The 115,343-nt window shown below is 38.9% G+C and carries 105 protein-coding genes and 6 tRNA genes (1 of these 111 only partly in view); 53 read left to right on the forward strand and 58 right to left on the reverse strand.

From position 1 onward, the window contains the following. Positions 1-374, reverse strand: the beginning of a protein-coding gene (locus OK025_RS11315) for a pseudouridine synthase (protein WP_317669540.1). Its footprint begins 1,234 nt before the window's first position; the window shows 374 of its 1,608 coding nt (coding positions 1-374); its start codon is at positions 372-374; the stop codon falls past the left edge of the window. Positions 375-616: 242 nt separating this feature from the next. Between OK025_RS11315 and OK025_RS11320 the strand changes: the two genes are divergently transcribed. Further along, positions 617-1,429 carry a lytic transglycosylase domain-containing protein gene (locus tag OK025_RS11320; protein ID WP_317669541.1) on the forward strand — a complete coding sequence of 271 codons (813 nt, stop codon included), beginning with the start codon at positions 617-619 and terminating at the stop codon, positions 1,427-1,429. Between the two features lie 110 nt (positions 1,430-1,539). On the opposite strand, the gene OK025_RS11325 is transcribed toward OK025_RS11320, so the two are convergent. Beyond that, positions 1,540-2,193, reverse strand: a complete 654-nt coding sequence (locus OK025_RS11325) for an outer membrane lipoprotein carrier protein LolA (protein ID WP_317669542.1) — start codon at positions 2,191-2,193, stop codon at positions 1,540-1,542. Between the two features lies 1 nt (position 2,194). After that, on the reverse strand, positions 2,195-4,930 hold the full coding sequence (locus OK025_RS11330; protein ID WP_317669543.1) for a DNA translocase FtsK: 2,736 nt from the start codon (positions 4,928-4,930) through the stop codon (positions 2,195-2,197). 276 nt (positions 4,931-5,206) lie between these two features. Between OK025_RS11330 and OK025_RS11335 the strand changes: the two genes are divergently transcribed. Then, complete coding sequence (locus OK025_RS11335) at positions 5,207-5,716, forward strand: GNAT family N-acetyltransferase (RefSeq protein ID WP_317669544.1); 510 nt, start codon at positions 5,207-5,209, stop codon at positions 5,714-5,716. Positions 5,717-5,871: 155 nt separating this feature from the next. Here OK025_RS11335 and tyrS read toward each other — a convergent pair whose 3' ends face one another. Further along, a complete protein-coding gene (tyrS, locus tag OK025_RS11340; RefSeq protein WP_201667217.1) occupies positions 5,872-7,155 on the reverse strand; it encodes a tyrosine--tRNA ligase in 1,284 nt (427 codons plus the stop codon). A gap of 103 nt (positions 7,156-7,258) precedes the next feature. Here tyrS and OK025_RS11345 point away from each other — a divergent pair, with 103 nt between their 5' ends. Further along, on the forward strand, positions 7,259-7,942 hold the full coding sequence (locus OK025_RS11345; RefSeq protein WP_317669545.1) for a hypothetical protein: 684 nt from the start codon (positions 7,259-7,261) through the stop codon (positions 7,940-7,942). An 81-nt stretch (positions 7,943-8,023) separates the two neighbouring features. Further along, positions 8,024-9,718 (forward strand): amino acid permease, encoded by a 1,695-nt coding sequence (locus OK025_RS11350; RefSeq protein ID WP_317669546.1) that lies wholly within the window; start codon positions 8,024-8,026, stop codon positions 9,716-9,718. An 88-nt stretch (positions 9,719-9,806) separates the two neighbouring features. Here the strand turns inward: OK025_RS11350 and rlmF are convergent, their stop codons facing one another. Both rlmF and OK025_RS11360 read right to left on the reverse strand, forming a co-directional pair. Continuing rightward, positions 9,807-10,718 carry a 23S rRNA (adenine(1618)-N(6))-methyltransferase RlmF gene (gene rlmF / locus OK025_RS11355; RefSeq protein ID WP_317669547.1) on the reverse strand — a complete coding sequence of 304 codons (912 nt, stop codon included), beginning with the start codon at positions 10,716-10,718 and terminating at the stop codon, positions 9,807-9,809. 77 nt (positions 10,719-10,795) lie between these two features. Next, complete coding sequence (locus tag OK025_RS11360; RefSeq protein ID WP_317669548.1) at positions 10,796-12,742, reverse strand: KUP/HAK/KT family potassium transporter; 1,947 nt, start codon at positions 12,740-12,742, stop codon at positions 10,796-10,798. Positions 12,743-13,001: 259 nt separating this feature from the next. Between OK025_RS11360 and OK025_RS11365 the strand changes: the two genes are divergently transcribed. Then, entirely contained in the window at positions 13,002-13,436 is a 435-nt protein-coding gene (locus tag OK025_RS11365) for a T9SS type A sorting domain-containing protein (RefSeq protein WP_317669549.1), read from the forward strand. Between the two features lie 99 nt (positions 13,437-13,535). Here OK025_RS11365 and ispG read toward each other — a convergent pair whose 3' ends face one another. Both ispG and OK025_RS11375 read right to left on the reverse strand, forming a co-directional pair. Beyond that, positions 13,536-15,545: a (E)-4-hydroxy-3-methylbut-2-enyl-diphosphate synthase gene (gene ispG, locus OK025_RS11370; protein ID WP_317669550.1), complete on the reverse strand. Its 2,010-nt coding sequence runs from the start codon at positions 15,543-15,545 to the stop codon at positions 13,536-13,538. Positions 15,546-15,590: 45 nt separating this feature from the next. Next, positions 15,591-16,538, reverse strand: coding sequence for a LiaI-LiaF-like domain-containing protein (locus OK025_RS11375; protein WP_317669551.1), 948 nt, complete (start codon positions 16,536-16,538; stop codon positions 15,591-15,593). Positions 16,539-16,784: 246 nt separating this feature from the next. Here OK025_RS11375 and OK025_RS11380 point away from each other — a divergent pair, with 246 nt between their 5' ends. From OK025_RS11380 to OK025_RS11390, 3 genes are all read left to right on the forward strand, one after another. Continuing rightward, on the forward strand, positions 16,785-17,519 hold the full coding sequence (locus OK025_RS11380; RefSeq protein ID WP_046671950.1) for an MlaE family ABC transporter permease: 735 nt from the start codon (positions 16,785-16,787) through the stop codon (positions 17,517-17,519). A gap of 9 nt (positions 17,520-17,528) precedes the next feature. Continuing rightward, positions 17,529-18,287, forward strand: coding sequence for an ABC transporter ATP-binding protein (locus OK025_RS11385; RefSeq protein ID WP_075994183.1), 759 nt, complete (start codon positions 17,529-17,531; stop codon positions 18,285-18,287). Positions 18,288-18,394: 107 nt separating this feature from the next. Beyond that, complete coding sequence (locus tag OK025_RS11390) at positions 18,395-19,300, forward strand: class I SAM-dependent methyltransferase (protein WP_317669552.1); 906 nt, start codon at positions 18,395-18,397, stop codon at positions 19,298-19,300. A gap of 80 nt (positions 19,301-19,380) precedes the next feature. On the opposite strand, the gene OK025_RS11395 is transcribed toward OK025_RS11390, so the two are convergent. From OK025_RS11395 to OK025_RS11405, 3 genes are all read right to left on the reverse strand, one after another. Continuing rightward, positions 19,381-21,159, reverse strand: a complete 1,779-nt coding sequence (locus OK025_RS11395) for a hypothetical protein (protein ID WP_317669553.1) — start codon at positions 21,157-21,159, stop codon at positions 19,381-19,383. Between the two features lie 83 nt (positions 21,160-21,242). Then, positions 21,243-22,085, reverse strand: a complete 843-nt coding sequence (gene purU / locus OK025_RS11400) for a formyltetrahydrofolate deformylase (protein ID WP_317669554.1) — start codon at positions 22,083-22,085, stop codon at positions 21,243-21,245. A 37-nt stretch (positions 22,086-22,122) separates the two neighbouring features. Further along, the gene (locus tag OK025_RS11405; protein WP_317669555.1) at positions 22,123-23,976 is read right to left on the reverse strand and encodes a DNA topoisomerase IV subunit B; all 1,854 of its coding nucleotides are present in this window, start codon (positions 23,974-23,976) and stop codon (positions 22,123-22,125) included. A 167-nt stretch (positions 23,977-24,143) separates the two neighbouring features. Here OK025_RS11405 and OK025_RS11410 point away from each other — a divergent pair, with 167 nt between their 5' ends. Continuing rightward, positions 24,144-25,298, forward strand: a complete 1,155-nt coding sequence (locus OK025_RS11410; RefSeq protein WP_317669556.1) for an SPFH domain-containing protein — start codon at positions 24,144-24,146, stop codon at positions 25,296-25,298. Positions 25,299-25,321: 23 nt separating this feature from the next. Further along, on the forward strand, positions 25,322-26,431 hold the full coding sequence (locus tag OK025_RS11415) for a zinc finger domain-containing protein (protein ID WP_075994177.1): 1,110 nt from the start codon (positions 25,322-25,324) through the stop codon (positions 26,429-26,431). A 72-nt stretch (positions 26,432-26,503) separates the two neighbouring features. On the opposite strand, the gene OK025_RS11420 is transcribed toward OK025_RS11415, so the two are convergent. The 4 genes from OK025_RS11420 to OK025_RS11435 all read right to left on the reverse strand — a co-directional run bounded on the left by OK025_RS11420 (position 26,504) and on the right by OK025_RS11435 (position 30,134). Then, entirely contained in the window at positions 26,504-27,499 is a 996-nt protein-coding gene (locus OK025_RS11420; RefSeq protein WP_286842889.1) for a hypothetical protein, read from the reverse strand. Between the two features lie 34 nt (positions 27,500-27,533). Next, positions 27,534-28,643, reverse strand: coding sequence for a hypothetical protein (locus OK025_RS11425; protein WP_088162938.1), 1,110 nt, complete (start codon positions 28,641-28,643; stop codon positions 27,534-27,536). 10 nt (positions 28,644-28,653) lie between these two features. Then, a complete protein-coding gene (locus OK025_RS11430) occupies positions 28,654-29,400 on the reverse strand; it encodes a hypothetical protein (protein ID WP_317669557.1) in 747 nt (248 codons plus the stop codon). Between the two features lie 236 nt (positions 29,401-29,636). Then, a complete protein-coding gene (locus OK025_RS11435; protein ID WP_046671961.1) occupies positions 29,637-30,134 on the reverse strand; it encodes a cupin domain-containing protein in 498 nt (165 codons plus the stop codon). A gap of 196 nt (positions 30,135-30,330) precedes the next feature. Here OK025_RS11435 and OK025_RS11440 point away from each other — a divergent pair, with 196 nt between their 5' ends. The 9 genes from OK025_RS11440 (at position 30,331) to atpG (ending at position 38,427) form a co-directional block, all read left to right on the forward strand. After that, positions 30,331-32,556, forward strand: coding sequence for a helix-turn-helix domain-containing protein (locus OK025_RS11440; protein ID WP_317669558.1), 2,226 nt, complete (start codon positions 30,331-30,333; stop codon positions 32,554-32,556). 49 nt (positions 32,557-32,605) lie between these two features. Then, positions 32,606-32,833 (forward strand): AtpZ/AtpI family protein, encoded by a 228-nt coding sequence (locus OK025_RS11445; RefSeq protein ID WP_286842900.1) that lies wholly within the window; start codon positions 32,606-32,608, stop codon positions 32,831-32,833. Further along, positions 32,826-33,224, forward strand: coding sequence for a hypothetical protein (locus OK025_RS11450; protein ID WP_286842902.1), 399 nt, complete (start codon positions 32,826-32,828; stop codon positions 33,222-33,224). The genes OK025_RS11445 and OK025_RS11450 overlap by 8 nt, the downstream gene beginning before the upstream one ends. A 94-nt stretch (positions 33,225-33,318) precedes the next feature. Then, entirely contained in the window at positions 33,319-34,407 is a 1,089-nt protein-coding gene (gene atpB / locus OK025_RS11455; protein WP_317669559.1) for a F0F1 ATP synthase subunit A, read from the forward strand. A gap of 35 nt (positions 34,408-34,442) precedes the next feature. Next, on the forward strand, positions 34,443-34,637 hold the full coding sequence (atpE, locus tag OK025_RS11460) for an ATP synthase F0 subunit C (protein WP_121127264.1): 195 nt from the start codon (positions 34,443-34,445) through the stop codon (positions 34,635-34,637). Between the two features lie 111 nt (positions 34,638-34,748). Beyond that, complete coding sequence (locus OK025_RS11465) at positions 34,749-35,249, forward strand: F0F1 ATP synthase subunit B (protein WP_286884231.1); 501 nt, start codon at positions 34,749-34,751, stop codon at positions 35,247-35,249. Between the two features lie 29 nt (positions 35,250-35,278). After that, positions 35,279-35,821 (forward strand): ATP synthase F1 subunit delta, encoded by a 543-nt coding sequence (gene atpH, locus OK025_RS11470; RefSeq protein ID WP_286842906.1) that lies wholly within the window; start codon positions 35,279-35,281, stop codon positions 35,819-35,821. Positions 35,822-35,875: 54 nt separating this feature from the next. After that, the gene (gene atpA, locus OK025_RS11475; RefSeq protein ID WP_075994168.1) at positions 35,876-37,450 is read left to right on the forward strand and encodes a F0F1 ATP synthase subunit alpha; all 1,575 of its coding nucleotides are present in this window, start codon (positions 35,876-35,878) and stop codon (positions 37,448-37,450) included. 77 nt (positions 37,451-37,527) lie between these two features. Then, on the forward strand, positions 37,528-38,427 hold the full coding sequence (gene atpG, locus OK025_RS11480) for an ATP synthase F1 subunit gamma (protein ID WP_120333225.1): 900 nt from the start codon (positions 37,528-37,530) through the stop codon (positions 38,425-38,427). Positions 38,428-38,500: 73 nt separating this feature from the next. Here atpG and OK025_RS11485 read toward each other — a convergent pair whose 3' ends face one another. Continuing rightward, positions 38,501-39,547 (reverse strand): beta-ketoacyl-ACP synthase III, encoded by a 1,047-nt coding sequence (locus tag OK025_RS11485; RefSeq protein WP_317669560.1) that lies wholly within the window; start codon positions 39,545-39,547, stop codon positions 38,501-38,503. A 78-nt stretch (positions 39,548-39,625) separates the two neighbouring features. Here OK025_RS11485 and OK025_RS11490 point away from each other — a divergent pair, with 78 nt between their 5' ends. The 3 genes from OK025_RS11490 (at position 39,626) to OK025_RS11500 (ending at position 43,325) form a co-directional block, all read left to right on the forward strand. Next, complete coding sequence (locus tag OK025_RS11490) at positions 39,626-39,907, forward strand: ATP-dependent Clp protease adaptor ClpS (RefSeq protein ID WP_046671971.1); 282 nt, start codon at positions 39,626-39,628, stop codon at positions 39,905-39,907. A gap of 99 nt (positions 39,908-40,006) precedes the next feature. Further along, a complete protein-coding gene (locus tag OK025_RS11495; protein ID WP_317669561.1) occupies positions 40,007-42,448 on the forward strand; it encodes a TonB-dependent receptor domain-containing protein in 2,442 nt (813 codons plus the stop codon). Positions 42,449-42,515: 67 nt separating this feature from the next. Next, positions 42,516-43,325, forward strand: coding sequence for a DUF1080 domain-containing protein (locus tag OK025_RS11500; protein ID WP_083663849.1), 810 nt, complete (start codon positions 42,516-42,518; stop codon positions 43,323-43,325). Between the two features lie 32 nt (positions 43,326-43,357). On the opposite strand, the gene OK025_RS11505 is transcribed toward OK025_RS11500, so the two are convergent. After that, positions 43,358-44,062 (reverse strand): YjjG family noncanonical pyrimidine nucleotidase, encoded by a 705-nt coding sequence (locus tag OK025_RS11505; RefSeq protein ID WP_317669562.1) that lies wholly within the window; start codon positions 44,060-44,062, stop codon positions 43,358-43,360. A gap of 211 nt (positions 44,063-44,273) precedes the next feature. Here OK025_RS11505 and OK025_RS11510 point away from each other — a divergent pair, with 211 nt between their 5' ends. The 6 genes from OK025_RS11510 to OK025_RS11535 all read left to right on the forward strand — a co-directional run bounded on the left by OK025_RS11510 (position 44,274) and on the right by OK025_RS11535 (position 49,095). Then, positions 44,274-45,149, forward strand: coding sequence for a HAMP domain-containing sensor histidine kinase (locus tag OK025_RS11510; RefSeq protein WP_317669563.1), 876 nt, complete (start codon positions 44,274-44,276; stop codon positions 45,147-45,149). Beyond that, positions 45,139-45,846, forward strand: coding sequence for a response regulator transcription factor (locus OK025_RS11515; RefSeq protein ID WP_070563139.1), 708 nt, complete (start codon positions 45,139-45,141; stop codon positions 45,844-45,846). The genes OK025_RS11510 and OK025_RS11515 overlap by 11 nt, the downstream gene beginning before the upstream one ends. A gap of 10 nt (positions 45,847-45,856) precedes the next feature. Next, positions 45,857-46,375: a hypothetical protein gene (locus OK025_RS11520; RefSeq protein ID WP_317669564.1), complete on the forward strand. Its 519-nt coding sequence runs from the start codon at positions 45,857-45,859 to the stop codon at positions 46,373-46,375. Next, positions 46,375-47,412, forward strand: coding sequence for a uroporphyrinogen decarboxylase (hemE, locus tag OK025_RS11525; RefSeq protein WP_317669565.1), 1,038 nt, complete (start codon positions 46,375-46,377; stop codon positions 47,410-47,412). The genes OK025_RS11520 and hemE overlap by 1 nt, the downstream gene beginning before the upstream one ends. Before the next feature lie 171 nt (positions 47,413-47,583). Further along, a complete protein-coding gene (locus tag OK025_RS11530; protein WP_075994977.1) occupies positions 47,584-48,123 on the forward strand; it encodes a CopD family protein in 540 nt (179 codons plus the stop codon). Between the two features lie 75 nt (positions 48,124-48,198). Continuing rightward, entirely contained in the window at positions 48,199-49,095 is an 897-nt protein-coding gene (locus tag OK025_RS11535) for a DUF4476 domain-containing protein (RefSeq protein ID WP_317669566.1), read from the forward strand. 22 nt (positions 49,096-49,117) lie between these two features. On the opposite strand, the gene OK025_RS11540 is transcribed toward OK025_RS11535, so the two are convergent. The 5 genes from OK025_RS11540 to OK025_RS11555 all read right to left on the reverse strand — a co-directional run bounded on the left by OK025_RS11540 (position 49,118) and on the right by OK025_RS11555 (position 54,423). Next, entirely contained in the window at positions 49,118-50,551 is a 1,434-nt protein-coding gene (locus tag OK025_RS11540) for an NAD-dependent succinate-semialdehyde dehydrogenase (RefSeq protein WP_317669567.1), read from the reverse strand. A gap of 77 nt (positions 50,552-50,628) precedes the next feature. Next, on the reverse strand, positions 50,629-51,024 hold the full coding sequence (locus OK025_RS26775) for a thiol-disulfide oxidoreductase DCC family protein (protein WP_411567695.1): 396 nt from the start codon (positions 51,022-51,024) through the stop codon (positions 50,629-50,631). 149 nt (positions 51,025-51,173) lie between these two features. Further along, complete coding sequence (locus OK025_RS11545; protein ID WP_317669568.1) at positions 51,174-52,388, reverse strand: bifunctional 3,4-dihydroxy-2-butanone-4-phosphate synthase/GTP cyclohydrolase II; 1,215 nt, start codon at positions 52,386-52,388, stop codon at positions 51,174-51,176. 71 nt (positions 52,389-52,459) lie between these two features. Then, a complete protein-coding gene (locus OK025_RS11550) occupies positions 52,460-53,944 on the reverse strand; it encodes an LptF/LptG family permease (protein WP_317669569.1) in 1,485 nt (494 codons plus the stop codon). A gap of 101 nt (positions 53,945-54,045) precedes the next feature. After that, entirely contained in the window at positions 54,046-54,423 is a 378-nt protein-coding gene (locus tag OK025_RS11555; RefSeq protein WP_046671984.1) for an START-like domain-containing protein, read from the reverse strand. 65 nt (positions 54,424-54,488) lie between these two features. Between OK025_RS11555 and OK025_RS11560 the strand changes: the two genes are divergently transcribed. The 3 genes from OK025_RS11560 (at position 54,489) to OK025_RS11570 (ending at position 56,980) form a co-directional block, all read left to right on the forward strand. Continuing rightward, a tRNA-Met gene (locus tag OK025_RS11560) sits at positions 54,489-54,562 on the forward strand. A 293-nt stretch (positions 54,563-54,855) separates the two neighbouring features. Then, positions 54,856-54,932, forward strand: a tRNA-Met gene (locus tag OK025_RS11565). Between the two features lie 131 nt (positions 54,933-55,063). Next, positions 55,064-56,980 carry a peptide-N-glycosidase F-related protein gene (locus OK025_RS11570; RefSeq protein WP_317669570.1) on the forward strand — a complete coding sequence of 639 codons (1,917 nt, stop codon included), beginning with the start codon at positions 55,064-55,066 and terminating at the stop codon, positions 56,978-56,980. A gap of 93 nt (positions 56,981-57,073) precedes the next feature. On the opposite strand, the gene OK025_RS11575 is transcribed toward OK025_RS11570, so the two are convergent. The 3 genes from OK025_RS11575 to OK025_RS11585 all read right to left on the reverse strand — a co-directional run bounded on the left by OK025_RS11575 (position 57,074) and on the right by OK025_RS11585 (position 60,072). Next, positions 57,074-58,753, reverse strand: coding sequence for a hypothetical protein (locus OK025_RS11575; RefSeq protein WP_317669571.1), 1,680 nt, complete (start codon positions 58,751-58,753; stop codon positions 57,074-57,076). Position 58,754: 1 nt separating this feature from the next. After that, on the reverse strand, positions 58,755-59,531 hold the full coding sequence (locus OK025_RS11580; RefSeq protein WP_317669572.1) for an ABC transporter ATP-binding protein: 777 nt from the start codon (positions 59,529-59,531) through the stop codon (positions 58,755-58,757). Positions 59,532-59,688: 157 nt separating this feature from the next. Next, the gene (locus tag OK025_RS11585; RefSeq protein ID WP_317669573.1) at positions 59,689-60,072 is read right to left on the reverse strand and encodes a hypothetical protein; all 384 of its coding nucleotides are present in this window, start codon (positions 60,070-60,072) and stop codon (positions 59,689-59,691) included. 196 nt (positions 60,073-60,268) lie between these two features. Here OK025_RS11585 and OK025_RS11590 point away from each other — a divergent pair, with 196 nt between their 5' ends. After that, positions 60,269-60,529 (forward strand): hypothetical protein, encoded by a 261-nt coding sequence (locus OK025_RS11590; RefSeq protein WP_201667237.1) that lies wholly within the window; start codon positions 60,269-60,271, stop codon positions 60,527-60,529. Here the strand turns inward: OK025_RS11590 and OK025_RS11595 are convergent. The 6 genes from OK025_RS11595 to rplM all read right to left on the reverse strand — a co-directional run bounded on the left by OK025_RS11595 (position 60,526) and on the right by rplM (position 65,228). Next, the gene (locus OK025_RS11595) at positions 60,526-61,347 is read right to left on the reverse strand and encodes an AraC family transcriptional regulator (protein WP_317669574.1); all 822 of its coding nucleotides are present in this window, start codon (positions 61,345-61,347) and stop codon (positions 60,526-60,528) included. The genes OK025_RS11590 and OK025_RS11595 overlap by 4 nt on opposite strands. A gap of 143 nt (positions 61,348-61,490) precedes the next feature. Then, positions 61,491-62,354 carry an SDR family oxidoreductase gene (locus OK025_RS11600; protein WP_317669771.1) on the reverse strand — a complete coding sequence of 288 codons (864 nt, stop codon included), beginning with the start codon at positions 62,352-62,354 and terminating at the stop codon, positions 61,491-61,493. A gap of 184 nt (positions 62,355-62,538) precedes the next feature. Beyond that, on the reverse strand, positions 62,539-63,375 hold the full coding sequence (gene tsf, locus OK025_RS11605; RefSeq protein ID WP_075994150.1) for a translation elongation factor Ts: 837 nt from the start codon (positions 63,373-63,375) through the stop codon (positions 62,539-62,541). A 195-nt stretch (positions 63,376-63,570) separates the two neighbouring features. Beyond that, positions 63,571-64,368 (reverse strand): 30S ribosomal protein S2, encoded by a 798-nt coding sequence (gene rpsB, locus OK025_RS11610; protein WP_075994149.1) that lies wholly within the window; start codon positions 64,366-64,368, stop codon positions 63,571-63,573. 18 nt (positions 64,369-64,386) lie between these two features. Then, entirely contained in the window at positions 64,387-64,773 is a 387-nt protein-coding gene (rpsI, locus tag OK025_RS11615) for a 30S ribosomal protein S9 (RefSeq protein ID WP_070563091.1), read from the reverse strand. Positions 64,774-64,784: 11 nt separating this feature from the next. After that, positions 64,785-65,228: a 50S ribosomal protein L13 gene (gene rplM, locus OK025_RS11620; RefSeq protein WP_046671993.1), complete on the reverse strand. Its 444-nt coding sequence runs from the start codon at positions 65,226-65,228 to the stop codon at positions 64,785-64,787. Between the two features lie 234 nt (positions 65,229-65,462). Between rplM and OK025_RS11625 the strand changes: the two genes are divergently transcribed. The 5 genes from OK025_RS11625 to OK025_RS11645 all read left to right on the forward strand — a co-directional run bounded on the left by OK025_RS11625 (position 65,463) and on the right by OK025_RS11645 (position 71,342). Next, positions 65,463-67,184 (forward strand): tetratricopeptide repeat protein, encoded by a 1,722-nt coding sequence (locus OK025_RS11625; protein ID WP_317669575.1) that lies wholly within the window; start codon positions 65,463-65,465, stop codon positions 67,182-67,184. After that, positions 67,174-67,977, forward strand: coding sequence for a DUF4292 domain-containing protein (locus OK025_RS11630; protein WP_317669576.1), 804 nt, complete (start codon positions 67,174-67,176; stop codon positions 67,975-67,977). The genes OK025_RS11625 and OK025_RS11630 overlap by 11 nt, the downstream gene beginning before the upstream one ends. Before the next feature lie 108 nt (positions 67,978-68,085). Further along, positions 68,086-69,399, forward strand: coding sequence for a murein hydrolase activator EnvC family protein (locus OK025_RS11635; RefSeq protein ID WP_317669577.1), 1,314 nt, complete (start codon positions 68,086-68,088; stop codon positions 69,397-69,399). 93 nt (positions 69,400-69,492) lie between these two features. Then, on the forward strand, positions 69,493-69,690 hold the full coding sequence (tatA, locus tag OK025_RS11640; RefSeq protein ID WP_317669578.1) for a twin-arginine translocase TatA/TatE family subunit: 198 nt from the start codon (positions 69,493-69,495) through the stop codon (positions 69,688-69,690). A 185-nt stretch (positions 69,691-69,875) separates the two neighbouring features. After that, positions 69,876-71,342 carry a LysM peptidoglycan-binding domain-containing protein gene (locus tag OK025_RS11645; protein WP_317669579.1) on the forward strand — a complete coding sequence of 489 codons (1,467 nt, stop codon included), beginning with the start codon at positions 69,876-69,878 and terminating at the stop codon, positions 71,340-71,342. A 9-nt stretch (positions 71,343-71,351) separates the two neighbouring features. Here the strand turns inward: OK025_RS11645 and OK025_RS11650 are convergent, their stop codons facing one another. Both OK025_RS11650 and OK025_RS11655 read right to left on the reverse strand, forming a co-directional pair. Then, complete coding sequence (locus OK025_RS11650; RefSeq protein WP_070563077.1) at positions 71,352-71,864, reverse strand: phosphoribosyltransferase family protein; 513 nt, start codon at positions 71,862-71,864, stop codon at positions 71,352-71,354. Between the two features lie 106 nt (positions 71,865-71,970). Beyond that, complete coding sequence (locus tag OK025_RS11655; RefSeq protein ID WP_317669580.1) at positions 71,971-72,552, reverse strand: C40 family peptidase; 582 nt, start codon at positions 72,550-72,552, stop codon at positions 71,971-71,973. A gap of 535 nt (positions 72,553-73,087) precedes the next feature. Here OK025_RS11655 and thrA point away from each other — a divergent pair. The 5 genes from thrA (at position 73,088) to OK025_RS11680 (ending at position 80,635) form a co-directional block, all read left to right on the forward strand. Then, entirely contained in the window at positions 73,088-75,535 is a 2,448-nt protein-coding gene (thrA, locus tag OK025_RS11660; RefSeq protein WP_317669581.1) for a bifunctional aspartate kinase/homoserine dehydrogenase I, read from the forward strand. An 87-nt stretch (positions 75,536-75,622) separates the two neighbouring features. Further along, entirely contained in the window at positions 75,623-76,561 is a 939-nt protein-coding gene (locus OK025_RS11665) for a homoserine kinase (protein ID WP_317669772.1), read from the forward strand. A 154-nt stretch (positions 76,562-76,715) separates the two neighbouring features. Next, on the forward strand, positions 76,716-78,023 hold the full coding sequence (thrC, locus tag OK025_RS11670; RefSeq protein ID WP_317669582.1) for a threonine synthase: 1,308 nt from the start codon (positions 76,716-76,718) through the stop codon (positions 78,021-78,023). A gap of 163 nt (positions 78,024-78,186) precedes the next feature. Further along, complete coding sequence (locus OK025_RS11675) at positions 78,187-79,374, forward strand: class I SAM-dependent rRNA methyltransferase (RefSeq protein WP_317669583.1); 1,188 nt, start codon at positions 78,187-78,189, stop codon at positions 79,372-79,374. A 64-nt stretch (positions 79,375-79,438) separates the two neighbouring features. Continuing rightward, a complete protein-coding gene (locus OK025_RS11680) occupies positions 79,439-80,635 on the forward strand; it encodes an MFS transporter (protein WP_317669584.1) in 1,197 nt (398 codons plus the stop codon). Positions 80,636-80,703: 68 nt separating this feature from the next. Here OK025_RS11680 and OK025_RS11685 read toward each other — a convergent pair whose 3' ends face one another. The 7 genes from OK025_RS11685 to OK025_RS11715 all read right to left on the reverse strand — a co-directional run bounded on the left by OK025_RS11685 (position 80,704) and on the right by OK025_RS11715 (position 86,528). After that, entirely contained in the window at positions 80,704-81,465 is a 762-nt protein-coding gene (locus tag OK025_RS11685; protein ID WP_317669585.1) for an SGNH/GDSL hydrolase family protein, read from the reverse strand. A 34-nt stretch (positions 81,466-81,499) separates the two neighbouring features. Beyond that, positions 81,500-82,687 carry an aspartate aminotransferase family protein gene (locus OK025_RS11690; protein WP_317669586.1) on the reverse strand — a complete coding sequence of 396 codons (1,188 nt, stop codon included), beginning with the start codon at positions 82,685-82,687 and terminating at the stop codon, positions 81,500-81,502. Between the two features lie 61 nt (positions 82,688-82,748). Further along, on the reverse strand, positions 82,749-83,168 hold the full coding sequence (locus tag OK025_RS11695; RefSeq protein WP_317669587.1) for a hypothetical protein: 420 nt from the start codon (positions 83,166-83,168) through the stop codon (positions 82,749-82,751). Then, positions 83,168-84,124: a hypothetical protein gene (locus OK025_RS11700; protein WP_317669588.1), complete on the reverse strand. Its 957-nt coding sequence runs from the start codon at positions 84,122-84,124 to the stop codon at positions 83,168-83,170. Before OK025_RS11700 ends, OK025_RS11695 begins: the two co-directional genes overlap by 1 nt. 33 nt (positions 84,125-84,157) lie before the next feature. Beyond that, complete coding sequence (locus OK025_RS11705) at positions 84,158-84,703, reverse strand: RNA polymerase sigma factor (protein ID WP_075994136.1); 546 nt, start codon at positions 84,701-84,703, stop codon at positions 84,158-84,160. Between the two features lie 21 nt (positions 84,704-84,724). After that, positions 84,725-85,678, reverse strand: coding sequence for a transketolase family protein (locus OK025_RS11710; RefSeq protein WP_317669589.1), 954 nt, complete (start codon positions 85,676-85,678; stop codon positions 84,725-84,727). Between the two features lies 1 nt (position 85,679). After that, positions 85,680-86,528, reverse strand: coding sequence for a transketolase (locus tag OK025_RS11715; protein ID WP_075994134.1), 849 nt, complete (start codon positions 86,526-86,528; stop codon positions 85,680-85,682). Positions 86,529-86,698: 170 nt separating this feature from the next. Here OK025_RS11715 and OK025_RS11720 point away from each other — a divergent pair, with 170 nt between their 5' ends. Then, positions 86,699-89,116, forward strand: coding sequence for a glycoside hydrolase family 3 N-terminal domain-containing protein (locus OK025_RS11720; RefSeq protein ID WP_317669590.1), 2,418 nt, complete (start codon positions 86,699-86,701; stop codon positions 89,114-89,116). Between the two features lie 126 nt (positions 89,117-89,242). Here the strand turns inward: OK025_RS11720 and OK025_RS11725 are convergent, their stop codons facing one another. From OK025_RS11725 to OK025_RS11740, 4 genes are all read right to left on the reverse strand, one after another. After that, the gene (locus OK025_RS11725; RefSeq protein WP_286770018.1) at positions 89,243-89,797 is read right to left on the reverse strand and encodes a NifU family protein; all 555 of its coding nucleotides are present in this window, start codon (positions 89,795-89,797) and stop codon (positions 89,243-89,245) included. A 72-nt stretch (positions 89,798-89,869) separates the two neighbouring features. Further along, on the reverse strand, positions 89,870-91,219 hold the full coding sequence (gene purB / locus OK025_RS11730) for an adenylosuccinate lyase (protein ID WP_088162908.1): 1,350 nt from the start codon (positions 91,217-91,219) through the stop codon (positions 89,870-89,872). Between the two features lie 126 nt (positions 91,220-91,345). After that, positions 91,346-91,570 carry a hypothetical protein gene (locus OK025_RS11735; protein ID WP_046671847.1) on the reverse strand — a complete coding sequence of 75 codons (225 nt, stop codon included), beginning with the start codon at positions 91,568-91,570 and terminating at the stop codon, positions 91,346-91,348. A 146-nt stretch (positions 91,571-91,716) separates the two neighbouring features. Continuing rightward, a complete protein-coding gene (locus OK025_RS11740; protein WP_046671848.1) occupies positions 91,717-91,941 on the reverse strand; it encodes a hypothetical protein in 225 nt (74 codons plus the stop codon). 327 nt (positions 91,942-92,268) lie between these two features. Here OK025_RS11740 and OK025_RS11745 point away from each other — a divergent pair, with 327 nt between their 5' ends. Next, positions 92,269-93,618, forward strand: coding sequence for an acyl-CoA dehydrogenase family protein (locus OK025_RS11745; RefSeq protein WP_317669591.1), 1,350 nt, complete (start codon positions 92,269-92,271; stop codon positions 93,616-93,618). A 116-nt stretch (positions 93,619-93,734) separates the two neighbouring features. Here the strand turns inward: OK025_RS11745 and OK025_RS11750 are convergent, their stop codons facing one another. The 5 genes from OK025_RS11750 to rplS all read right to left on the reverse strand — a co-directional run bounded on the left by OK025_RS11750 (position 93,735) and on the right by rplS (position 99,969). Beyond that, positions 93,735-94,520, reverse strand: coding sequence for an META domain-containing protein (locus OK025_RS11750; protein ID WP_317669592.1), 786 nt, complete (start codon positions 94,518-94,520; stop codon positions 93,735-93,737). A gap of 118 nt (positions 94,521-94,638) precedes the next feature. Continuing rightward, on the reverse strand, positions 94,639-96,465 hold the full coding sequence (yidC, locus tag OK025_RS11755) for a membrane protein insertase YidC (RefSeq protein WP_317669593.1): 1,827 nt from the start codon (positions 96,463-96,465) through the stop codon (positions 94,639-94,641). A 39-nt stretch (positions 96,466-96,504) separates the two neighbouring features. Next, positions 96,505-98,115 (reverse strand): CTP synthase, encoded by a 1,611-nt coding sequence (locus OK025_RS11760; RefSeq protein ID WP_317669594.1) that lies wholly within the window; start codon positions 98,113-98,115, stop codon positions 96,505-96,507. A 123-nt stretch (positions 98,116-98,238) separates the two neighbouring features. Further along, a complete protein-coding gene (locus OK025_RS11765) occupies positions 98,239-99,324 on the reverse strand; it encodes a carbohydrate-binding family 9-like protein (RefSeq protein ID WP_317669595.1) in 1,086 nt (361 codons plus the stop codon). Positions 99,325-99,621: 297 nt separating this feature from the next. After that, positions 99,622-99,969 carry a 50S ribosomal protein L19 gene (rplS, locus tag OK025_RS11770; protein WP_209581561.1) on the reverse strand — a complete coding sequence of 116 codons (348 nt, stop codon included), beginning with the start codon at positions 99,967-99,969 and terminating at the stop codon, positions 99,622-99,624. A gap of 342 nt (positions 99,970-100,311) precedes the next feature. On the opposite strand from rplS, the gene OK025_RS11775 reads away from it, so the two are divergent. After that, a tRNA-Pro gene (locus tag OK025_RS11775) sits at positions 100,312-100,385 on the forward strand. A gap of 45 nt (positions 100,386-100,430) precedes the next feature. On the opposite strand, the gene OK025_RS11780 is transcribed toward OK025_RS11775, so the two are convergent. Continuing rightward, positions 100,431-102,803, reverse strand: a complete 2,373-nt coding sequence (locus OK025_RS11780; protein ID WP_317669596.1) for an ABC transporter permease — start codon at positions 102,801-102,803, stop codon at positions 100,431-100,433. A gap of 436 nt (positions 102,804-103,239) precedes the next feature. Between OK025_RS11780 and OK025_RS11785 the strand changes: the two genes are divergently transcribed. The 3 genes from OK025_RS11785 (at position 103,240) to OK025_RS11795 (ending at position 105,161) form a co-directional block, all read left to right on the forward strand. After that, a tRNA-Pro gene (locus OK025_RS11785) sits at positions 103,240-103,313 on the forward strand. Positions 103,314-103,786: 473 nt separating this feature from the next. Continuing rightward, positions 103,787-103,860, forward strand: a tRNA-Pro gene (locus OK025_RS11790). 320 nt (positions 103,861-104,180) lie between these two features. Continuing rightward, on the forward strand, positions 104,181-105,161 hold the full coding sequence (locus tag OK025_RS11795; protein ID WP_313187608.1) for a DUF1080 domain-containing protein: 981 nt from the start codon (positions 104,181-104,183) through the stop codon (positions 105,159-105,161). 39 nt (positions 105,162-105,200) lie between these two features. Here OK025_RS11795 and OK025_RS11800 read toward each other — a convergent pair whose 3' ends face one another. Together OK025_RS11800 and OK025_RS11805 are read right to left on the reverse strand one after the other, a co-directional pair. Further along, positions 105,201-105,494 carry a Smr/MutS family protein gene (locus tag OK025_RS11800; RefSeq protein ID WP_145328342.1) on the reverse strand — a complete coding sequence of 98 codons (294 nt, stop codon included), beginning with the start codon at positions 105,492-105,494 and terminating at the stop codon, positions 105,201-105,203. A gap of 45 nt (positions 105,495-105,539) precedes the next feature. Further along, positions 105,540-105,959, reverse strand: a complete 420-nt coding sequence (locus tag OK025_RS11805) for a hypothetical protein (RefSeq protein ID WP_075994119.1) — start codon at positions 105,957-105,959, stop codon at positions 105,540-105,542. Between the two features lie 284 nt (positions 105,960-106,243). Here OK025_RS11805 and OK025_RS11810 point away from each other — a divergent pair, with 284 nt between their 5' ends. Together OK025_RS11810 and OK025_RS11815 are read left to right on the forward strand one after the other, a co-directional pair. Then, positions 106,244-107,227: a hypothetical protein gene (locus tag OK025_RS11810; RefSeq protein ID WP_317669597.1), complete on the forward strand. Its 984-nt coding sequence runs from the start codon at positions 106,244-106,246 to the stop codon at positions 107,225-107,227. Between the two features lie 158 nt (positions 107,228-107,385). Beyond that, entirely contained in the window at positions 107,386-108,132 is a 747-nt protein-coding gene (locus OK025_RS11815) for a copper homeostasis protein CutC (RefSeq protein WP_317669598.1), read from the forward strand. Positions 108,133-108,165: 33 nt separating this feature from the next. Here OK025_RS11815 and OK025_RS11820 read toward each other — a convergent pair whose 3' ends face one another. Continuing rightward, positions 108,166-108,345, reverse strand: coding sequence for a hypothetical protein (locus OK025_RS11820; RefSeq protein WP_046671880.1), 180 nt, complete (start codon positions 108,343-108,345; stop codon positions 108,166-108,168). A 33-nt stretch (positions 108,346-108,378) separates the two neighbouring features. After that, positions 108,379-108,449, reverse strand: a tRNA-Cys gene (locus OK025_RS11825). A 445-nt stretch (positions 108,450-108,894) separates the two neighbouring features. On the opposite strand from OK025_RS11825, the gene OK025_RS11830 reads away from it, so the two are divergent. The 3 genes from OK025_RS11830 to OK025_RS11840 all read left to right on the forward strand — a co-directional run bounded on the left by OK025_RS11830 (position 108,895) and on the right by OK025_RS11840 (position 111,714). Further along, a complete protein-coding gene (locus OK025_RS11830) occupies positions 108,895-109,512 on the forward strand; it encodes a porin family protein (protein ID WP_317669599.1) in 618 nt (205 codons plus the stop codon). Between the two features lie 116 nt (positions 109,513-109,628). Continuing rightward, positions 109,629-110,765: an AI-2E family transporter gene (locus OK025_RS11835; RefSeq protein WP_317669600.1), complete on the forward strand. Its 1,137-nt coding sequence runs from the start codon at positions 109,629-109,631 to the stop codon at positions 110,763-110,765. A gap of 334 nt (positions 110,766-111,099) precedes the next feature. Continuing rightward, positions 111,100-111,714: a porin family protein gene (locus OK025_RS11840; protein ID WP_317669601.1), complete on the forward strand. Its 615-nt coding sequence runs from the start codon at positions 111,100-111,102 to the stop codon at positions 111,712-111,714. Between the two features lie 69 nt (positions 111,715-111,783). Here the strand turns inward: OK025_RS11840 and rpsJ are convergent, their stop codons facing one another. The 4 genes from rpsJ to rpsL form a co-directional block, all read right to left on the reverse strand. Continuing rightward, positions 111,784-112,089 (reverse strand): 30S ribosomal protein S10, encoded by a 306-nt coding sequence (gene rpsJ / locus OK025_RS11845; protein WP_028070501.1) that lies wholly within the window; start codon positions 112,087-112,089, stop codon positions 111,784-111,786. 78 nt (positions 112,090-112,167) lie between these two features. Further along, a complete protein-coding gene (gene fusA, locus OK025_RS11850) occupies positions 112,168-114,291 on the reverse strand; it encodes an elongation factor G (protein WP_313418732.1) in 2,124 nt (707 codons plus the stop codon). Positions 114,292-114,425: 134 nt separating this feature from the next. Continuing rightward, entirely contained in the window at positions 114,426-114,893 is a 468-nt protein-coding gene (rpsG, locus tag OK025_RS11855; RefSeq protein ID WP_313418733.1) for a 30S ribosomal protein S7, read from the reverse strand. A gap of 19 nt (positions 114,894-114,912) precedes the next feature. Next, positions 114,913-115,326, reverse strand: a complete 414-nt coding sequence (rpsL, locus tag OK025_RS11860) for a 30S ribosomal protein S12 (protein ID WP_002993550.1) — start codon at positions 115,324-115,326, stop codon at positions 114,913-114,915. Positions 115,327-115,343 lie beyond the last annotated feature (17 nt).

A 115,343-nucleotide genomic window follows, 5' to 3' on the forward strand; every position in this document is an offset into this window, starting at 1 on the left:
TCTTTTTTGTCAAAAGAACGTTCTGATCTATCAAATTTATTGAAGGAATCTTTTTTGTCAAAAGATCTTGAAGAATCATTTTTATCAAAGGAGCGTCCTCCTCTACCAAAGGATTTTTCTGAATTATCTTTTGAACGGAAGGAATTGTTCTCTCCTCGGAAGGGAGGTTTGTCTGAGAATTTTTTAGATCCGAATGATCTGTTCTCACGATTATCATCTTTTCTGAAAGAACCTCTTTCAGATTGGTCATTCGACCCATATGATTTTTTTCCGAAACTATTGTTCTTATCGCCTCTAGATTTGAAGCTATCTGAGTTGCCTCGTGACTTTCTGGAGTTGTCATCACGACTGTTCCTTTTATTGCTGAATGGCATTGTGTTTTGCTAAAATGTGAACCACAAAGTTAGGTATAATTTTGGGTTTTGCGAAAAAATCCTTATCTTTTTGTCTTTTCTTGGATTTGCTGCGTTTTTACGCTAAAAAAGCCACTTTAAGTTGTCTGTAATGTAACTATTTGTTTTTTAAATAAATAGTGTTTACCTTTGTACCCTTGAATTTGAACCAAGCTATTTTTTGATCGATTGGAGTCGTGGATAGGATAGCATTAAGGGAGTGAATGATAAGAAAGAAAGTTTTATGTAGTAGTTTGATTTTGTTTGCTTTATTGCTGTCAAAATTATACTCAACCCCACACAACAACGCTTCAAACGGCGATAAGATCGTTGAACCGAAGCTCGTAGTAGTTCCCGCTCATCATGGGAACGAAGAAGAAAAAAAAGAAAAAAGCAATTCGTTTGAATCTTATATGAATTCATTGACATTTGCTGAAGATTCATTACCGATGGATCGTCCGCTTGTGGAAAGTAAATTGCGCAAATTTTTCAATCGATTCTCGTTTAAAAAAACAGGATCATACGATATGCACAAAAAGGCAGAGACCTATTTGCCTATGATCGCAAAGATCCTTAAATCACATGGTATTCCTGAAGATTTTAAGTACATTCCATTGGTGGAAAGCGGCCTTAGTAAAGCTGTTGTTTCATCTAAGGGTGCTGGTGGTTATTGGCAGTTTATGCCGGCAACAGCGCGATTGTATGGATTGAAAGTCAATGGTACAGTAGATGACCGGAAAGATCTTGTCAAATCTACACATGCTGCTGCCAGATACCTGAAATACCTGTATGCCCAATTTGGAAACTGGACCTTGGTAGCTGCAGCATATAATGTCGGTGATGGTAGTTTAAGAGGTTCTATAAGGAGACAAAAAAAGGACGACTATTTTGCATTGAAATTGAATAATGAAACGGGTTCGTATGTGTACAAACTTGTTTCTATGAAGGAAATTATCGAACATCCGCAAAAGCATGGTTATTCGCGTTATGCAAACAAAGAAAGCGAGACGTTGGATAAGGAACCTAATATGCTATAAAATTGCGTAAAGTACAATAACGATTAAAGTACCATAAAAAAGGCTTTCCAGTATTGGAAAGCCTTTTTTATGGTACTGCGTTTAATCCGAGTTATAGCGTCGATAGATTTTTATCTTAAGTCGACGATTTCAAAACCTTTGTAATCATTTTTGTTGAATGCGAATAGACTACCTGAAAATGCTTTATTTCCTTCCTGCGAAGTTAATGTATACGTATAGCGATTACCACTTTTATCAAAAACGGTCGTATCATAGATCAGGTTGCTTGCCTTATTGATACGCAGCTTTATCTTTGAATAGTTTTTTTTGCTATCGAGGGGACTTAATTCAACGACACTTAGCGTAAGTCCCTTTACCTTTTCAGTATTGTTCAAGGTATATTTAAAACCGCTGGTGTAGAAGCTGAATATGTTTGTTGGATTGATCTCGTTGGTCGAATTGCTTGCTTCTGAGATTTCAACTTCCTTTTCGGCTTTCATGATATTCCACTGTGTCTTGGAATCCGATATCAATACTTGATTTTTGGTATTGACCTGGTACTTGTTGTTACTCTTGTCCAGGTATATTGTTCCAGCGTCAGTATGTGAGCCGCCATTAGCTTGTTTAATAGCTAATGAGAAGTTGGCCTGTATTGTTTTGTATGCATTGTACTTTTGGCTTACTTTCGTCAGTAATGCTTTAGCAGCGGCATCATTTTGTGCATAACTGTTTTGGCTGTATGCAATAATTAGCAAACCTACCATAAACCACAATTGTTTTTTCATCTTAGTTGTCCTTTCTTAACGTCTCCAAAAATTGTTCTAATGAATACTCATCTGGATAAAGTACCTCGCGGGCCTTACTTCCTTCAAATGGACCTACAATTCCAGCAGCTTCCAATTGATCGATGATTCGTCCTGCTCTGTTATAACCCAATTTTAATTTACGTTGGATTAATGAAGTTGAGCCTTGCTGATGCATGACAATCAATCGGGCAGCTTCTTCGAACAACTGATCGCGGTCTTTGGGATCAAAATCCACACTACCAGAACCATCTCCGTTTTCGTCTACGTATTCCGGTAGCATAAATGCCGAAGGGTAGCCTCGTTGTGCACCGATGTAGTCGGAAATTTGTTCAACCTCTGGCGTATCAACAAAAGCACACTGAATACGTATCAAATCACTTCCAGTCGCTAGAAGCATGTCACCCCGACCGATCAACTGATCTGCACCGCCTGTATCTAGAATGGTCCGTGAATCGACTTTCGATAATACACGGAATGCAAGACGTGCAGGGAAGTTGGCCTTGATTGTACCGGTAATGATATTGACAGAAGGACGTTGGGTTGCAATAACCAGGTGAATCCCTACCGCACGGGCCAATTGTGCCAATCGTGCAATCGGTGTTTCGACCTCTTTTCCTGCTGTCATCATCAAGTCGGCAAACTCATCAACAATAAGAACGATATATGGTAAGAATCGATGACCCTCCTCAGGGTTTAATCTGCGATTGATAAATTTTGCATTATATTCCTTTAAATTCCGTACCTGTGCATTTTTTAACAAATCATAACGTTGATCCATCTCTATACACAGAGAATTTAAGGTGTTGATTACCTTCTTCGTATCGGTAATAATTGCATCTCCGTCGTCAGGTAATTTTGCGAGGAAGTGGCGCTCTACTTTTTTGAATAGTGAAAGTTCTACTTTCTTCGGGTCAACAAGGACAAATTTTAATTCGGCCGGATGCTTTTTATACAGTAAAGAGGTCAGAATGGCGTTGATACCTACTGATTTACCTTGTCCGGTCGCTCCCGCAACTAGAAGGTGAGGCATTTTAGCTAAATCGGCAATATAAACTTCATTGGAAATCGTTTTACCTAAAGCAATCGGGAGATCCATGTCTGTTTTCTGAAATTTCTCCGTAGCAAGTACCGATCGCATGGAAACCATTTCGGGATTGGAGTTTGGTACCTCAATACCGATTGTCCCCTTTCCGGGCATAGGTGCAATAATCCGTATACCCAATGCGGCAAGACTTAAAGCAATGTCATCTTCCAGGTTTTTGATTTTTGAAATCCTTACACCTGGTTTTGGTATAATTTCATACAAAGTTACCGTTGGACCTATAGTAGCTTTGATACTTTCTATTTCGATGCTGTAATTTCTCAGTGTATCAACAATCCTGTTTTTGTTCGCTTCGAGTTCCTGTTGATTGATGGTTATTTTACCTCCTCCATAGTCCTTCAATAAATCCAATGCTGGATGTTGATAACCGGAAAGATCCAATTTGGGGTCATACTGTCCGAATTGGGCCACAAGGTCACTGGCAGTGATCTCTTTTTCCTCTTTGATATCCTCTACCACCAAACCAGGTACTGCATCGGCTTCAATGGCAGCTTCTGGCTCTTGCTGAGGTTCTGCTTCAATTTTCGGTGCTTGATATTCCCGGACTAACGGTAATTCTTCCGCTTCCAATTCTTCATTCGGCTGATCAATGGTGAAACTGATTGAAGGTGTGTGCTCTGTTCGTTCCATAGGACTGTCGTCGAAGGAAAGCACCACCTTGTCTTTCGGATCAATCTGCACTTCAGGTATTGGGTGATGGGTAAAAGCAGGACGCTGAAGTTCTTCCTGCACATCTTTTTCACGAGCAGATTGAAATCGCTCATTGATTGATGTTGGGCGTTGAAAAGATTCCCGTACAGATTGGATGGAATCATCTTCAATATGAATTTTGTTTCTTAGATTTTGTGGGGCGTATTCATCCTCATCCTCATCGTCCATATCTTCGGAGAATGACTTGGATTTCCTGTTACTGAATAGGACAAATTTAAAATCGAGGTTGTAAAGTAAGATTAATGTCGTCAGATAGGCAAAAGCCAATATACAGCCAACGCCGACAATGCCAACTTGTGCTTCCAATAATTTATTGGTCCAAAAACCAAATTTCCCCTCGAGCATATGCGGTGTATCGGCCATAAATCCATGCAGGAAGCCTAATGTTACCGAGATAAAAACGATAGCGACAAAAGAATAGACCACCGTACGGTACAATGGAAGCAATGATTTCTTGAACAACAGGCGATATCCTAAAATGAATAATACCGGGATAAAGAGAAAAGATGCGACGCCAAACCATTCGTACATAAATTGGTTTGCAAGCAAAGCACCAAATTTCCCTAGTTTATTATCGACTACGGGTAAATCAACTGCTTCATCATGAATTTCTTCTGTAGATCTAAATAATGTTGACCATCCGCCATTGGTTTTTGCGATATAACTTTGATCGTCTTCCCAAGTAAATAGGTAGGATACGAAAGCGGTCGCAAATGCCAATGAAAGCAAGATCAATAAAATTCCTAATATCTTGACAGCCTTTTGCTGTGCATCAGAATAATCTCTTGGTACACTATTTTTTTGACTTTTTTCTTTTTTAAATGTTGTTGATTCCTTTTGAGGGGCACGTTTGCCGGAAACTGAATTCCCTGTCTGCCTAAATGTATTTCCTTTGTTTGACATTGAAAAGCTCACAATTATACTGCTTACAAACTTAGTTATTTTGATAGTATTTTAAAGATGCCGATAGCCTAATTATTTTAAGTTTGTCGTTTTTTATGCATGAATAAATTTAGATGTAGCTAAAAAGCTTGATAGTTATAATGACTAGCAAATACTATGCCCTGCAAATGGGTTTGACCAAAGAATGTGGATATCAATGCAGATTGCCACTGTTTTGCTGTATTCTTTGGAGTTGCTGTAAAATATGTAGTTTTACGAATAAAAATAACAGATAGGATGAACAAGTTTGAAATACGAAAAGCGACATTAGCTGATAAAGGACGGATTTGGGAAATTATACAACAAGCAATTTCTCTCAGGAAAGAACAAGGTAGCCGACAATGGCAAGATGGTTATCCGAATGAAGATGTGGTGCAGTCGGATATTGATAAGGGCTATGGGCATGTCGTTGAGGTGGAGGATAGGATTGTAGGTTATGTTGCTATTATTTTTGATGTCGAACCTGCTTATAATGATATTGACGGAAAATGGTTAAGTGATGGTCCTTATGTCGGTATACACCGATTGGCTTCGGCGCAGGATCCGCATATGAAAGGTGTGGGGACGGCTATTATGTCTGGGGTGGAGAAGATCGCGGTTCATCATGGGGTTTATAGTATTAAGGTGGATACTAATTTCGACAATGGAGGAATGTTGCATGTATTCGAAAAGCTGGGATATCAATATTGTGGGGAGGTACATTTTAGAGGAGCTGCACGTAAGGCATTTGAAAAACTATTAAAATAACCGGACCGATTTTTTCAGCGGAGGAGGAAGAGCTTTGGATTGTATAAAAAAGTCCCTTTTGAGTTGTTCAAAAGGGACTTTTTTATACTTATGGATTATTAAAATGGAATGCTGACGATTACTTATGGATTATTAAAGTAATACACTGCTGATTACTAATTTGCGATAATCAGGTAGTAATTCTTTTTACCGCGTTGGGCAACAATATACTTATTGTTTACAAGGTGATTTTCAGTAATAGATTCTTCTATATCAGTTGCTTTTTCTCTATTGATAGAAACTCCACCGCCCTGAAGCATTTTGCGAGCCTCACCTTTGGAAGGGAATACTTGTGTTTGAACAGCCAGTAAATCAAGAATATTGATGCCCGCTGCGAGATCCGCTTTAGCGATCTGAAACTGAGGAATGCCTTCAAATACCTCTAAAACAGCCTCGTGATCTAAGTTGTTCAAAAACTCTAAAGAACCATTACCAAAAAGAAATTCAGAAGTTTTGATCGCAGTTTCGTATGCTTCTTCGGAGTGGGTACGAATGGTGATATCTTTTGCCAGTGCTTTTTGAACTAGACGTAAATGTGGCGCTGCATCATGTTCTGCAATAATAGACGCTATTTCGTCCTGGGGTTTGAGAGTGAAAATTTTGATCCAGTTTTTAGCATCATCATCCGAGGTATTCAACCAAAATTGGTAATATTTATACGGCGAGGTTTTCTTTGGATCTAACCATACGGCACCAGATTCGGTTTTTCCAAATTTCTGACCATCGGCTTTTTTGATTAATTGCGTGGTGATTGCATAGGCAGTTCCCTGATCTTGGCGACGAATCATTTCACTTCCTGTTACAATGTTGCCCCATTGGTCGGACCCTCCCATTTGAACTTTACAGTTGTGGTGCTTCCAAAGGTAGTAGAAGTCATATCCTTGAATCAATTGATAGGTAAACTCTGTAAATGAAAGACCATTGTCACCTTCCAAACGTTTTTTTACAGAATCTTTTGCCATCATATAGTTAACGGTAATCATTTTACCGATATCACGGATAAAATCCAAAAATTTAAAATCTTTGAACCAGTCGTAATTATTAACCATTTGGGCGTCATTTTCACCTTCTCCAAATTCAAGAAATTTGCCTAACTGTTTTTTTAGACAAGCTACATTATGCTGTAGGGTAGCTTCGTCCAACAAGTTACGCTCTGCAGATTTGAAAGAAGGGTCTCCAATCATTCCTGTTGCCCCTCCAACTAGGGCAACTGGTTTGTGGCCCGCATTTTGGAAGTGGATCAACGTCATGATCTGCGTTAAGTGTCCTACGTGTAGAGAGTCGCCTGTGGGATCAAAGCCGATATAACCAGCGACTTTTTCTTTATTTAGTAAGTCTTCAGTGCCGGGCATAATATCTTGCAACATGCCTCTCCAACGTAATTCTTCTACAAAGCTCATTGTTAAATGGATTTAATTTTTTAATTTACAAGATGCAAAGATAGGAGATTAAGCGTATATTGAGCGAATAATTCCATATAAAAGCACACGCTAATAAGCTGGTATGAATTTTTTATCACATTTCTATTTTGAGCGGTTTGCGACCAACCCCGAGCGTATTGTGGGTGGACTGTTACCAGATCTGTTAAAAAATGCCGATAAATCTTTTATGCTAAAACCGCGGCAATATGAAGATGAGCTTTTGGACAATCCTCTACTCGAGCAGATGTATATCGGTTGGAACCGTCATATCGAGGTCGATCGCCTGTTTCACAATTCACCTTATTTTTTTCATCATACACATCAACTGAAACTAAAAATCCAGTCTAGTTTAGCGGGGCTGCCTATCCGGCCGTCCTTTATGGCTCATATCGCGTTGGAGCTATTGCTGGATCATATCCTAACACAAAATAAAGCGGTCTCCATCGATAAATTCTACGCCGCACTAATGCATGTCAATGAAGACGCTGTTCGGAAATTTTTGAAAATTAATCAACTGAATGATATTCCTAAGTTTGAAAAATTCTATCATCAGTTTATTGAGTGGAAGTATATTTATGACTATGCAGAGGTGGAAAAAATTGCAGGTGCACTTTTCAATATTTGTAAACGATTGTGGCAATTTGAAGTTTCAGTGGAGCAAAGACAGCTTCTGACGGAACAGCTGATTTCTTATTTACATACGCAGATGACCGATTATCAGGAAATTTACCAGTATATTCAATATGCGCTGATGGACTTTAATTAGTCCATCAGAAAAATACCAATAGTATAAGACCTTGAAAATATTTATTTTCGCATAATTTTAAGTATCAAAAACTAAATTTACATGTCACATAGACTTTTTCGGAAGAAAAGTGTTGATCAGATTCTGCATGACACCCAAAAAGAGGGGGGGACAGGCCTTGCAAAGGTATTGGGGGTAACAGATCTGGTTTCGTTGGGTATCGCCGCTATTGTAGGGGCCGGAATCTTTAGCACAATTGGATTGGCGAGTTATGAAGGTGGACCAGCAGTCTCACTTCTCTTCGTTTTTACGGCTTTTGCCTGTGTTTTTACAGCATTGGCCTATGCGCAATTTGCCAGTACTGTTCCTGTTTCGGGCTCGGCATACACGTATGCTTATGTGGCCTTTGGTGAATTGTTTGCATGGATCATAGGTTGGGCGTTGGTCTTAGAGTATGCTGTTTCCAATACGGTTATTGCCATTTCTTGGTCGCAGTATTTTGTTTCCATGCTGGAAGGCTTTGGTCTATATATACCAGCTTGGTTATCCATGGCACCGGGCTATGCTTATGACGCTGTAGACAAAATGAATCAACACGGCGCTGCTGCTCTGACCGCAATCGACCAGCATGGTCTGGATGCTTTTAATAGTGCGCCACGGATTGGCGGTGTCCCTATTATTTTTGATTTACCGGCAGGTGTTATCACGTTTTTGGTCACTTGGTTGGTTTACATCGGAATTAAGGAATCGCAGAAAGCCAGTATGGTGATGGTGATGATTAAGGTAGCAATCATCTTGGCTGTCATTTTTGGGGGTATATTTTTCATTAAACCTGAAAATTGGACCCCTTTTGCACCGAATGGCCTCAAAGGTGTACTGGGAAGTGTGGCCGCGGTTTTCTTTGCCTTTATCGGATTCGATTCAATCTCCACAACTGCTGAAGAGTGTAAAAACCCACAGCGCGATCTGCCTAAGGCAATGATCTATTGTCTATTGATTTGTACTGTATTATATGTTGCCATTACCCTGGTCTTGACGGGGATGGTTAACTATACCGAATTAAATGTGAAGGATCCACTTGCTTTCGTGTTTAAATATGTCGGCTTTGACCATATGGCCGGAATTATATCGGTGACCTCTGTGATTGCCATTACCAGTGCCTTGCTGGTGTATCAATTGGCTCAACCAAGAATTTGGATGACTATGAGTCGGGACGGTTTGTTGTGGAAGAAATTCGCGACGATCCACCCAAAATATAAAACACCTTCTTTTGCGACTATTGTGACGGGTTTGGTGGTTGCTATCCCTTCGTTATTTTTTAAAATGGACTTCTTTGTGGATCTAACGAGCGTGGGCACCTTTTTTGCCTTTATCCTTGTTTGTGCAGGTGTATTGTATATGGATTATTCGGGCTTATCTGCAAAATCCAAATTTAAAGTTCCTTACATCAATGGTAAATATTTAGTTGGTGCAGGGCTACTGATCGCTATTGGGTTCATTTTTAGCTATGCGCAAGAGACGATTCAGGAGTGGAAATCGCTCTCCTTCCTTGAAATTATAGAACATAAAATGTTGGTCATTATATTTTGGTTAACCTGGCTTGGCCTGAGTATTTATAGCTTTAAAATGAACTTTTCGCTATTGCCTGTCGTTGGTATCCTGATCAATTTGTATTTGATGACGGAATTGGGGGCAAGTAACTGGATAATATTTGTGATCTGGCTCGTAATTGGATTGGCTGTATATTTTATGTATGGCTATAAACATTCAAAGTTAAATAAACAGGCGCAAGTATAGTATATGAGAAGCGTCGTACAATAATTGATTAAAGAAAAGGAGCTATCATTTATCAGATAGCTCCTTTTCTTTGAATATCGTGGACGTATTAGAATCTCCACAAAAGGATTCGGCTTACCTTATTGCCTTGTTCCATGCGGATCACCTCGGTCTCTTTTACATTTATTTTCTTTAGTTTGTGTTGTAGAAAGCGAATGTCTTCACGGTGAGCAACTAATGTTGTGAACCATTTTACTTGATCTTTGTGAAATTGACTTTCAAAGATCATGCGTGACAAGAAAGCTTTTTCACCACCATCACACCACAACTCGCTTCCTTGTCCAGAAAATGCTTGTGTGACAGGTTTTTCGTCTATTTTAGCTTCTTTAATGCCTGTAGTCTTTCGGATGGACTGCTGTAAAGCCTCGGTTTGAGAGCTGAAAAATGGGGGATTACAGATCACCACATCATATTTCTCACCTGGGAGGATAATATCGTTGAATATGGCTTTCGGGTTATTTTGTAGACGGATTTGTATGCTCTTTTTTAAGCTCATATTTGTCCGCGTTATCTCGATCGCATTTTTGTATGCGCTCTTGATAATTTCAGATCCTACAAAGCTCCATCCATACTCCTGATGCCCGATGATGGGGTAGATACAATTTGCACCAACACCGATATCAAGGACATGAACATTTCCACCTTTTGGAATCTCACCATTATTGTCTCTTGCAAGCACGTCTGCGATATAATGAATATAATCTGCTCGGCCCGGAATAGGGGGGCAAAGATTCTCTTTGGGAATATCCCAATGTTGAATGTGGTAATATTTTTTTAAAAGGGCTCTGTTTAATGTCTTTACAGCATCGGGATTGTTAAAGTCAATGGATTTTACTTTATAAGCATTTTCTATAACAAAATCTTTGAGCGAAGGTTCGACTTTGCTCAATTCTTCAAAATTATAGTTATCGAGATGTCTATTTCTAGGGTGTAATTTCTTTTTTGGATTAGCGTCTGCCATGATGTATTATTTGCAACAAAAGTAATGCAATTCTATTGAATAAAAAAGGTGATGCTTGCGCATCACCTTGAGGAGTATTAATCTTTCCGTATGAGATGGACCTCTGAAGTCTGTGGAAAATTGAGTGGAACCCGCTCAATTGTAACAAAGCTGGAATCTAAACCGAAACCTTTTTCTTCGGACAAACTCATTTTTTTGAGGTAACCATAAATGTCCATAATTACCTTTTCTACCCATGTCATTTGGTTGGTTTTGGAGAGTACTTTCTCTAAAACAACAAACTTAAAGTCTCCTGGAATATTGTGTTTACGCAAGGTGTCATATTGACTGGTAATATCAATTTCACCTTTTTTTACCATTTCCTCCACTACTTTTCTGAACAGTAGGCTGATGCGCTGTTCTTCTCTAAAGCCAAGTTTAAAATCAACGCGTATTAACTTACCCGGGATAAGCTGATCGATCGAATACTCTTTTGTATGTGGATGATCCATCACATCAACGTGGACCAGCCAATACACATCCGCACGCTTCGGTTTTTTATTAATGATTGAATAAATAATTTTAGCCTCTATCTCGGATTTGAAATTTGCACTTGTCAGATATACCAAATGTGATGCATATGGGGGAACCGATTTGTCCTCACTTAATTCGGAGATAATTGGGTAATATTTATTGATATTGATAAAGTTGACAAAACGATTTTTAATTTTTCGCGCTGTGTACCAGCAGTACATCGTTACGAATAATGCCGTAGCGAGCATAAGGGTTAACCAACCACCGTGGGCTATTTTGACACCATTTCCTACTAAGAAAGTTAATTCAATTACAAAATAAGCAACTAAAAATATAGCAATTAGCACGCGATTGACCTTTTTCATGGCGAGGAAATAACCCATTAATACCGTGGTCATCAAAACGGTTAAATTGATCGCAAGACCATAAGCTGCATCCATTCGACTAGATTCTTCAAAAACCCAGATAACAATCATACAGCCGACCCATAAAATTAAATTGATGGATGGTACATATAACTGTCCTTTATGCTCGCTTGGGTAGCGAATAGCGACTTTCGGCCATATATTCAGACGTACTGCTTCCGAAATTAAGGTATAGGAGCCAGATATCATCGCTTGACTGGCGATGACCGCTGCAATCGTTGCGATAGCAATACCATAGCCTATAAACCAATCGGGCATAATCGAATAGAAGGGATTTGCTCCACCTAGAACGCGCCCTTCTTGCGTCAATAACCAAGCCCCTTGACCAAAGTAATTCAATACAAGGGTGATTTTAACGTAGATCCAGCTAATACGGATGTTGTTTTTGCCACAGTGTCCCATATCCGAATACAATGCTTCGGCGCCTGTAGTACATAAAAATACTGCTCCGATCAATAACAGTGAATGGGGGTAAGTAATTAAAATATGGAAGGCATAGTAGGGGTTGATTGCTTTCATCACTTCCGGAGCGAGGTGCAGATGGGATAAACCGATTACACCGATGATCGTAAACCAGATCGTCATCAACGGACCAAAAACTTTTCCTACTACAGATGTTCCAAATCGTTGAATAATAAACAATAAGGAGATAATTGTAACAACGATTGGTACTGTAGGTAATCCAGGGAATTTAAGATCTAAACCCTCAATAGCCGAAGATATTGTGATGGCAGGGGTGATCATTCCGTCCGCTAATAAGGTTGCTGCACCTATCATCGCTGGGAAAATTAACCAAGGGGCACGTTTGCGCACCAATGAATAAAGGGATAGAATACCGCCTTCACCTTTATTGTCCGCCTGCAGTGTGATCCAAACGTACTTTACTGTTGTCTGGAGGGTCAGTGTCCAAAAAACACAGGATAGCCCGCCCAAGACTAAGTCTTTTTGAATGGCTCCTTGTCCCATGATTGCTTTGAAAACATACAATGGAGAGGTTCCGATATCTCCAAAAACGATTCCTAAACTGATCAATAATCCGGCGAAGCTCACCTTGTTGATACTGTTGTGATGACTGTTGTCTGCCATTTATCAATTATTTTATTTCAAAATATACTGCAAAAATATACTTTTTGCCTGTACTTTATGTAGGTACATTTCCTGCGCCAAATTTTAGCATTTACTTTGACATGCGCAAGAGCTGTTAAAATTTGTTAAAAGAAACTTAGAATGAATCTATTTGCTGAAAAACTTTTAAACAAAATACTAACTTTGTTGTTGATAATTCAAATAGTTAGCGTTATATTTGATTAAACCGTAACCAGTATTTGAAGTCTAATTTAACACTATGGGGAGAAATCTACTTAAAGCAGCTTGTTTAACACTTTTATCCGCACTGACATTGTGCAGCGGGGTGTCTCGGGTGTATGCAAAGTCTCCTTATGACCATACTATTGCGCAACATATTTTGGACGGCAGTGAGGCATTCGGGGAAGACAACAACATCAAGGACACAGAGAAACTTATCAATAATGTGAAGGTTTTCTATAATCCGATTGCGGAACAAATAAATCTTTCATTTAAATTGGCAAAATCGTCGAGTGTCTCTATTAAAGTAATGGATGCATTGGGCAATGAGATTCTCCAATTAATGAATGGCAACCTAGATTCAGGAATTCAAAATCTTTCCTTTGAGCATGGCGGAAAATTAACGACAGGGTTTTACTTTGTACGAGTAGTCGCTGGTTCAGAAACTGTGGTGAAAAGATTTTCTGTTCGATAAGAAGATAACATATAATGTCAGTTCATTCGTATACATAAAACAGTAAAGGGAATCAGATGATTCCCTTTACTGTTTTATGTAAAACTTCATTTGTTAATTCTAGTCTTGTTGTATTTCTTCGATCCACAGTCCATCATCTTGAATGATCTTGATCAATTCGTCTAAGGCATGTGCGGAACTTACATTTTTCTTAACGATCTGCTGACCTCTATATAGCGTCACTTTATCAGGTCCCGCTCCAACATAACCATAGTCAGCATCTGCCATTTCTCCAGGTCCATTAACGATACAGCCCATGATGCCAATTTTTAAGCCTTTTAGGTGATTGGTACGGCTACGGATCATCTGTGTAGTTTCTTGGAGATCAAATAAAGTTCTTCCACAGCTTGGGCAGGAAATATATTCTGTCTTGGATATTCTAGATCGTGTTGCCTGTAAAATTCCGAAAGAAAGCGAGGCGATGTTTTCTAATGCCGTTGCCGGAGAGTCTATCCATATTCCTGACCCCAATCCATCGATCAATAATGCACCTAAATCCGTAGCGGCATAAAGCTGTATTTTTGAAATAGGTTCTTCGGGATTCATAAAATCACCAATAGGTCCTGAGAAGTCTTCTTCCAGATAAGAACGTTTGATAATGACTGGATTGTCGATCCCGATTTCCTGCAGGTTTCGGAAGAACTGTCTTTGATCTGCCATACCATGCAGGTACCCTGTCTCTAATATGAACACAACAGTTTTGTCGAGTTGCAAGGATTCAAACAGCGGGGTTAACAAATCTGAATTACAGATTTTGACCATATTCAGGACTTTATCCTTGTTGTCCGACTTTACAAATTCGTCTAAGGTAAAGAGGGGATGAATATTAGTTTGATCGGTAAGTTTTGACCAGGTGTTGTAGTTATATACTTGCTTCAGATTTGCCGGCATGGTAAAGGATGGCAAATTGTCTGCGAGATAGACAAAGTCTACAGACTGCTCACCCATGTGGTATTTATCTAATAGGATATCATAGCGATAGCCAGCTTTGGAAAGGATCTGAGCGTCTTTCAGATTTTCTTTAGAAATGTCGACCACAATCCTTGGTACCAAAGAGCCTCCGATAAAGGTATTAATTTCCTGGCTGGCATAAGGAACATTTGGTGCGTCTGGAGAGAGCTCAACAATCTCTTGTTTGGGTTGACTCTCGATGTTTGCCTTTCTTTTACTGTATCTATTGACAAGTGCTATGGCGACTGGAGCTTCCCGTTCAGGCTCTTCGGTTAACGATACACGTACAGTATCACCGAGCCCATCTTCCAAAAGTGTTCCGATACCAACGGCAGATTTTACACGACCATCTTCACCGTCTCCAGCTTCGGTTACACCGAGATGTAGGGGGTAGTTCATGTTTTCGGAAACCATTTTTTCGACCAGCAACCGATAGGCTTTGACCATGACCTGTGGGTTGGATGATTTCATTGAGATACAGAGATTGTAGAAACTCAGATCTTCACACATCCGGATAAATTCCATGGCAGATTCGACCATCCCTTCGGGGGTGTCGCCGTAATGACTCATGATCCGGTCCGACAGTGAGCCGTGGTTGGTACCAATACGCATAGCGGTACCATTCTCCTTACAGATATTTACAAGCGGAGTGAATTTTTGATAGATGCGCTCTAACTCACGCTTGTATTCTGCATCGGTATAAGATAGCTGATCAAACTTTTTCTTGTCTGCATAGTTACCAGGATTGACTCTTACTTTCTCGACGATACGAGCGGCAACCTCGGCAGCATTTGGTGTAAAATGAATATCAGCAACTAAAGGAACCTTATAGCCTCTTTTGCGAAGTTCATTTTTTATGTTAGCTAAATTTTGTGCTTCTTTAATACTAGGAGCGGTAATACGAACGTATTCGCAGCCCGCCTCAACCATTCGAATGGTCTGCTCAACTGAGCCCATCGTATCCATTGTATCTACTGTAGTCATACTTTGAATACGAATGGGATTATCGCCACCCATGGGAATATCACCGATCTGAATTTCCCTCGTTTTCCATCTCGAATAATCTACCTTGGAATTGCAATAGATTCCAGGTAATGTCAACATATTACTTGTGTCCATATCTAACACAAAGTTAGCTTTTCTTGACTAAAAATTGGCTGTCAATTAATATCTTCTAATTTTTATTGACGCGATGCCACCGTTGATGTCGAAATCGAATTTTTGAGCGGCCGAATCGTAATTCGTCGATTTTACCTCGCCTTCACTTTTTAGGAAATCGCCTTCATAATCTGTTGAGGATAATGCATTGTCGCTTGTAATGCGGCATGCAGCATTTCTTGGGATGGAGATTTCAATAGAGGAGGCTCCAGCATCCATCGAAATTTTAGTTGTTGCCAGCGGTTGTCCTAATTTTAACTTTAGGCTAGTGGCTCCAGCATCGATATCCAATGTTTCTATCTTGTAGGGTGAAAGATCCAACTTGGCATCAATTGCACCTACATCAAAGTTCAGATTCCACAGGATATTGGGGTTTAACGCGATGAACGTATTGTTGTTTTTGCTGTTAAAATCCTTGTTTTTGAATTTTCCCTTTAAGTTGATATCTAATTTGTCTGCGGACTCTCCATGTACAGTTACGCCCAGTAAATATTCTTTTGATGTGTTAAATGCCGAGAAGATTTCTGTCGTAGTGCTACTATCATTTCTTAATGAAGTGGCCCCCAAATCGACGTTTAAGGTAGCGCTATGGATTTTATCGTCCAACGGTACATTGAGTTTTTCCGTTGTATAATTTGTTTTGTCGTTAGGGTCGTCGATATTGATGTTGACACCTTTGCTTTTCAGTAATTGTGTTAAAATCGGCTCTTTTGGTGTCGACAGCCCTATGTAAGTCAAAAAACCTAAAATCACTACGGTAGAACCAATGGCGACAAACTGTCCAATCTGTTGGTCTTTGGGTACCAGCATACGAATTCCAGCAAGGACAATAAACAACGGCCAGTATCTAAAAATACCTACCCAGTTGAAAGAAATCGTGTTGAGCTGTGATAATAATAAGACAACTCCTATAAAGAGAATGGTGATACCAGTTGTTATTCTTCGTGTATTCATAACTAATTCCGTTTGTTAATATGTCTCAAAAGTAAGTCGCTTTGAGAGATACCGTATGAATGTTTAGGCTATTATACATAAAAAATCGGTAAATGTGACTAATTGATCGGTAAGTAATTTCGTTTTTCGTATACTTTTTGGGTTTTCGCTTGTTTATATATTTGCTGGAATTAATTACCTTTAATGGATTACTTGGTTTAGTATAGTCGTAAAATTGGCGTAATACATTGAAATTAAATAGATAATATGATCTTTCATCACATTGGTGCATATCTCATCCTCCTGAAATCAGTTTTTAAAAGACCGGAGAAAGGTCGAATTTATTGGAAGGAAACCGTATTGGCAATGACCGATATTGGTATAGGATCTTTGGGACTTATTGTCATTATTTCTACCTTCATTGGAGCTGTTATGACCATGCAAATTGCCTTTCAGATGGTTTCGGACTTGATCCCAAATTCTATTATTGGTTCGATCAACCGGGATTCAAATATTTTGGAATTGGGACCAACGATTTCGGGGTTAGTTTTAATGGGAAAAATTGGGTCGTCTATATCTTCGCAGATCGGATCCATGCGTGTGACAGAGCAAATTGATGCCTTGGAAATTATGGGGATCAATGCCCCTGGTTATTTGATATTACCCAAAATATTGGCAGGTATTACCATGATTCCGATGTTGGTTATTATTTCCATCGTATGCGCCTTAGTTGGCGGTCTGTTGGGCGGGTCACTTTCGGGTGCTGTGACACAGGCGGATTATATTTTAGGAATTCAGGATGGCTTCAACGGTTTCACGGTGACAGTTGCCCTTGTTAAAGCTGTTGTGTTTGGGTTTATTATTACCTCGATATCTGCTTATAAAGGGTATAATGTGAAGGGGGGAGCTTTGGAAGTTGGGCAAGCTAGCACAGAAGCAGTTGTCGTTGGTTGTATAACTATTCTTGCTGCGGATTATGTAATAACCGCATTAATGCTTTAAAAAGATTTTATGATTCAAATCGAAGATATTAACAAGTCATTTGGAGACAATCATGTTCTGAAGGGTATCAGTGCAAATTTCGAACCTGGAAAAGTGAGTTTGATTATTGGAGGGTCAGGTTCGGGAAAGAGTACTTTATTGAAATGTATTGTGGGCCTGCACCAACCGGAAAAAGGAAAGGTGATTTTTGATGGCAAAGATTTTACTCGGATGAATTTTGAAGAGCGTGTTCCTATTCGAAAAGAAATAGGCATGCTTTTTCAAAATTCAGCGCTGTTTGATTCGATGACGGTCGAACAGAATATCATGTTTTCGTTGGACATGTTTACGGAGATGTCCAAAGCGGAAAAATTGGACCGTGCGAATCATTGCTTGGAACAGGTCAATCTGGAGGGAAGAAATAAACTGTTCCCCGCAGAACTTTCGGGGGGGATGAAAAAGCGGGTTGGAATTGCACGTGCAATCAGTATGAACCCCAAATACCTTTTTTGTGATGAACCCAATTCTGGATTAGACCCGGAGACTTCGATTGTTATTGACGAATTGGTGCTAAAAATTACGCAAGAATTGAAATGTACGACGGTCGTTGTTACACATGATATGAATTCTGTGATGGGAATCGGTGAGTATATTTTGTTTCTCTATAAGGGACAAAAATTCTGGGAAGGTTCCAATAAGGATATGATGCGATCGGATGTGGAAGAATTGAACAACTTTGTTTTTGCAAGTCCATTAATGAAAAGTGCTAAGGCATCTATGGGACAATAAGAGGTGAAACTAGGGTTTTAATGCGCTTAGTTTTATGTATTTGATCTGTGTTAGCACCATGCAGATTTCTTTTCTATTGAAATTTAGCTTAGTTTTGTCGGAAAATTTTGATTTTGGCAGCAACAAATATACAACTATTGACCCCACAGCATTGGAAGGACTATGAACTCATTGACTGTGGTGATTTTGAAAAACTGGAACGTTTTGGTGATTTAATTTTAATCAGACCAGAACCTCAGGCTGTATGGCCTAAGGCATTGAGTGATGCGGATTGGAACAAGCGTTACCATATCAAATTCAAAGGTCGTTCGGCTACTTCTGGAGAATGGTTGAAGAAAAATCCGAAGGTCCAGGACCGTTGGCACATCGAATATAAAAATAACGACGTGGCCATCAAATTTAGATTGGGCTTGACATCTTTTAAACACGTCGGGATATTTCCGGAGCAGGCTGTAAATTGGGATTATATTTCGGAATCTGTTCGTTCATTTAAGACGGAGAAACCGAAGGTTCTAAATCTTTTTGCATACACGGGTGGAGCATCTTTAATAGCAAAGGCTGCCGGCGCGGATACAACGCACGTAGATTCGATTAAACAGGTAGTTACCTGGGCTAATGAAAATATGGAGATTTCCAATTTGGATAACATTCGTTGGGTGGTTGAAGATGCTTTGAAGTTTGTAAAACGTGAGCTGAAAAGAGGTAATACGTATAATGGGATTATTTTGGACCCACCGGCATACGGACATGGGCCGAAGGGAGAGAAATGGAAATTGGAAGATCACATTATGGAAATGATGACTGAGGTCGTTCAATTATTGGATCCTAAAGAACATTTCTTGATTTTAAATACGTATTCATTAGGCTTTTCTTCTGTTATTGTTGAAAATTTAATTAAGACGGCTTTTCCAAAAGTGGAAAACTTAGAAATAGGGGAGTTGTTTTTACAAGCAACTGCGGGACCAAAACTTCCACTTGGCGTATTTGGTAAATTTCGCAAAATAGCGAAATAAGACTTGTCAAAAGATTCTTTGGTAACAACACGGGGTGCTTATTTAAGCGCCCCGTGTTTGTTTTAAGCTATATCAGGGAGTTAAATATGTATGTCTTTTAAACGTAGTGATGCAAGTTCAAGCTGTCTGGGTATCGCTGTGCTGATGTTTTGTGGAATGAGCGATAAATGTTGGGTAAGCTCGTTGTAATAGGTTATTCCAGCTTGTAATTGTGCTTTGAATTTGGCTACATATTTTATCTTTTTATCGTTCATGATATTTTTATTGTCTGTGACATATTTTTGAATATGATCGATATAAAGGTTGAGTTCGTTAATTAAAATAAAAGGTCTGTTGTCATTTTCAAAAACTGAAATACGGCCATAGATATGGTCGATCATTTCCCGCAAAGAATATTGTTTTTTGAACCAGACAAGATTTGGGCCTGGGCAGATGGATACAGCGGTCTGTTCTTTGTTCTTCTGGATATTGTACTTGAGATAGGCGGGTGCTGCGAGCCCTTCACAAAGACAGGTTTTCGCTGTAATGGCGTCGAAGGCTTTATCGTATTCCGCAGCGGACAGGTTTTGTTTTTGTAGTTCCTGGATCTTTTGGTATTGATATGCGCGTGATGCGGTGCATATCGGTTTATCACTAAACTCTGTGTTCGAAATAAGGTATTCTTTTTTACAAGGGCTACCGGGGCGTCCTTTTTTTATACGGTCCAGGCGTAGGTACTCCGCGCCACTTTTTCTGAAATTGTTAAAGGGAATTCCCAAGGGAGATGCCCCACTACAGTAGAAGTCTTCTTGCTTGGCAGTTTCCAATGCTTTTAAGGTTTCTTGATCTACCGTGGTTGCTTCGGGAACCATCAGAAATGGGGATCCCCATCCCACGGCATCGAATCCATAATAATTTAACAAGAATTGATGTTCTGAAGCAGTTCCCACACCTCCTTGAACTGTATACTTGATGATGGGGGGAGTTGTTAATGAGCGCTCTTGGGAAGTCCAATATTCGTGGTATATCTCGAAAAGTTCGGTTTTCAGACTTTCTTTTTTCTCTTTAAACTCCTGAAGGATTGGCCCCAGAAGAAAACCATCGGTTGCGAAAGCATGACCACCGCAGTTCAAACCGGATTCTATTCTGAATTCGGATACCCATACACCGCGCTTAGCGAGATATTTTGCCTGGATGAGCGCTGATCGAAAGTCACTTACTTTCAAAACGATCTTTTTGTCAAATAAACCCTCACTATTGGGGAAGAAAGCCGGTAACTCAGCGAGGTAAGCGTATAGGTGTGGATTCATGCCTGCGGAAAGGATAAGAGAGGAATGCAGGGTGGAATTGGCAAAACCTCGTAAGGCTGCTGAAGCATCCGAATAACGTTGATCCAATAGGTTACCATCCTGGTAATTCATTTTATCTACTTTGGACATAATATTAACATCGATGTCTCCCGCTTTGAGGTAATTGATCAATAGATCTTGGAGCTCCGTTTTAATCGCGCGATTGCTTTCAATCTCCATCGCATGATAAATTGGCTTTGAAGGATGTGAATCGGGTAAAAGCTGAAAATATTTGGTAAGTTCTGAATTTTCGGTAAATGGTTGACGCTTTAAGGCCTCGATTTGCCTATTGACCACAAACTGTACAAGATTGAGATAGGCCGTAATTCTTTTTGCTCGGTAATCGTCTTCTGTTTTAGCGATCGGATGATAAGAGATTTGATATTGTCCGCAGTAATAGCGGCGCATGCGCTCGATTAGTTCATCGTCAACAATAGACATTACGGATGAGATACCGTATTGTGCGACCTTAAGTGCGGAGTCGATGGAGAAAGCTAAGCCTAATACGGGGATATGAAAAGTATGCGTCATTCTTAAATATTTCTTTTACGAAATAATGGAGAATAACGCTGAAAAAAAGTAATGATTGTTTTATGGGGAAATGATTGTAATCACTATTCAAATACAATTGTCTTGTAATCGTTGCGCATCACACGATCTTCGCTAAGGAGACGAATTGCTCTGCTCAAAACAGCCTTTTCTATTTCTTTTCCGGCAGTTACCATATCTTTTACAGTATAGGTGTGGTTGACATGTCGTATATCCTGTACGATGATGGGGCCCTCATCGAGTTGGTCGGTAACGAAATGCGCTGTGGCGCCGATGATCTTAACTCCTCTTGCATGAGCCTGCTTGTACGGGTTGGCGCCAATAAAAGCGGGGAGAAATGAATGGTGTATGTTGACCAGTTTATTTTCAAAGGTACTGACAAACTTAGGGGACAAGATCCGCATGAACTTCGCTAAAATAATATAATCGAAATGATAGTTTTGGATTTGTGCGATCAGTTGTTTTTCGAATGTTTCCTTTGTTAGGTTTTCATGCGAGATACAATGAAATGGGATATCGAACTTTTCCGTAAAGGAGCGTAGTGATTCATAATTACCAATTACTGCTTGCACCTCCGCTCCCCATGATTCGAAGTGTTGTCTTACTAAGATATCGGCAAGGCAGTGGTGCTCTTTGGTCACGAGGACGACGATTTTTTTGCGGTTATTGGGGTTTATCTGTATCTGAGCGGATGGAGGAAGTACTTCGGCAAGGGAATCGGAAAGCTGTTTCTGCTCAGACATGAGCCCGTGACACACGACACGCACGAAAAATTTGTTGGCTTCTTCATCCACATATTCACGCATGGTGACAATATTGAGTTGATATTTTGCTAGCGTATTTGAAATGTTGGCGACCAATCCAACGGCATCTTGACATTGGATCAGAATTAAGGTTTGGTTGTGCATGAAAGGTGGTTGTAGGTTGCTAAAAAAGCGGGTTATTTTAACCCGCTTTTTTTGTTAGTTCTTCTTCAAGGTCAACTTCAACACGTAGATTTTCGACAATATGTTTTTGTCGGTCTGGTGTGTTTTTGCCCATGTAATATTCTAATAACTGTTGAATTTTATTGTCTTTGGACAAGATAACCGGATCAAGGCGGATATCTTTTCCGATAAATAATCCAAATTCGGAAGGTGATATCTCACCTAAACCTTTGAATCGGGTAATTTCAGGCTTAGCGCCAAATTTTGCGATTGCTTTTTGTCGTTCTTCATCGGAATAGCAATAGATCGTTTCCTTTTTGTTGCGGACACGGAAAAGTGGTGTCTGTAAGATGGAAACGTGACCAGCTTTGACAAGGTCTGGAAAAAACTGCAAGAAAAATGTCAATAACAACAGACGGATGTGCATTCCATCGACGTCGGCATCGGTAGCGATAACAATATTGTTGTAGCGTAATCCATCGAGACCGTCTTCAATATTAAGCGCGTGTTGTAAGAGGTTAAATTCTTCGTTTTCATAAACGATCTTTTTGGACATGCCGTAGGAGTTTAACGGTTTTCCTTTTAAGCTGAAAACTGCTTGAGTCTGCACATCCCGCGATTTGGTAATTGAACCAGATGCAGAATCCCCCTCAGTGATAAACAAAGTTGTCTCTTGGTTACGTTCATTTTTATCACTGAAGTGCACTTTACAGTCACGTAGTTTACGATTGTGCAAAGAAGCTTTCTTCGCTCTTTCGTTGGCGAGTTTTTTGATACCGGCGATATCCTTACGTTCACGTTCTGATTGGAGAATACGTTTTTGAAGGGCATCAGCTGTTGTCGGATTTTTATGTAGGTAATCATCCAATGCTTTTTTGACAAAGTCATTGATAAATCCTCTTACAGTAGGACCTTCCGGGCCTACACTTTGAGATCCTAGCTTTGTTTTCGTCTGTGATTCAAAAACAGGTTCCTGCACTTTGATCGCGATGGCGCCGATGATTGATGAACGAATATCCGATGCGTCAAATTCTTTTTTGTAGAACTCGCGGATTGTTTTGACAATTGCTTCACGGAAGGCAGCCTGGTGTGTTCCACCTTGCGTGGTATGCTGACCGTTGACAAAAGAATAATATTCTTCTCCGTACTGCTGGCCGTGAGTCATCGCGATTTCAATATCATCCCCCCGTAAGTGAATAATCGGATAGCGCATGGATTCAGCATCAATATTTCGTTCCAATAGATCTTTTAGTCCGTGCTCAGAAATAAACTTTTGACCATTAAAGTTGATCGTAAGTCCTGAGTTTAGAAAAACATAGTTCCAGATCATGTTTTCAACAAATTCAGGCCTATATTTATAATTCCGGAAAATAGAATCGTCGGGGTAAAATGTTACGGCTGTACCATTTCGTTGTGTTGTATCCTTTTGTTCATCGTTGACTAATTCTCCTTTGGAGAATTGGGCGATGCGCGTTATGTTTTGACGATATGACTGTACGGTAAACTGACTGGACAAAGCATTTACGGCTTTTGTACCGACACCATTTAAACCAACGGACTTTTGGAAAGCCTTACTATCATATTTACCACCTGTATTGATTTTAGAAACAACATCAACCACAGAACCAATTGGAATACCACGTCCATAATCGCGTACGGAAACTTTATTTTCGTTTACCGTGATATCAATAATTTTACCAGCGCCCATAACAAACTCATCAATCGAGTTGTCAACGACCTCTTTCAATAAAACATAGATACCATCATCATAGGCCGAACCGTCCCCTAATTTTCCAATGTACATTCCCGGACGAAGGCGAATATGCTCTTTCCAATCCAGGGACCTAATGCTGTCTTCGTTATATGTACTCATAAATTAATGTAGAACTTAGCTAACAAAAGTAAAAAAAATAAACTATGATAAGTAGTTTAAAAGGCTAAATTTTTTAGATATCGATCGTTTGCGTGCTGCTGGAGAAAATTGCCGGTTTGCGGGGAAATGTTTACATTTAGTGTAAGTAATTGTAACGAGAATAATTTATGGGATTATTTGATAAAATTAGGAATGAGTTTGTCGATATTATCGAATGGGTCGATAATAGCACAGATACGATTGTGTGGAAGTTTCCACGGTATCAGAATGAAATAAAAATGGGTGCGCAGTTGACTGTGCGGGAAGGGCAGGCTGCGGTATTTTTGAATGAAGGTGTGGTTGCGGATGTTTTTCAGCCTGGTCGCTATGAATTGACAACACAGAATATGCCGATCATGACAACCATCAGAGGTTGGAAATACGGGTTCAATAGCCCATTCAAAGCCGATGTCTATTTTGTCAACCTTCGACAATTTGTCAATCAGAAATGGGGAACCAAAAATCCGATTATGCTGCGGGATCCTGAATTTGGACCAATTCGACTTCGGGCTTTCGGTAATTTCTCCTTTCAGGTGAAGGACGTTACTGTTTTTATGAAACAGCTGGTTGCGACGACGCCTGTTTTTACTGTTGAAGATATCACAGAGCAACTTCGAAATATTGCGGTATCGCGTGGGATGGATGCTATTGCTGAGTCGAAGATACCAGCCTTAGACCTCGCATCCAACTATGATGAAGTTTCGGCTTTGATACAACAAAAAATTGGGGTTGATTTTGATGAGTTGGGTTTGAGCTTAACGAAATTCTTAATCGAAAATATTTCATTCCCAGAAGAGGTGGAAAAGGCGCTTGATAAGCGAAGCAGTATGGGGGTCGTTGGTAATCTAGGGGCATATGCCCAATTTCAAGCGGCTAATTCCATGGAGAAAGCTGCTGAGAATCCCAATAGTGGGGGGATCGTAGGTGCTGGATTTGGTGCTGGGCTGGGAGCAGGAATGGTTGGTCAAATGGGTAATGTATTTCAGCAAAACAGTTTTGATGGGAATAATCCTACTGGTATGGGCTCAGCTGCTGTAGCTTCGTCTACCGGAGCCGTTGGACCACCTCCATTGCCCAAAACGGTAGCCTATTACCTGGCCATTAAAGGTAAGCAGGAAGGGCCATTTGATCCGGAACAGCTGCGCGGTCTTGTAAAAGAGGGGACGATGACACTTGCCACCTTGGTTTGGAAAGAGGGACTTGAAAACTGGATTGAGGCTGAAAAGGTAGGCGAATTAAAGGATCTGTTTTCGCAGAACCCGCCACCGATACCAGGAGTTTAGGATAAAACGGACGACCGAGTTTTATGAGTTTTGAAGAAAAAACCTCCGAAATAGAGCAGGGGTTAAAATGCCAGGGCTGTGGTGCTATCTTGACTTATCAGCCTGGTACTTCCTATTTAGAGTGTTCCTATTGTGGAACTAGGAATGAAATAGCGGATCAGCTACCGGAAGATGGGCATATTGAATCTACAGATTATAAAGTTTTTGGACAAGCAATGGAAGGAGTCGCCGATGAGCGCTATAGCTATTTGGCTGAAGTCGTGCATTGCAGTAACTGTGGTGCAAACTCGCGTTTGAATCCTCATGTTACGGCAGATTTATGTGCTTTTTGTGCTTCACCTTTGGTAATTGACCATCAGCAAAAGCGTATTGTGAAGCCACATGGTCTTGTTCCCTTTTCCGTTGATTACAAAAATGCTTTTGGGTTATTGACACAATGGGCCGGTAAGATATGGTTCGCTCCGAATGACTTTAAGCGAATTTTTAATTCAAGAAATGATCGTTTAAAAGGAGTGTATATACCATTTTGGTCCTATGATGCAGATGTACATTCTGATTATGTGGGGTCACGTGGCGAGTATTATTATGTGACGCGTACAAGACGCAATTCGGATGGTGAGACGGAAGAATACGAAGAAAGACGAACAAATTGGTATCCAGCTTCAGGTAGTATCTATAGTCAATTTAAGGATATTGTCATTTCGGGATCAACATCTCTTCCCGAAAAGTTCTCTGATAAAATCGGACCTTGGAATTTGGGCTATCTAAAACCTTTCAATGAGCAATATTTAAGTGGCTTTATCGCTGAAACTTTTAGTGTGGATCATGTAAAAGCTGCGGAGACTGCCCGGACTATTATGGATCGGGAAATCGAACGTCAGGTTGAGAATGACATCGGTGGTGATACACAGGATATTGATTCTATTGATAGCGATTTTAAATCCATTAAATTGAAGTATATTCTTTTACCTGTGTGGTTATCAGCTTATCAGTACAAAGGAAAGAGTTATCAGATCATGGTCAATGCATTTAACGGTAAAGTTTATGGACAACGACCTTATAGCTTTTGGAAAATTGCTTTTTTGGTATTGGCGATCATTATTGTTTTATATCTCTTGAGTTTTATGGGATAACAAAAAAGGTTATAAAAAAAGCGCTGTTCTCAATAAAAGAGAACAGCGCTTTTTTTATGTTAATCGTCTTGACTATTTGTTTAGTGAAAGTAGGAATCCGATCGTGAAATTGGCATCCCAATCAAATACGAAAGTGTCGCAATTGGTTGCATCTTTAATTGCTTTATAGATGTTGACACCGCTTTTTGTTTTTATTTTATCTGTTTTGTAAGATGCTGGATCGTTCAAAACCGTAAAACGCTCTTCACCTTGGCGTGTCTGCGATGCTAATTCAAAAGGAACCCCGCCTATAATAAAACAAACCTCTCTTTTATTTGACGGAATTTTCTCGCCTAATTTTTTTACTTCTGTATAGACCGCGTCATCTTTAAGGTCTTTTTCATAATATTTTGCACCAGGTGCTTCTACCGATTTTGTGTCACCGTCAATCCAGGAAATTTTAGTATTACCGGAGCCTATGTCAACAACAAATGAATTATCTTCGTAAGCTTTCGGCAGGACAGATTTTAATGCTAATTTTCCTTCTTGCTCTGCTGTAACCAGGTTGACCACAAAGCCCATTTTTCTTAGTTCAGCACTGATAACTGAAGTTTTAGGTTCTTTCTGGGCTCCGGAGCTAATGACGAAATGTATGTTTTTGGATTTGACGCCTTTGTCGAGCATCATGCCTATATAATCTTTTAATCCTTTACGGATGTCTTCCGTATTTGCCAATCCTTCGTATGCAAATGACTTTCCAAAGTCTTTGGAAATGATCTCCCAGCGATTTTCTTTGTCCATATTGACGACAAAGGAATTGAAACCCGAAGCGCCCACTTCAACGACACCCTTGTATTCGCCGTCGATTGGTTTTTCGGGTTGATAGTTGAATGAACGAGTCGTTTCTGAGCCTGATGAAGGTGCGGCCGCATGACCATTATTGCTTGTTGAATCTGTTGTTTGGACTGTCGAATTAGCATCAAATTTGCCCGATTGAATGGCCCAATAACCGATTGCGAGAATAGGTAAGGCGATGATAATTGCTTTGATTGGCCATCTTAATCTTGCCCATGTTGATTTTTCTTCCATAATGTTCGTATAATAAGTTTGATTTTAGTTAATGTTAATCGAGTAATGTAAATCCTTTATCTACTTTTTCTTCGGGTTTGAGTTCATAGCTGGCATCGGCCATTTGTGTTACGTTTAATACATTTAGATTACGTTCGTCAACTTTGCGGATAAACTCTTCCAGTTCACCTTGAGTAGGCGTGCCACCCACGGTGATATTGTTGTTTTGATCCAAGAAATCAAGATTCGATCGGATAGAGGCAATATTTTGACTGATGGCACCTGTTGCTGCATTCATGGCCTCTTGAAATGCCCAGCCATCTTTAATATTGAACACATCGGCTAGGCCATCGGTGGCATTTTTCATCTTTTGAGTGGCTTCTAGCTTCTTGGAAATAATAGAAATGCTGCTATCCAAGGTGCTGACATAGATACGCGCTGCGCTTTCATTATCTTTTAGAACTTCCAATACTTTTGCAAATTGATTGGCATATTGTACGTAACTGCGCGCATTTTGCTCTTCAGATTCACCTTCTTTTCCCAATAGAAATGCTTTGGTACGTGTTTCTTTGGCATCTCTTGCATAAGCATTTGCCTTCTCTGCATTATTTTTGCTAGTTTCCTCCTTTGATTTCTCGTCGAGATTGGCCGCTTCAGCGGTGAAACGTTTCGCATAGGTGTACTTCTCTTCGGCTGTTTTTTGAGCAGTTTCACCGCTTTGAATCATGTCGATGCGGACACCGTCTACATTGCTGATTTTTTCCTTCACACGTTTCAGGGTGTCTTTTGCATCTCTTGATAACAGTTGTAAGGTTTCGATAGGGTTATTTCTAATGATGGATTTTTCACCTTTAAAAAGTAGGACGGTACCCAGTCGGTGCAATAGCGCAATGATCTTTGGGGCTAGCAATAGTAAGGTAATCAGGATTATACTGAATATCACAAAAAGTATACTTTTTCCGGCATATTCCAGCATAATCGGTAAGTACTTGAAAAAAGCAAAGGCTCCGCCAAGTAAAAGCGCCCAAAAGAAGATCGATGAAGCTGTCTTCTTCGCTTCTGGTGATTTTAATTGTGCAGGCAAATGATCGCCCAGTACTTGAAATATCGGAAGTTGCGTTTTTATCTCAGCGGGAATATTAACATACTGATCTTTTCTTTCCATTGATTTATTTTTATGTTATTGATTGATTAATCATATGCAATGCAGTGTTGATTTCGGTGACCACTTCATCAACGGCCGCGTTGCCGATGTTTATTTTTTGTTCGATATCTTTAATTCTTGGTTCGTACTTTTCATTAATTTGACCCAAAGCGAGTTGTTTTTTCTGTAGGTCATCTTGCAATTTGGCGATATTCTCCGTTATTGTTTTGATTTCAGTGTTCAGATTTGCAATCTCCATGGTTCGGTCTTGTTCAGTCTTTTTCTTTTCAGCCTGTTTTTGTTCCGATTCTTTGGCAATGGTTTCTTTCAATTTATTAGCATAATTTGTGCCAGTTGCTACCAGTTTATCCTTGGTTAACGAACTGTCTACAAATTTCAGTGAAGTATAGGCTGCTTTTAATGTGTTTTCCTCTACTTTTCCCATTGCGGCAGCAGCATTCCATACTTCGAAAAAATCTACACCCTGTTCGTTGAGTTTTTCAAGAATGGCATAGACCTTTAATTTCATTTCTTTGAGGTCGGTTGTTCCGTCATTGGCTGTTATAGGGATTGGGGGCGGTGTTTTTCCAGTTGGAGCCTGGGCCGTGGGCGATGAATATGCCGGTGGTACAGAGGGGCTTTTTGGAGCAGCGCTAGTAGCTGGCGCCGGAGGGGCTTGTGCCGGTGGCGTTTGCTTTGGCTGATCGTCCTCAAAAATTAATTTCTTCAGACTGTTTAATATACTGGATCCTCTTTTAGTATCGTCGTTGCTCATCATGTCATAGTTGATTATATCTCTACTAAAATAATAAAAATTAATATTCTCTTCTAATGAATTGCGTTATGGAACACCTGAAATGGACATGGGATGGAGGAGCTTGGATAAAAGCGATGAAATGCAACTGTGCGGAGAGTGAATCAGCTGCTATGGCACTTTATGTTTGGGGTAAAAACAAAGATTCCCAATTGTTGATTGGGAATCTTTGTTTGGGCGGTAACGGTCCTGTGGGACTATTATCTGCCAAAATCATCTTGTACGCGAACAATATCGTCTTCATCAGAAGGATTGTTGGCATCTGTGTGCTGCCAGATCTCGGCTAAAATACCGAAGCCATCCAATCCAATTAAACGGTGACGTTGCCCTTGACGCAATCTGATTGTTTCTCCCTCTTTCAATGTTGAAACAACCGATTCTTCATCTGTGTCAGAAACCATAACGCCTACGTTACCTTGAATAACACGCCAGATTTCGGCACGACGGTGGTGATATTGCCATGAAAGTCTTTTCTCTGGTGCGACAATTAAAATTTTTGGGCTTAATTTTCCTGAAATTCTTAATTCTTGTACATCCATTCCGCCGAAGTACTCATCGGCAAATTCTTGTGCTTGGGATTCGTCGATAACGAAAAATCCTCCCCAAGGGCGTGCAGCATCTGATTTATCAATACGAAAACCTTTGGATGTCAGCATTTCCTGTACTTTTTCAAACAATGCGATTTTATCTATAGCCATATTAAAAATTCTAAAAATTTGTTATTCGTTAATTCAGTTGCTAAATATAAAAAAAATCCATTAATATTTTAAGTTAACCGTTTTAGCTTTATCTAAATCCGTTATAATGGAGTTGTTTTGGATATCTCTAGCTATAATATGTCGCGTGAAGTTAAAAATGAAATTGCTAATTTTGTGATCAATCTAATTTCAGGATATGTCAAACTTTCAAGTCGATCGGGAAAATACTGCATTTATGCAGGCTGTTGCTTTTGTTAACCAAACGAACCAAAACATATTTATAACAGGAAAGGCTGGTACAGGAAAAACGACGTTCTTGAAGTATATCCGTGAGCATAGCTACAAGAAGATGGCTATTACGGCACCCACGGGCGTGGCTGCGATGAATGCGGGCGGAACCACTTTACATTCTTTATTTTGGCTTCCATTTGGAACTTTTATTGAAGATTATGAGTTACGTTGGGACGAACAGGATAGTCATATTTACAATAAATCGCGTTTATTCAGTACGATTAAACTGACCAAGCAGCGCAGAGCTATTTTGCAGGAATTGGAACTATTGGTAATTGATGAGGTCTCAATGGTCCGTGCAGATACGTTGGATGCGATTAATGTGATTCTGCAATCTGTTCGTCGCGATATGCGACCTTTTGGTGGGTTACAAGTATTGTTTATCGGAGATTTATATCAGTTGCCACCAGTAGTGAAAGATGCCGAATGGAATGTTTTACGGGATCATTATTCTTCTGTTTTCTTCTTTAACGCTAAAATTTTAAGGGATAATCCGTTGGTGATGTTAGAGCTTAATAAAATCTATCGTCAGCAAGATGAGGGTTTTATTTCCATTTTGAATGCCATACGAAACAATCAGTGTACAAGTGACATGCTAACGACCTTAAATGGTTATTATCAACAGGACTTTGTTCCAAATGAAGAGGATCAGTATATTACATTGACCTCCCATAATCGAAATGCTGATGAAATAAACGGAGCCAAGTTGGCATCATTATCGGGGAAAATGTTAAATCTTAAGGCTGTTGTCAAAGATGATTTTGCGCAGGGTTCCTACCCTGCTGAAGAAACGTTATCCTTAAAGATAGGGGCACAGGTGATGTTTATTCGAAACGATTCGGGAGATGAGCGTAAATATTACAATGGAAAGATTGGTACGGTAAAGGACATCGATACGGTGCAGGGCACAGTAACGGTTACATTTCCTGATGGGTCGGAATCTGTTACGGTAAAAAGGGAGACCTGGGAGAATATTCGGTATAATTACGATAAGGGGCAAGATCAGATTAAGGAGGAGATATTGGGTACATTTTCGCAATTTCCACTTCGACTGGCCTGGGCTATCACCATTCATAAAAGCCAGGGTTTAACTTTTCAAAAAGCGATTATTGACGCAGGTACCTCTTTTGCTGCGGGACAGGTGTACGTTGCACTGAGCCGTTTAACGAGTTTAGATGGGCTTGTATTAAAATCGATCATCCCGTCTTATGCCATCCGTACCGATTACCAAGTTGTCGAATTTGCGCAGCGTGCTCAGGGACAGGCTGATGTAAATGAGATTCTAGAGCAATGCCAGCGGAATTATCTTGGCCAGATTTTAATGCACGGTTTCCGTTGGGACGGTCTATTGGCCGAAACTTCTGAATTACTGAAATCACTTGAGGAGCGTAATATTGATGGAAAGGAACAAGCAGTACTATTTTTTCAACAATTGGTCAAGCACCTTCAGACCCAGGAGAAAGTTGCACATAAGTTTATTGTTGTATTGTATGATTTGTTGCGGGATAAAAACGCGATCGACTATGATGTAATTTGTGAACGTTCTACTGCTGCGGTCAATTGGTTTTTACCGAAAATGGATGTAGATCTGATTGAGGCCTTAACCAAACATATCGAAGAGTATCAGATACGAAAACGTACGAAGAAATATATTGACGAGTTAAAAGCACTGTTGCTTGATTACAAGCGAAAACGCGAGCAGTTGCAACATTGTCTGCTTATTGCCGATACGCTTTCAAAACGGGAAGATTTTCAAACAGCGATGCTCGATGTTGCTGCCAGTGTGAAGACCAAAGAAAAAGATGAATTGGCTGCGCAAAATGCAGATGAAGAGGGGCCTAAGAAGTTGGATACAAAGGAGGTTTCCTTAGAAATGTTTAAGGATGGGATGAGCATTGCTGATATAGCGGTTAAGCGCGGGATGGTTGCCGGTACGATATATGGGCACCTGATTAACTTTGTGGGTGCCGAAGTGGAAGCAACAGAGTTGATCGCGCAGGAGAAGTTGGATCGTATTCTTGGTGTGATACGTGCAAACCCGGATAAATCCTCTTCAGAACTTAAAATGCTTTTGGGGGCAGATATTGATTATCCGGATATTAAAATTGGACAAAAAGTTTTGGGATTGTAGTGGATAAGGATTTATGATGTATATTTGTCAACCTTTTATTATAAGCTAATTGAAAGAGGAGAAAACCAATAAGAAAATTAACAAATGGATTGTATTTACTTCCATGCCTATTCAAATGGGTGTGACAATCTATTTATTTTATTGGGTGGGAACTTGGTTGGACAATAAATATGCGATTGCTGGTGAATGGGGGATGAAGGGATTAACACTTTTGGGGGTGATTGTATCTTTGTATCAGTTCATCAGGCAGGCAAATCAAATTAATAAAAATGAATAGTTATCTGAAAAGCGTATTTGTACTGCTGATCGTTTTTGCGGCAAGTTTTGCTGCGCATTATCTCGTGATATCCGGAATGAACACAGAGGGATACTGGGCTCAAACGTCCTACAGTCTTGTGGGGATGTATACTTTTGGCGTCTGTTCTTCTTTGCTGGCTGCGGTTTTGATCTTTTTTGCGAACTGGTCCATGCCGGAGAAATTAGGTGTAATATTTCTAGGGCTCGTGCTACTGAAAGCTGTTGCGGGGTATATTTATATAAAGGACGGGCTAAAGACCGTTGAAAACAACTTTATCGAATATAACTTTTTGGTGGTATTTTTCATCGCTTTGTTTGTGGATGTATACATCGCTTTTAGCGCTTTAAATCAAGCAGATAAAAAGGTTTAAACTATTTTTGGAAAAAGTTTAAACAAATGGTGATTTATGCCAAATAAAATTGTATTTTTGCGCAAAATTTTTTATTATTCAATAGTAATCTGAAATGGTGAATCTTAAGAGAGCACTTTTATTATTTGCAGTAATTTTTCTTGCTGTCAATCCTTTTACCTTAAAAGCAGCTGAGGAAGCGCATGGGGATGCGCCTAAAACCCAGGCTGAGGAAATTAAAGAGTATAGTCAACATCACTTACAGGATGATCATTATTTCTCTTTGTTTACCGATAAAAAAGCAGGAAAACATTATGGTTTTCCATTGCCAGTAATTCTTATTGATAATGGATTGATTGTTTTTTCTTCTGGCGAGTTTCATCACGGTGAGTCTGTTGTGGAGAAAAATGGTCAATACTACACACTTTATCACGGAAAGATCTATAAAACAGACGCTGCTGGTATATTGAGTTACGATGAAAAACATCATCCTACGAATGCAAAACCCCTAGATTTTTCGATTACAAAAAACGTTGTCGGTTTAATATTAGCTGCATTTTTAATGTTTTGGGGCTTTATCTGCCTAGCTAAAACCTATAAAAAAGGTGTGAATAATTTGCCAAAAGGCATCGGTCGTGTTTTAGAGCCATTGGTTTTATATGTACGTGATGAAATGGCTATTCCTAATATCGGTCACCGTTATAAGGAATTTATGCCTTACCTGTTATCGGTATTTTTCCTGATTTTTATTCTAAACTTATTAGGTTTAACACCTCTTGGTTTTAATGTGACGGGAAATATTACAGTCACGTTATGTTTGGCTTTATTTACCTTTTTTGTTATCAATTTCAAAGGAAATAAAGATTATTGGAAGCATATTTTCTGGATGCCGGGTGTTCCAGTTCCTTTTAAAATAGTTTTGGCACCAATTGAGGTGTTGGGTATGTTTACAAAACCCTTCTCCTTAATGTTGCGTTTGTTTGCGAATATTACGGCTGGTCACTCTGTTGTCATGGGTTTGATCGCAATTGTCTATTTATTCCAACAACAGTTGACAGTAGTAGGTAGTATTGGTGTCTCTATGGTATTGACACTTGTTCTATTCTTATTGGAACTTTTAGTAGCTTTTCTTCAAGCATTCATCTTTACGATGTTGTCATCCTTATTTATCGGAATGGCAGTAGAGGAACACGCTCATCATTAATTGAATTTTTTTGTTAAATTTTATATATTAAAAACATGGTAATTCCAAATTTAGTAGGTGCAGGTTTAATCGTAATCGGTGCAGGTTTAGGTTTAGGTAAAATCGGTGGTTCAGCTATGGAAGCTATCGCTCGTCAACCAGAAGCAGCATCTAAAATTCAAACTGCGATGATCATCATTGGTGCCTTAGTTGAAGGTTTAGCATTCGGTGCTTTAATCTTAGGTGCATAATCCAAGTTGATTAAAAAAATTACTAAACACAGTTTGCAACGGTTGGTTGCAGACTGTGTTTAAACAAAAAAATACAAACAAAGGAAAATTATAATTTACAATTGTATATAAATGGAAGCATTAATTAATCAGTTCTCGTACGGTTTGTTCTTTTGGCAACTAATCATCTTATTGGTTGTGATATTTTTATTAGGCAAATTTGCTTGGAAACCTATCGTAAATGCTTTAGATGAACGTGAGCAAGGAATTGCGAATGCATTGGAGGCTGCTGAGAAAGCTAAATTGGAAATGGCTCGTTTGACAAATGAGAACGAACAATTGCTTAAAGAAGCTCGCGCGGAACGTGATGTTATCCTTAAAGAAGCAAAGGAGCTAAAAGAGAAAATTGTTGCTGAAGCGAGAACACAAGCACAGTATGAAGGTTCTAGAATGATTGCTCAAGCAAAAGAGGAGATCAATGAACAAAAGAATAAAGCTTTGGCTGAGGTTAAATCTCAGGTTTCTTCTTTGTCCTTGGATATCGCTCGCAAAGTTTTAAACAAAGAATTTGAGGACCAAGGAAAGCAAGAAGCTTTAGTGGCAGATTTGCTTAATGACGTTAAATTGAACTAATCCGGTCACTTAAATTACGAAATAGAATTATGTCAGTATTTAAAGTAGCATCGAGATATGCTAAGTCATTAATCGACTTGGCTAGCGAGCAAGGCGCACTGGAAACAATCAAGACAGATATGGATTCATTCATTGCTGTTTTAAAATCCAGTACAGAGTTGCAAGCGGTTTTTGCCAATCCTATTGTTCCTTTGGACAAGAAGAAAAACATATTGGATGCGCTGTTTAAAGATAAGATCAATCCAAATATCTTGGCTTTCTTTAAGATCATGATCAACAAAGGTCGTGGCGAGATTGTATATGCCACTGCTCAAGAATTTATTCGTGAGTATAACGAGGTAAAAGGAATTGTGAAAGCTACAGTTACATCTGCAGCGCCGCTTTCTGAAGCTAATTTGGCAGCGATGAAAGATGTACTTGCGAAAGAAACCAACGCTCAAGTGATATTGATCAATAAAGTTGATCATAATTTGATCGGTGGATTTGTAGTCAATATCGGCGATCGCCAAATTGATGCAAGTATTGCTGGTAAGTTGAATAAATTGGAAAGATATTTGAATCAGAATAATTAATTTGTTCTGATACTTGAAGTAAAATAAATCAAAAAACCCCTTATAATAATTAAAATGATAGAGGTAAGACCAGATGAAGTTTCGGCAATTCTAAGAGAGCAATTGTCGGGCTTTAAATCAGAAGCCGAACTAGAGGAAGTGGGTACCGTACTTGCTGTGGGTGACGGTATTGCTCGTATTTACGGCTTAACTAAAGTTCAGTCCGGTGAGTTGGTTGAATTTGATAACGGATTACAAGGTATTGTATTAAACTTAGAAGAAGACAACGTTGGTGTTGTACTTTTAGGTCCTTCTGATGAGATCAAAGAAGGAGATACTATTAAACGTACCAACCGTATTGCATCCATCAAAGTTGGTGAAGGCTTGTTGGGACGTGTTGTAAATACTTTAGGTCAACCAATCGATGGTAAAGGACCTATTCAAGGTGATTTGTATGAAATGCCTATCGAGCGTAAAGCTCCAGGTGTTATCTACCGTCAACCGGTAACTGAGCCATTACAAACAGGTATCAAAGCGATCGATGCGATGATCCCAGTTGGTCGTGGTCAACGTGAGTTGGTTATTGGTGACCGTCAAACAGGTAAAACAGCTGTTTGTATCGATACAATCTTGAACCAAAAAGAATTCTATGATGCAGGAGAACCTGTATTTTGTATCTACGTTGCCGTAGGTCAAAAGAATTCTACAGTTGCGAATATCGTGCGTACATTGGAGGAAAGAGGTGCTATGGCTTATACAGTAGTTGTTGCTGCATCTGCTGCTGATCCTGCTCCACTTCAGTTCTATGCACCAATGGCAGGTGCTGCTATCGGAGAGTTTTTCCGTGATACAGGCCGTCCAGCATTGATCGTTTATGATGATTTGTCTAAACAAGCGGTAGCTTACCGTGAGGTTTCATTATTGTTACGTCGTCCACCGGGCCGCGAAGCATACCCTGGTGACGTATTTTATCTACACAGCCGTTTGTTGGAGCGTGCCGCGAAAATCAACTCTTCAGATGATATCGCACGCAACATGAATGATCTACCTGAGTCGATCAAACACTTGGTAAAAGGCGGTGGTTCATTAACTGCGCTTCCGATCATCGAAACTCAGGCTGGTGACGTTTCAGCGTATATCCCAACCAACGTAATTTCAATTACAGATGGTCAGATCTTCTTGGAGTCTAACTTGTTTAACGCAGGTATCCGTCCAGCGATCAACGTAGGTATCTCTGTATCTCGTGTAGGTGGTAATGCGCAGATCAAACCGATGAAAAAGGTATCCGGTACATTAAAGTTGGATCAAGCTCAGTACCGTGAATTGGAAGCTTTTGCGAAATTCGGTTCTGATCTAGATGCTGCTACTAAATCTGTATTGGATAAAGGTGTTCGTAACGTTGAGATCTTGAAACAAGGTCAATACTCTCCGGTTTCTGTTGAGAAGCAAGTTGCGATCATTTATATCGGAACTAAAGGTTTATTGCGTAATGTTCCTGTGAATAAAGTGAGAGAATTTGAAGAAGAATTCTTGACTCAATTGGAACAACGTCATCCAGAAGTATTGTCAGCTTTTAAAGCGAATAAGTTCTCCGATGAATTAACTGCAGTATTAGAAACAGTAGCTAAGGATTTAGCATCAAAATATTAATAGTAATGAGTATTTGGTATTGAGTCTATCGACAAGGCTCGATACTCAATACTAGGTACTTAATACTTAAAACAAATATGGCAAATTTAAAAGAAGTAAGAAACCGGATTACCTCGGTATCATCAACACAGCAGATCACGAAAGCTATGAAAATGGTTTCGGCTGCTAAATTGAAGCGCGCTACTAACGCTATCTTACAATTGCGCCCATATGCGAATAAACTAAGAGATATTTTGGCGGATGTTTCTGCGAGTGTTGAGGGAAGTAACTCTCCTTTTACAGTAGACCGCGAGCCAAATAAGGTGTTGATCGTTGTTGTTTCTTCGAACAGAGGTTTGGCTGGAGCATTCAACGCAAATGTTATCAAAGCGACTAATAACTTGATCTTTAACAAATATGCCGAGCAACATGCAAAGGGTAATTTGAGTATCATTGGTATTGGTAAAAAGGGTTATGACTTCTACTCGAAACGTAACTTCAACATGGTAGCTAATCACTCTGATTTGTTTTCTGATTTAAATTTTGGTTCTGTATCTGTGGTGACTGAATTTATCATGGAACAATTCAAAGAAGGTAATTTTGATCGTGTTGAAGTAGTGTATAATCAGTTCAAAAATGCAGCAGTTCAAGAGTTGACTGCAGAGCAGATTTTACCATTATTACCTGCGGAGGAAAACAAACAACATACGCATAAAGCAAAAATAGAAGCTGAGGTGGATTATATCATCGAGCCTTCCAAAGAGAAGATTATCGAGGAGTTGATTCCTAAAGCAATCAAGATTCAATTATACAAAGCTGTTTTAGATTCGAATGCCTCTGAACATGGAGCACGTATGACGGCAATGGATAAAGCTACAGAGAATGCTGGTGACTTAATTAAATCACTTAAGCTATCTTACAACCAAGCACGTCAAGCTGCAATTACAACAGAATTGACAGAGATCGTATCTGGTGCAGCAGCATTATCAAACGGATAATTTTTTTATTCGGAAATATATAGAAAAAGGGCTAATCACACATGATCAGCCCTTTTTCTATATATGCTATTATCTACCATCGAATTAAGGCTGAACCCCACGTAAATCCTGCTCCAAAAGCTGCCAAGCATACGATATCGCCGTCTTTAATCTTTCCTTCTTCCCAAGCCTCGCATAGTGCTATCGGTACAGAGGCTGCTGTGGTATTACCATATTTCTGAATATTGTTGAATACCTGATCTTCCTTTAACCCAAGAGTTTTCTGTACAAATTGGGAAATGCGAAGATTGGCCTGATGTGGAATCAATAAATCGATATCGCTGGTTTTTAAATTATTTTTCGCTAGCGCTTCATGAATGACCTCAGGAAATTTGACAACAGCTTTTTTGAAGACGGCCTGACCATCCATATTTGGAAACGCAGTTCCATCTTCGAGCATCTCTTTGGTCATTAATAATCCGCCCAATTCCTGATCCGGCCAGTCGGGCATTTTATCCAGCCAAATCCCACTGGAAGCTCCGGGGTAATACATCGCTAGCTTTTCAGCATCCGCTCCGTCTGAATGTAAGTGCGTGCTGAGGATTCCTTTACCATTTTCGGTTGTGGGTTGCACAACCACTGCTCCGGCACCATCGCCGAAAATCACGGAGACGGCCCGTCCTCTCGTAGAAAAGTCAAGTGCAAAAGAGTGTTTCTCTGAACCAACCACGAGCACATTTTTGTACATCCCTGTTTTGACAAATTGATCGGCAATAGAAAGCGCATATATAAAGCCAGAACATTGGTTTCTAATATCCAGTGCCCCGACCTCCTTCATCTTCATTTCCCGTTGCAGTAGAACGGCGCAGCCCGGAAAATAATAATCTGGCGATAAGGTGGCAAAGATGATGAAGTCGACATCTTCAGGTGTAATACGAGCTCGTTCGATGGCAATTTTAGCTGCTTCGACCCCCATAGTGGTGGTGGTTTCGCCTATTCGGTCTGCATATCTACGTTCTTTAATGCCAGTTCGTTCTTGAATCCATTCGTCACTGGTATCCATAAAGCGTGTTAGGTCATTATTGGTATATACGTTTTTTGGGACGTAATAGCCAATTCCTGCAATTTTTGACTGTAACATAATAAATTCCTCTAATTGATTGTATTCTTCCCTTTTATATTATCGTTAATTTAGAAAAAAATATTCTATTTTTGCAGCATGGGTACCCAAACTGCTGAAGAAACCTTTACGTTAGAAGAGATATTAGCCTCTGTGAAAGAGTCTAATCGCCTCATTTTGTGGAATGATGAAACCAATACGTTTGAACATGTGATTCATTGTCTCATCTATCATTTACAATATACCGAGAAGCAAGCTGAGAAGATTGCCTGGAAAGTACATACTGAGGGGAAATGTGCTGTACTGGAGGGTACTTATACGGAGATGGAGATCTATCGTAAAATTCTGAAAGCCGAGGGATTGACTGTTTCTGTGGAGTAATTTGCTATTCTTTTGTTACCGTAATAATGTGGTTACGCTTCAATTTTGTCTGTAAGTTTTAGTTTTCTTTGCACTATAACTTATAAACTAAGCTGAAGCATGTTTTTTTACGCTAAATCGTTTAAATCTTTCTTATTTGTATTCTTTTTACCTGTTGTTCTTTTTGCTCAAACAGGTCAAATCAAAGCTATTTTAGTCGATAGCGAAACCTCTAAACCTATTTCATCCGCTAGTGTCGCGCTCTTTGACGCCCATAGTAACGTCTTTGTTAAGGGCGGACAGTCTGTATCCCAAGGATTCCTTTTGTTGTCTGATATTAAACCTGGAAAATATAATGTCCGTATCACTTATGTTGGCTACGAGACACAAACTATTGATAGTATAGAGATATTAGGGAATAAAAGCAAGGACTTAGGTCGAATTGCTTTGAAGTCTACAGGTAATATGTTGAACGAAGTCGTTATTGAAGGAAGAGCGCCAGCCATGCAAATTGGTATAGACCGTAAAACCTTCAATGTAGGTGAGAGTTTGGTCAGCGCGGGTGGAACAGCGACCGATGTGCTTGCGAATGTTCCCACTTTGCAAGTTGATCAGGATGGATCGGTCAGTTTGCGTGGATCAAGTAGTGTGAAGATTTTAATCGACGGCCGGGAGTCTGCTTTAGCAGGAAATGATGTAACTTCTTTGCTTCAGAGTCTACCAGCCAATTCAATTGAAAAAGTTGAAGTCATCACAAATCCATCCTCTAAATATGATGCAGAGGGCCAAACTGGGATTATCAATATCGTTTTAAAGAAAAATATTCGGACAGGGCTGAACGGATCGATAAATACATCCGCTGGTTCTTATGATAATTATATGGCCGGTATAACATTGAATTATCGTGATCGGAAATTCAATTACTTCGGATCCTATAACTTCAATAAACGAAACATGTTGGGAAGTGGGAAAACGGACAACACGTTTTTTGGTGATAGCACGCGTAATTATAGCGAATCCGAATCGTCAAGAAAGGGCAATAGCCATACGGTAAAAGCTGGGTTTGATTATAATATGTCAGACCGTACTTCATTGAGTTTTTCGGGTAATTTAAGTATACGTGATAACAAGCGAATAGAAGACTTGAATTACGAGTTCTTTAAGCAATCGCAGATGACAGGAACGAGTGTTCGAAATTCAACACAATTTGAAGACGATCTTGGTTATGAATTTAATGCCGATTTTAGACATCAATTTAAGAGAGAAGGAGAGGAGTTGACGGGAAATGCAAGTTATGGGAGAGATAAGGAAGATGGTACAAATGATTTTTCTCAAAATTATACCGATGGACGGAAGGCCACCTCACGGAAGAATGTTACGTCTGAGGATGGTAAAAATATCAACCTTCAATTGGATTATGTTTTACCTTTCTCCGAGGTAAGCAAATTCGAGGCAGGCTACAGGTCTCAAATCAGAAAGTCATTTGATACCCAATTTTCCAGATCACTCGATTCTTTAGGTAATTATGTGCCGGATTATAGAATCAGCAACGATTTTGATTTCACGAGTACTGTCCATGCGATTTATGCGAATTATCAAAATAAATTAACAGATAAAATTGGCTATCAAATCGGACTCCGGGGAGAGCAATTTGAACTCAAGTCCACCTATTTCTCCAAGGATCCAGCTGCAGTGGAAACGGAGTCCAATGCTAAACAGAAATTTTTCAGGTTATATCCAACACTGTTTTTAACTTACGATGTTGGTGAAAATGGAGATAAAGTTCAATTTAGCTACTCGCGTCGTGTTCAACGGGCTCGTGGTTGGCAAGTTAACCCATTTTTAAACGTATCCGATGATTTGAATTATCGTCAGGGAAATCCGAATCTGAAACCGGAAGATGTACACAGTTTGGAAATGAGCTTTGCCAAAACCTTTGGTAAAGTAAACCTCATAACTTCTGCCTATTTCAATCACGCAAGTGAGGTTATTCAGCCATTTGTTTACAAGATAGAGGATGGAAGAACATACAGTAGATGGGAGAATATGACCAGTCGTAATCTTTCGGGTTTTGAGTTTATTTCAAAAGTCAACGCAACGAAGGATTTTGACTTTACATTTAATCTCAATTTGATCCACATTCAGTATAATGCAAACCCGGACTACGATATTACAGAACGAAAGGATTTCGCTTATAATGCTAATCTGACCGCTAATTATCGTTTTACACCAACGTTTTCTGCTCAAATGAGAGGCGAGTATAATTCTTCGCGTGTAATGGCTCAGGGGCAGATGAATGCCATGAAAGGTATGGATCTAGCCTTAAAAAAAGATGTGTTCAAGAAGAAAGCTTCGATTATGTTGAATGTGAGAGATGTATTTAATTCGCGAAAAATGAATGGTGTGACAGAGACCGCTCAACTAATATCAAATTTTGAGCACCGTTGGATGAAGAGGATGGTAACTTTATCACTTTCCTATCGGTTTGGTAGCCAGGATTTAAACAAATCAAAGAAAAAAGTGTCGAATACAAATGAAATGGGAGGCGGAGAGGAATATTAAAAAATATTCCTCTTTATACACTCAAATGCTTAAATTTAATTTTAAAACAAACCTAAAACTAAAAAGAATGAAGTTATTAAAAACAGTTCTTGCGGTATCAGTGATTGCTTTTTCAGCACATCTTAATACTGCCGTAGCGCAAGCAAAAAAAGAGGTTCCTGCTTACAAAATCTTAGATTTACCCCGTGTAGATATCAAGAAATTTAAAAAGAATAAAGCTGGCGCCTATGTTATTTTTGATGGTACTTCCATGGAAGGCTGGAGAGGATATGATAAGACAGTAGTTCCAAAAAGATGGGTGATTAATGAGGGAGCGATCAAATTTGATAGTCAAGCCAATGTTGGTAAAGAAGAAGGTGGTGACTTGGTCTTTGCTCATGATTTCAAGAATTTCGAATTGGAGATGGAATGGAAAGTTGCTAAAGGAGCAAATTCAGGTATCTTCTTTTTAGCGAAGGAAGTGGAAGGACAACCGATTTATATCTCGTCTCCAGAATGTCAGGTTTTGGACAATGAGAACCATCCTGATGCTAAAATGGGGGTAGATGGAAACCGTAAATCGACATCATTGTACGATATGATACCTGCTAAGCCTCAGAATGGTAAGCCATATGGCGAGTGGAATAAAGTTAAGATCAGGGTAAACAATGGCAAGGTAGAGCATTTTCAAAATGGTGTAAAGGTTGTTGAATATACATTATGGGATAAGTCCTGGATTGATTTATTGCAAAAAAGTAAATTCAGTGAGGAAAAATGGCCTTTGGCTTTTGAATTGTTGAGCCATGTGGGTGGCGATAGCAAATCGGGACTTATCGGTCTTCAGGATCATGGAAATGATGTATGGTTTAAGAATATTACCGTTAAGGTTCTAAAATAGAAAAAGCAGCTTAAAGCTGCTTTTTCTATTTTCTATAGTATCGATTGTAATTCTTTTAAGTCGATAATCATATGTGATACATCGTCTGGTTTTTCAATAACATTTGGGTTAAAGAAAATGGCGTCCATGCCTACATTTACGGCTCCACGGATGTCGGCGTCAAGGTTATCTCCGATCATCAATGATTGTTGGGGCTGCGCTTGAGCAGTCGTCATAGCAAACTCAAATATTCGGGGATCCGGTTTATTCACACCGATGACCTCGGAAATAAAAATATGTTTGAAGTATTTGTTTAGGTTGCTCTTTTCCAGTTTGGTCTCACAGGCCTCTTTAAAACCATTAGATATTAGGTGAAGATTGTATCTGTCACCCAGATAAGCCAAGGTTTCATGTGCATGGGGAAACAGGTTTGTTTTTTTTGGACAGATAGCGAGATACTCCAGTTCGAATTCTTCAGGAAACAACTCCGGATCCACACCGAGCTCGGTAAAGGTGTCTGCAAAGCGAGCTTTCCTAAGTTCTGGTTTTGAAATCTTTCCGTGATGATAGAGTCCCCAAAGTCGATGATTGTTAACTGTATAAGTTTCTATAAAACGAGTGGATGATTCTTGATTAAACAAGTGATCAAACTTGTATTTAAAATATAGCTCGTGCAGACTTTCTTCGGCATTTTTATCAAAATCCCATATTGTATGATCTAGGTCGAAGAAAATGTCTTTTTTCTCGTGATTAAACATATGCAAAATTAAAACAAATTAACCTGAAATTCCAAGTCAGTTAGGTTATCTAGTGATGAAATTAAAGGTTACTTTTACTGATACAGGGGGGCCGATGGTTTATATGACTGTTTGGTGATTTTAGTCTTATTGCGAATCGGTTAATTTTCTTCTTTGTGTCATAATCCTTCGGATATTTCCGAATACATGGGTGAATACCTATTTTTGTCACATGAAGAAAGCGCTGTTACTCTTTTATTTTCTATTGTTCTATGCGGTTATGCAACTGATATGGTGGGGCGTGATGTTTATCCGTTTTGATCCGAGTAAAAAGAACATGATCATAGGAGAGGGAATATTCTTCTTGATTATTTTCTTGTGGGGTGCATGGCGGTTGAAGCGGCTGGTTGAAAGGGAGCAGAAACTGCTTCAACAACAGCAGAACTTTCTTTTGGCTATTACGCATGAACTTAAATCGCCATTGGCTTCCGTCAAATTGTATATTCAAACTATTTTGAGGCGTGAACTTGACAAAGAGCAACAACAAACGTTCTTGAGAAACTCGCTGAAGGATATCGAGCGTTTGGATGATCTGGTGGAAAATGTATTGATGACAACCAAGTTGGACAGCCGAAATTACAGTATGCCGAAGGAGGATTTTAATTTTACTGCTTTGGTCGAACAGGTTGTAGATAGGCTTCAAAAGAATTCCTGTAGTTCACAGGTCTTGAAACCTTATTTGGAGGCGGATATCATTATTCATGCAGATAAGTTTGCGATTAGTAATGTGGTTACTAATCTAATAGAAAATGCGATTAAGTATTCGCCGGCATGTGCTATGGTGGATGTGAAATTATACACGGAGAATAATAAAATAATTTTTTCTGTTGCTGACCATGGTATCGGTATCAGTGATGAAGAGAAAAAACTTATCTTTAATAAGTTTTATCGCGTGGGAAGTGAGGCAACACGAAAAACCAAAGGTACAGGTTTGGGGTTATATATCGTGAAAACCGTATTGCAGAAGCACGACGCGATCATAAAAGTTAAAGATAACACTCCTAAAGGGAGTATTTTTGAAGTAACATTTGAAAGAAATGCAAAGTAAACAAAGAATATTACTTGTCGAAGATGAAGAACACTTGTTAGAAGCTATCAAGTTGAATCTCGAAATGGAAGGTTACCGTGTTACTACGGCTACCGATGGAAAAAAAGCATTAAAAGTCTTCAAGGAGGAACGTTTCAACTTGGTGGTTTTGGATGTGATGATTCCCGAAATTGATGGATTCCAGGTGGCTGAAACTATTCGACTGCAAAACACTGAGGTTCCTATCATGTTTTTAACTGCTAAAAACAGCAGTGAGGATAGAATTACAGGTCTTAAGAAAGGGGCGGATGATTATCTGGTAAAACCTTTCAACTTAGAGGAATTGATCCTTCGTGTTGGAAATTTGGTGCGTCGTGGCATGAAACCGGACGATTTGAAAGAACTAAATTCTTACCAAATCGGTGATAAAACGATCTATTTTAATTCGTATGAGCTACATCATGCGGATGGCACGATCACTTCGTTGACAAAGAAGGAAACCATGCTGTTGAAACTGTTGATTGAACGACGTAATGAGGCTGTATCCCGGGAACAAATATTGGAGACCGTATGGAATTACGATGTTTACCCATCTACACGTACCATCGACAATTTTATCTTAACCTTCCGAAAATATTTCGAACCAGATCAAAAGCATCCGATTTATTTCCATTCTATCAGAGGTGTTGGTTATAAGTTTACCGACAATAACGCATAGGTAGAAAGAGATGATGACAATCAGGGCTAGAATAGCCGTTATTTTTATTGCTGCATTATTATTGGGCTATGGCTTATACCAAGGGCATTATCAAACTGCTGTGCTGATTGCAGGTGGAATAGGCTACTTGATTTGGAGTCATTTTAGAGAAGGCTCCGTTTTTTTGGCAACGCAGGCTTTTCATCGGCAAGATTATGAAAAGACAAAAAACTTGTTAGCAGAGATCAAGAATCCGGATGCACTTCGTAAAGGCAGACGCAATTTCTATGAATTTATGATGGGAAATATTGCGCTTAAAGAGGAACGTGTCGATGAGGCCGAATATCATTTTCAGTTAGCTTCACGTCTGCCTTGGAAGAAAGATAACGAAAAGGGGATGGTGATGATCAATCTGGCAAATATAGCGCTGCGAAAGTTGGATTATGAAAGAGCGAAAGCTTATACAGATGTTGCCAATAAGTTACATCTGACGGCTAGACAGAACAGCATTATTACAAAAATAGAAAACGAAATTTCAAAACATTTATAGTGAGTACTACTTTACAAAACGACTTATTGATTAAAGCTGCATTCTCGCAGCAAACGGAAAGACCTCCTGTGTGGATGATGCGTCAAGCTGGACGCTTTATGAAGGAATATTGGGATATCAAAAATAAATATTCCTTTCTGGAGATGTGCAAAACACCAGAAATTGCTGCGGATGTCACTATGCTTCCGGTAGATTTGCTAGGCATTGATGCAGCTATTTTATTTTCTGATATTTTAGTTACAGCTGAAGCTATGGGAGGGGATCTGTCCTTTGAACAAGGTGTAGGTCCTCGTTTTTCTAATCCTGTTCGTTCTGTAAAGGATGCTGAAGCTTTGTCTACCAACTGTTTGGATAAATTACAGTATGTTGCTGATGCAATCAAGGTCATTCAACAACGTCTTGACAACCGTATCCCTTTGATTGGTTTTGCGGGAGCACCATTTACAATTTTAAGTTATTTGGTTGAAGGTGGATCTTCGAAAGATTTTAAGTTAACGAAGTTGATGTTGAATAATCAGCCTGAGTTGGCACATATGATCCTTCAAAAGATCGCAGATGTAACGGTTGAATATCTTAACATGCAGATCGCAGCTGGAGTAAATGCAATTCAATTATTTGATAGCTGGGCCCTGGCTTTATCATGGAATGATTACCGTGATTTTTCGCATTATTATAATAAGCAGATTATTGCTAAGCTGAACCGTAAGGATATTCCAGTCATTTCATTTTGTAAAGGATCTTCTGTTTTTGCACCAATGATGGTCGAAGCGCAACCTGATGTTGTTTCTATCGATTGGAATGCGGATTTAAAAAATATTAAACAATCTCTGCCACAGGGTATTGCTGTTCAAGGAAATTTGGATCCATTCGTTTTGTATGCAGATAAACCTATTATCAAAAAGAAGATTATCGAATTATTTGAGCGCATGAGAGGTGAAAATGGTTTTATCTTTAACTTGGGACATGGTATCATGCCAGATATTCCTTTTGATAATGTAAAATATGCCATTGAGGTTGTAAAAGAATTTAGGTATTAGTTTGCTACCCACTTCAAAAACAAAAACGACTTGCCTGTGGCAGGTCGTTTTTGTTTGACTTATATTTAATCTATTTCTGTTGATATAGCACTATTGTATATTGGATGTAAGATTTGCGCAATTGATGTTTGGACGTATTGAATGCTATTAACTTTTCTTATTTTTGTAACTATGGTCTATTTATATGCAAAAGCAGTTCATATTATCTTTGTGATTTGTTGGATGTCAGGTCTATTTTATATGCCTCGACTCTTTATATATCATACGGAAGCTAAGGACAAGAGTCAAGAAGCGTTTGATGTTTTGCATAAAGAATTCAGTAAGATGGAGAAATTACTGTGGTGGGTTATTACTACTCCTGCGATGTACATCACTGTCTTTTCTGCACTAGTTATGTTATGCTATTCCCCTGGTTTATTATCCATGGGGTGGATGCATGTAAAACTGACATTCGTTCTGGGAATGATTATCTATCATTTTACCTGCCAGAAGATTATGTTCAAATTGAGTCGTCAAGAATCCAAATTAACTTCAACAAATCTCCGTTTGTTTAATGAAGTCGCAACAGTTTTATTATTTGCGATCGTTTTTACTGTTGTCTTAAAATCGGCACTGAACTGGATATTTGGCGTTTTGGGGCTTTTAATTTTATCCATTGCTTTAATGATGGCCGTAAAACTTTATAAGAAGTACCGGAACAAGAAAGCATAACAAAATGTTAAATTCTTTGGTTTCTTAATCCTTTTTTATTCTGTGTAGTCGAAGGATTATAAATTTAATCGGATTATGTACAGGAAAATTTTGGTTATGGTCTTGTTGCTTATTGTCGCAACGGCTGGGTTTGCGCAGCGATACAGACCTTTTGGCGGGGCATTAAATATCTATTCTACAGATGTTCCATTTTTTCTTTATATCAACAACGTTTTGTATAACAATAGGGCTTCCACGGATATTAGGGTATCCAATTTGACGAGTCGTCGTTATGATTTGCGTATTGTGTTTGCTGATAGACAACAACGTACATTGAATGGTAGCGGTGTGCAACTTGTCAATAGAAATGGACAATATATGAACGTTGTATTTTCTGTCAGTAGCAGACGCGGAAATAGGGGAATTATCTTGGAATCCATGAATCCTGTTGATCGGTATAACAATGGTAATTATCGTGAGGATTTACCGTATAATAACCGGGATGACTATAGTAATGAACAAGGTAATGATCGATATAGACAATCAGAAGATCGTGACGATTTGCCCAACAATAATCGTGGGGGATATCATAATGGATGGAATAATGATCAATATAGGCAGTCAGGAGGAGACTCTAAGGTTTATCGTGATGGTATAGCGAATCAAGGAGGATATGCTGAAAATGAAGATAATGATCAGTCTGATGCCGGAGGAATGAATAAGACGAATTCTAATCGATTGAATGATCTATTAAATCAGAAGGAAAACGATCAGGATAGACTTGCTGTAGCTGCTCAGGAATTAAAAAGTATGCGCCTAAGTGTTAGTGAAATTGTTGATTTAATGGAACTTTTTATACGAGATGATAATAAACTGGCCTTTGCCAAATATGCTTATCCAACCTGTGTGGATAAACAGAATTATGAGAAAGTAGGAGACGCCTTATCGTTCAGTTCAACAAGGGAAAAGCTAGTGGATTTTTTAAAAAAATAAAAGGAGCAAAATGCTCCTTTTTTTATTCACCGCCAAAGCAGATATATTTTAATTCCATATATTCATCCAAACCGTGTTTAGATCCTTCACGACCTACACCAGATTGTTTTACTCCACCAAAAGGAGCTGCTGCATTTGAAATAAGGCCTGTATTGACACCTACCATGCCAGCTTCTAGCTGTTCAGCGACACGAAAACAGCGATTTATATTTGTACTATAAAAATAGGAGGCTAGTCCAAATTCAGTCGTATTGGCCATTGCTATTCCCTCTTCTTCTGTTTTGAAACTGAAAAGGGCGCAAATCGGACCAAAAGTCTCCTCGCGGAATATAAGCGCTTCTTTCGGAACGTTGGTCAGCACAGTTGGCTGGAAAAATAGATCTTTGATGACCTTTCCTCCAGTAGCCAATTCGGCACCATGATTTAATGCGTCTTGTACATGATGCTGTACTTTTTCTAGCCCTTTTGCATTGATTAAGGGGCCTACTTGGATGCCTTTGTCAAGTCCATTACCAACTTTCAATTTACTGACAGCATGGCTAAGTTTCAATGAAAACTCATCATAGACATCTTCTTGTATTAGAAACCTATTGATGGAAACGCAAGTTTGCCCTGAGTTTCTAAATTTTCCGGCAAGCGCTCCTTCGACAGCAGCATCAATATCCGCATCGTTAAAAACCAGAAAGGGAGCATTCCCACCGAGCTCCATAGATACTTTTTTAATGTTAGAGGCTGATTGTTCTATGAGTGTTTTTCCGACTTCGGTAGAGCCTGTGAAGGATAGTTTTCTTATCAGGTCGTTCGTAGCTAGTTCTTTGCCGATACCGGCACTATCTTTTCCTGTGATGACATTGAAAACACCCTTCGGGACACCTGCGTCTTCAGCGAGTTTAACTAATGCAATAGCCGATAATGGTGTTTGTGAGGCTGGTTTAAGTATCACAGTACAGCCAGCGACTAAAGCGGGAGCCACTTTTCGGGTGATCATCGCTAAAGGAAAATTCCAGGGCGTAATTGCGGCTACGACACCTACACCTTGCCTAATCGTTATCATTCTACTTCCTTTTTTATGGGCGGGTATTGTTTCACCATAGGCCCTTTTTCCTTCTTCTGAAAACCATTCTACGAAAGAACTACCGTAGTCAACCTCTACCCTCGATTCGCTTAGCGGTTTACCGCTTTCCAGGGTCATGATTTCCGCAAGATCGTCTTTATAGTATTGAATAAGATCGTACCACTTGCGGACGATGTTGCAACGTTCCAGTACAGTTGTGTTTTTCCAGCTTTTCCATGCCTTGTCAGCATCAATTATGGCTTTGGTACAGTCAACTACTTTTAGATCTGGCAACGAAGCAATAACTTTTCCTGTTGCAGGGTTTACCACATCAAAGGTGTGTTTTGACTTGATAAATTTCCCATTGATATAGGCACTGTCAATTAAAAGTGTATTTTTCATCGATGTAAATTTAATTGTCACAAGTATAATTAGAAGATTTCTGAGCTGAACTTCACTTCAATATGATTGCTGTTTGTTCAAATGAATCTTTCTCGCTCAGATTTTGAAGGTATCGTACAAAACTCATTTTTTCCAAACCATCGATAGCGGTTTTTAGCAAAATAATCATAAAGCGCATCTCTCGACGAAAGTGGCAAAATCTTCAGTAAATAACATGTAATGTAGGGAAATCCGAGCTTTTTACAGATTCTTAGGATAGCCTCACTTTTGATGTAACTTCCTGTCTGAGATAAATAGACTATGGAGTCAATGTTTTTCGGAATATTTTTTAGTGCGTTTTGTGCGAATTCAGACTGTAGCGAGCTGAATAGGAATTTGTTTTTGCGATCTATTCTTAATAGTATCTGAACAAAGCGATTACAAATCAAGCAATCACCATCGAAGAAGATGATATGTTTCCCTTGTTGATCCATTTAATAAAGTTACTTTTATTTATTGAAAGTACTGCCATTCCAAGATCATAAATAGGGATGTTTCCTTAGGACCAAAAATTAGTCCGTTATAATAAAAAAGAAGCGGTGTCTTTTATCCAAAAACACCGCTTCTTTTTTTATCTTGTATTTTATAGATTTTTCATGATTGTATGTCCCATACGATCCCTTTTAGTTTTTAAGTACTCTTCATTAAAGGGATTTGCCGTTATTTCAATAGGTACATTTTCTACGATTTCGAGACCATAACCTACTAGGCCAGCACGTTTTGTCGGATTATTTGACATAAGACGCATTTTTGTGACACCAAGATTTCTAAGAATCTGGGCTCCTACACCGTAGTCTCTTAAATCTGCCTTGAACCCTAACTGCACATTGGCGTCTACCGTATCCAAACCATTTTCTTGTAATTTGTAAGCATGTAGCTTATTGATCAGTCCAATACCGCGACCTTCTTGATTCATATAGACAATAACACCTTTACCCTCTTGCTGGATCATTTCCATAGCTTTGTGCAATTGAGGACCACAGTCACAACGGCAAGAACCAAAAATATCACCCGTAACACAAGAGCTGTGCACCCGTACTAAAATAGGTTCATCTTCATTCCACTCGCCTTTATAAAGCGCTAAATGTTGTTCGCCAGTGTCCTTTTGTGTAAAGGCTTTCATTTTAAAATCACCATATTGCGTTGGCATATTAACCGTGACTTCTTCATTGATTAAAGAGTCGTGCTTAAGACGGTATTCAATTAGATCTTCAATACTAACGATCTTTAAGTCAAATTTTTTAGCAACTTCCATGAGTTCCGGAAGTCTGGCCATTTCACCATCTTCTTTTAGAATCTCAACCAATACACCCGCTGGCTCAAATCCTGCTAATCGAGCGAGGTCAACTGTAGCTTCAGTGTGTCCTGTACGACGTAATACACCACCATCTTTCGCTATGAGTGGGAAAATATGTCCTGGTCTACCTAATTCTTCATAATGAATATTAGGATCGATCATTGCTTTAATTGTTTTCGAACGGTCCGACGCAGAAATACCGGTTGTACAACCATATCCCTGTAAGTCAATGGAAACTGTAAAGTTTGTTTCATATACCGCTGTATTCTGTCCCACCATTAAGTCGAGGTGTAATGCATCTGCTCTTTCTTTTGTAATTGGGGCACATACTAGTCCACGACCGTGAGTCGCCATAAAGTTGATGATTTCGGGAGTTGCATTGCGGGCCGCAGTGACAAAGTCTCCTTCATTTTCGCGATCTTCGTCATCCACGACGATTACTACTTTTCCTGCTTGTATATCAGCGATCGCTTCTTCGATCGTGTTTAATTTGAAATCCATTTATTGATATATTGTAATTGGTACAAAGTTAGTGTAGAATCTAAATTTATTTATAATAGCGTTGTCACAATCTAATGTGATTCTTTTAATTTATTCTTTTTTGCAAGCTTTTCCTTAATCCATTTCCAAGCGGCTTCTACTTTTAATTTATATTGATCAATATCAAATAAGGCAGAATCAGTCGTCGACTTGTATGTTAGAAAAGCAGCTAATGGTGTTAAGACAATAATGGCCATCCACATACCAACAGCCGATGAGATCGCACCATCTTTCGCTGTTTTTTCTGCTACTGTAGAGATAATGTGATAGATTAGAAAGAAAATGATGGCCATCACGACCGGAAGACCGAGTCCACCTTTTCTGATAATGGCTCCTAGTGGAGCTCCGATTGCAAATAATAAAAGACAGGAGACAGCTAGGGTAAACTTGCGATGCCATTCAATCCGATAGCGTATATCTTTCGACTTGTAATCTTTAAACTCTAGTGTACGTCCATTTAGATCTTCCTTTAAATAATTCAACTGGTTTAACGCATTCATGGTGATCTGTGCCCGTTGTTCTTGGGGAACCAGATCGCTAAGCAAATTTTTAAAAGGTTTGATCTTAGCTTCTTTGACCTTTGGCTGTCCAGGTTGATTCGCACTAAAATATTTCGAATAGATATTATATCGGGTGTCTAATGTACGTACGATGGCTTTTCCCATACTGTCTATCTTAATATGGTTGGAATCAATGTACATGTCTAACTGTTTCAGGTTTAACATCGCATGGTGGCTCTTGAAGAGATTTTCATCCGTTTTACCTTGTTGAAAACTTCCCATATCAAACTTTTGCTCTGTTTCCTTGAACTTAAATCGCGTAAATTGCTGACGTGGATCGTAGGTTTTGGAATTTTTAGTCCGTGCTTCCTCATAGCGGATACCATCCTTAAGTTTTAGGATCATATAATTGTTGTCAGGAGAGTTATAGATATACCCTTCTTTCGCCATAAGTACATTATTGGCTGTATTACCGCCACGATGATCATAGATCATCAAGTCATAGAGAATTGTTCCTGCTTTGTTTTTCCCCCTAGCACGGATTGAGTAACCTGGAATGGTGTTGTTGAAGATTCCGGGTTTGATGAGGAAATCTGCTTTTTTATTACGCACATCAGTAAGTAGCGTACCCATTTTTAGGTTCACTACCGGGAGTATATAGTCGGAGAACAGAAAAGAACTTGTTGCGAAAATTGCAACGAGTATAAATAGTGGGGTCATCGCTTTACGTAAAGATACGCCTGCAGCTTTGATTGCAACTAATTCATAGCTTTCACCCAGATTTCCGAAAGTCATAATGGAGGAAAGGAGCATGGATAAAGGCATTGCCATTTGGATTTGAACAACGCATTGATATCCAATTAGCTCCATGATCGTATACCATTCGAATCCTTTTCCAATCAAATCATCAATGTACTTGAATAGGAAAAGCATCAATAAGACAAACATCACAATAAAGAATGTGACAATAAATGGTTTTATGAAAGCTTGAAGAATAAGTAAATGAACCTTTTTCATCCGTGACGCAAAGCAAATTGATGCCTTTACATTAAGGCATCTCCCAACTAAGAGTTCCAGCTGGAGCTCTTAGTGGAAATATATTGCAAAGATAGGCTTTTTTATGCACCTATAACACTTTGAAGATAGACTATTGAATTTTTCCAAATTAGCTTTCTATTTTCAAGGTCTTCTTCTTTAGCGTAATCTGTTATTTTAAGAGCAACATCATTTGTTAGCTCGTCTTGATCGATCTCCAGATCGAAATAATAGGGATCATCATCGAGCCATTTAAAGCGTACAGATTTATTTTCTCTCGATGCTACAATTTTTGCTCGGTGAGGTTCATCATCCCAAATGAAAGTATAAACGGTGTCTTTATAGTTTACATCATCTGCAAACCATTGTGCCAATTCGTTTGGTTCTTGCAAATACGGAAATAAAATTCTAGGTGAAGAGTTGATGATATATTCTAGTTGGAATTTTATTTTATCTGCCATAAAAATGTTTTTTTAAATTTTAGTTTGTTTAAATCAAAAATAAGCTATATTTGCATTCCCAAAATGGCGGGGTAGCTCAGATGGTTAGAGCGTTGGATTCATAACCCAAAGGTCGGCAGTTCGATTCTGCTCCCCGCTACAAATCTCTTCCAAAATTGCTTTTTACTGCATCAACTTATTATTTGTAATAATACATATTTATTTTGTTATTGCAAGTTTTTTTGTAAAAAGTTGCCCCTGTTTTTTGATAAACATGTTGTTTTTAGGACTATCAATTTTTTCAACTACTGTTTCTATTTTTCAATGATAAATTTATTGAGTTAAAAATGAGTTTGTTGCGTTTAATGCGAGTTTTAATTAGGTCAGAATTGGTAAAAAAATAAAAAAATCTTTTGAATTGACATACGAAGTGGTATATTTGCATACCGAAACGGCGGGGTAGCTCAGATGGTTAGAGCGTTGGATTCATAACCCAAAGGTCGGCAGTTCGATTCTGCTCCCCGCTACCAAAAGCATCAGTCTGTTAAGATTGATGCTTTTTTTATGATTGTATGTATTTCCTTTTTATCGCATTACCTTTTTTTCGCCGCCGACAAGAGTACATCTATCTTTGTATTGTTTTATGGATAATATTTAAATAATGAATATAAGACCTATACTAACCCTATTCTACTTTTTTATCTGCTATCATGTTTTTGCACAAGAAGGCACAATAAGCCATGTCGTTACTCATCAACGGAAAACCATTCAATGTGATGCACAGAAAGGCGAAAATTCCTATCCAGCTTGGGGGGTATTTCCGAAAGAAAACGATCCTGTAAGAAAGGTTACTATGTTTGTTTCCCTTGGGAGCCCAGATAGTTTGCGCACAGCACATTGGGATTATTTGGATCACATCGTATTGCGTCGTAAAGGAGGCAAAAATGGAGCTGTGCTAAATTATGAATTAGGAAGAATGCTTACGCCATATGGTAGTATCTATAATAAAGGATGGAGTTGGAAATGGCAGGTCGATGTAACTGATTTTGCTCCTTTCTTAAGGGATAGCGTGGAAATTGTTTATACTCATTCTGGTTTTGAGGACAAGACTGTAGGATGGGCACTTACTGTAGATTTTGAAATTTTATCAGGTCCACCAGTCGTCACCCCATTGGGAATAACAGCGCTATGGAATAAAGCATATAAATATGGGGATGTCAACGAAAAGATAGCAGAAAATTTACTACCAATATCATTTACCTCGAGTCCGGGAGCAGCATTGAGCCGAATACGTATTCAGCATACAGGGCATGGTATGGATAAACCACGTGGCTGTAGTGAATTCTGTAGCCGATGGCGCGAACTCACCTTCGATGGAAAGACTGTAGACAGACGTGATATGTGGAAGAAATGTGGTGGTAATCCACTTTATCCACAAGGCGGTACCTGGGTACATGACCGCGCATATTGGTGCCCTGGAGATTTACAGCAGCCTGATTTTATTGATGTATTTACTAAAGTCGGTACTCATCAAGTTGCCTTACAGATGGAACCCTATACAGCGACAGATAATGTACAGGCTGTCGAAAATATATCCGCTTACTTGTTTCAATATTCAGCCCCCACACGAAAAGTAGATGTTGCAGTCGAGTCAATAATGGTTCCAAGTGATGAACAGCGTTTCTCTAGATTAAATCCGGCGAGTGCTGGTCCTAGGATCTCTTTCAGAAATTTAGGCGCCGACCCGATTCGATCCCTAGAAATTGTTTATGGCACGAAAGGATTTCCTGTCAAAACTTTCCATTGGAAAGGTAATCTTCCTTTTAATCAAGTTGCAGAAGTTATCCTACCCGGAGAAATACAGGAAAAAGATCGGGAGAATGTATTTACGGTGTCACTTCTTCAGCCTAATGGAAAGCCGGATGCATGGCCCGCAGACAATAAGGCGCAAAGCGTTTTTACAGCGCTACAGAAATTTCCGACTGATTTTGTTTTGGAGTTTATGACCAATAATAAACCAGCGGATAATCGTATATTTTTAATTAATGCAAAGCAGGATACGGTCTTTCGTAAAAATGGCTCTCAACTGGCTGCAGCAACGATGTATAGAGATACTTTACATCTTGCTGAGGGAAATCACTCACTCGCTTTGGTTGATACCGCAGGTAACGGACTGCAGTTTTGGGCTCAACCTGAAAATGGTGATGGTCATTTACGGATCTTCGATCTGAAAGGAAATCTTATTCATGCTTTTGAAAGTGATTGTGGAAATGGCGAAATGTTTAGTTTCAATGCTAAACTCGGCCTAGAGATGAACACGATTTCAACGCAATATGCCTTCTCACTTTATCCCAGATCGGTTGTGGATAAGACGCAACTGAGCGTAGTGTCCAATAAACAAAGTGAGATGACTGTGCTTTTTATGGTTGATGGCGTTTTGTGGCAAAAACATGAATACAAATCCATTCAACAAGCTGTCTTAAACTATGATCTGAGCCATTTACCTTCAGGAAGAATAATCGTAGAAGTTCTGATGGATGGTATTAGTCGATTTAAAGGACGGATAAATAAAAGATAAGCGGATAAAAGTAAAGCGCGAAGATATTTTGTGCTTAGATTTTCACGAATTAGATAAAAAAGCTCCATTAATGGAGCTTTTTTATCTGCTTAATCAATTGTCGTCGTAAGCTAAGCCTTTCCAGTCTTCTCTCTGTAAGTACTTCAGCATAAAAAAGAACACGACCCATGCAAGTCCGGCTAAGATCCAAATTAGAGTTTCATAGTGGAAAATTGTTTTATGTAAGTATCCCAAAATACCTAATAGACCTAATATCAGTAGATTAGTTATTGCTTTTGAATTGGATTGACTAGCCTTAGAGAACGGATAGTTTTTGACAATAAAAAGCATAATCAGAATACTTTCGATACCGCCGACTGCGGAAGATAATAGCAGATCATTAATAGAACTGAGACCAAATAGTGGTACGCAGATAGAAAGAAACAGTATGTTGAACGGTAAAACATATTTAATAAGACATGCTTTAAGAACTCCAGTCATTAGTTGTCCTGGTTTTTGTATCGGAGTCACATGGTAGACCCAGGCCGCTTTATATTTATTACTTTGGGTAATAAGCTGGAAAACGGTTAATATGGTCAATAACGAAAGATAAAACATAATGATATACAAGCCTGAATCCCGAAGTTTCGCTATTTTGCCAGCTATGGGGAGATCATCTCCTGTACGTAGAAATAAAAAGACAAAATAAATAGGTAGATAAGCCAACGAAGGGTATAGCTGTTGCTTAAATTCTCTCGTTTTAGAACTTATCAGCCATACAATGCCAAATCCAGCCTCTTCAACAGGGGATGAGCAAACGCTCGAAGAGATCCTTTTATATAGCGGTAATTTGGCGGGATTATCTCGGGTTAATTGTGAACTTTCACTAGGAAGGTTATCGGCACTTGCCAGTGCAGCTATTTTTGCATTAAATCCACGTGAAAACAGCTTAGTACAAGCGTAGATACCAGCAAAGGGAGTTAGTATTCCCAGTGTTGATAAGATGACCAAATGTACATTGTGGTTACCAAAGAGTAATGGTTGGAATGATGCAATCCAGGTACTTGGGAATATCCAAAGAAATCTGAGCTGTTCCATCGTTAAATGGGATTCCACAATAGATTGGATCAAATTTGGGCCAACATAATAGGATAGAAAAAGAACCAGTGAGAGACCGATCTGTATATAAGTAATTACATCTTTAAACTTTTGGATGGGGAGATATTTGATGCTGATCAGATAAAATCCATTAACAAATATCAGCGCGATTAAAGTGCTTAGTATAAGCTGCAGGCATAAAAGAAAGACGGAGACGATATCCCAATTGAATAATACATAAATAAGCACAGGTAAGGTCAATGCAATTACTTGATTAAAAAGCTTGATTGCAATAAAAGTTATTCGGGAAATAGCTAAAGTCTTGTCATTAACTGGTCTAGGCATAATGATATACTGATCCCGGGTATCTAATAATATGGGTGAAAAATCGGATACCAACGTAATGCTTAACATGCTAATGAAACTGAGTAGCATAATCGAAACGGCTAAGTACCTATCTGGAATTGAAATAACAATGGCCATGAATATCAGGCCAAAGATGAGATACAATAAGAATTGTAAAATCGATGACGAAGAAGAGGATTTCCCTGAGCTACGTTTCCTAAAGCTAATCGGCTTTCTGTTCTCTAAGACTACTTTGGTTTCTAAGATGATCTTAAACTGTTCATAATTGATGCCCAAGCCTTTCCAAACCCCACGAAAAAGAAGGATAAATTTTAAGATAAATTTTTCCATGTTATTGAATGGCAGTAATGATATTGGAAGCGTCTAATGCACTGTTGCCAGTATTGGTTAATTTAGCAAATATATGCTCCAACGATTCGTTAGGATCTGTTTTTAGTTCCTCAATTGTTCCATCCGCAATGATGCTGCCCTGATTTATCAGTAAAATCCGATCAGATACTTTTTCAACAACGTCCATCATATGTGAACAATAGAAAATTGTTTTCCCTTCTTTTGCAAGTAATGAAATAAGTTCTTTAACAAAGATAACAGCATTGGCATCGAGTCCGGATAATGGTTCATCCAAAACAATAATCTGGGGATTATGAATAATTCCTGAAATTAAAAGTACTTTTTGACGCATTCCTTTCGAGAAGGTATCCATCCTATTATTTACATTAGATTCAAGACCAAAAGCTGTTAACAATTTTAAAGAACGTTCCTGAATGGTGTTATCTTCCATGCCATATAGTTTACCTATAAAATTTAAGTATTCCATGGGAGTGAGGACCTCGTATAATTCTGCGTTCTCGGGAACATATCCCAATAATGCTTTTACAGCAAGTGGATCTTCTTGAATATTGATACCATTAATTTCTACAGTGCCTGTGAAATCTTCGATTAGCCCTGTTAATATTTTAACAGTAGTGGATTTGCCGGCACCATTTGGGCCAATATATCCGATAACTTGACCTGGGAATATATCAAGGTTGATTCCTTTTAATATCTCCTTTGTTCCGTATGATTTTTTTAGGTCAACAATCCGGATGAGCGGTAATATACTTTCCATATAATTATAATCTTCAACGTAAACTTACGTAAAAATTTGGAGTTATAGTTCCTATTGAAAAGTCTATAGACTGTATTCTCGAGAAGAACATTTCTTTCGAATCAAAAAAGAAGGGACCTTCGGGGTCCCTCAAAAAAATTATATTATTTTTGGATAACTATCTGTCGTTTTTAGGATATCCCTCTTCATCGAGGTCATCTCTCAGATCTTCTTCGTTCTCGGCTAATTTCTTGTCTAAAGGGGATAGGCGCTCATGATCAAAAGTTTCAATTCGCATGTTAGCTTCATCTAGATCTTCTTCTTCGAGCTCACCTTGTGTTGCATATTCATCTCCGACAAATGGATTAGAATCATCGTATGTTGAATCATCATCAATTGCCCCCTCAGCTATTGTATCATAGTCAGCTGGGTGATCATAGTCTGGGTCGTTGTCATCGACGTCCATTTCATAACTGTCAAGCTCCTTATTAAAAGCAAGGTCCTGATCCATATCCGTATAGTCTTCCTCGACCTTTCCATTTTTACGTTCTTTTTTTGACATAATCATGCATTTGTTATTCATTGGTAAAACAGTTTCCGAAAAGAAAAGTTTTGGATTTATTCAGCAAAACGATTATGGTAAAAGTATTAGGAAATCAAGGGCTCGAATATCCTCTGGAAGGATAAAAAAATACAAAAAATGGTTAAAACGGTAAAACAATGTAATTATATATTTGTTCTATTTTAAAACAGGAATTATGATCTTCAAGCGTTTAAATTATCAGACTTTACAGAGTTTACGCCTACAAGGCTACAATATTTTATTGACCATTGGTCGGGCTGAAGACGAGAACCCAATTTATTTCCCGATGAAATTGGATTCTTTAAATTCCAGTACCTCAAATTTTGAAAGTGATGATGCAGCTACCTTTCAAGGAAAAAAGATTCTTATTTTGGATGAGGCCATTCAACGCTCCTTAAATCATGATCTTAATGGTATAATACAGCTTGACAATTAAGCACTATTTTTAGCTTTTTTATAAGAGCTAGGTGTAATATTTCTTTTCTTCTTATAGAAATTGGTCAGGTGGCTTTCATCATTAAATCCTAATTCTTCTACAATTTGTTTCATTGTGTATCTGTTGGATGCTAATCTATCTTCAACTAGTTTGATACGAATATCATCTATATATACTTTATAGCTTTTTGAATATGTTTTTTTAAAAAATGCCCCAAAATAATTTGCTGAAATTTGGAACTGATCTGCGATTGACCTGATTTGTAATTTATCCGGGAAATAAATATTTTGCTGTATATATTGCTCGATCTCTTGGGGCATTTCATATGACTCGTTAATAGCTAGCTCCAGATCCTTCAATATATTTTCGACTAAAGCAAAGAGAGACATTGTCTGGTGGAATATAAAAATTGATTCTGCTGTATCTTCACTCTCATATTGTTGAATCAGAGATATTACCCGCTCGATTAGTTTTTTATTTTCCTTTTTAAGCGATAGACTCTTATTTAATAAAGTCTTCGAGTTGAAGATATCAACCGGATTGTGAGAAAGTCTGAAATTTTGTTGTATAAGGTGCAGGTCTTTAAAATAGGAGTTTGAGAAATAGAGTACAAATGCGATTGTATCCTTTTTGGTCTCAAGTGTTTCGAAATCTTTATTCAAAAAAAGTAAATTCTCTTTTGAAAATTTTAAGTTATTTCCTTTCGAAACGAGTGTGCCTGCGGAGATATAAACTAAAGCAAAATCAAATGCCGTTTTGTTTAATTCTAATTTTTGTTTGTGTTTGATTTTTTGAGATTCGAAAGATAAATTCATCATATGTACAGATCCTATTAAAAAATAACCACTACAAACCTAAGAAAAATGGATTAAAGACTCTCGTTTTTTCGATTTCTATCTGAACGGATTATAGTTGCATATTCACGATAAAGTATAAATCATTTGTCGTCCTTAAAACATTATTAGGTGCTTTTTGCGTTTCTGGTCATCTTTTCAATAGAATCCCATTGATCTTCGGGAATAATATCCAAACCATTGAACTCACCTGCTCCCTTGAGCCACTCTCCGCCATCTATTGTGATAACATCTCCGTTGATATAACTCGCATAATCGGATACCAGATAGGCCGCGAGGTTAGCTAATTCCTCCAGTTTGCCCAAGCGGCCCAAGGGGATACGTTTGGTAGGTGAGAGGAGTTCTCCTAATTCGCCTGGGAGTAACCGTTCCATGGCGCCCGAAGTTTGGAATGGACCAGGAGCTATAGCGTTGAGCCTTATTCCTTTTTTTCCCCATTCTACAGCTAGAGATCTGGTTAGCGCAAGAACTCCGGCTTTAGCAGTTGCAGAAGGAACAACATATCCCGATCCGGTCCAAGCATAGGTTGTGACGATACTGAGTATAGCTTTATTCTGTTCATTTGCCTCAATCCATCGTTTGCCCAGCGCTAGGGTATAGTTTATACTCCCTTGGAGCACGATACCAATAACAGATTCGAAGGCTCGGTGGCTTAAACGTTCGGTAGGCGAGATAAAATTTCCAGCAGCATTGTTTATGAGGATATCTATCCCTCCGAAATGTTCATATCCATAGGAAACGACGCGTTCGACATCTTCATAATTTCGCACGTCTCCAGCTACTGCAAGACATTTTGCCTGATGTTTTTCCGATAATTCGTTTGCTGTATGTTGTATAACATCATCTTTGCGGCTTGTGATCAGGCAAGAGGCGCCAAGCTCGAGAAAGTAATCTGTCATGGCTTTCCCTAGACCTGTACCACCACCCGTAATCAAAATTCGTTTTCCTTTTAACGCGTTTTCCTTTAACATACCCATATGCTGTCCAGTTTTATGTATCCTTAAGTTACACAAATTTGGGATAAAATAAAAGCCAGGGGGGGGCGGATAAAAATAGTTCAGTAATAAATGGAGGTAGAGATATAAACAAAAGCAGGAGCTATTCATCGAATAGCTCCTGCTTTAAAATTTCCATTCTGAATGGAATGGAGTATGCTTATGCACCTAATTGTACGCGTTTGAAAGCAGTTACAGTCAATCCTTTAGAAACTGAGTCTAAGAATTGAGCGATGTTTTTAGAAGAATCTTTTACGAATTCTTGATTTAACAAAGTTGTATCTTTGAAGAATTTGTTCAATTTACCTTGAGCAATTTTCTCAGCCATTTCAGCTGGTTTTCCTTCAGCGATGATTTGTTCTTTAGCAATGGCAATTTCACGCTCGATTGTGTTTTGATCAACACCATCTTTGTCAATTGCAATTGGGTTCATTGCAGCAATTTGCATTGCTACATCTTTACCAGCTTCTTCAGCACCAGCTGCATCAGCAGAAAGACCTACTAATACACCTAGACGGTAGTTCCCGTGGATATAAGCGATAACTTTTTCAGCAGTGATAGTTTCGTATTTAGAAACGTCAATTTTCTCACCAATTACACCAGTTTGCTCGATTAAAGAATCAGCGATGTTTTTGCCATCAAGTTCCAAACCTTTTAATTCTTCCAAAGAAGCAGGTTTATTGTTTAATGCAAGATCTGCAATTTTTTCAGCGAAAGCTACGAAGTCTGCGTTTTTAGCTACGAAGTCAGTTTCACAGTTAACTTCAACTACGATACCTGATTTACCATCAGCAGTCGCTTTAGCGATGATAACACCTTCGTTAGAGTCGCGATCTTGACGGCTAGCAGCTACTTTAGCGCCTTTTTTACGCAAGTAATCTACAGCAGCTTCAAAGTCACCATTAGACTCAACTAAAGCTTTTTTACAATCCATCATACCAGCGCCAGTTTGTTGACGCAATTTGTTTACATCTGATGCAGAAATTTGTACTGACATGTTTATTTCTTTTTATTATTATTTACGACTGAAATTTGTACAATATTAACTTAAAACATGTTAAGCTAATATGAAGTTTAACATTCCTTGATAAACGAGTGTTGTTAAACCAAAAAACCGGACAGAGAGGCTAGTTCAAGAAAAGTAAACTTTTCCAGAAACTAACGCTACGCCATCCGGTTTGGAATAAAAATATTATTCTCCGTCTTTCGCTTTGCGAGGACGTTTAGCTTCTGAAGCTTCACCATTATCAGCTTTTGCTTTAGCAGCAGCAGCATCTTTTTCAGCTTCTTCTTCTTTGTCGCGTTTGCGCTCGTCCAAACCTTCTTGGATTGCTTGACCAATGATACCGGCGATTAAGCTAATAGATTTGCTAGCGTCATCATTTGCTGGGATTGGGAAATCAATATTTGAAGGATCAGAGTTTGTATCTACCATTGCAAAAGTAGGGATGTTCAATTTCATTGCTTCAGAAACAGCGATGTGTTCTTTTTTCACATCGATGATGAATAAAGCAGCTGGCAAACGGTTCAAATCAGCGATACCTCCTAAAAGGTTTTCTAATTTGATACGCTCACGTTGAATCATCAACTTCTCTTTTTTAGACAATACATCGTATGTACCATCTTTTTGCATTTTGTCAATGTTAGACATTTTTTTGATAGACTTACGAACTGTAGCGAAGTTTGTAAGCATACCACCTAACCAACGCTCAGTTACAAAAGGCATGTTAACCTCTTTTGCTTGTTGTGCGATGATCTCTTTTGCTTGTTTTTTCGTTGCAACGAATAAAACTTTGCGACCTGATTTTACGATTTGTTTGATAGCTGAAGCAGCTTCTTCTAATTTCGTAAGAGTTTTGTTCAAGTCAATGATGTGGATACCGTTACGTTCCATGAAAATGTACTTAGCCATTTTCGGATCCCATTTACGTGTAAGGTGACCAAAGTGCACACCTGCATCCAATAAATCTTGATAAGTAGTTCTTGCCATTTTTTGATCCTCCTTTGATTAACGTTTACTGAATTGGAATCTTCTACGAGCTTTACGACGTCCTGGTTTTTTACGCTCAACCATACGGTCATCACGTGTTACTAAACCTTTAGCGCGTAATGCAGGTTTAACTTCTGGGTTAAGTTCAACCAAAGCTTTTGCGATCGCTAAGCGAACAGCTTCTGCTTGACCTTTAACACCACCTCCGTTAACGTTTACTTTTACATCAAAGTTTGCTAATTCACCAGCTACGTTCAATGATTGAGTAGCGATGTATTGCAAAGGTAATGTTGGGAAATACTCTTTGTAGTCTTTACCGTTTATGATAATGTTTCCGCTACCAGCAGTTAAGTAAATGCGGGCAACAGCAGTTTTTCTTCTTCCTGAAGTGTTAGTTGTTGACATGTCGATTCTCCTTAAAATTTAACTGGTTTTGGATTTTGTGCTTCATGTTTGTGCTCAGTACCAGCATAAACGTAAAGGTTTTTAAACAATTGACGACCTAAACGGTTTTTAGGAAGCATACCGCGAACAGCCTTTTCAATGATGCGTTCAGGGAATTTAGCCATTAACTCTTTAGGAGAAACGAAACGTTGACCACCTGGATATCCAGTGTAGCGAACGTAAACTTTGTCGCCTAATTTGTTTCCTGTCAATTTGATTTTGTCTGCATTGATAACAATCACGTTATCTCCACAGTCTACGTGTGGGGTGAATGTAGGCTTGTGCTTACCACGAATTACTTTCGCGATGTTGCTCGCCAAACGCCCCAAAATCTCTCCTTCAGCGTCAACAACGATCCACTCTTTGTTAACGGTGTTCTTGTTGGCAGAGACAGTTTTGTAACTTAACGTATTCACTTGCTTTTGTTTAAATAATTTATTAAAAAATTTTTCTTCCCCTTATCACAAGGGTCTGCAAAGGTACATCTATTATTCTATATTTTAAAATCTATTTTGCTTATTTTACTGAAAACGAGCCGAATTTCAAATAAGCGCCACCGATCTCAATATTTTTACAACTTCCTCGAATGAATATTGTTACATTAGTTAGTATATTGCAGGAAGAATTTTTTAATTATTTAGCGGAAGTAGATGAGATTGAATTTTTTAAATAAACAATTTTTTTTAAGTTTTATTGGTGTATTCCTTTTGGCAGCGACTTCATTGCAGGCACAGTCGCCAGATAAGAAGATAAAACCGTATGATGCCCGATTTAAAAATGTGCAGGAAATATTGAAGCAAGGTAAAATCGGTCCGGGCATGGATTCTCTTGACGCAATCATCGCAGACTTTCCGCAAGCAGACGATATCTATTTTACAAAAGCAATACTTCTTGCACAGATGCGAAATCAGGAGGGAGCGATCCAAGCCATTAAAGAAGCGCTGGCGATTCAGTCTAAGCCTGAATATTTGAGCTTTGCAGTTGATGCATTTAAAAGTAAAAATGATGCTGACAGTGCATTAATCTACCTCGATAAGCTAATTGATCAGGATGATAACAATACGGCTTCACTAAAACGCGAACGCATTATGCTCCTGTTTAACGGCGGCTATAAAGATGTGGCTCTGGAGTATTTCTATAAAACCAAAGAAATTGCAGCGCCTTCCGATACATTGGACATGGTTGGTAGTGTATTATTAAATGATGCCGGTAATTATAAAGCTGTTATTGATCTATTGAAGCCCTGGGCAGACAAGGGGACCTCTTTGGCTCAGGTATATGGCCAATTGGCGCAGGCTTATAATCTTTCCAAAAATTCGAAACTTGCACTGGAATATATTAATAAAGGAATTCAGATCACAAAAGAAGATTTCCTTTATTTTGATTTAGCGGATCTCTATCGATTTGATAAAAAGCTTAAATTATCCTTTGATGCGCTCAAACAAGGATTTCAGTCTAAAAAGGTTGACTTTGCAGACAAAAATCGAATTATAATGACCTTATTGAGCCCGAAAGGACCATATACGCAAGAGCAACTTTTGGAACTGGCCAATATTCTAGTTGAAGTACATCCAAGGATTGCAGAAAGTCATATGGCGAAAGGGCAGGTGCTCTGGTTGAAGGATGATAAATCTGCGGCCCAAAGTTCCCTAGCAGTTGCCGTAAGTATGAATCCCTATCAAATCGATGCTTGGCGAATGTTGATGAGCCTGGATATGGATAAAGGCGAGTTTGATCAAGCGATCGCTCATGGCGGCGAAGCCTTACATTATGTATCCAATAATGCTACAATACTCTATTTTACGAGTATGGCCTATCTAATGAAAAAGGATATGGAAAATAGTCGGAAATTTATGGAAGCCGCACTTAATAATGCACAGGAGGAATCGCCTTTTCTACAAGCAAATATTTATGGCGGATTAGGAGATATTTATAATTCACTTAAGATGTATAAAGCCTCTGATGCGGCTTACATCGAAGCTATTCGATTGGATAGTACAAATGTGACGGCCATGAACAATTTAGCATACTATTTGTCGTTAAGAAAAGAACGACTTGAAGATGCAACAAAATATGCTGCAATGGCGACGAAATTGCAGCCCAATAATGGAACGTTTGAAGATACCTATGCTTGGGTGCTTTTTGCTGACGGAAAGTATGACGATGCGCTGGTGTGGATTCAAAAAGCATTGAAAAATACAAATCCACAAACATCGGTACTGTTGGAACATTATGGTGATATCCTGATTAAGTTAGGGAAAACTAACGATGCTATTAAACAGTGGAACCTGGCTTTAGAAAAGGGAGTGGACTCGGATGAAAATAAGCTGAAATTGAAAAAGAAGATTGAGACTAAAAGTTATGTGGAATAAAATCGTCTGTCTTGGCGCTGTGCTGTTGCTGCTTTCTTCTTGTAGTTCGAAGAAGAGGCTGCTAAAAGAAGCGGAGCTCAAAGCTCAAAATGAACTGACCATAAGTGATAACTCAAGGGAAGCAAAGAAAAACAGCTTACGTAATCTTTTTTTGACTAATTTGAATTATTCTACTTTTTCTGGAAAAGCGAAAATGCGTCTCGATCTTGGGAAGGACAATTATGACGTCACTTCCACTATTAGGATAGAGAAAGATAAGAGGATCTGGATTTCCATTTCTGCTACACTTGGTATAGAGGTTGCCCGGGTATTGATAACTCCAGACAGTGTACAAATCTTAAATAAATTTCAGAGCGAATATATGGTTAAGCCATTTGACTATCTATATCGTTTTGCCAGCCCGGATTTAACTTTTGGGAACCTACAAGATTTGTTGCTTGCAAATCTTTCGGTGAATCTATTGTCCGATATTGATCAGGTTAATTTTAAGCAGGATTCGATGTCTGTCCAGTTAGATGGCAAACTGAATGAACTAGATTTTTTATATAAATTAAATAATAACAATAGGCCTTATCAATTTAGATTAGCACAACTTGCAAAGAAACAGTTGTTGGAGGCGAATTACGGCGAATATGCCATGGCTTCCGGACAGGAATTTCCGATGCTTTTAAAAATGATTATTTCGGATGGTCGTCAAGAGATAAAAACAGAGATAAATTTTAACAAAGTGACTTTTAATGAACCGGTCGACATGCCGTTTTCAGTATCGTCACGTTATAAAGTAATCCGATGAGAAGCCTTCTATTTCCTTTAGATTTATTACTTTCGCAAATAGTTTGCTAAAGTAAGACGTAAATTGTTAGAGTAGAAAGATGGCAAACACAAAAAAATAGTACTGTAAATGAACTTTAAAAAGACGATACTTGGTATAGCTGCTTTCGTATTCATGATTGGAATTTCATCGGCACAGACTCGCGCTGAACTTGAAAAACAACGTGAGAAGCTCAATCGTGAAATTGCCGAATTACAAAATACGGTCAAAGAGATCGCAAAGGAAAAGTCACTGACACAACAACAAGTGACTGCATTAAGTAAGCAGATTAATTTGCGCGAACAGAAGATAAATACCATTACTTCTGAGGTAGCAGTAATCAATCAACATATCAATGCCAATACAGCTGCTGTAAATAAGTTGAAAGCGGAACTGGAGAAGATGAAGCGTGATTATGAGAAGATGGTGATGTTTGCGTTCAGAAACCGAAATGCCTATAATAAATTGATGTTTATTTTTGCATCTAAGGATTTCAATCAAGGATTTCGAAGAGTAAAGTACTTACAACAGTTCAATGATTCAAGAAAGTTGAAAGCTGCTGACATCGAAAACACAAAGAAACAGATAGAACAAAAAATCGCTCAATTGCAAGCCGATCGAAATAAACAGGTTGCTTTGATGAAAGAGCAAGAAAATGAGAAAAGAACGATATCGCAACAACGATCCGTTTATTCTGGACAATTAAGTGATTTGATTGTTACAGAGCGTGGTGTGAAGAAAGATATTACGCAAAAGCAAAAAGAGGAACGTCGTATTAATGCGGCCATTAAGGAGATCATTAGAAGAGAAATCGAAGCCGAACGCCGACGGGCTGAGGCGGCGCGTCGTGCAGCTGAAGCGGCAGCTGAGCGTAACCGCAAAGCGAATGAGTCTGCATCAACCACAAAAGGTAAGAACAATACAAGTTCGAAAGGCGGTAATACTGCTCGAAAATCAGATTCTGAAGTCTTACGTAGCACACCGGAAGCAGTTAAGCTTTCAAATGATTTTAGATCCAATCGCGGTAGTTTGCCTTGGCCTGTTTCTAATGCGAAGATCATGCAAGAGTTTGGTTCGGAAAGTGTCGGTAGAAATGTCAATTGGGATCACGAGACGGTCAAAATACAAACATCAAACGGTGCAGCAGTAAAAGCGGTATTTAATGGAGAAGTGTTGAGTATAGTTTCGATGATGGGGCAACGTATTGTTATGATTAAACATGGTGAGTACTTTACAGTGTATATGAATTTGGCAGGGGTAAGTGTTTCAAAAGGACAGAAAGTCAGCACTGGACAAACTATAGGAACTGCAGATGTAGATTCGGATACGGGAGTTCCGATGGTAGAGTTTTCTGTATTACAAGGAACAACACCATTGAATCCAATGTCCTGGTTGGCTAGATAAGAAATAATTACTATATTTAATAATTATCATTACATTTGTAAGGAAAGAGAAAAGTTTTAGTTTAAAAGAATTGAAAAACAAGAAATTATAGTTATGTCAACATCATTATTAATCATGGGAATCGGGGGGCAAGAGTTAATTGTCATTGTAGTAATATTGTTACTATTATTTGGTGGCAAGAAGATTCCTGAATTGATGCGCGGATTGGGTAAAGGAGTAAAGGAATTTAAAGAAGGCCAAAAAGACGAGTCTTCATCTGACAAAAAATCTGAAGTAGAAGATAACAAATAAGGGAGATTTTGATCCCATATAACATAGATACGATTTTGTGAGGAACAAAATCGTATTTTGTTTTATACTCGACCTACAGCTAAAATAGGGCGAAAACCATTTTTATACTAAAATCCATTTCTAAGCGTTTAGATTATTGTTGATTTTTCAGCAGATGAATCAAACTCGGATTTAACAGTAAATTTATGATCGGAAAACAGACGTTAATTTCAATACTAGGAGGGGTATGCTATGTACTACCACTCATGGCCCAAGAAAGCGCTGTAGAAGGCATGAAAGAAGCAGCCCATACCTTCTTTCAAAAAAGTATCGAAAAAGAAAAACAAGAAATTTACCAATACCTAGACAGTATAAAATCTTCCGGAAATAACGGGCAGCATGATGCTGAAATTACAGATGAAGATATACAGCTCGTGCGGAAACTGAAGGCAATAGAACGTGAGGTTCCGTTGGACTACTCGCCGCGAGTGAAAGATCTGATTGCTAAATACACGTCGGATAATTATAATCCCTATATGTGTAGGATGATGGGACTGGGACAATACTATTTCCCACTGTTTGATAAAATCATGGATGAAGTCGGAGTGCCGCGTGAACTCAAATATCTAAGTGTAGTCGAATCATCATTAAACCCACGCGATATCTCTAGTGCGGGTGCAACAGGCTTATGGCAATTGATGTATTATGAAGCCAAAACTTATCATCTTACCGTAGATAGTTATACCGACCAACGTATGGATCCGATTGCTTCAAGTTATGCGATCGCCAAAATCTTAAAGGAAGCTTACGATGAATATGGCGATTGGCTATTAGCGATAGCGTCCTATAATGGCGGTAAAGGGGCTGTTAGCCGTGCGATCCAACGTTCGGGAAAAGAGAATGCTACTTTTTGGGATATCGCACCATATCTAACGCAGCAGACCCAAAACTATATCCCTAAGTTCATCGCAATGACCTATGCGATGAAATATGCGGATGAAAATGATATCAGTGCTGCGGATACTGAACTTTCACTAAGAACTCAAGCATTAGATATCAATAAACGGATTTCACTGAACCAAATAGCGGATGCTTTACATGTCTCAAAAGAGACATTACGTGCATTGAATCCTAGTTTTAAAAGAAATGTATTAAATGGTACTGAAGAGTCTCCATTGCGGTTAGTGTTACCTGTCTTGGATAAAAAGATTGCCTCAGAAGAATTGTATGCAGCTCTCAACACGCCAATATCTTCTGCAACTCTTAGTCAAACGGAAAATTTGAGTGAGCCTCTACAAAATGGCAAATATAAAGTGAAAGTTGGTGAGACATTCGCTTCCATTGCTGACAAGTTTGAAGTAACAGTACAGGATATAAAATCGTGGAATAACCTGCGCGGAAATCAAATTGTCCCTGGACAAAACTTACTGATAAAAAAAGAGGATGATTTCGTTAACGCGAAATTAGCGCGTAACACAGAAAGGTCTTCAAAGAAGAGTCAACAGCGTGCCGCTAGTACTACACGTACAGCTTACTATGTCGTTAAGAAAGGCGATACCTTATCTGAGATCGCAGATAAAAATGGTACATCAGTCGGTCGACTTAAAAGTGAAAATGATTTAAACGGAAGCCGGATAAAACCGGGTATGAAATTGAAAGTCTCAAAGAAATAACAGCATGGTTTAAATTAACCATGCTGCATCTTCTTCTTTATCAAATTCTTCAAGAGTAACGGTAACATGTTCTCTTAATATCGTTGAGAGCTTCGTGCCGTAGTAGTCGCTAAATATGGGGAACTTATGATGACTCCTGTCAATTAATACAGCCGTTCTCATTTTCTTCAGTGGAACGTTCAAAAATACACCCAGTCCATAAGCTAAGGCTCTGCCGCTATTCAACACATCATCTACCAAGATGATGGTCTTATCTTTCGCAATATCAACAGGTATGTCTGTGCTTGCACTCAGCGATCGACTCGTTTTCTTCATAGTAACTTTAATTAGCAGGATTTCCTTCGTTGAAATCTCCTGTAAAATTGCTTGAAGGCGTTGCGCAAATACATAACCCCGGTCGGCAATTCCTACTAATACAAGTGTTTCATCTTCAAAATTGTCTTCCAAAATTTGATAGGCAATCCGAATAGATTTTTGTTTGATTTGTTCTTTATTTAAGATGAGCGTTTTCTTTGAAGACATAATAGTATTCCAATGATTATAGGGTAAAAATAGGATATTATATTGTATAAAAAAAGTCCAAAACGAGTTAAACGCTTTGGACTTTTCTAGATCGAATCAATCTTAATTAATTCAATTTATTATCTTTTTCCGCTTTTAATAATTCTGCTGTAAGCGACCTATTATCTTCCGGTAAACGACCGCCATTGTAATAATAACGTCTCCAGTACGGTTCATCTAAATTGCTGATCATAACTCCTTTACTTGATGAGGCATGTGCAAATTTATTGTCGCCAATATAAACACCGACATGGGTAATACTTTTACTTCTAATTTTGAAGAATACCAGGTCACCTGCTTTTAGCTCATTTTTTTCGACAGTTTTGACTTGAGAGTACTGGTTTCTGCTATTATACCCCAACGATGTGTTAAACACTTTGTCGTATAATTCATAAGAAAATTTAGAACAATCAATGCCTCTTTTTGAATCTCCTCCTAGACGGTATGGAGTACCCAACCACTCGTAAACAAATTGATAAAGTTTGGTATTTGTTGTTGCTGAGACTGCAACTCCCATTATTTGTGAAAAGTATTCTTTCGCTAGGTTATCAGGATCTGATTCTGGTTTGGAGTTTCTGTTGGTTTGTGCCTGCGACACTAGACATAAGCCGATAAATAGCATTGACGCTATAAATTTCTTTGTTTTCATTAAATCGCTTTTTTGTACAACATTTAACTTTTAAAAATTCAACACTGTCATCTATTTTGGACAGCACTGTTGCGAATATAATACAATATCAGTTTAAGGTCAAATTTATTTCAGAGTATTTAACGAAATTTTAACAATTTTAACATCTTTCCAAGAGACTCTTGGGTGTATTGAGAATTAATGCGTCTGTAGAGCATTGACTACACAAAGTAAATCGTCTACTACATGTGAAAATATCCCTATGATGATAGAATGCCACTCTATTTGGATTCTCATTGTAAATCTTAAAAAAAATATTAATTTTCTTTGGTAAAGTGATAATATTTGTTCTATATTTACAAAACATAAGCAAAAACAATGAACACAAATACAATTATTACGTCGATTATTATTACCACCGGGATAAAACTTAGGAGGAAGTAGTTTCGTTGTATATAATAGTAGACACAATATTTAGAAGCGCTTTCCTCCAAAAAGGAAAGCGCTTCTTTTTTAGCACAAAAATCATCAATCTAAACAAACAGTATAAAACAGTATGAAAGTTCTAAAATTTGGAGGCACATCGGTCGGCACGGTAGAAAGTTTAAAGGCGGTCCTGAGCATTGTGAAAAAATCTTATGATGCAAAGGAAAAACCATTGGTTGTGTTATCAGCTATGTCAGGGGTAACAAACTTGCTTACTCAATTGGCTGAGGATGCTGCGGAAGGCAAGTCCTTTTCGGATGGTCTAAAATCCTTGGAGGATAAGCATTTTACGGTTGTTAAAGAGCTTCTGGCTGTGAAATATCAAAATCCTGTATTTACAAAGCTAAAGTTGTTTTTTAACGAAATAGAAGACCTGCTCCAAGGCATTTTTGCACTAAAGGAGCTGAGCAACCAGAGCAAAGATTTGATCCTAAGTTACGGCGAGCGCTGTTCGAATTATATGGTATCTAAGGTGATGGAACAATATATTCCTGAATCGCTATTTGTTGATGCATCTCATTACGTGAAGACTGATTCAAATTTTGGGAATGCTCATTTAAATGAACCACTGACTGAGCAATTGGTAAAATCACTGTACATAACACATAGTGATAAGCTTCTGTTTGTCACAGGTTTTATCGGGAGTAATGAAAATGGACGTATAACCACTTTGGGAAGAGGTGGGTCAGATTATACTGCCGCAATTTTCGGAGCCATATTGGATGCAACAGCCATTGAAATTTGGACAGATGTGAATGGTATGTTAACAGCTGATCCACGTATTGTAAAGAAAGCTTTTTCCCTACCTGTATTATCGTATACAGAGGCAATGGAACTCTCTTATTTTGGGGCTAAGGTGATTTATCCGCCGACAATGATTCCAGCCTTCCTAAAGAAAATACCGATTGTGATTCGAAATACCTTTGAACCTGATTTTTCCGGTACAGTGATTCAGTTTGATAGCGGAAAAACTGCGCTGCCAATCAAGGGAATTTCTTCTATATCAGATATTTCTGTCATCAATCTTAGCGGATCGGGTATGATTGGTAAGTCTGGTTTTAGCGGAAGGCTTTTTACGCTTTTGGCTAGAGAGCAAATCAATGTTGTGCTAATCACCCAGTCTTCTTCCGAACATAGTATCACATTTGCAGTAAACCCATCGGATGCAAAACGTGCTATACAATTGATCGAAGTGGAGTTTGAGCTTGAAATCCAGGCTAACAAATTGGTCGTTCCTGCGATTGAAGAAAATCTGTCGGTCCTAGCCATCGTGGGTGAAAATATGAAAAAGACACCCGGTATGTCTGGACGATTATTTGCAGCTCTAGGAAGGAACGGTATTAATGTTCGCGCCATTGCACAAGGCTCATCTGAATACAATATTTCCGTTATTATAGGTAAAGAAGATTTAGCAAAGGCGCTCAATGCTGTACATGACGCGTTTTTCGCAGAGCTGAAGAAAACTTTGCATGTATTTAATATCGGTACAGGCAACATCGGTGCAACGTTATTTAAACAACTCGAAAGTCAGCATGATTTTCTACTGGATAAAAATGATATTGAAATTAAGGTTGTTGGCATTTCAAATAGCCGTAAAATGCTTTTTAATACCGAAGGTGTTGATTTAAATAATTGGTCTGATGAACTTGCTAAAAATGGAACCGAGTCAGACCTAGCATTGTTTATCGAACGGATGAAGGCGCTGAATCTGCCAAACTGCGTATTTATCGATAATACTGCAAGCAAATTACCGGCGACCTACTATGAGGATATTTTTAAGTCCAATATTTCAATTGTTACTTGCAATAAGATTGCGAATTCAGGCAAGTATGAGCAATATAGGACACTCCGTGATACTGCCCATCGCCATGGTGTCGATTTCTTCTATGAAACAAATGTAGGCGCAGGATTACCTATCGTTAGAGTACTTAGAGACTTGATGTTGAGTGGTGACCGTATCGTGAAGATAGAGGCTATTCTATCTGGAACAATCTCATATATCTTTAATAATTTTAAAGCAGATGCTTCTTTTTATGATGTCGTCAAACAGGCGCAGGAACTCGGATACACCGAACCAGACCCTCGGGATGACTTAGGCGGAATAGATTTTATGCGTAAAATGCTCATTTTAGCCAGGGACGCAGGATATGCTGTGGAAGCCGATGATGTTGACCTCGGTGCGATACTGCCGCCAGCATGCTTGAAAGCAGATACTGTAGAATCTTTTTACACAGAATTGCAACGGGAAAACCAATATTTTGAAGCAATGAAAAAGAAAGCAGCTGACGAAAATAAAGTGATCCGCTACATTGGGAAATTGGAAAATGGGAAGGTATCCATTGCAATTCAGTTCGTTGATGAAAACCATCCTTTTTATGCTTTATCAGGCAGCGATAACATTATATCGTTTACAACAGAGCGGTACAAAGAACGTCCCCTTGTCGTAAAAGGTCCTGGTGCGGGGGCTGAGGTGACAGCTGCAGGTGTATTTGCAGATTTGGTAAATGTTGGAGCATAAAAACTATTCAAGGAAAATAAAAATTACGTGATGGCCAATAATTTAAATGTGGAGTATCTCAAGGATAAGGTGATAAATTTAGACGGCATGCTGTCGGAAGTTCGTGTTTTTGCGCCTGCAACTGTCGCAAATATGATCTGTGGTTTTGATATATTGGGTTTTGCTGTCGAGGAACCCGGTGATGAGGTGGTTATGCGGCGCACGCAACAACCTGGAGTAACGATTCGGGAAATAACTGGCGACGATGGAAGACTACCACTCGATCCTGATAAGAATACCGTATCTGCCTGTGTTCAATATCTATTACAGGCCTTGAATATCTCTTCAAAGGTAGGTGTCGAAATTGAATTGCATAAACATATGCCAATTGGATCGGGACTAGGCTCCAGTGCAGCAAGTACCGTGGCTGGGCTTTTTGCCATCAATACCATGCTTGGAAACCCTTTGACAAAAGAGGAATTACTGCCGTTTTGTGTTGAAGGTGAGCGTTTGGCCTGCGGTACAGGCCATGCTGATAATGTTGCCCCGGCGCTTTATGGCGGCATAACATTAATTCGGGGAAATGAACCTTTGGATGTTATTTCCATCCCTTCACCAAAAGAACTCGTAGCAGCGGTCGTTTTTCCACAGGTCGATGTTCCCACACGTGACGCAAGACAACTTATAAAAGATAAAGTGTTGTTAAAAGACGCCGTGACACAATGGGGAAATATCGCGGGATTGGTTGCCGCGTTGTTCAAGGAAGATTATGATCTCATTGCGCGAAGCATGAAAGATATTCTTATTGAGCCAACTCGTGCAATTTTAATTCCCCAGTTTTATGAAATGAAAGAGATTGCCTTGAAAAATGGCGCCTTGAGTTTTGGTATTTCTGGCTCAGGACCTTCCGTCGTTGCAATAACACGGGATGAAAAAATAGCAAAGGATATTGCCGACAAAATACAAACTCATCTCAAAGAAAATGAAATTGATAGTTTTGGCTATGTTTCCCGTGTCAATGTGGAAGGACCCAGAATATTAGATTAAAAATTATTTAAGGACAGAAACGAGGTTTATAAAATCTTAGGTTAATTGATTATTGCCTCAGAAAAGATAATAAAATGAAATATCCACATTCTAAAGTCAACACGAATGAAAATAACAGGATGTTTTATTGGCCTTTACAAAAGATTATTTACATATGAAATTTTATAGTACAAATAATAAAACATTAGAAGTCTCCTTCAAAGATGCGGTCTTCAATTCTCTCCCTGCAGACAAAGGGTTATATATGCCTGAACAGATACCACAATTGGATCCGCTGTTCATTAAGAATATTCAACAGTATTCCTTGCAGGAGATTGCTTTTGAAGTAGCTTCTACACTATTGGGAAATGATATTCCCAAAGACGATTTAAAACAGATTGTGAACGATGCCATCAATTTTGATGCTCCTGTAAAATTCTTGACCGAGAGCACCGCTGTGCTCGAACTATTTCATGGGCCATCTTATGCCTTTAAGGATTTTGGAGCTCGCTTTATGAGTAGGGTCATGGGGTATTTTTCAAAGACTGACGATAAATTACTGGACGTACTTGTCGCGACATCAGGGGATACCGGTGGAGCTGTTGCCTTGGGCTTTTTGGGGGTAGAAGGAACACGTGTGACGATCCTATATCCTAAAGGTAAAGTCTCGGAGGTTCAGGAATTACAACTGACCACTAATGGACAAAATATTCGCGCTATTGAGGTAGAAGGAACTTTTGACGACTGTCAATCATTGGTAAAACAAGCTTTTAGTGATGCCGAACTCAATGCTATATTGCGTTTGACCTCAGCTAATTCAATCAATATAGCACGGCTGATCCCACAGACATTTTATTATTTTTATGCGTATGCACAATTGAAGTCACAAGGAGTCAATGAGGTCGTATTTACAGTGCCGAGTGGTAATTTTGGTAATATAGGGGCTGGTTTATTGGCCTATAAAATGGGACTTCCAGTAAAGCATTTTGTAGCAGCAACAAACGTCAATGATACCGTTCCCAGATTCCTTTCTTCAGGTAAATATGAACCACTGCCTTCTGTTCAAACCTTAAGCAATGCCATGGATGTTGGGAATCCAAGCAACTGGGTACGTATACAGGATCTCTTTGGCGGAAATGTGGCTGAATTAAAAAATATGCTTTCTTCTTATACTTTTACAGATGAAGAAACAAAAGAAGGAATGCAGAAATTACTTGAAGAATCGAATTATATCGCCTGTCCGCATACAGCAATCGCCTGGCTTGGCGCTCGTGCTTATGCAAATGAGCATCCCGGTCCGTATGCTTCAGTTTTCTTATCAACAGCACATCCCTGCAAATTCCCTGATGCAATAGCAGCAGATGTATTCGAAAAAATAGTTTTGCCTGTCGGCGCAGAAACATTGCAAGGAAAAGAGAAATTAGCAGAATCTTTGAAAGTTGATTTTGAAGCCTTCAAAAAATATTTAATCAACCATAACTAAACGTTGAGGGCTCCTTTAGGAGCCCTTTTATTTTTATTCAGAAATAGTTGAGTTTTTTGGATTAAAAGAATTTTTGGGAAATATATAATGTATTGAGGATGTTAGATTGTTTTATCAGGAAAGTTTCATCAGGATGTCGAATTAATAAGTTAATTTTGCAACAATGAAATCAGTTTATTTGAATAAGGGTAAGGATAAAGCTGCCTGGCAATTGCATCCTTGGGTATTTTCCGGAGCAATTAAATCATTGTCCGATAAAATTGAAGATGGCGAAGTTGTTGGCGTTTACAATGCTGAACGTGAATTTATTGCCTATGGTCTATTTCACAATAGCTCGCGTGTAGCCATTCGTTTATTGGAATGGAATCCTCAAGTACAGATTGATGCAGATTGGTGGCGTGCCCGTGTTCAGAAGGCTGTAGCTGCAAGGCAGCATCTGTTGCAACATGGTGTTACCAATACGGTTCGTTTAATCTTTGCTGAAGCAGATTTTCTTCCTGGACTTATTGCAGATAAATACGCAGATTTTATATCGATTCAGGTTCACTCAGTTGGGGTTGAAAAAGTCAAATCAGTTATCATCGAAGAATTGAATGCTTTACTGCAACCCACAGGAATTTATGAGCGTAGTGATCTGAAATCCCGCGAACATGAAGGTTTACCCAATACCAATGGGCTTTTGTTTGGAGAACTTCCATCTGAATTTGTCGACGTTATCGAAAATGGCATTCATTATAAGGTTAACATTATTGATGGGCAAAAATCGGGATTTTATTGCGACCAACGTGAAAATCGCCAGCTAACGGCCAACTACGTTTTGAATAAACGAGTCCTAGATTGTTTTTGCTATTCCGGTGGTTTTACGTTAAATAGTTTGAAAAGTGGCGCTGCAGAAGTCATATCTGTAGATAGTTCTGCACTGGCTATTGAAACCCTGGAAAAGAATATTGTTGAAAATGGTTTTGAACCTAGTCGACATAAAGCAATATTGTCTGATGTAAACAAGCAATTGCGTAAATTCATTGATGAAGGAGAAAAATTTGATCTGATTGTCCTAGATCCACCGAAATATGCACCCTCTCGATCTGCATTGGAAAGAGCATCAAGGGCGTATAAAGACCTGAATCGCCGCGGATTGATGTTGTTAAAAAGTGGTGGTTTATTAGCGACATTTTCTTGCTCAGGTGCGATGGATATGGATACGTTCAAACAGGTACTTGCTTGGGCAGCACTGGATGCTGGAAAGGAAATTCAGTTTATCCGACAATTTCATCAACCTGAAGATCATCCTGTACGGGCTTCGTTCCCAGAAGGGGAGTATCTGAAAGGATTGTTGGTCCGCGTATTATAATTATTATATGAAGATAGTCTGGGTTGGTTTGTGAAAATCAACCTTTTTAATTTTTAACGACGTCATGATACAAGAGAAAGCGAGTAGACCTATTTTTTCTATTTTGTTTGCTGTGAGCATGGTGCATCTTTTGAATGATATGATTCAAGGAGTGATACCAGCAACCTATCCCCTGCTCAAAGAAGAGCATCATCTAAGCTTTTCGCAGGTTGGGATGATTACAATGGTTTATCAGATAGCAGCTTCAATATTTCAACCTGTTGTTGGCTCATTTACGGATAAACATCCTGTACCATACTCCCAGATTATAGGGATGTCTTTTTCACTTCTCGGTATGCTTTTGTTTTCGAAAGCACACAGTTATGAATGGATCTTATTTTCTGTTTTTCTCGTTGGGATTGGTTCTTCAATCTTTCATCCTGAATCTTCACGTGTAGCTTATATGGCGTCAGGAGGAAGAAGAAGTATGGCACAATCTATTTTTCAGATCGGAGGCAATGCAGGGACCGCAATGGCTCCAATCATTGTCGCTTTTTTGGTTTTACCGAGAGGGCAACAGGCGATCGCCTGGATGTGCTTATTTACCATTCTCGGCCAATTTATATCTTATTATATCGGTAGTTGGTATAAAAAGAAACTTCAAAACTCTGCTAGATCAACGAAGAGAACAATCCGCGTACCTGATCTCACCAATAGCCGAATTGTCGTCACCGTTATTATACTCCTATTATTGATTGTTTCAAAATACTTCTATATAGCAAGTATTACAAATTACTTCCAGTTTTATACAATCAAGAAATTCGGGATCAATGAAGTGGAAGCGCAAGTCTATCTATTTTATTTTCTGATAGCTGTTGCGGTGGGAACGCTATTGGGCGGCGCATTCGGCGATCGATTTGGACGCAAATATGTCATCTGGTTCTCCGTCTTGGGCGTTGCGCCATTTGCATTGGCATTACCCTATGTCGGGCTTACAATGACGGGGATATTAATCGTGATTATTGGGTTGATCTTATCATCAGCTTTTCCAGCAATTATTGTTTATGCGCAAGAACTATTGCCTAAAAAATTGGGTATGGTCTCAGGCTTATTTTACGGTTTTGCATTTGGAATGGGGGGGATTGGATCCGCTGTACTTGGCTGGCAGGCCGATCATACTTCCATCGAGTTTATTTATCACTTATGTTCCTATCTGCCATTGATCGGTATTGTGGCTTATTTTCTTCCCAATCTACAAAAAACACCTTACAAAGAAATTTAGGTTTAACATATAGCACATGTTAAAAAAGAAAGAGCGGATTTCAATAAAGTATCCGCTCTTATCTTTTATTACTTGATGCAGTCCATCCAGGCTGAGGCCATCATTTGTGCCCCAGCAAGCGTGGGATGTACGCCGTCCGCTGCCCAATAGGCGCCAGGGGCGTTCTTTTGAGCATTGTCGAATACCTTTTGATAAGGAATTAAAATTGCACCAAATTCTTTGGCGATTTCACGGGCAGATTCTTGATAAGCCAAAAATTTTGGATACCATGCGTCTGTGATGTGACCAACTCCCTTTACTGCAAAGGGCTCGCCAATAATCAATTTGACATTTGGCAGCTTTTGTAGTGTCTCGTGTAATAACTCTTGGTATTGCGATTTATACTCTTCAACCGTAGTCTGTGCTCCGCGATCGATCGTGCGCCAGAAGTCGTTTACACCAATCAGAATACTCAATACGGTTGGTTTAATCGCTAATGTATCTTCTGTCCAGCGCTTTTGAAGATCGGGTACACGGTTTCCACTGATACCTGTATTATACACCTTTAGTTTCTTTGCTGGATATTTATTTAAGAGCTGGCTGGCAGCCAATAAAGCATAACCATGACCCAGCGCACCAGTGTCATTGGCATTTCTGTTATTTCTATCCCGGCCCACATCTGTAATGGAGTCGCCCTGAAATAAAATGATGTCATCATTATTTAAACTGATTTTTGAGGGACTGGATTTTGAATCGTGCGCGAAGACATCGTTTCCCAGTAAATTGGCGCCAGTCAATAGACCGGTGCCAATAATGCTTTTTTTGATAAATGATCTGCGGTTTGTGTTCATTATTAGGTTTTTGTTCTGATTAAAGTTACATACTTTAAGCATACTTTTCCAAACCTTTTATAATGATGTTACACGCTTTTTCGATTTCAAAGTCTGTAATTGTCAATGGCGGGGCGACACGCAATGCTGTTTCACAATGCAGATACCAATCGATCATTATCCCGTTTTCAGCACAGTATTTACTCACATTATAGACTTGATCAAAAGAATTTAGTTGCAGACACATCATAAGACCCAATCCACGAATTTCTTTGATGGAAGGGTGTTTGAGTTTTTCTTTAAATAAAAGCGATTTTCTTTCAACCTGTTCGACTAATTTTTCTTCTTTGATAACGCTTAGTGAAGCACGTGCTGCGGCACAGCTTACAGGATGTCCCCCAAAAGTGGTGATATGTCCAAGCATGGGATTGTCCTTAATAACGTCCATCACTTCTTTGGCTGCAACAAATGCACCTAAAGGCATGCCACCACCGATACCTTTGGCGAGCAACAGGATATCTGGGACAATTGCAAAATGTTCAAAAGCGAAAAGACGGCCAGTACGACCAAAACCAGTTTGAATCTCGTCAAAAATGAGTAATGTACCTGTTTCATCGCAGCGTTTTCTGATAGCTTGCATGTAAGCGATATCTGGGACGCGAACACCAGCTTCTCCCTGAATCGCTTCGAGGATGACAGCTGCAGTTTGTTCCGTAATCCTTGTTAGATCTTCCATATCATTGAACCCGATAAAATCTATCTCGGGAAGGAGGGGGGCATAGGCTTTGCGATACTCATCGTTTCCGATCAGACTGAGTGCACCTTGCGTGCTGCCGTGGTACGCTTTTTTTGCCGCGATAATCTGCCTGCGACCAGTATATTTCTTTGCTATTTTCATAGCGCCCTCTACCGCTTCCGTTCCACTGTTGGTGAGGTAGACTGATTGAAAATTAGCGGGAAGTTCTGCTAGTAATTCTGTAGCAAATTGCACCTGTGGCGCCTGCACAAATTCACCATAAACGGTGACGTGTAAGTACTGCTCCAATTGTGATTTTATAGCCTCTAAAACCTTCGGATGCCGATGGCCTATATTGCTGACATTGAAGCCGGAGACCAAATCCATGTATTCTTCCCCATTGGGGCCATAAAGGTAGACACCTTCAGCCTTAACTACTTCAACCAATCTAGGTGAGCTAGATGTTTGAGCAGTATTCATTAAAAATAATTCTCTGTTGCTTAACATGATTTTACAAATGTCCGAAAATAAAAAAGAAGTCTTTAAGACTTCTTTTTTATTTTCAAGATTATTTTCTTCTATTCTGTAGGGATTTGTATAGATGCTCCCTGAATTCCTGTTCCACTTCAAAAAATTGCGATGCCCGCGCATTGCCAATAACTTTGGCAAATTTGGCCCGGTATTCTTTTTTGATCTCCACTTCTTTAGCATCATACTGTAAGATATCTCTGGAACCACCTCTAAAACTATTTTTGGGAGCACCATTCAATTTTTCTTTCCTGATATCCCAAAGTGTTTGGCTATACTCGTTATAGAGCGGAAAGAATTGCTGAGCCTCTCTTGGCGTTAAATCTAGTTCTTTAGTAATGTAAGCTATTTTTTCATTTTCTATAGCTTGAAATCGATTTTTGTCTTGTGCAAAGCCCAAGGCAATAGAAAATATACTAAAGAACAATGTTATCCATATGTATTTTTTATTGAACATCATTATAAGGTATAATTTAGATAATCTTCTATTTCTTGTTTAGATACATTACTCCCAAATCCCTTGGTAGGGAGATTCGCTTCATCGGTATACTGGGACATATAAATCATATCATCACCAGAAGCTGAAGCCGCAAGGTAATTAATAATTTCCTGCTTAGGAATTTCTGACAAATGTTGGCTCAACTGTTCTTCTGCAACTGTTTCTACGGGAGCTGCGTTTTGTTGTTGATACTGATACCCCCAATATCCTCCTATGCTCAACATGGCAGCAAAAGATGCTGCAACAGCATAACGTGCATACCATATTTTCGGTCTTCCTATTTGATGGATAGGTGTATGATCTTTTTCAGGTTCCTGCACAGCATTAATAATACTGTTGGAAAGAGTTTCAAAATAATGTGGTGGTACAACAAAGCCCTCAGTCACAACCGTTTCTTTGAGTTTCTCTTCAGCAATACGAGCAAAAATAGTCGTTTCAATTGTTTCTTCGTAACCAACAGGAACAGAGAAACCATCTGTAGGAACTGTTTTCTTCAATTCCTGCTCAGCTAAACGGGCGAAGATGGAATCTTCAAGAGTTTGATTATAAGCAGAAGGCATTGTAAAGCCATCAGATGCAATCGTTTCTTTTAATTTGTCTTCTAAAATTCGGTTGAGGATAGTTGAAGATAGTTCGGAAGCATAATTTTCAGGAGTTTCAAAGCCGTCAGTAGCAATTTGATTTTTTAAATTATCTTCTGCTACTTTACACATAATGGCCTCAGATAGGCTATCAAAATATCCTTCTGGAACCTCAAAGATGGATTCTTCCTTGCATTCAATCAATTTGACTTGCGTAATTATTTTTGATTCTAAATCACTGAAATAATTTTCAGGTAAGCCAAATGGATTTTCACGCAACGATGCTGGAAGATTTGTAGGCTCCAGCCCATCATGATATGTGCCATTTTCCTTCATAGTATCTGTTAGAACCTAATTTCGCTAAAAGGTTTAATCGTTGTTGTTAAAAAATGCCTCTATTTTTTTGACGGCCAAATGATAAGAGGCTTTAAGCGCTCCAACACTTGTTCCGAGGACTTCTGAAATCTCCTCATATTTCATGTCTTCAAAATATTTCATATTGAAGACCAATTTTTGCTTCTCTGGCAAGGTCAACAAAGCCTGTTGTAATTTCATTTGAGCTCTATCACCATTGAAATAATTGCCATCAGCAAGCGTTTCTGCCAGATAAGCAGTCGTGTCGTCATCCAACGACACGTTCTGCTTTTGCTTTTTCTTATTTAAGAAGGTAATACATTCATTTGTTGCAATACGATAAAGCCACGTATATAACTGTGAGTCTTCGCGGAAGTTCCCAAGGTTCTTCCATACTTTCACAAAGATATCTTGTACAACATCGTCCGCATCGTCATGATCGATGACCATTCTTCGCACATGCCAATAAATCTTCTGTTGATATTTCTTCAACAATAAACGGAAAGCTTCTTCTCGCGTACTCTCTTCGGCGAATTTTGCTATAATTAAAGCGTCATCCATATATTGACTTGCGTAGTTTTGTTATTTTCTTTTGATTACTTTTTGAACCGCTGCAACAATAGCCGCTGCATTCAGACCGTATTTTTCCATCAATTGAGCAGGAGTACCTGATTCTCCAAAACTATCATTTACAGCAACGTATTCTTGTGGAGTAGGCAACTCTCTTGTTAATACCTGAGCAACGCTATCACCTAAACCGCCAAGACGATTATGCTCTTCCGCCGTTACGACACATTTGGTTTTAGCAACAGATTTTAAAATAGCTTCTTCATCCAAAGGTTTGATTGTATGGATATTGATAATCTCAGCGTTGATGCCCAACTCAGCTAATTTCTCACCAGCTTGGATAGCTTCCCATACCAGATGACCTGTAGCAATGATTGTAACATCCGTTCCTTCATTTAATAATACCGCCTTACCAATCACAAATTCCTGATCAGCAGGAGTGAAGTTAGGAACTACAGGACGGCCAAAACGCAAATAAACTGGTCCATGATATTTGGCTGCTGCAATTGTAGCCGCTTTTGTTTGATTGAAATCACAAGGATTGATCACTGTCATTCCTGGTAACATTTTCATCAAACCGATATCTTCTAAGATTTGGTGAGTTGCACCATCTTCACCTAAGGTTAGACCAGCATGCGATGCGGCAATCTTTACATTTTTGTCCGAGTAAGCAATCGATTGGCGAATCTGATCATAAACACGGCCTGTCGAAAAATTTGCAAATGTACCTGTGAATGGGATTTTACCACCGATCGTAAGTCCGGCAGCAATACCCATCATGTTTGCTTCCGCAATACCGATTTGGAAAAAGCGCTCAGGAAATTCTTTGATAAAATCGTTCATTTTTAACGAACCGATTAAATCAGCACATAATGCAACTACATTCTCATCTTGCTTTCCTGCTTCTAGTAAGCCCGCACCAAATCCTGAACGTGTATCTTTTGACTCTGTATAAGTATATTTTTTCATGCTAGTAATCTCCTAAAGTTTCTGTAAGCTGATTCAACGCCGACGCCAATTGTTCGTCATTTGGAGCAACACCATGCCATTTATGAGAACCCATCATAAAATCAACACCGCTACCCATTTCAGTATGCATCAGAATAATGACTGGTTTACCTTTTCCTGTACGTGATTTAGCTTCTGCTAAACCTGCAACAACAGCATTCATGTCATTGCCTTTAGCAATTTCCATCACATCCCAGCCAAATGCTTCCCATTTTGCACGAAGATCACCAAGAGATAATACTTGATCTGTAGATCCGTCAATTTGTGCTTTGTTATAGTCAACAGTAGCGATCAAATTGTCGATTTTGTTGTGTGGTGCGTACATTGCAGCTTCCCAAACTTGGCCCTCCTGCAATTCGCCATCACCCATTAATACATAAACTAGATTATTGTCTTTATTCAATTTTTTTGCCTGTGCGGCACCAATTGCAACAGATAATCCTTGGCCCAAAGATCCCGAAGCAATACGAATGCCCGGAAGGCCCTCGTGTGTTGTTGGGTGACCTTGAAGTCTGGAATTGATTTTTCTGAACGTTGCTAATTCGCTCACTTCAAAATATCCCGCATGCGCCAATGTACTGTAAAATACAGGAGAGATATGTCCATTTGACAGGAAGAATAAATCTTCTCCTTTTCCATCCATGTCAAAGGAAGGATTGCGTTTCATTGCATTGAAATAAAGCGCCACAAAGTAATCTGTACAACCTAACGAACCACCTGGGTGTCCTGATTGACAAGCGTGTACCATACGTACGATATCACGTCTTACCTGTGATGCAATTTGTTCTAGTTTGTTAATATCTGCACTCATTTTTTTTGTTGGTTTCACAATTGGTCGTAAAGTTAACTATTTTTAAGCTAGATGCTTGTTAAAAAATGAATTTATATTGACTTATCCCAGATTGAAGATATGTTTGATCTGCGGATTTTTATTTTTTTTGTACCTTGCTTCACTTTATAAAACCAACAATTTTCAGCATAATGCCTAATCAACTCAAAAGCAGCCTTATTATTTCAGCGCTCTCAGCCCTTTATTTGCATTGTTCTGCCCAGCACATCAACATTTACCATAAGGGTTGGATCGATTTTAAAAAAAATGGGAAAAAGGATATTTATGAAGACCCCAAACAGAAAATAGCCAGTCGCGTGGAGGATCTGTTGGCTCAAATGACTGTTCAAGAAAAGGCCAATCAGACGGTTACACTCTACGGTTATGGGCGGGTTTTGAAAGATGAGCAGCCCACTGCCGCTTGGGACAAAGAGATTTGGAAACACGGCTTGGCCAATATCGACGAAATGTTGAATAGCCTGGCTTATAATAAGTCGGCAAAAAGTTCATTTTCGTATCCCTTCAGCCGCCATGCGCAAGCCTTAAATAATGTTCAAAAATGGTTTGTGGAAAACACACGACTTGGTATTCCCGTTGATTTTACCAATGAGGGGATTCATGGACTCAATCATGATCGCGCTACCTCCCTGCCGGCGCCAATCAATATTGGAAGTACATGGAATACTTCACTGGTACGTAAAGCTGGCGATATAATTGGTAGGGAAGCCAAATATCTGGGCTATACCAATGTCTATACGCCTATTCTTGATGTTTCTAGAGATCCGCGCTGGGGAAGAGTGGTTGAAACCTATGGGGAAGATCCGTTTCATATCGCCGAAATGGGGAAACAAGTTGTTTTAGGAATTCAACAAAATGGCGTCGCATCCACATTGAAACATTATGCGGTCTATTCTGTGCCCAAAGGGGGAAGAGATGGCAATGCACGTACGGATCCTCATGTTGGCTTTCGTGAGATGCATTCGCTTCACCTCTATCCATTTAAAAGGGTCATAAAGGAAGCAAAACCTTTGGGAGTCATGAGTAGTTATAATGATTATGATGGCGTGCCTGTATCAGCCAGTAGCTATTTTTTACAGGACTTACTCCGAAAAGATTATGGTTTTGAAGGATATGTGGTGTCCGACAGTGAGGCGCTAGAGTTTATTTACAACAAACACCATGTTGCTGCAAACTATAAAGATGCTATTAAACAGGCATTAGAGGCGGGTTTGAATGTGCGGACAAATTTTGATCCACCGAGCACATATCTAACGCCACTAATGGAACTAATAGAAGAAGGAGGGCTGGATATCAAAATATTGGATCAGCGGGTTCGCGAAGTCCTGACCGTGAAATTTAAACTGGGTTTATTTGATCATCCATTGAGAGAAGATACAGCGATAGCCGATAAAAAGGTGCATACCCCCGCAGATGAAGAAGTATCACTTCAAATAAATAGGGAGTCAATTGTACTTTTGAAAAATGAACAGAATCTTCTTCCAATAGACGTGAATAAATACAAACGAATTTTGGTTACGGGACCAATGGCAGAGGCAACAAATTATACGACAAGTCGCTATGGACCTTCCAATAATCCGATCACAACCATCAAAGATGGGATCATAAACTATGCAAAAACAAAGGCACTTCGGGTTGATTATGCCAAAGGGGTAGATGTCGTGGATAAAAACTGGCCTGAGAGTGAGATTATTCCAACAGACTTGTCAAGCGAGGAGCTGGAAAAGATGGCCGACGGTGTTCGTCTCGGTAAAGAATCTGACCTAATCATAGCCGTAATGGGCGAGTCGGAACGGGAAGTCGGTGAAAGTCGGTCGCGGTCAGATCTAAATTTGCCCGGCAAGCAACGCGACTATTTAATGAAATTGAAGGAAACAGGTAAACCTATTGTGCTGGTACTTGTCAATGGCCGTCCGCTTACTGTCAATTGGGAAAATAAGTATCTACCTGCAATCGTAGAGAGTTGGTTTCTTAGCAATCAGTCGGGAAATGTTCTTGCCGAAATGCTGTTTGGAGCATATAGTCCTAGTGGAAAATTGCCTATTTCATTTCCAAAGTCCGTCGGACAGGTTGAAATGAATTTTCCGACCAAGCCCGCTGCACAGGCGGGGCAGCCTGGGGTCGGGCCCAATGGCTGGGGAAACAGCCGGGTTGTTGGCTTTTTATACCCTTTTGGATATGGATTAAGCTACACCGATTTTAGTTTTTCAAATTTACAACTCACCAAGAAACAGATCAGACCAACAGATTCTCTAACAGTTACGGTTGATGTTGAGAACATAGGAAAGAGGAAAGGTGCCGAAGTCGTTCAGCTTTATATCAAAGATTTGCTGTCTTCGGTAACGACTTATGAGATGGATTTGCGTGGATTCGAAAAAGTTGAACTTAATCCAGGGGAGAAGAAGACCTTACAGTTTATGGTCTTACCTGCCCATCTTGAACTTTTGGATCGCAATAATAACTGGACAGTTGAACCCGGCAAATTTGAACTATTTATCGGTAATTCTTCTGTTAATCTCCCGCTTAAAGATTCATTTGAAGTAGTCAATTAGGTTAAAAAATTGCTGTACCAAGCAGATATCGTATAGCGATTATTTCTTCTTAAGAATAGTGAATAAAAAAAGGATTCAGCAAAATTAATTACTGAATCCTTTTTTTATTGTATCGAATAGCTATGATTACATGGCCTCAGCGACAACTTCAGTCACTTCTGGAACCATGCGTTTCAACAAGCCCTCAATTCCTGCTTTTAATGTGATTGTCGAAGATGGACAGCCACTGCAAGAACCTTTTAGTTCAACTGTCACAATACCTTCGTTGAAGGATTTATAATGGATTGCTCCACCATCTTGTTCAACAGCAGGTCTTACATAATCATGTAATACTTGTTGTATCTTTACTTCAGTTTCGGTGCCTTCAAAATTAACCTCGGCATCATGGTGTACCGTTTTTACAGCAAGTTCAGACTCTACAGCACCTTTTACAAAGTCTTTTAGCAAGGCTTCAATGTCTTCCCATTCCGCATCATCAGTTTTGGTAATGGTCACAAAATTACTCGCAAAAAATACCCCATTTACAAAGTTAAATTTGAATAATTCAAGTGCAAACGGTGAATCTTGTGCTGCTTCTTTATTTGGAAAATCCACACTACCGTTGATCAACAATTTATTGACCAAGAACTTCATTGTAGAAGGGTTGGGTGTAGACTCTGTATATACGTTAATCGTAGCCATGTAGTATCTATTTTTATTCCAAGCAAATATAGTTCAAATGAAGCTTTGTTAAGGTCATCTATAAGTAAAAGCTTACAAAGTGACACCTGTGTAGTTAGAAGGACTGATCGCTTTCAGTTCCTCTTTAACTTCGGCTGATACATTGAGATTATCAACAAATGTTGCAATCGTTTCTTTTGTAACATGTGTGTTGGTACGTGTTAAGTCCTTTAAAGCTTCATACGGCTTTGGATAGCCTTCCCTTCTTAATATAGTTTGTAGTGCCTCCGCAACAACAGCCCAATTATTTTCAAGATCGTTAGCCAATGCCTGTTCGTTTAAAATCAATTTGCGTAACCCTCTCAAAGTCGATTTAATAGCAATTAGGGTATGTGCAAATGGAACACCAATATTACGTAATACCGTAGAATCTGTTAAATCCCGTTGAAGACGGGAAACAGGTAATTTAGCCGCAAGGTGTTCAAAAATTGCATTTGCAATACCTAAATTTCCTTCTGCATTTTCAAAGTCAATTGGGTTGACTTTATGTGGCATCGCCGAAGAACCGATTTGGCCCGCAGTGATTTTTTGTTTAAAATATTCCATCGAAATATATGTCCAAATGTCACGGCATAAATCGATGACAATATTGTTTATCCGTTTTAAGGCATCACAGCTTGCAGCAAAGTTATCGTAATGCTCAATCTGTGTGGTCGTTTGTGAACGGTCTAAGCCCAAGATATTGTTTACAAAATTATTACCAAAATTGATCCAATTTGTCGCTGGATATGCAACGTGATGTGCATTAAAATTACCAGTTGCACCACCAAATTTCGCTGAATACGGTACTTGATGTAATAGTTGCAATTGACGTTCTATGCGCTCGATAAAAACATAAAACTCTTTACCCAAGCGAGTTGGAGATGCAGGTTGTCCGTGGGTACGTGCCAACATCGGGATGTCTGACCATGACGTTGCTAATGATTTTAACTCATGAAGCAACTCTTCGATTGCCGGTGTATAGCTTTCTTTAATGGCTTCTTTCCAGGAAAGTGGAATCGCTGTATTATTGATATCTTGTGAAGTCAAACCGAAATGAATGAATTCAAGGTAGTCCTGTAATCCTAATTTTTCGAATTGATCCTTTAGAAAATATTCAACAGCTTTAACATCATGGTTTGTAACTTTCTCTGTGTTTTTGATCCAAATGGCATCTTCTTCAGAAAAATTCCGGTAGATATCCCGCAATTTTTCATTGAGTGTTTTGTCAAACTGTTGCAATTGAGCAATGCCGGATTCACTTAATGCAATAAAATACTCGACTTCTACGCGTACACGATATTTTATTAAAGCAAATTCGGAAAAAAATGCTGAAAGTTCATTGGTATTATTGTAATAGCGTCCGTCAATAGGCGTAACTGCTGTTAAAGATGATAAAGCCATAGATTGAATGATTTTTGGCAAAGGTAAAAAAATGCTTGGAGCTTAGCAATTTAATTGGTGTAGATATAAAAAAAGCCTCCTTGTTGAAGGAAGCTTTCTATACGATGTAAATTCTTTTTCAGCGAATTAGTGAGCAGCTTTAGTTGAATCAACTTTAGCAGCAGCTGAATCTACAGCAGATTTTGCTGAATCTACAGCAGTTTTTGCTGAATCCAATTGCGTGTTAGCTGAATCTAAAGCAACGTTAGCTGAATCAGTAGCAGCGTCAGTTTTTTTCGCTGTTTCACCACATGATGCGAAAGCCAATGTTAAAGCTAAACCTAAGAAACCGAATTTGAATGCGTTTTTCATTTTATTAAAATTAAAATATTTTTAAATCTTGTTATTTAGGAGTTAATACCATTAAAGCAAAAAGGTAACCCCTCTATTTATTTTTTTTGAAAAAAAGAAAGGCCTTTCGTAAAAAAGGCCTTCCAAAAGCTCTATTCAGTCCTAAATTATTTTTTAGTAGCAGCTGAATCAACTTTAGCAGCAGCTGAGTCAACTTTAGCAGCAGCTGAATCAACTTTAGTAGCAGCTGAATCTAATGTGTTAGCAGCTGAATCAACTAAAGCAGAAGCTGAATCTGCAGCACCTTCAGCTTTTTTCTCTGAATTGTTACAAGATGCGAAAGCTACAGTTAAAGCTAAACCTAAGAAACCGAATTTTAATGCGTTTTTCATTTTCTAATTTTCTAATTTAAATTGAAATAATTTTCTTTTTCATCTCTTAATACACGTAACCAAAAAAGGTAACCCAAAAAAAGATGTTTTTTTGAAAATATTTTTAACGCATTGTTTTTCATGTGTTTATAACTCTGTATTTTATTCAAAACATTCCTGATTCTACTGTTTTATTGAAGGGAGATTGGGCGATATAAGGTAAGATGTTGTCCATTCGTTTGTTTACCGGATAATTCGATCTTGTCAATTTGTATCATGTCATTTCCAAACAATTTTCGATTATTTTTCTTATTTTAAGAAGTAAACACTTAAAAAGAAATTGCAATTATGTTTGATAAAGTAAAGAATATAATGGATTTGGCAAAATCAATAGACTTTGGCAAATTGGAAGAAATATCGAAGAAAGTGGATTTGGGAGCAGTCATGGATGCCGTATCAAAAATGGATGATAAGCAGCTTCATGGTTTAATGAAAATGCTAAGTGCAGGAAAAGAAAAAAAGGAATTACCGCCTATTAATGGTGATTTCTATGCTATGGATAGCAAATTAAACGATTCAGATCGTGCATTGCAATTGAAGGTAAGGGAGTTTATGGAGACTGAAGTCAAGCCAATTGTCAATAAATATTGGTTAAGAGATGAGTTCCCTTTTGAAATAGTACCGAAACTAGCAGCTTTAAATATTTGTGGCTATACATACGATGGGTATGGCTGTATGGGGGGAAGTTCATTAATGGAAGGGATCATAGCGGCGGAGATAGCACGGGTAGATGCATCTGTAGCGACTTTCTTTGGCGTACAGAGTGGTTTAGCCATGGGATCAATTTATATTTGCGGATCCGAAGAGCAAAAACAAGAGTGGCTGCCCAAAATGCAGCAGATGCAAGTGATCGGTGCTTTTGGTTTAACAGAGCCCGAAGTAGGGTCGGGAGCAGCAGGCGGATTGACAACGACCTGTAGGAAGACAGCCGAAGGTTGGGTCTTAAATGGTCAAAAAAAATGGATCGGGAATTCCACCTTTTCCGATATCACAATCGTATGGGCAAGGGATCTTGATGATGGCGAAGTTAAGGGGTTTATTGTACGAAAGGATAATCCAGGTTTTACAGTTGAAAAAATTAAAGATAAGATGGCTTTGCGCATTGTGCAGAATGGCCTTATTACTTTAGCGAATTGTATCGTTCCAGAAAGTGATCGCCTGCAAAATGCAAATTCCTTTAAAGATACAGGAAAGGTTCTTCAGATGACGCGAGCAGGTGTCGCTTGGATGGCCGTAGGATGTGCGCGGGGTGCTTATGAAAATGCCTTGGATTATACGCGTAAAAGGAAGCAATTTGGTAAACCAATCGCTTCTTTTCAGCTTATTCAAAATCACCTGGTTGAAATGTTGTCCAATTTAACAGCTATGCAAACGCTTGTCTTCAGATTATCTGAATTACAGGATAAGGGTGAACTAAAAGATGAACATGCCTCGCTGGCCAAAGTCTTCTGTTCTTTACGTACGAGAGATATTGTTTCCAAGGCGCGAGAGGTCATGGGCGGAAACGGTATTCTGTTGGAGTATAATGTCGCAAGGTTTTTGGCCGATGCCGAAGCAATTTATTCCTATGAGGGGACAAAAGAAATCAATTCACTCATAGTTGGTAGAAGTATAACTGGATTTAGTGCCTTTGTTTAGGAGAGATCCGGCTGTTTTTTGGCTTCCTGTTACCAAATATCGCTTTATGCATAAAAAGGGCATTGTTTTTTTAAACAATGCCCTTTTTACTTCAGTTGGAGCAAAAAAGCAAGTTGCTATTTCCGTTTAAATCGCATAATAGCAATATCTCCCATGATAAATGTCAAGGTATTCTCGTTTACACTATAGGTGTTTACCTTTTCCAATGTCGAAAAGAAGGTTGCTTCACCATTACCTTCGCAGGCCATTTTCGTTGACATAATCGGGCCAAAATTAATGGTATTTCCATTGGTTTTAAAAGTCGTATTGTAGTTATTGCAGCTACTATTTCCATTTACTTTACCACTGGCAGCATCAAATGTCATTGTTGGTTTACGATTGGGATATAGGCCATCGAAAGCGATCCGTGGGCCGGAAATATAATCAAGTTCCCAAGTTCCACTAAGTTCTTGTTTATTGTTCTGAATTAACTTAAATTTTGCCAGGGGAGCCATCTTAGCTTTGATTAGGCTAAGAATGCCATCCTTAATCGTATAATTATCTGCAGCAATCAGGTTTTTGGATAAAGCTTGTTCAATAGACATATCCGGACAGGCCATCATCGTAGACATGCCCTGAGCAAATTTAATCTTTCCATTTTTTGATAAAGTCAATTCTCCACCGATGCCATTACATCCGCCACTTGCACTGTAACTTTTTTCGTCTAGCTGCAGGTAAGGCATTTTGCCGTTGATCTGATCCGCTACAGGCTGTCCATTGATTTCAATCAATTGCCATTTTTTTCCAATTACTGACGACATGCTAATGTCTGAGTTTTGCTCATTCGCGTTCTTCTTGATCACAGAGCAACTTCCAAGACTAACGATTAAGATGGCCAATATGGCGATGTTTTTAAAGTTCATATTCTAAATTTTAACCTATTATCACCCTTTTTAACGTTTGGTTTGACAAAATGCTACAAAAGTTCACAAACAAAAAAGGCTTCCAATTTGGAAGCCTTCTTTATCAGTAGAATAAATTTTACGATTTGTTTTTGTTTTGTTGTGCCTGTTGTTGTGCACGCATCATTTCTTCCATTTTTGCCTGGAAGCTCGATTTTTTATCCGCTTTTGGATTCTTTTTATTTTCCTCCAATTTAGCTAGGATTTTCTCATCGTTCACCATGGAACGAATGACCAACTGAGTCAAGAACGTAAATAACGCACTTAAGAAATAGTAGTAGTTCAAACCTGCTGGGAAGCTATTCAAAACAAAGAAGAAGATCAAAGGCATGATATAGCCCATGTATTTCATTTGTCCTGTAGCACCAGATGTAGCGTTGTTATACCAAGTCGTTAACAATGTTGTCAATGTCATCAAGATACACATCAAAGAGATGTGGTTGAATGATCCAAAAATAGGTGCAAATGTAAACAGCGTATCATAGGTTGACATATCCTTCATAAACAAGAAGCTTTGTCCTCTCAATTCAAATAAATTTGGAAAGAAGTAGAAGAACGCAATTGTAAATGGCATTTGTAGGACAAGCGGAAGACATCCGCCAAGTGGATTTACACCAACCTGTTTGTACAATTTCATTTGCTCCTGCTGCATCAACATTTGATTGTCTTCACCCACTTTTGCTTTGATCTCATCCAGCTGCGGTTTTAATACACGCATTTTTGCCATAGAGACATAAGACTTGTAGGTCATTGGTGAAAGAATCAGCTTCAACATCAAGGTCAATAAAAGGATAACGATACCGTAGCTCATATGGAAACCATCCAGGAAGTTGAATACAGGTACTGTAATCCATTGGTTGATCCAACGCATAGGACCCCAACCCATGTTGATGATCGACTGATAATCATTCCCTTCAGCCTTCAATACATTGTATTGATTTGGCCCAAAGAAGAAGTTTAAGGAATAGTTATTGTCCTTATGATTATCAAATGCTAATTCCGCATTCGTATTGTAAAATTTGATAATGTCGGTTTCTGACGCATGTTTTACGTCCACCTTTGCATTGACAAAACCATCTTTGGCATTAAGGATACTGGAGAAGTAATGTTGTTTGAAAGCAATCCATTGTACTTTTTTCTCCAGAGCTTCATCCGCGTCTTTTGATTCGGAAAGATGGTCAACTTTATTATCTTCTTTATAATAAAGCGTAGACTTTTGTCTTTCAGACTCTATATTTTGTTCCTTTTGTCTCAACGTCGTATTCCAGTTAAGGGTCAATGTTTTTTGACTCTGCGGAATTAAATTCTGAATCCCTTTTGTATTAATATCCAGTCCTACATTATAACCTTTACCGGCAATTGAGTATACATACTCAATATATTGGTCGGCATTGTAATTTAGTCTGAATTTTACAGATTGTTTTCCTTCTCCGGAAACTTGGATGTCCGAAGATTCTGTATTGAAATATAAATCATTTGTTGATACGTTTTGACCAGCAGCATTAAACTGAAAGCCAAACTTGTTGTCATCACCTTCGAAAAGCATCAATGGTTTTCCGTTGAAATTCTTTTCACCTTTTAGTTCCACAGATTTAACTTTACCACCTTTTGTGTTAATTTTTGCAATGATGGTCTCGTTTTCAAGCGTAATGACTTTTTCTGTTCCAAATTTTGTAGCGCCAAAAGGCTTTTTCAGCTCCGCTGAATCAGCAATCACTGCTGTTTGTGCTGTTTTGGCTTTAGCGATAGAGTCACTTTCGGCAGGCAGTCCTTTTTCTGCACGTGCTTTAGCCTCTTGTCGCGCTTGTTCTTGTTTGATTTCTGATTCTGAAGGCTTCATCAGGTAAAATGAACCAGTGATGATAGCAAACATCAGGACCAAACCAATTAGGGTATTTCTATCCATTTTTAATAATTAAACTTAATTAATTGTATCCTTCTATTACTACTTTGATTTTTTGTTGGCCAAAGCAGCGGCTACAAAGCTAACAAAAAGTGGGTGAGGATTTGCAACAGTTGACTTTAATTCTGGATGAAATTGTCCGGCAACGAAAAATGGATGGTTTTTCAATTCGACAATTTCAACTAATCCAGTCTCCGGATTGAATCCTGAAGCAATCATTCCAGCTGCTTCATATTGTTTTAAATAGTCATTGTTAAATTCATAACGGTGACGGTGTCTTTCAGAAATTTTTGTTTTACCATAGATGGCAAAGGCCTTAGTTCCTTTTTTAATTTCACAGTCGTAAGCACCTAAACGCATTGTACCGCCCATATTGGTGATATTTTTTTGCTCTTCCATCAAATTGATGACCGGATTGCTGGTGTTGGCATCCATTTCAAAACTGTTGGCATCTTTTAATCCCAATACGTTTCTTCCGAATTCGATAACCGAACATTGCATACCTAAGCAGATACCAAAGAACGGAATATTATTTTCACGAACATACTGAATAGCATTTAGCTTACCATCCAAGCCGCGTTCACCGAAGCCCGGAGCAACCAAAACGCCATCCATATTTTTCAGTTTTTCAGCAACGTTTTCTTTTGTAACACTTTCAGCAGCAATATAGCTCACTTTTACTTTGCATTCATTTGTTGCACCGGCATGGATAAATCCTTCGGTAATGGATTTATAAGCATCTGGAAGCTCAACATATTTTCCAACCAAAGCAATATTAACTTCACTTGTCGGGTTTTTGAGCTTACCTAAAAAGTTTTTCCAGTTTTCTAGATCAGGCTCATTTTTGTTGGAAAGTTTCAATTTCGTTAATGCCGTTTTATCCAGATTTTCCTTGAGCATCAATAATGGGACATCATAAATCGTCGACGCATCGATAGATTCTACAACAGCGTTGATGTTGACATTACAGAATTGTGCTAATTTTTTACGGATTTCTTGCGATAATTTATGTTCAGTACGACACACTAGAATATCTGGTTGTACACCATATTCCAATAATGTTTTTACTGAATGCTGTGTAGGTTTTGTTTTAAGCTCACCAGCTGCAGCTAGGTAAGGGACTAAAGTCAAATGGATAACCAGCGAATTATTGGCTCCTAGTTCCCAGCGGAGTTGTCTTACGGCCTCCACAAATGGTAAGGACTCAATATCGCCTACAGTTCCACCCAATTCAGTGATGATAATATCATATTGACCAGACTCACCCAACAGTTGCATTCTGCGTTTTATCTCATCTGTGATATGAGGAATTACTTGAACGGTTTTTCCTAAATATGCACCTTCACGTTCTTGTTGGATAACGTGTTGATAGATGCGGCCTGTCGTGACGTTATTTGCTTGTGAGGTAGGGACATTCAGGAAGCGCTCATAATGGCCTAAGTCAAGGTCTGTTTCAGCACCATCTTCTGTAACATAACATTCTCCATGTTCATATGGATTTAATGTTCCTGGATCGATGTTAATGTAAGGGTCGAATTTTTGAATGGTAACTTTATAGCCACGCGCTTGGAGAAGTTTAGCAAGGGAGGCAGCAATAATACCTTTCCCCAACGACGAAGTAACGCCGCCCGTAACAAAAATATATTTAGTCATAACAATTAAAGGATTTTCAATTTTATGTGGTCAAACTGACCAATAATAGTTGCTCTATGTACGGGATACAAAGATAGCAATTTTTATTCAAAATCAGAATTGAAGATCGCTTGATTAATTAAATTAAAAATAGATATTGCCTTGGCTATCTATTGCTGTCTTTAATTTAGGCTGTGCTTTTGACTTAATTTCAATGCGATAGAAATTAGGAATGTTTGAAAAAACGATCTCATAATTTTTGTGCACATTTATAATTTCAGGATATAATTTGCTTAACTCCTGAACTGATGTTGCATAGCGTTTTTTATCGTTTCTATAGATCTGTTGCAGGTAAAACATGTTCCAGGCCGTTTTTTCAAGAGAGAGGAATTGCTCGTCGATCGGTTGCTGGTTCGTGCCATCGATAAATTTGATATGTCCCCAGCGTTCAGGATAATGCATGTTAACAAGCCCAATAGGGGACCAGACCCAATTCTCTTCAGGCAGCGTCTTACCCGTGTTGTCTTTTCTCTTACTGTAGGTTGTTTCGGTGTTGTCATAATGCCACTGAACGCGCGAGAAATTTATCTTCCAGATCTCATTGGCTTTAATTTGATTTCCTTCGCCAAAGTATTTCAGGCTCTTTACGGGTATTTTCATTTCCACTGTCCAATATTCATCCTTGTCTTGTGGGTTGTTGATGGAGCCCGCGTGATAAACAGCACTTTCAATATCTTTTGTGTCCCAATTTAGATTAGCCCTGCCGCCAAAGCGATAGGGTTTAGTCATCAGAAGGTCCATTACTGTATTTAATGCGTTGATTTCAATCTCTATATATTCCGGAGATAATAGATTTGGTTTGAGAAAGATTTCAAAGTCATTGTCATGATAGATGATGGTATCTTTTTGTCTTAAAAAGCCTTTGATATGGGGTTCTTGGAGTTTAGCAAACAAGTAAAGATTTTCTTTGTCCCAAAGCATCTTGACTTTTGTTTCAAAGGCCGGAACAGGCTTAGTTGATCCTTCAATATCCTTAAAAGAATCTGTCCATGCCACTTTAGACCAGGAAGATTCATTGTCCTTTCCATCGATGGTAATCTTATCGGTTGCCGGATATACATAATAGGTTTGAGGGCGCGACTGTAACCGAAGAAATTCATTCAGATTTCGTTGTGCAAAAGTAGAGGCCGGATAGATAATGAAACAAATGATAAAAGCGATAATTCTCATCAAGATATAGTTTGATTTTTAGCGGTAGCCAAGTTGGGATGAAACAATATCAGTTTATTTTACGCCATTGTAACCATCTGCGATTCTACCTTTCAAATACGGTGTTAAAAGTAAGTAAAATGTTTTAGCGCGACAAAAAGAGGGGTGGGGTTTTGATGGACATTATCTAATTGTCCTAAATTTATTACATAAGGAGATTGGTGATATTGCCTGCTTTTTTGAAAATGTCGGGCGATAGGGCATAAAAAAAGGCTTTGAATCAGTTCAAAGCCTTTTTTTATGCCGTGGTAGTCGTAATTAGATTCTTTTCGATTTAATACGAGCAGCTTTACCAGTAAGGCCGCGTAAATAGAATAATTTCGCGCGACGAACTTTACCGTAGCTGTTTACTACAATTTTTTCAATGTTTGGTGAGTTTACAGGGAAAATACGTTCAACACCTACACCGTTTGAGATTTTACGAACGGTAAAAGTAGCGTTAGCACCTTCGCTGTTTAATTGAATTACTACACCTTGGTACACCTGTACACGCTCCTTATTTCCTTCGCGAATTTTATAATGAACGCTGATGGTATCTCCAGCTTTGAAAGCGGGAATTTCATTCTTTACTACCGCTTGTTCTTCTACAAATTTTACTAAATCCATGATTTCGAGTAATTATTAACGATTTATATCCTGTAAAAATCGGAATGCAATATTACGACTTATTTTCTGAATATAAAAATACTTTTTTAAAAAACTATTGACTGATATTCAAATCGGATGCAAAGATATGAAAATGAAATGGATAATCTAAAGATATTTTGAATATTCCTTTGTAGGTTATATGGAGTGGGTTTTTGATTGCGAAATTCGATAGCGTATGTACTTTTTTTTAAAATATTATGCAATCAATCAGCTATTTACTGATTAATTTTCTGTAGGGTGTTGACAAAGTCAAAAAATGATTCGATATTTGTGCCACACAAAACAAAGGTGATACCTTTTCGGGGTGTAGCGTAGCCCGGTATCGCGCCACATTTGGGATGTGGAGGTCGTAGGTTCGAATCCTGCCACCCCGACTTAAAAGCTCTAACGAAAGTTAGAGCTTTTTTTGTTTCCTCCTTTTATTCGTCCCGTAAGCTGTTTACAGGATTTGCTATGGCAGTTCGAATGGCCTGCCAGCTAACCGTAATCAGTGCGATAACTATTGTTACCAATCCTGCGAGCACAAACATCCACCATTGGATTTCGATGCGGTAGGCGAAGTCTTCCAGCCATTTGTTCATCGTTAGCCACGCGATCGGCGAGGCGATGATCAAGGCAATCAGTACAGGTTTTATGAAGTCTTTGGATAGTAACGTCGTAACACCTGATACCGAAGCGCCAAGCACCTTACGGATTCCGATCTCTTTGTTTCGTTTGGCGGCCGTAAATGAGGCTAAGCCATACAGACCCAGGCAGGCGATAAATATGGCCAATCCGGAAAAAAGACTGAGTATACGTTGTTGCCTCAGATCGGTTTTGTAGAGCGTGTCGAATTTCTGATCCAAAAAGCTGTATTCAAAGGGGTATAATGGAGCTGCTTTCGCAAACGCGGTTTTAATAGTTTTTAGCGCTGCAGGGAAATCTTTGCTGTTTAACCGAATGAGGGCTACCCTGAGGTCGTCAGAAGGGGCAATAACTAGTGCATCCATGTTTTCTTTCAGGGACAGGAAGTTAAAATCATCTATTACACCAATGATTTTTCGGGGAGATCGATCTCGGATTGTGTTTTTTAACCATTTGCCAATGGCCTGTTCGGGGGTAAACCCGAGCATTGATGTTGCAGTACGGTTAACTAATACAGCACTAGTGGAGTCCGTTGGGTATTGTGCTGAAAAGTTTCGGCCAGCAATTATTTTAAGATTTAATGTCCTTACATAGTCAAAATCGGTAAATTCCGTCCTAGATTTCCACTTCTCCCCATTTTTTTCCTCCACATCAAACGTATGGCTATCGAAGAAGCCTCCTGGTTCACCGGACATAAAGGAGACCGATGCGATGTCGCTGCTTGCGGATAATTCGTTTTTGAATGTACGAAGATTGTTGTATAGTTCCTCATTGTCTATTGGGATAACCACAGTCTGTTGGTCGTCATAGCCAAGCCCCATTTCTTTTACATATTTCATTTGTTTTGTGATAATCACCGTACCGATGATGAGTAAAATAGAAATACTGAATTGAAAGACAACCAAAGTATGACGGAACAGTGCACCTTTTCCTAAGCGCAATTTTCCTTTTAAAGCCTGTGTAGGGGAGAGGGTTGAAAGGTAAAGCGCGGGATAACTTCCTGCTAATATGCCTACGATAACGATAATTGCAAATAAAAAGAGATAGATCGACCACGAACTCCATGGAACTGTCAGTGTGTATCCCAATAGTTGATTGTATACAGGCATGAGTAGTTGCAATAGACACATGGCGAGTATACAGGATATGCTGGTCAATAAAAGGGATTCTCCAATAAACTGTCCCATTAATTGAAGACGTTGTGCTCCAAGTACCTTTCTTAAACCAACTTCTTTTGATCGGTCAACTGCACGTATTGTCGAGAGATTCATGAAATTGATACAAGCGATAATCAATATAAGTATGGCGATGGAGAGAAAAATGTAAATGACCTTTTTATCACCATGTTTTGTGCTGTCAAATGCGCTGTGGGATTCGAGATAGACGTCTCGTAGCGGTGTAAGCGCCAGATCAAAGTGAATACCCATATTAGCGGAAACTGCTTTCATATGTCTATTCATGAAATCGGGGAACTGCTTTTCCAATTGCTTAGCATCCTTATGCTCGTCAAGTAAGATGTAAGTGAATAAATTGTTGTTTTGCCAAGCTTTGAATGGTTCGGTATTGATATAATTTGATAATGGAATGATAAGGTCAAATTCCAGATGTGAATTGACCGGAAGATCTTTTGCAATCCCGGTAACGGTTAATTGTTTCGTTTTATCAAGCTGTAGTATTTTACCGATGGGATTCTCATTTCCAAAATATTTTTGCGCAGTTTTTTCCGTTAATACAACACTTGTTGGATTTTTTAAAACAGTCATTGGATTTCCCTTGATGAGCGGAAAACTAAATAATTCAAAGAAATCGTCGTCTGTAATAAGGAGTTTCTTTTCATTGAATGCGATAGTGCCAAAAGAGAATAGTCCATTAGCAGGCATTACCCGTACAGCTTTTTTGATATCATCGGGATAATCGGTTAATAAGGCGGTCGCATAGGGGGCAGATAAATAAGGGGCGCGGTCCTTGGTGTTGTCAAAACCTCGCATCACACGATAGATGTGATCGCCTTGGTTGTGAAACTTGTCAAAACTAAACTGATTGGCGATAAACAGGAATATCATTGCACAGACCGCGATGCCTATGGTTAAGCCTAGGATATTGATAAAGGAAAAGACCTTGTTTTTCATGAGGTTTCTCCAGGCGATTTGGAAATAGTTCTTTATCATACTTTTAGTTATAAGTGTTCGTTTCGACCTTATTTAGTAATCAATCAGATAGAAGGTCCGTCTAATTTTTTTGAAAAAACACGTTCAATGCAGGTTAATTCCAAAAAAACTGCCAAATGGCTAATATGTTTATAGTCAGTGTTTTATGTAGTGTTTTTGTTGTGTAAGTGTTTGGATTCGAACACTTTGTGTTCATATTCGAACATCCTGAGGTCTGGAAATCAAAAAAAGTTTTATTTACAGGATGGTGCCTTATGTGAGTAAGGAATATGGAGAATAACATTGGGTTTGATTTTGTAAAGGAGGGTACTACGTCATATGAGAAAACAGTATGTCGCAATGTAACAACTTGTTAGTTTTATTTTGCGTTTTTCATTTGCAAATAATTTGTAAGAAGCGTATATTTGTGCCACACAAAACAAAGGTGATACCTTTTCGGGGTGTAGCGTAGCCCGGTATCGCGCCACATTTGGGATGTGGAGGTCGTAGGTTCGAATCCTGCCACCCCGACTTAAAAGCTCTAACGAAAGTTAGGGCTTTTTTTGTTTCAGGGCAGGGTGAGAACCTACGACCTTTAAGATATTAGGAGGTTCGATCCGTAGGAGGCTCAGGGTTGTGTTTGGGGAAAGTGGGGCATGTCAATCCTGCCACCCCGACTAAAAAAGCTCTAACGAAAGTTAGGGCTTTTTTAGTTTCAGGGTGGGGTGCGAACGTACGACCTTTAGGATATTATTTGGTTTGATCCGGAGGAGACACAGTCAGGGCCAGCCAATCCCACTATTTTAGCTAGCTAAGCGTTAACTTCGCTATTCAGGGCAGTCATGCTAGTTTCTATAATTGGATCGAAATTGACATGTGTTTTAAATGTTTTGTAAATTATTTTACAATAAGTCAGCTTGTTAGGTGTTATGTGAAGAATATTTTTGAAAAAAACATATTTTTAGTTTACTTTTGTGCCACACAAAACAAAGGTGATACCTTTTCGGGGTGTAGCGTAGCCCGGTATCGCGCCACATTTGGGATGTGGAGGTCGTAGGTTCGAATCCTGCCACCCCGACTAAAAAAGCTCTAACGAAAGTTAGGGCTTTTTTCGTTTCAAGGTAGGAAGGCGAACCTACGACCTTTAGGATATTAGGAGGTTCGATCCGTAGGAGGCTCAGGGTTGTGTTTGGGGAAAGTGGGACTGAGTCAATCCTGCCACCCCGACTAAAAAAGCTCTAACGAAAGTTAGGGCTTTTTTTTGTTTCAGGGCAGGAGGGGAGAGCCTGCGGCCGGGTGCATTCTTCGCATTTTTTAACATTATATCCTTGTAAACCCGCTGTTAAACAGTTAAATTGCTTGAAATTTATTGTCAATTAGAATATAAACATAAATAATATGAACAGAAAAGCGGCATTTCTTTTAGGAATTTTGGCCTCTTGTGCATTACCGCAAGTAACCTTTGCTAAACATTCAATCGGAGAATCCATCCATTATCAACAAGACGTAGAAGGCAAAGAGCTGATTGGTCGATGGGACATCGAAGTTGATATTAATGGTACCCCTGCACCATCCTGGTTGGAGGTAAAATTGTCGGGCTATAGAACTTTAGTCGGTCATTATGTGAGTACTTCCGGAAGTGCTCGGCCAGTTTCGCAGGTGTTTTATGAGAAAGGAAAGTTTAGATTTGCTATCCCACCGCAATGGGAAGGCGGAAAGATGAATCTAAGTGTTGAAGGAGAGGTTGTAAACGGTGTATTGCAAGGGACAATAACAGAGCCTGATGGGAAAACATATCGCTTTAAAGGTGTTCGTGCTCCGGAACTGAAGCGAACAGCTGCAGTAAAATGGGGTAAGCCCATTCAGTTGTTCAACGGCAAGGATCTGACCGGATGGAAAGCTACTGGTAAAACGAATCAGTGGGTGGTGAAAAACGGAATTTTGACTAGCCCGCAATCTGGTTCTAATTTGGTCTCTGAGCAAAAATTTGAAGATTTTAAATTACATGTTGAATTTAAAATTCCAGCAGGAAGTAATAGTGGTGTCTACTTAAGAGGCCGTTATGAGGTTCAGATAGAAGATAGTCCAAAAGACGCGCATCCTAATGCTGTGCTTTTCGCAGGGGTATACGGCTTTTTAGCTGCAAATGAAATGGTCAATAAAGGAGCCGGAGAATGGCAAACCTATGATATTACATTGGTGGGACGTCTAGTGACGGTTGTGGCAAACGGAAAGACAGTTATCAGTAACCAAGAAATCCCTGGTATAACGGGCGGTGCTTTGGATAGTAAAGAGGCAGAGCCGGGACCAATTTATTTCCAAGGGGATCATGGTCCCGTGGAATTCCGAAAAGTGATTATTACTCCAGCTATTAAATAGCATAACATGATACAAAGGCTATCTGAAAAGGTAGCCTTTTTAAATCCCTATGACAACGACTACAATATCTTCATTTTGGTAGGAGGTGTAATAGCGCTCAATGGAGCCATGAGCTTTGTACTCTTGCAACTCTTCAAAAACCATTTTTTTTAACATTCCTTTTCCTTTGCCATGAATAAACTTTATTTCGTTCATTTCCCAATAAATAGCTGCATCTAGATTAGATCGCATAAAATCAATGGATTCTTGTAAGAGCTCCTCTGGCGAATAATCTTCCCAATCGTCAAGAAAGGTGTCGGTGTGTAAGTCTACGATAGCTGGTGGTTTGCGCATTTCTCAATATTTTACAATGCTGCAAAAGTATAATAAAACGGCGACTTAATAGGTTAAGTCACCAACGAAATCAATCGCTTGGGCAAATTTTTCATACCATTTTTTGATAATAGCTGCAATTTCATACTCTTCCTCATCGGCATGGTTGAGCATGAGTAACTCGATCGATTGGAGTAGCTGTTTGAGATCTAGAAAATAACCGTCGAAATCCCGGAACGCAGACACAGTGTCCCGAATAAGCAGCATGGCATCATGTCGAAGTGTAATCATATCATGACGTGAAGATATTCGGTCCAGCAACCATTCCTTTTGGAAATTGGAGTCAATATGTCTGTTGCAGGCCTGATTAAAAAGTAATTCAAATTCAACAATTTGATGTTTCAGGTCATATATAGCTTTTTGGAGCTCTTCAAAAGTACTGATAATCTTTTCTTGGGTCTCCATGTTTTTTGATATAATTGCCATGATATTTTACTTAAAAATGTATGCGCTTGGTTTTTAGTTATTTAAATAAAAGCATGTAAGGTATATACAAATAGTTCAGCCGAATGTTTTACATGTCTAAAATTCGGTTATGACTTTTGTATATAAAAGAAGAGACTGAGCTTAAAACGGAACTGAGTTTTTTCGGTTTTTGGTCCCGTTTTCAAATCGTAGATTTTTTTGAAACCTAATTTATTTAATACTATTTAATTTTAAGTATATTTAATATGCTGTATTGCAGCCAATACAGTGTAAATGTATTAACTATGTTAGCATCTAGTTTTGTTGATTTCTTTAAGAAGAGGAGGTACTATGTCCTTTTTTTAGCACTGCTGTTGGTATGCAGCTTGGCCATGTGTCATGGGCAATATAAGCTGAAAGATTCTACAAAATTTATAAACGATCAGTTGCCCAGGTATCTCGGAAGAATGGGGAAGAGTAAGTCTAGAAATTATCCCCTTGGTGGTCGTGAAGCAATCTTGCGAATATTACTGAAAGACTATTACGTGTATAGATTGGTGTCAGGAGAAGATAGTTTGGATAGGGAACGTTATCCTGCTTTATGGAATCCTCTTTCGGTACAAACATTTAAAACGCTAAATACGCGTGATATGTTTAGTTACTGTATGCTTGCACCTGAGTTTGAGATGCAAAATTGTGGTTCCTTGGGGCGGTTGAAAGGTCAACATATATTTGGAGTCTTTTATCGACGGGACATACCGCTGGAATATTGGAGCAATAGACAGTTGGTTGCTTTGCATGGAAGTAGAGATTCTGTTGTACGATATGTAGACCAGATGTGGCCTACACTCGATTTCATTGGCGAGAACACCAAAGATTTAGCAGTTGAATTGATGATGTGGGAGTTGATACCAAAGGTGTTGGATAAGTTGGTTCTGACACCAACGGACAATGATTTGTATGCTCTATTGGTACAAATAATGATGCGTCTGAAATTCAAACCTTTTGAAGATTCAGCAATTTATGAGCAATTGTATGGTCCGACATCTTATATAGGAAGTCGAATTGAAAGCAATGCAGAAAATCGGAATGACATCATGAAACTCGCGCGGGAATGTTTTGAAACGCTAAATACATCGCCTGGCTTCCAACTACCAACTTATATTAAACGGGAGCGTTTCTTAGATCCACCTTCTTCAAGGGAGCTGTCAGATGGCATGAATACCTCAAAAGGGCCAGATTGGAAGTGGAAAAAAGTAGAGGTGCATCATTATAAGCTAAAGCTGTAGATCTTTGTCTGGAAGCAAATTTCCCACGCAGAGAAAGTATCTTTTTAGCTGGCGTCTTTTCTAATGCTTGCACTATTTTCACCGTCGTGGGGGAGTAGGTTATTTGCTTTTTTTTTACGTTATTCGCGTAAACGAAAAATAGCTTAAGATATAATATAATGAAGGAAAAGGCAATTGGAAATTACCAATTAGAAATCTGTTCAAATTCCGTAGCATCAGCAATTGAAGCGGAACAAGGAGGTGCGACCCGGGTAGAGTTTTGTCAAAATTTGGAAAATGGAGGGACTACACCTTCGTTTGGTCAGTTGCAGTTAGTGCGGGAACTGGTGAATATTGGTATTCATGTGCTTATCAGGCCGCGTGGAGGTGATTTCCTTTATACAGAGACCGAGATCTTAGAAATGATTGCAGATATTCAGTTGTGCAAGGAATTGGGGATAGATGGTGTTGTAATAGGTATTCTTAACGCAGATGGTACGGTGGATAAAGTGAATACTTTGCGATTGGTGGAAGCTGCGCGTCCCATGCATGTTACCTTTCATAGAGCTTTTGATCGCGTGAAAGATCCCTTTCAGGCATTGGAAGATGTCATCGAACTGGGGATAGACCGCATTTTGACATCCGGTCTGCAAAATTCTGCTTTAGCTGGAGCTCCATTACTCAAGCAATTAGTTCAACAGGCAAATGGCCGTGTTGTGATTATGCCTGGCGCAGGTGTAGATGCAGTTAATATCGTTCATATTTTAGCGCAAACTGGGGCAGTTGCAATACATAGCTCGGCGAAAGAATTGCATGTGTCGAAGATGAGGTTTAACCAGAGTCAGGTCAATGGAATGGATGAGGCACAGTGGATGAGCTCAAAAGAAAAAGTCCACCAAATGGTGGACCTATTAAAAAGCCTTTAAAGTAGTACTTTAAAGGCTATTAAATTCTTCTTACTATTTAGCTTCTGAAGCTAATTGATTTAAGATAGCATCGTTTTTAACGATTTGGTTGCTAGCTTTCATTTTTGATCTAGAACCTAACTCTACGTTAGTTCCTAATTTCAAAAACTGAACTTCAACACGTGAAACAGTTTTATTTCTTCTATCTTTTCTTTTTAAACGTGTAACTCCCATTTTGATAATATTTTTATTGTTTAAAATAAAACGAGGTCGGAAGCGGATTCGAACCGCTGTAGGAGGTTTTGCAGACCTCAGCCTAGCCACTCGGCCATCCGACCCTATTTTTTTCCTTTTGAAGGTCTGCAAAAATAAAACTTATAATTGGAATTAAAAAATCTTTATGATAAAACTTTTATGTTTTTAAGCATCCGTCTGAAAACCAAGCTGGTATTTTAATGGAAGGATCTTTTGAGATTTTCCAGCACTTACTATTGCTTAGTTTTTGACACCGGAAATGAACTTGTTTTGTGGTAAGATATTTTACCATACATGAACTCCTTTAAAGCTTTGCTGTTGAGGCCGTAGCGTAGGTGGAATCCATTTACTGTATCTTTTATTGGACAATACCCAAAGGTTTAGTGTCAGATTTTTATCGCGTTTTACTTTGGCAATTAATGATTTATGGATTTTGGAATAGATATTGCAAATGGGAATCTAATAAATCTCGTACAGGAAATTATGAGATGAAGTGATAAAAGAAGAAAGTAAATTAAATTAGGAAACATGAAAAAACTATTATTATCTGCAGCAATTTTATTTGGTTCATTGGGTGCTTTTGCACAAGGAGGATTGGGATACGGACTACGTGCGGGTGTAAATATTCCTAAATATTCATTTGAAAATGGAAGTTCCGAATCAAATACGGGCTTTTTTGTAACGGGTTATTTGGATGCGCCTATTTCACCAAATTTCTCCATCCAACCAGGATTATCTTTGCAAAATAAAGGAGCGAAGTGGACTTCAGGTGATGGAAATAACTCGGGAGAGGTCAAACAAAGCGTGATGTCGTTGGATATCCCAGTTAATGCAGTTGCTAAATTCCCTGCAGGAGCGGGCAATTTCTTTATAGGCGCTGGCCCATATGTAGGTTTTGGTTTAAGCGGTAAAAATAAATGGGATATTGCTGGGGTTAAAACAGAAGAGGATGTAGAATTTGGTAGTGGAGATGGTGCTGAGTTAAAACGTACTGATTTTGGCGTGAATTTCCTGGCAGGTTATCAGTTATCTAATGGTTTTCAGATCAATGCAGGTTACGGACTTGGTTTAACAAACTTGTCTCCGGTATCTAACTTTTCAACTAAAAACCGTGTTTGGTCTGTGGGAATCGGTTTTGGACTATAAGAAATATAAGTACTTAAACTTATTATGAGGAAAGAGTCCCTGCATGTGTAGGGACTTTTTTATTTACCTAAAACTAAGTCATTCGAAATTGTTATTTTTATTCAAAAGAATATGCAATGAAAAGATTTCTCTCCCTACCATTCTATGTAAAGTTAGCCTGTATATTGATTAGTATCCTTCTCTTAGGCTATCTGGCGAAGATCGGCGATACGATACTGATTCCAATGATTTTGGGTTTGCTATTCTCGCTGCTTTTGATACCGTTGAGCAATTTTATGGAGCGGAAGTTACGCTTTCCAAGGACATTGGCCGGCATACTCAGTGTGATTATTTTTTTTGGTGTACTGGGCTACGGACTTTTCTTATTAGCCTCTCAGCTCACGCTTCTTAAAGAAGATTTTCCGGCATTTAAGCAACAGATTATGGATGGCGTGGGCAATTTACAGACCTGGGTGAGCCAACAGTTTGGCATCCAACACAAAGATCAGATTGATTTTATCAATAAGACAGCCTCAAAATCCGTTGATTCGGGAACTTTATTTTTAGGTACTGCATTGGTTTCCCTGTCGTCGATGTTTATTCTGTTTGTTTTTACCTTTCTTTACACATTCTTCTTACTGATATATAGGGGACATATTGTCAAGTTTCTTTTATTTGTCAACCGTATAGAGGACCGACCTATTGTTCTGGACGTCATTCAACAGGTTCAGTATGTGGTCAAAAAATACCTTATTGGCCTACTGATCCAAATGAGCTTGGTTTCCCTTTTGGTCTTTATTGTCCTTTCTTTGATTGGGGTAAAATATAGTCTGTTATTGGCATTGATCACTGGTGTATTCAATGTGCTACCTTATGTTGGTATTTTCTCTTCCATGCTCATCATAGCTATTCTGACGTTTGCAACATCTTCTTTTACCCATGTCGTCCTGGTCATCATAGCCCTCATTATCATACATATGATCGACAGTAATTTTATTGTTCCTAAGATTGTGGGTTCTAAGGTGAAAGTTAATTCGCTGTTTGCGATGCTCTCCATTATTATTGGCGAAATGGTATGGGGTATTTCCGGTATGTTTTTGGCGATTCCTATTTTGGCTATCGTTAAGATTGTGATGGACCGGATCAAAGAACTTAAACCTTGGGGATTTCTTTTAGGGGAAGAAGATAGTAAAGATGAGGTATATAAGGATTTATTTGGGACGTTAAATCTTCTTGAAAAGAAGATTATAGAAGAAAATGAGACGAAGGGATAATTTTTTTAGAATTGAAAGTTTAATACGAATGGTATTACCATTTTGAAGTCTACTATTGGAATTTGAACTAATTTCGGTATTATATAATGAGGTTAAATCCTTCGAAATAAGGTTCGGATAGCTTAGTAACACTGGATCGACAAGAGCTATACCTTCATACAAATTTCCAGATTTTGACTTAGCAAAAGGATTGATTCCACATGTCGAAAAATCTGAATATCAGTTTGAAGTGTGTTGTCGATATATGTTGGGTTGTTTAATAAATGGATAACTATTTTCTCTTGTATTTCAGGGAATTTTAACCTATTTTCGTTTTATATATAATTTATTGTTAATGAAAAGAAAGTTACTCTCAATCGCTGCGCTAGTATGTTTTATTACTGGTGCAAAAGCACAGACTTCTTATGGTTTTAAGGCTGGTGCAACTTTTCCTAAAATGACCGCGTCATTAGGAAGTGTATCTGTTTCGACAGAATCATCTACTTCATTTTATTTGACGGGCTACTTAGACGCTCCTTTGGCAAATAATTTTTCTATACAACCTGGTTTATCGCTTCAAGGTAAAGGCGGGAAAGGATTGACACTTATTGACTTTGAAGAATTGGGAAATAATGTGAAATTAGACTTAATGTATCTAGAGTTACCTGTAAATTTTGTATATAGTATTCCCACAGGAAATTCTGGAAATGTTTTCTTAGGAGCTGGACCATATGCTGGATTAGGGCTGTCCGCAAAAGCCAAAGCAGAAAATGTGAAAATTGATGTCGGTTTTGGAGATAATAAATTGAAGCGTTTTGATGCCGGAATTAACTTTTTAGCGGGTTATCGTCTATCAAATGGCTTTTTGATTAATGGTGGATATGGCTTGGGACTAATTGATATGGCTGGGGGTGAAGGAGGTTCTTTAAAGAATCGCGTTTTTTCAATTGGAATCGGTTATCAGTTATAATCTAGGTTAAAATATAAAAAAAGGGCTTTTCTTGCGAAAGGCCCTTTTTTTTTCAGTGACTGAAATCTATCACACTTTGATTTCTACTTCAACACCTGAAGGTAATTCAAGTTTCATCAATGCGTCAACAGTTTTAGCGTTTGATGAATAGATATCCAACAATCTTTTGTAAGCGCACAATTGGAATTGCTCACGTGCTTTTTTGTTAACGTGTGGTGAACGTAATACCGTATAGATTTTTTTCTCAGTAGGCAATGGAATAGGACCACTAACAACCGCACCTGTAGGTTTTACTGTTTTTACGATTTTTTCAGCTGATTTGTCAACCAAATTGTAATCGTAAGATTTCAATTTAATTCTGATTCTTTGGCTCATAGTATATGATATTATTAAAAAATGACCGCTGATTAGAGCTATTAACAACCAGCGGTCGGTTTATTTTTGAGTTCTATATTATTCTACAGAACCTTTGATTTTACCTTTTGATTTTGCAATCACCTCATCAGCAACGTTACGAGGAGCTTCAGCATAGTGATCAAATTCCATTGTAGACGTTGCACGGCCTGAAGTGATTGTACGTAATTGCGTTACGTAACCGAACATCTCAGAAAGTGGAACCAATGCTTTGATTACTTGAGCACCGTTACGTGAATCCAAACCTTGCATTTGACCACGACGACGGTTTAAGTCACCCATAACATCACCCATGTTTTCTTCTGGAGTCAACACTTCTACTTTCATGATTGGCTCCATTAATACTGGAGAACATTTTGGTAATGCTTCACGGTATGCCATTTTAGCTGCCAATTCGAAAGACAATGAATCTGAATCGACTGCGTGGAATGAACCGTCGATCAAACGAACTTTCATTCCTGAAAGTGGATAACCAGCCAATACACCATTATTTAATGATGCCTCAAATCCTTTTTGAACTGAAGGAATGTATTCTTTCGGAATAGCACCACCCACAATTTCGTTTACGAATTGAAGAGCAGATTTTGTTGTATCGTAATCAGCATCGATAGGAGAGATAACAACTTTGATATCCGCGAATTTACCACGACCACCTGATTGTTTTTTGTATACCTCACGGTGCTCAGTAGAACCATTGATAGACTCTTTGTATGCTACTTGTGGCGCACCTTGGTTAACCTCAACTTTGAATTCACGTTTCAAACGGTCGATTAGGATTTCAAGGTGAAGCTCACCCATACCTGAGATAACAGTTTGACCAGTCTCTTCATCAGATTTAACAACGAATGTAGGATCCTCTTCAGCCAATTTACCAAGACCAATACCTAATCTATCCACGTCAGCTTGAGTTTTAGGCTCAATCGCTAAACCAATTACTGGCTCAGGGAAAGTCATGGACTCTAATACGATAGGCGCTTTTTCGTCACAAAGTGTGTCACCAGTTTTGATGTCTTTGAAACCAACAACAGCACCGATATCACCAGCCTCGATGAAAGGGATAGGGTTTTGTTTGTTCGCGTGCATTTGGAAGATACGAGAGATACGCTCTTTGTTTCCTGAACGTGTGTTCAATACATAAGAACCTGCATCTAATTTACCAGAGTAAGCACGGATGAAACATAAACGACCTACGAATGGGTCTGTCGCAATTTTAAAACCTAAAGCTGCGAAAGGCTCGCTAACAGATGGTTTACGCTCGATTTCTTCACCAGTATCAGGGTTAGTACCTTTTACAGCCTCTACATCTAGAGGTGAAGGTAATAATTCCATTACTAGGTCTAACATGGTTTGAACACCTTTGTTTTTGAAAGATGAACCACAAACCATAGGAACGATGGAGTTATCCAATACAGCAGCACGTAATGCATTTAAGATTTCGCGCTCAGTCAATGAATCTGGATCTTCGAAGAATTTCTCCATCAAAGACTCATCGTAACCAGCTACTGCTTCTAATAATTTCTCACGGTATTCAGCAACCTCATCCAACATATCATCAGGAATAGGCACTTCAGTGAAGGTCATCCCTTTATCATGCTCGTTCCAAACGATACCACGGTTGTTGATCAAGTCAACCACACCTTTGAATGTATCTTCAGCACCGATAGGTAATTGTAAAGCTACAGCATCAGAACCTAACATGTCTTTTACTTGTTTTACAACTTTCAAGAAGTCAGCTCCTGAACGGTCCATTTTATTTACGAAACCAATACGAGGTACTTTGTAACCGTCAGCTAAACGCCAGTTTGTTTCAGATTGAGGCTCAACACCATCAACCGCAGAGAATAAGAAAACTAATCCGTCTAGTACACGTAAAGAACGGTTTACCTCAACCGTGAAATCCACGTGTCCAGGAGTATCGATTACGTTTACTTGGTATTTGTTGTTACGGTAGTTCCAAAATACGGTTGTAGCAGCAGAAGTGATTGTGATACCACGCTCAGCTTCTTGCTCCATCCAGTCCATTGTTGAAGCACCTTCGTGAACTTCACCAATTTTGTGGTTTACACCTGAGTAATAAAGGATACGCTCAGTTGTTGTAGTTTTACCAGCATCGATGTGAGCAGCGATACCGATATTTCTAGTGAATTTTAAATCTCTTGCCATAATATTTTTAAGCAACTGGCCATGCATGGCCTTATGTGTTTAAATGTAATGTTAAATAAGTACACCGACCTTGATAAAGGATTGTTCTTTTATCGGAGGTCGGTGTAATCATATTTTTTTGAATGTCTTCAAAATTAGAATCTGAAGTGTGAGAACGCTTTGTTAGCTTCCGCCATTTTGTGCGTATCTTCTTTCTTCTTAACAGCAGCACCTTCACCTTTAGAAGCTGAAATGATTTCTCCTGCTAATTTCTCGAACATTGTTTTTTCACCACGTTTACGAGCGTACGAAATTAACCATTTCATACCTAAAGCGATTTTACGCTCTGGACGAACTTCCATAGGAACTTGGAAGTTAGCACCACCCACACGGCGTGATTTAACTTCAACAGCAGGCATAACGTTGTTTAAAGCTTTTTTCCAAGCTTCAAGACCGCTTTCTTGTGTTTTTTGTTCTACTAATTCTACTGCATCGTAAAAAATAGCATAAGCGATAGATTTTTTACCATCTACCATCATATTGTTTACGAAACGTGTTACCTGAACGTCATTAAACTTTGGATCAGGTAAAATGATTCTCTTTTTCGGTTTTGACTTTCTCATTTTTCTTTCCTCCGTTTAATTATTTCTTTTTACCTTTTGCTGGAGCTGCAGCTGCTTGTCCTGGTTTAGGACGCTTAGTTCCGTATTTAGAACGACGTTGGTTACGACCTGCTACACCTGAAGTATCTAATGCACCACGGATGATGTGGTAACGCACACCTGGTAAATCTTTAACACGACCACCACGGATCAATACGATCGAGTGCTCTTGTAAGTTGTGACCTTCTCCAGGGATGTAAGCGTTGACCTCTTTACCGTTTGTTAAACGTACACGAGCTACTTTACGCATTGCTGAGTTTGGTTTTTTAGGGGTAGTAGTATATACACGTGTACATACACCTCTTCGCTGTGGACATGAGTCCAACGCTGGTGACTTACTCTTATCAACCAGAGCTACTCTACCTTTTCTAACTAATTGTTGAATAGTAGGCATTTACCTGTTTTTGTTTA

This window comes from Sphingobacterium sp. UGAL515B_05 (assembly GCF_033097525.1).
In the GTDB taxonomy this organism is placed as follows: domain Bacteria; phylum Bacteroidota; class Bacteroidia; order Sphingobacteriales; family Sphingobacteriaceae; genus Sphingobacterium.

Bases quoted from the DNA above. Each gene is read 5' to 3' on its own strand.
- OK025_RS11320 (WP_317669541.1), top strand. From the start codon at position 617: ATGATAAGAAAGAAAGTTTTATGTAGTAGTTTGATTTTGTTTGCTTTA.
- OK025_RS11325 (WP_317669542.1), bottom strand. From the start codon at position 2,193: ATGAAAAAACAATTGTGGTTTATGGTAGGTTTGCTAATTATTGCATAC.
- OK025_RS11330 (WP_317669543.1), bottom strand. From the start codon at position 4,930: ATGTCAAACAAAGGAAATACATTTAGGCAGACAGGGAATTCAGTTTCC.
- OK025_RS11335 (WP_317669544.1), top strand. From the start codon at position 5,207: ATGAACAAGTTTGAAATACGAAAAGCGACATTAGCTGATAAAGGACGG.
- tyrS (WP_201667217.1), bottom strand. From the start codon at position 7,155: ATGAGCTTTGTAGAAGAATTACGTTGGAGAGGCATGTTGCAAGATATT.
- OK025_RS11345 (WP_317669545.1), top strand. From the start codon at position 7,259: ATGAATTTTTTATCACATTTCTATTTTGAGCGGTTTGCGACCAACCCC.
- OK025_RS11350 (WP_317669546.1), top strand. From the start codon at position 8,024: ATGTCACATAGACTTTTTCGGAAGAAAAGTGTTGATCAGATTCTGCAT.
- rlmF (WP_317669547.1), bottom strand. From the start codon at position 10,718: ATGGCAGACGCTAATCCAAAAAAGAAATTACACCCTAGAAATAGACAT.
- OK025_RS11360 (WP_317669548.1), bottom strand. From the start codon at position 12,742: ATGGCAGACAACAGTCATCACAACAGTATCAACAAGGTGAGCTTCGCC.
- OK025_RS11365 (WP_317669549.1), top strand. From the start codon at position 13,002: ATGGGGAGAAATCTACTTAAAGCAGCTTGTTTAACACTTTTATCCGCA.
- ispG (WP_317669550.1), bottom strand. From the start codon at position 15,545: ATGGACACAAGTAATATGTTGACATTACCTGGAATCTATTGCAATTCC.
- OK025_RS11375 (WP_317669551.1), bottom strand. From the start codon at position 16,538: ATGAATACACGAAGAATAACAACTGGTATCACCATTCTCTTTATAGGA.
- OK025_RS11380 (WP_046671950.1), top strand. From the start codon at position 16,785: ATGATCTTTCATCACATTGGTGCATATCTCATCCTCCTGAAATCAGTT.
- OK025_RS11385 (WP_075994183.1), top strand. From the start codon at position 17,529: ATGATTCAAATCGAAGATATTAACAAGTCATTTGGAGACAATCATGTT.
- OK025_RS11395 (WP_317669553.1), bottom strand. From the start codon at position 21,159: ATGACGCATACTTTTCATATCCCCGTATTAGGCTTAGCTTTCTCCATC.
- purU (WP_317669554.1), bottom strand. From the start codon at position 22,085: ATGCACAACCAAACCTTAATTCTGATCCAATGTCAAGATGCCGTTGGA.
- OK025_RS11405 (WP_317669555.1), bottom strand. From the start codon at position 23,976: ATGAGTACATATAACGAAGACAGCATTAGGTCCCTGGATTGGAAAGAG.
- OK025_RS11410 (WP_317669556.1), top strand. From the start codon at position 24,144: ATGGGATTATTTGATAAAATTAGGAATGAGTTTGTCGATATTATCGAA.
- OK025_RS11415 (WP_075994177.1), top strand. From the start codon at position 25,322: ATGAGTTTTGAAGAAAAAACCTCCGAAATAGAGCAGGGGTTAAAATGC.
- OK025_RS11420 (WP_286842889.1), bottom strand. From the start codon at position 27,499: ATGGAAGAAAAATCAACATGGGCAAGATTAAGATGGCCAATCAAAGCA.
- OK025_RS11425 (WP_088162938.1), bottom strand. From the start codon at position 28,643: ATGGAAAGAAAAGATCAGTATGTTAATATTCCCGCTGAGATAAAAACG.
- OK025_RS11430 (WP_317669557.1), bottom strand. From the start codon at position 29,400: ATGATGAGCAACGACGATACTAAAAGAGGATCCAGTATATTAAACAGT.
- OK025_RS11435 (WP_046671961.1), bottom strand. From the start codon at position 30,134: ATGGCTATAGATAAAATCGCATTGTTTGAAAAAGTACAGGAAATGCTG.
- OK025_RS11440 (WP_317669558.1), top strand. From the start codon at position 30,331: ATGTCAAACTTTCAAGTCGATCGGGAAAATACTGCATTTATGCAGGCT.
- OK025_RS11450 (WP_286842902.1), top strand. From the start codon at position 32,826: ATGAATAGTTATCTGAAAAGCGTATTTGTACTGCTGATCGTTTTTGCG.
- atpB (WP_317669559.1), top strand. From the start codon at position 33,319: ATGGTGAATCTTAAGAGAGCACTTTTATTATTTGCAGTAATTTTTCTT.
- atpE (WP_121127264.1), top strand. From the start codon at position 34,443: ATGGTAATTCCAAATTTAGTAGGTGCAGGTTTAATCGTAATCGGTGCA.
- OK025_RS11465 (WP_286884231.1), top strand. From the start codon at position 34,749: ATGGAAGCATTAATTAATCAGTTCTCGTACGGTTTGTTCTTTTGGCAA.
- atpH (WP_286842906.1), top strand. From the start codon at position 35,279: ATGTCAGTATTTAAAGTAGCATCGAGATATGCTAAGTCATTAATCGAC.
- atpA (WP_075994168.1), top strand. From the start codon at position 35,876: ATGATAGAGGTAAGACCAGATGAAGTTTCGGCAATTCTAAGAGAGCAA.
- atpG (WP_120333225.1), top strand. From the start codon at position 37,528: ATGGCAAATTTAAAAGAAGTAAGAAACCGGATTACCTCGGTATCATCA.
- OK025_RS11485 (WP_317669560.1), bottom strand. From the start codon at position 39,547: ATGTTACAGTCAAAAATTGCAGGAATTGGCTATTACGTCCCAAAAAAC.
- OK025_RS11490 (WP_046671971.1), top strand. From the start codon at position 39,626: ATGGGTACCCAAACTGCTGAAGAAACCTTTACGTTAGAAGAGATATTA.
- OK025_RS11495 (WP_317669561.1), top strand. From the start codon at position 40,007: ATGTTTTTTTACGCTAAATCGTTTAAATCTTTCTTATTTGTATTCTTT.
- OK025_RS11500 (WP_083663849.1), top strand. From the start codon at position 42,516: ATGAAGTTATTAAAAACAGTTCTTGCGGTATCAGTGATTGCTTTTTCA.
- OK025_RS11505 (WP_317669562.1), bottom strand. From the start codon at position 44,062: ATGTTTAATCACGAGAAAAAAGACATTTTCTTCGACCTAGATCATACA.
- OK025_RS11510 (WP_317669563.1), top strand. From the start codon at position 44,274: ATGAAGAAAGCGCTGTTACTCTTTTATTTTCTATTGTTCTATGCGGTT.
- OK025_RS11515 (WP_070563139.1), top strand. From the start codon at position 45,139: ATGCAAAGTAAACAAAGAATATTACTTGTCGAAGATGAAGAACACTTG.
- OK025_RS11520 (WP_317669564.1), top strand. From the start codon at position 45,857: ATGATGACAATCAGGGCTAGAATAGCCGTTATTTTTATTGCTGCATTA.
- OK025_RS11530 (WP_075994977.1), top strand. From the start codon at position 47,584: ATGGTCTATTTATATGCAAAAGCAGTTCATATTATCTTTGTGATTTGT.
- OK025_RS11535 (WP_317669566.1), top strand. From the start codon at position 48,199: ATGTACAGGAAAATTTTGGTTATGGTCTTGTTGCTTATTGTCGCAACG.
- OK025_RS11540 (WP_317669567.1), bottom strand. From the start codon at position 50,551: ATGAAAAATACACTTTTAATTGACAGTGCCTATATCAATGGGAAATTT.
- OK025_RS26775 (WP_411567695.1), bottom strand. From the start codon at position 51,024: ATGGATCAACAAGGGAAACATATCATCTTCTTCGATGGTGATTGCTTG.
- OK025_RS11545 (WP_317669568.1), bottom strand. From the start codon at position 52,388: ATGGATTTCAAATTAAACACGATCGAAGAAGCGATCGCTGATATACAA.
- OK025_RS11550 (WP_317669569.1), bottom strand. From the start codon at position 53,944: ATGAAAAAGGTTCATTTACTTATTCTTCAAGCTTTCATAAAACCATTT.
- OK025_RS11555 (WP_046671984.1), bottom strand. From the start codon at position 54,423: ATGGCAGATAAAATAAAATTCCAACTAGAATATATCATCAACTCTTCA.
- OK025_RS11570 (WP_317669570.1), top strand. From the start codon at position 55,064: ATGAATATAAGACCTATACTAACCCTATTCTACTTTTTTATCTGCTAT.
- OK025_RS11575 (WP_317669571.1), bottom strand. From the start codon at position 58,753: ATGGAAAAATTTATCTTAAAATTTATCCTTCTTTTTCGTGGGGTTTGG.
- OK025_RS11580 (WP_317669572.1), bottom strand. From the start codon at position 59,531: ATGGAAAGTATATTACCGCTCATCCGGATTGTTGACCTAAAAAAATCA.
- OK025_RS11585 (WP_317669573.1), bottom strand. From the start codon at position 60,072: ATGTCAAAAAAAGAACGTAAAAATGGAAAGGTCGAGGAAGACTATACG.
- OK025_RS11590 (WP_201667237.1), top strand. From the start codon at position 60,269: ATGATCTTCAAGCGTTTAAATTATCAGACTTTACAGAGTTTACGCCTA.
- OK025_RS11595 (WP_317669574.1), bottom strand. From the start codon at position 61,347: ATGATGAATTTATCTTTCGAATCTCAAAAAATCAAACACAAACAAAAA.
- OK025_RS11600 (WP_317669771.1), bottom strand. From the start codon at position 62,354: ATGTTAAAGGAAAACGCGTTAAAAGGAAAACGAATTTTGATTACGGGT.
- tsf (WP_075994150.1), bottom strand. From the start codon at position 63,375: ATGTCAGTACAAATTTCTGCATCAGATGTAAACAAATTGCGTCAACAA.
- rpsB (WP_075994149.1), bottom strand. From the start codon at position 64,368: ATGGCAAGAACTACTTATCAAGATTTATTGGATGCAGGTGTGCACTTT.
- rpsI (WP_070563091.1), bottom strand. From the start codon at position 64,773: ATGTCAACAACTAACACTTCAGGAAGAAGAAAAACTGCTGTTGCCCGC.
- OK025_RS11625 (WP_317669575.1), top strand. From the start codon at position 65,463: ATGAGATTGAATTTTTTAAATAAACAATTTTTTTTAAGTTTTATTGGT.
- OK025_RS11630 (WP_317669576.1), top strand. From the start codon at position 67,174: ATGTGGAATAAAATCGTCTGTCTTGGCGCTGTGCTGTTGCTGCTTTCT.
- OK025_RS11635 (WP_317669577.1), top strand. From the start codon at position 68,086: ATGAACTTTAAAAAGACGATACTTGGTATAGCTGCTTTCGTATTCATG.
- tatA (WP_317669578.1), top strand. From the start codon at position 69,493: ATGTCAACATCATTATTAATCATGGGAATCGGGGGGCAAGAGTTAATT.
- OK025_RS11645 (WP_317669579.1), top strand. From the start codon at position 69,876: ATGATCGGAAAACAGACGTTAATTTCAATACTAGGAGGGGTATGCTAT.
- OK025_RS11650 (WP_070563077.1), bottom strand. From the start codon at position 71,864: ATGTCTTCAAAGAAAACGCTCATCTTAAATAAAGAACAAATCAAACAA.
- OK025_RS11655 (WP_317669580.1), bottom strand. From the start codon at position 72,552: ATGAAAACAAAGAAATTTATAGCGTCAATGCTATTTATCGGCTTATGT.
- thrA (WP_317669581.1), top strand. From the start codon at position 73,088: ATGAAAGTTCTAAAATTTGGAGGCACATCGGTCGGCACGGTAGAAAGT.
- OK025_RS11665 (WP_317669772.1), top strand. From the start codon at position 75,623: ATGCTGTCGGAAGTTCGTGTTTTTGCGCCTGCAACTGTCGCAAATATG.
- thrC (WP_317669582.1), top strand. From the start codon at position 76,716: ATGAAATTTTATAGTACAAATAATAAAACATTAGAAGTCTCCTTCAAA.
- OK025_RS11675 (WP_317669583.1), top strand. From the start codon at position 78,187: ATGAAATCAGTTTATTTGAATAAGGGTAAGGATAAAGCTGCCTGGCAA.
- OK025_RS11680 (WP_317669584.1), top strand. From the start codon at position 79,439: ATGATACAAGAGAAAGCGAGTAGACCTATTTTTTCTATTTTGTTTGCT.
- OK025_RS11685 (WP_317669585.1), bottom strand. From the start codon at position 81,465: ATGAACACAAACCGCAGATCATTTATCAAAAAAAGCATTATTGGCACC.
- OK025_RS11690 (WP_317669586.1), bottom strand. From the start codon at position 82,687: ATGTTAAGCAACAGAGAATTATTTTTAATGAATACTGCTCAAACATCT.
- OK025_RS11695 (WP_317669587.1), bottom strand. From the start codon at position 83,168: ATGATGTTCAATAAAAAATACATATGGATAACATTGTTCTTTAGTATA.
- OK025_RS11700 (WP_317669588.1), bottom strand. From the start codon at position 84,124: ATGAAGGAAAATGGCACATATCATGATGGGCTGGAGCCTACAAATCTT.
- OK025_RS11705 (WP_075994136.1), bottom strand. From the start codon at position 84,703: ATGGATGACGCTTTAATTATAGCAAAATTCGCCGAAGAGAGTACGCGA.
- OK025_RS11710 (WP_317669589.1), bottom strand. From the start codon at position 85,678: ATGAAAAAATATACTTATACAGAGTCAAAAGATACACGTTCAGGATTT.
- OK025_RS11715 (WP_075994134.1), bottom strand. From the start codon at position 86,528: ATGAGTGCAGATATTAACAAACTAGAACAAATTGCATCACAGGTAAGA.
- OK025_RS11720 (WP_317669590.1), top strand. From the start codon at position 86,699: ATGCCTAATCAACTCAAAAGCAGCCTTATTATTTCAGCGCTCTCAGCC.
- OK025_RS11725 (WP_286770018.1), bottom strand. From the start codon at position 89,797: ATGGCTACGATTAACGTATATACAGAGTCTACACCCAACCCTTCTACA.
- purB (WP_088162908.1), bottom strand. From the start codon at position 91,219: ATGGCTTTATCATCTTTAACAGCAGTTACGCCTATTGACGGACGCTAT.
- OK025_RS11735 (WP_046671847.1), bottom strand. From the start codon at position 91,570: ATGAAAAACGCATTCAAATTCGGTTTCTTAGGTTTAGCTTTAACATTG.
- OK025_RS11740 (WP_046671848.1), bottom strand. From the start codon at position 91,941: ATGAAAAACGCATTAAAATTCGGTTTCTTAGGTTTAGCTTTAACTGTA.
- OK025_RS11745 (WP_317669591.1), top strand. From the start codon at position 92,269: ATGTTTGATAAAGTAAAGAATATAATGGATTTGGCAAAATCAATAGAC.
- OK025_RS11750 (WP_317669592.1), bottom strand. From the start codon at position 94,520: ATGAACTTTAAAAACATCGCCATATTGGCCATCTTAATCGTTAGTCTT.
- yidC (WP_317669593.1), bottom strand. From the start codon at position 96,465: ATGGATAGAAATACCCTAATTGGTTTGGTCCTGATGTTTGCTATCATC.
- OK025_RS11760 (WP_317669594.1), bottom strand. From the start codon at position 98,115: ATGACTAAATATATTTTTGTTACGGGCGGCGTTACTTCGTCGTTGGGG.
- OK025_RS11765 (WP_317669595.1), bottom strand. From the start codon at position 99,324: ATGAGAATTATCGCTTTTATCATTTGTTTCATTATCTATCCGGCCTCT.
- rplS (WP_209581561.1), bottom strand. From the start codon at position 99,969: ATGGATTTAGTAAAATTTGTAGAAGAACAAGCGGTAGTAAAGAATGAA.
- OK025_RS11780 (WP_317669596.1), bottom strand. From the start codon at position 102,803: ATGATAAAGAACTATTTCCAAATCGCCTGGAGAAACCTCATGAAAAAC.
- OK025_RS11795 (WP_313187608.1), top strand. From the start codon at position 104,181: ATGAACAGAAAAGCGGCATTTCTTTTAGGAATTTTGGCCTCTTGTGCA.
- OK025_RS11800 (WP_145328342.1), bottom strand. From the start codon at position 105,494: ATGCGCAAACCACCAGCTATCGTAGACTTACACACCGACACCTTTCTT.
- OK025_RS11805 (WP_075994119.1), bottom strand. From the start codon at position 105,959: ATGGCAATTATATCAAAAAACATGGAGACCCAAGAAAAGATTATCAGT.
- OK025_RS11810 (WP_317669597.1), top strand. From the start codon at position 106,244: ATGTTAGCATCTAGTTTTGTTGATTTCTTTAAGAAGAGGAGGTACTAT.
- OK025_RS11815 (WP_317669598.1), top strand. From the start codon at position 107,386: ATGAAGGAAAAGGCAATTGGAAATTACCAATTAGAAATCTGTTCAAAT.
- OK025_RS11820 (WP_046671880.1), bottom strand. From the start codon at position 108,345: ATGGGAGTTACACGTTTAAAAAGAAAAGATAGAAGAAATAAAACTGTT.
- OK025_RS11830 (WP_317669599.1), top strand. From the start codon at position 108,895: ATGAAAAAACTATTATTATCTGCAGCAATTTTATTTGGTTCATTGGGT.
- OK025_RS11835 (WP_317669600.1), top strand. From the start codon at position 109,629: ATGAAAAGATTTCTCTCCCTACCATTCTATGTAAAGTTAGCCTGTATA.
- OK025_RS11840 (WP_317669601.1), top strand. From the start codon at position 111,100: ATGAAAAGAAAGTTACTCTCAATCGCTGCGCTAGTATGTTTTATTACT.
- rpsJ (WP_028070501.1), bottom strand. From the start codon at position 112,089: ATGAGCCAAAGAATCAGAATTAAATTGAAATCTTACGATTACAATTTG.
- fusA (WP_313418732.1), bottom strand. From the start codon at position 114,291: ATGGCAAGAGATTTAAAATTCACTAGAAATATCGGTATCGCTGCTCAC.
- rpsG (WP_313418733.1), bottom strand. From the start codon at position 114,893: ATGAGAAAGTCAAAACCGAAAAAGAGAATCATTTTACCTGATCCAAAG.
- rpsL (WP_002993550.1), bottom strand. From the start codon at position 115,326: ATGCCTACTATTCAACAATTAGTTAGAAAAGGTAGAGTAGCTCTGGTT.